Below are 115343 nucleotides of genomic sequence, written 5' to 3' on the forward strand. Positions count from 1 at the left end.
AATCCGAACAGATCCCCGAAGGTGATGGATGCGCTTGTCAGCCGGTAGCAGCCTCTCTGCACGCACTGCACAGGATGGCGGCGGGTCAGCTGCTTGTTCCCCATCAAGCTGAACAAGCTCTTGTGGTTCTGATAGAATTGTCCATTGCTTACATCAAAGTTAAAAATATTTTCAAACTTCAACCCCGTATGTAGAATCGATTCCACCCGCATCCACGGGACCGGGAGCCATTTGCGGTTCTCCAGACGCTCAATCATCTCAATTTTGTCACCTTCAAAGCAGCTTTTTACACTAAATTCCCTCGCATAGCTCAGCCGTTTCATCCCAAACCGGCGGAAGATCCAGCCCTGTATCAGAATAACTGCAGCAGCGCTTAAAATAAACCAATGTATACCCATCGCTTGCACCTCCCACTGTGGACCGACCTATGCCCGTGTCATAAGCGGCGTATCCGACGGGACCGCAACCGTCTGCAGGAGCGATTCGACCAGCTTCTCCGCTGCTTCGGGACGAAGCCGCTGCGCGCTCCGAAGTGCGATCCGGTGAGCAAGCACCGGAATAGCCATTGCCTTCACATCATCGGGCATCACATAATCTCTGCCTTTCAATGCCGCATAAACCTGGCTGGCCTTCAGCAGCGCCTGACTGCCCCGCGGGCTGACGCCAAGCGCCGAATCCGCATGTGTTCTGGTTGCTTCGACAATGGCCATCATATAGCGAAGCATGTCCTCGCTGACCCGAACAGACGTATAGGCATTTTGTGCTTCCTGAATATCGGCCGTGCTTGCAATCGGTTTCAAAAGCTCAAGCGGATTGCCCGATATGAACCGTTTCATGATATCGATCCCTTCCTCCGAGGACGGATATCCCATTTTGACCTTGAACAGAAAACGGTCCAGCTGAGCCTCGGGCAGCGGAAATGTCCCCTGCTGCTCGATAGGATTTTGTGTGGCGATGACGAGAAAAGGGCGCTCCAGCACATGGGTCGTCCCGTCAATGCTCACCTGGCGCTCTTCCATACATTCCAGCAGGCTCGACTGCGTCCGCGGCGTTGCCCGGTTGATTTCATCAGCCAGCACGATATTGGTAAACAAGGGGCCCGGCCTGAATTCAAACTCGGAAAGCTTCTGATTATAGAAATGGATCCCGCTTAAATCGGAGGGCAGTAAATCCGGCGTGAACTGGATCCGTTTGAACGAGCAGTCAATGGATTTGGCAAGCGCTTTCGCGAGCAGCGTTTTACCAGTGCCGGGCACATCCTCGAGAAGGACATGTCCGGATGCAATGATGGCGATCAGCATTTTGTCAATAATCTCTTCTTTGCCGATAATAACCTGGCTGACGTTGTTGCGGATACGATCCGCTAATTGATGAATGGCTTCAATACTCATAGTCGAAGGTGCTCCTCTCTTCTCTCCAAAAGGTGGTATGCTCTATTATGCCACATTACAGATCCTTACAGAGGCAAATTTTTCTCTCCCTGGATGGGGCTGACGCCGGAATTGACCAATGTATGGCTCTCTTTCCGTTTGGTTCTGTATTGAACGAGCGCAAACAGGATCAACAGGACCAGGCAGAAAATGATATACGTAATGGTCAGCCATTTGATATCCGTGCCGGGCATCAATATCGTAGAGCTGATTATACCAAACAGCCAGATATGGGATAAATTTCCTAATAATGAAGACCAAATATAAGAAACAGAGCCTATTCTTGAAACAGAGGACATAAAAGATATCAGGTTATTAGGCATGATCGGCAGCGTCCGCAAAAAAATAATCGCCCAGATTCCATAACGCTGGAAGGAATTCTGCCACTTCTCATAACGTTGTATCCGCTTCGACAGCTTGCGGTCCACCCATCCGGAAATGAAATAACGGAACAAATAAAAAATCACAACGGATGCAAATGTTCCAGTCAGCCAGCTCATGACCAGCCCCGCTTCCAATCCAAGTGCGGAAATATAAAGCAAAATAAGCGTTGTAAAAGGAAAAAAACCAAGCAGCCCCTGAATGACAGCCAGCGGTAACGTAACGAGCAGGATACCATAGCCATCCAGTGACGTGACCTCAAGCAACCAGTCAATTCCATCCGAAATAAACTCTCCCATAAACCGATCGCCCCCTTTAAAGAAAACATGCTCAGAACCATAAAATCCATGTTCATAAATCTGACTATTTCCGCAGCTTCGTATACGCAAGTACTTTCTTCACTATAACACATTCCCGCTCCTTCGTTCATGCCGATCGGACTAAAGTCCTTCCGGGAATAAGATGCAAAGAGTATCGTGAATGACAGCGGAGCCTAATTATTCCCATAATCTAAGTGAAAGAGGCATGCCAGAAATACTTGCACTCGCCATCAAATTCAAGAAGAGGGGCTTCTCCCAGATGGGTGTCAGCGCCCTCTTCATCCATAGCTTTAACCGGTGATCAACAGCTTGTCAATTCCCTTCATATAGGGTCGAAGCGCTTCAGGGATAATTATGGTACCGTCCTCCTGTTGATGATTTTCGATGAGTGGAATCAAAATTCTCGGGCTGGCCACCATCGTATTGTTGAGCGTGTAGGCAAACTGCAGATTGCCCTGCTCATCCCGGTAGCGGATGCGCGAGCGTCTGGCCTGAAAATCAAGCAGCAGCGATGCAGAATGCGTCTCGCCATAGCCGTTCCGGCTGGGCATCCAGGTCTCGATGTCAAATTGCTTGTAGTTTTTCTGCGACAAGTCCCCGGTGCAGACGGCAACCACGCGGTAGGGAAGGGCAAGCAGCCGGAGCAGCTTCTCCGCATGCGACGTGATGAGACGCAGCATCTGCTCGGCGAGTTCAAGCTCAGCGCGGCAGATGACCACCTGCTCCACCTTGGCAAATTGATGCACGCGATATAGACCATGCACGTCGCGTCCGGCCGATCCCACTTCCTTGCGGAAACAGGGGCTGCAGGCCGCAAGCAGCCTTGGTTCGGCAAGGTCAAGCACTTCCCCGCTGAACAGCGAAATAAGCGGCACCTCCGCCGTTCCCGCCAGCCATTTGTCCTCTCCATCGATGCTGTAGGTCTGATCCCGGTTTCCGGGGAAAAATCCCGACGAGACCAAGGTTTCCTCTTTCACCATCACAGGGACGTCGAACAGCTCAAACCCCTCTTCCTGCAAAAGATCAAGCGCCAGCTGCTGAACGGCCCGATGAAGCAGCAGCCCGGCGTTTTTGAGCACCACCTGACGCGCGCCGCCGACCTTCACCCCCCGCTCCGAATCGATCATTTGATGCAGATGGCCAAGCTTGACATGGCTCAATGGCGTAAAAGGAAACACCGGTATCTCGCCTGTCCGGCGCACCTCCACATTATCTTGATCGCTAAGGCCGACGGGCGTTTCCGGTGAAACAAAATTAGGCACATCCAGCATAAGCCGTTCGTATTCGGCATCGATGATCCGCAGCTGCGCCTCTCCTTCCTTCAACCGCTGAAGCAGCGCTGCGACGGCAATCTTCTGAGCTTCAGCGTCCGCTATCCGGTTATCCTTCAGCAGCCTCGGCACCTCCTTGGAGCGGGCGTTCCGCTCTGCGCGGAGCCCCTCCATTTCCGTCATCAGCCTTCTTCTTGCTTCATCTGCTTCCAGCAATTTCGCAACATCCAGCTTGATCCCTTTCAGCTTCGCCGTCTTCTGCACCTTCTGAGCCTGTTCCCGAATCGTGCGAATGTCCAACATGGGCAGCACATCCTCTCGCAAAATATAAATAAACGCGCCCCTCCATCCCACATATGGGACGAGGAGCGCGCTCGCGGTGCCACCCAAATTAGCCGGCGCCTGATGCACACGACTCTCTTGATCCGCAGGTAACGGTGCGGTCTCCGGACTACTTAAGGACGCTTGCAGCAACAATGCCGCACAGATTCCGTTCGCAGCGCCTCCGAGTTGGATTCTCTTCATCGGCCTGATCTACGTATACGGTTATTGTTTGCCATTATAACAAAGCAGTCAAAGCAATTGCAATAGCGTGCTTGTTTTTCCGCGTATTCTACAGCTGCGCACCTTGTGCCCGCGAAACTTACTCGTATTTTTTCAAAGCAATAACCGCATTATGTCCGCCGAATCCGAAGGAGTTGGACAATCCGATCGTCAGGTTTGCCTCGCGTGCCGTTTGCGGAACATAGTCAAGATCGCATTCCGGATCCTGCTGCTCGAGGTTAATCGTTGGCGGGATAATGTTCTCCTGCAGGCTCTTGATCAAGGCTATCGCTTCGACTCCGCCTGCTGCCCCCAGCATATGGCCTACCATGGATTTGTTCGCCGTAACCGGAATACGGTAAGCGTCCTCTCCGAATAACTTCTTAATGGCCCTCGTCTCCGAAAGGTCTCCAAGCTCTGTGCTCGTCGCATGAGCGCTGATTACATCCACCTCGCCGGGAGCGATGCCCGCATCCTGCAGCGCTATTCTCATAGCCCGGTAAGCACCCAGCCCTTCTGGATGCGTAGCTACCATGTGGTAAGCGTCCGAGCTTGCGCCATAACCGATGACCTCAGCATAGATGCGCGCCTCTCTGCGGAGGGCATGGGAGAGCGATTCCATGATCACGATCCCTGCACCCTCCGCCATAACGAAGCCGTCACGGCCCGAGTCGAAAGGTCTGCTTGCCCGCACCGGTTCATCATTGCGCGTCGATACGGCTGTAGCATTGCCGAAGCTCGCAAGCGAAATATCCGTTATTGCCGCTTCCGCTCCACCGGCAATGACGATATCGGCTCCTCCTGTACGGATGAGACGCGCTGCCTCGCCTATTGCCGTATTTCCCACCGAGCATGCCGTAACGGGGCAAAGCGTCGGACCGACTGCGCCAAACTTGATGCTGATCATCGCCGCTGCCATATTGGCAATCATCATCGGCACCAAGGTCGGACTGACCCGTTCGGGTCCGCGGCCCTGAAGGACATGATCCTGATCAAGCAGCGTCTGGATTCCGCCAATGCCTGAACCGACATAGACGCCCATCCGCTCCAGATCGACCGCATCCAGCTTGATGCCGGCATCCTCAACAGCCTGCTCCGCCGCCGCTAACGCAAATTGGCAAAAGCGGTCCATGCGGCGCGCCTCTTTGCGCCCGAACCGGCCGTCCGCATCAAAATCACGGACCAGTCCGGCGATTTTGGATTTATGTCTGCTCACATCAAATGTATCGATAAGCGTAATGCCCGATTGCCCCTGCTTCATCCGTCCCCAAAAGGTGTTGACATCGTTTCCCAGCGGCGATATTAATCCCATTCCGGTTATGACTACTTGTTCCATTTCCATTTCGGACACCTCTTTCTGGCATTGACTTCCTGCTAGCTTGTATATTGTCACAAACTTTATCCTATTACAAGTTGCTCTTTATTATAGTATAATTACTACCAGTATAAACTTATATTTAAAATGGAGGCTGCCATGAACCGGCAAGCAAGACTTGAAGCCTTATCGGCTTTCCTAAAAACGCAGCGAGCCAAAATTCTTCCCCAGTCTGTCGGGCTTCCCGTCGGAACACGCCGGAGAACGCCAGGCCTCAGGCGGGAGGAGGTCGCCCAGCTCGCAGGCGTCAGCCCTACCTGGTATACCTGGCTGGAGCAGGGGCGTGACATTACCGTATCTGCTTCCGTTCTGGATTGTGTGGCAGCCGCTCTGCAGCTCACCGTCGATGAGCAAAAATATTTGTACGCTCTGGCCCTGGACGCAAGTCCAAGCTTCAGCGTGATGAAAGAAGAACGGCCGGAGATCAGCCCTTCCTTGACCCGGATTTTGCAGGAGCTGCGCAGCTGCCCCTCCATTATTTCCGACAGGCGCTGCCAGATTGTAGGCTGGAATGAAGCGGCTTCGCATGTTTTTCTGGATTTTGAGAAAATTCCGTTCGACAAGCGGAATATGATTCAGCTTTTATTTGCGAGAAAGGAATTCCGGAGGCTTGCCGTCAACTGGGAGCATTTTGTCAGCGGCTTTCTGGCCATCTTTCGAGCCTATTACGGCCAGTATGTCGAGGATGAGTGGTATGAGCGGTTTCTTACCGAGATGAAAGTGCTGCATCCCGATTTCGAACGTTTATGGGCGCAAAGCCAGGTGAGCTCAGCGCCTGAGGTACTGATTGAATTCAGGCATGCCAAGGCGGGAAAAATGCTGTTTCATCTGACCTCCCTGCAGGTGCACGGAAGCTCCGATTTGCGCTGCAGCATTTATACTCCTGTTCCCGAGTCGAATACGGAGTTGAAGCTGCAGCGGCTGATGGAAGCCAAGCCGTCTATGACCTGACCCGGAATAGGATATCCCATTGAATCTCCTTGGGTACATGCCTGCATCGCAAATACTGACAATGATCCGCACCAGCAGCGGGAAGCATGATCTCCATTCAAACGAACGCTGCAGCTGTTGTATACAAAAAGCCCCCGCCGCTCTTCCGATGATATCTCCATCAGAATATGCGCCGGGGGCGTTTATATCGTTAACATGCCGGATGCTCCTACGCACCTGTCTGCATCGCCAGCGACTGCTGCATATCGAACTGGGTGGTATAGAGCTTGCGGTACAAACCGCCGGCCGCAATCAATTCCTCGTGCGTGCCCTGCTCCGATATGCTTCCATTCTGCACAACCAGAATGAGATCGGCATCCCGGATCGTCGACAGCCGGTGAGCGATAATGAAGGCGGTTCTCCCTTCCAGCACGGTCTGCAGGGCAGCCTGAATGTGCTGCTCGGTTTCTGTATCGACGCTGGAGGTCGCTTCATCCAGGATGAGAATTCGCGGGTCGGACAGCAGGACGCGGCCGAATGCCAGCAGCTGGCGCTGGCCGACCGACAGCTTGGAGCCCCGCTCCTCGACCTGCGTTTGATAGCCATCCGCGAACTGCGAGACGAACCGGTCAATGCGCACATTTTCCGCGGCTCTGCGCAGCGCTTCATCGGAAGCGTCCTCATTGCCGTAGCGCAAATTCTCCTCAATCGTACCGGAGAAAATAAATGAATCCTGCAGCACAATGCCCATCTGTCTGCGCAATGAATCCAGTGTAACGCCCTTCACATCCTCGCCATCGATGAGAATCCGGCCTTCTGTCGTATCATAAAACCGCATCAGCAGATTCACAATTGTGCTCTTCCCTGCTCCTGTCGGCCCAACAAGCGCAACCCGCTGGCCCGGTTTAATCCGCAAATTGACATCGCGAAGCACCTGAGGCTTGTCGTCCCCATAGCGGAAGCCCACATTCTCGAAAACGACCTCGCCGCGGATCGGTTTCATCGGCTTCGCGTTCGTCCGATCCGCTACCTCGGGGTCCGTATCCAATATCTCGAAGATCCGCTCAGCCGATGCCATCGCGGAGAGCACCTGGCTGTATACCTTGGACAATGCGCTGAGAGGCCCCCAGAAGCGCCACAAGTAATTGATGAAAGCCATCAGAAACCCGAGCGTCAGCACATCGTTCATCACCTCTCTGGCGCCAAACCAGATGACGATGCAGGTACCGATCATGCCGATCATCTCAACAGACGGCCATACGGTGGATTCCAGCGTTATCGCACGCATGAAGGCCTGCTTGTTGTTGCTGTTGAGCTTGTCGAAACGGCGGTTGTTCTCCTTCTGTCTGGAAAAAGCCTGAATGACGCGGATCCCTTGAATGGTCTCGTTGAGATTGCCGTTTATGGCCGACATCGTCTTGCGCGAGCGCGACCAGGAGCCTTCGATTTTCGGCTGCAGAACGACGATAATCAGATACAATAGCGGCATTGTGATAAAAGAAAGCAAAGCCAGCTTCCAGTCCATCCACAGCAGGATGGCGACGATGCCGATCAAATGCGTAAACTCCATTACCATCGTGATCAGACCGCCGTTAATCAGCTCGCCAATGGCATTCGTGTCATTGGTAATCCGGGACATGATCTTGCCTGCCGGCCGGCCGTCGAAGAAACGGAAGGAGAGCGTCTGCAGATGATTAAACAGCTGCTGGCGCAAATCGAACAGAATGCGCTGCCCCGTAAAGTTAATCATGCGCGTATCCAAATACCCGAACAGCCAGCCCAGCAGCCGGATTCCCAGCAGGACCCCTCCGATCCAATAAATAATCGTGAAGTCCTTCTTCAGAATTCCTTCATCGATCAAATATCCAAGCAGAAGCGGCTCTGCCAAGCTGAGTGCCATATTAACCAGCACGATCAGGACAACAACGCTCAAAATTCTTTTGTAGGGCAGCAAATATTTGATTAACCGCTTCATGTACTGACGATTAAAGGGCTTTTCCTCCAGCTCGTCGGAATCCCATTCCACCTGACTCATGCGCTCACCCCAAACAATAAATAATGGCATTAATTATTAATATCATAAAACACAAATAGCCGTGTAAATGCTGCAGCGTTAAGCCCGCCTTCAGAATTATGAGCTAACGGAAGCCACTTCCTGCATTTCGAACAACCCGCGGAAAAACCCGCCCCGTTCATACAATTCCTTATGGGTGCCCTGCTCCACAATCCGCCCCTTATCCAGCACGATGATGCGGTCGGCCCGCTTCACCGAAGACAGCCGCTGGGCAATAATAAAGGTGGTGCGTCCCTTCATCACTTCGAGCAGCGCCTCATGGATTGCTGACTCCGTTGCGGTATCGACACTGGCTGTCGCTTCATCCAGCACCAGGATCGGAGGGTCCATGAGGATTGCCCGGGCGAGTGCGACCCGCTGGCGCTGACCGCCGGAGAGCCCTACGCCGCGTTCCCCGATCAGAGTGTCATACCCGAACGGCATCGATTCGATAAATTCATGAATCTGCGCTTTGCGCGCCGCCCATTCAATCTGCTCTTCGGTAGCTTCAGGCATGCCGTAAGCGATATTGTCGCGGATCGAGGCCGAGAACAGGAAGGTCTCCTGCGGCACAATGCCGATTTTGCGGCGCAGCCCGTCAAGCTCGTAATCCCGGACATCGATGCCGTCGATCAGAAGTCTTCCTCCGCTCACATCGTAGAAGCGAGACATAAGCGCGATCAGGCTGCTTTTACCGGAGCCCGTGACTCCAAGCACCGCAACCACCTCTCCCTGATTGACACTGAGCGATATGTCGTTCAGCACGCCCGCTTCCTTCTGTGCGTCCTGATCGGCAAAATGGAAGGATACCGCTTCGAATGTCACATTGCCCGTTATCCCTTGCGTATCCGCTCCGCCGCCCTTGTTCGTGTCGATTTCGGCAGGGGTATCCAGCACTTCAAAAACACGCGGCGCCGCTTTTATCGCCTGCTGCATCACGTTGATCTGCCAGCCCAGCATATTAAGCGGCCAGATGATCCCCCAGGTGTACCATTGAAAAGCCATAAAGGTGCCAAGGGTCATTTTATCGTTGGCCATATAGAGCGCGCCGACGACAATCATAAGCAGGAATGTCACCCCGCCGTAAAAGCCCATGAGCGGAAACGCTTTGGCCTCCAGCTTTGCCCGTTCCATATTCGTCTCGAAATTCTGGTCGTTCCGCGATTCGAATTTGTTTTTCTCCGTATTCTCGCGGGCGAAGGCCTTCACTACCCGGATTCCGGAGATATTTTCCTGCAGAGTCGTGGTAAGCCGTCCCATCTGCTCGCGGATTTGTCCCCAGGCCGGACCGACTTTCTTGTTGAACCGCAGCAGGGAGAGCACCAGCAGCGGAATGGCCGCCATACTGATCAGCGTAACCTGCCACTGCATCGCCATCATGAAAATAATCGTTCCGATGAACGTGAGCAGTCCGCCGAACATCATCATGGAGCCGAAGCCAATGAAATTCTTGACCGCTTCGATGTCTCCGGTCATTCGCGACATAATCTGTCCCGTCTGGGCTTTGTCGTAATAGCTGAACGATAATTTTTGCAGATGCGTGTACAGCTCCTTCCTGAGCATAAACACCACGTTTTGCCCGACAAGCTCCTGAGAGCGGCCCTGTACAAAGCTGCCCACGCTCTTGACCACCTGGATTCCGGCAAGGGCCAGAGTCAGCATCAGGATCAGATTCACATTTCGTTTGTCGATGCCCTTATCGAAAATTTCCCTGAGCAGCCAAGGCGCCACAAGATCGATAAAGGTAGCTAAAATCATGAGCGAAATTGACAATACAATCCATTTGGTACTGGGCCGCAAATACTTCGTCAATCTAAGCCATATTTTCATTTGTCCCTCTCCCCGGGCGCTAGCAGTTACCCGCCCCAGACCATAATAAATTCATCCATCCAATGACGATCTCACATCCCCTGTCATGTTCCGGGCGATAAAAAAGAGACTTCAAGCCATAGTGGCTCAAAGTCTCTTTGTAAGCGCCAGTCAATTGTTACGCAGGAGCTGCAAGCTCAGGCTGCGTGTGACAGGGCATGCAAAAAGGAGGGCCGATGGATCGAGTTTCCTATCCAGTTAAGCTGCTGGTTAAACATTAGGAATTTCATAGCCATCACCCTCCTTTCGTCGTTTACCTATTAATGGAACAACCAAATCTTATCATCTCTTCCAGCTGCTGCGCAAGAGGCTATTGCAAAATAAATTTTTTATATATCCCGGTGCGTTTCCCAGTCTTCCGCTGAGATTCCCTCTTCCACCGCAAATTCGTAATCCTCGATATCATACATTTGAACAGGCACCTCGGCTTCGATCAGCCGGTCCTGGAATTCGAACTGATCAGATAACAGCGGCACATTGAGCTTGAGTGAAGTAAGCAGCAGCTCCGTCTCGATAGGGTCAAACATCTCTCCGTAGTGCGCATTATCCACTGCATATACGACCGTAAACTGAATCATATCATTTAGAAGAAGCGGAGAGCTCTCACGCCAGGGCATCTGCAGGGAACGCTCGATTTTTTTGCGGTTGAAGGGGTCCTCGAAAAACTGGATCAGCTCGCCTATTTTCTCTTTGACATGAGCGTCGTCCTGGGGATCGTCCATCACCGGGTCGGTCCCTTCTTTCATTTCGTAGAGCTCCATGATGGTCGAATAAGGCAGGACAAAATCGACCGGCTTGCTGGGTACAAGCAGCTGCCCGTATGTGGCAACCATTACGGCTTCTATTACAAAGCGCCGTCGCATTCTATCACCTCTTCTGCACTTGTCTTCGGTAACTAATTCAGCTTATTATACAACATTCGGCCGCCTGTACACAGAGCCAATTGCCTGTTCGTACCCCGGAATACGAAGTAATCGTGAACATCCCCCTCCCGGAGGCTGTATCCAGCCTCAACCTGTGCTAAAATGATGCTATCATTCGCAAAAAGGCACCGATTGTTCGTGTTTTGCGATTCACAGGGAGGCTCAACCGAATTTTATGAATGAAGAACAAGTGATTATTATCGGCGCAGGCCCATGCGGTCTCGCCGCTGCCATAGAGCTGCAGTCGATCGGGCTTGCGCCGCTTATTATCGAGAAAAGAAATGTCGTCCACTCCATTACGCAATATCCGATAAACATGCATTTCTTCAGCTCGCCGGAGCTGCTGGAAATCGCCGATATCCCCTTTACGACAGCCAATGAGAAGCCTTCACGTCTGGAGGCGCTCAATTATTACCGCAATGTCTCTTTGCGCCGGCAGGTGCGGATCCATGCTTATGAAACGGTGAAAGCCGTTGCTGCGCTGGAGAGTGGAGGCTTCGAGCTTCATACGATGGACCGCTATGGTGAAACGATTGTTTACCGGGCCGGCACCGTTATTGTAGCCACCGGCTACTTTGATCATCCCAATCGTCTGGGCATTCCCGGCGAGGAAATGGATAAGGTCAGTCATTTCTTCCACGAGTCCCATCCCTATACCGGCATGCGGGTCGCCATTATCGGGGGCAGCAACTCTGCCATTGACGCTGCGCTGGAGCTAGAAAGAGTCGGAGCACAGGTGACCGTCGTATACCGCGGAGCTTCATATTCGCCCAGCATCAAGCCATGGGTCAGACCTTCCTTTGAGAGCCTTGTCAACAAAGAACGGATTGGCATGCGCTTCTCCTCCCGCATCATTGAGGTCGGACAGCGTACGGTCACCATAGAAGGGCCTCCTGGAACTCATCTGGAGTATCTGCCCAATGAATTCGTGCTGGCGATGACCGGCTTTCATCCCGACAGGGCCTTTCTGAGCTCCATTGGCGTCACCATTGAGCCTGAAGGTTATCCCACCTTTAACGACAGCACCATGGAGACCAATATCCCCGGCGTTTACCTGGCCGGAGTTGTCGCATCGCGCCGGGAGGCCAATGAAATATTCATCGAAACCGGCCGCTTCCACGGCCGCAAAATCGCCGCTCATCTGATGGAGCTTGGACAAAGCTGAAGCTCCTCCGCACTGCCGCTTGATCGATAAAAAAGCTCACGTTGCAAGGAGAGTGTCTCCAAGTAACGGTGAGCTTTTTCAGCTTCATATAAACCCATGTACGATCCCGATGGTCCCGGCTCGACTTCACTTACATTTCCTCGCGATCCGATCCGGCAAAGGTAATGAGGGTATCGATTTTTTGCAGGCGCAAATATTCATTGTTCAACAGGTCGGTCCGGAAATAGGCAAACATATAGACGGCTTCCATAAAGGTCAAGGCGGGGTATACGGCTATATTCTGGTTGGAATACGGATTATCCAGCAGCACCTGCCATTCCCCTTCGCGTCTGGCTTTACCGATTGAAGCCAGCACCTGCCTTTTGGTCCGGATGATGCCCTCGAACTCTTTCCAGATGTACACCCAGGAAGGGCTCATGCGGCCCGGCTCCGGAAGGGCGGCCTTGGCATATTGAAGCAGCTCCGCGGCGCGTTCGCCATCTTCATCTCGAAATTCCCGCAAATAGGCACGGAAATCATCCAGAAAACGTCTGACCGCAGTGAATCCTCCGCCAGCCAAATGCTCGCCCAGCCGGGCCGCGTCCCTATAGCTGTTTAGCCCTATCAACTGCTGAAAATGAACATGGTCCGCCGCATTCAAGGCCATGCGCATCCTCCTTTCTAATCTTTATCCTTGAGAACAAATATCAACCCGTCACGATCCAATATCAGCCTGCGCTGACCGTCATTGTTCAGCTTGACGTTGAAAATCTTCAACCGCTCCTCCTTGACTTCAAGCCGGTCCCAGTCCCGCACATCCTCATACCCGGCATCCTGGAGGCCCTGCTGCATCTGCTCCTCCGCAGTCTCTTCATTCTCCCACCACAGCGCGCCGTAGTAATCAAAGTGGTACACGTTGCGCAGCTTGCCGCAGGCGATCTCCCCCGTATGCCGGTGCCGAAGCACGATTGGCATTGCTTGCTCCCCCTCTCCCCTGACCTGTCAGAACCTGTGCGGCATAGCCGGACACTGCTGTTTTCTTCTACGCTGGAAACACAACAAACAGGACGCAAGCAGCTTTTTCTGGCTGCGCCCTGCTTGCCGAACCGCAAATCCCCGCAAATTAATTCATGGGATTAATCCTTATAGATACGCATTTTCGTGTTTGGCTTTCAGCCGCATCCAGCGCCGCTCGACCTCGTCCTCGAACGATTTGAGAGCATCGGCATACTCCGGTCTCGTCAAATGCTTCGTCTTGCCCATATTTTTGAGCCAGTCGCCAAGCGGAATCCGTTTCCCCTTGTCCTCGGGATTATAGGTGATTGTCGTAATGCCTTCCTCGATATCGTACAGCGGGAAGAAGCAGGAATTCACCGCTTCATCGATCAGCGTCTGTCCGATTTTCTCCTCCGACAGCCAGTTGAGCGGACAAGTAATAAGAATCTTGCCGTAGACAAGGCCGACATTCTGGGCATAATACTGCGCTTTGGCCGCTTTTCTCAGCAGATCCTGAGGAACGGATTCCGAGCCGGTGAACACATAAGGGATGTTCGTTGCAGCCATAATTTGCGCCGTATCCTTATGGTGGAACAGCTTGCCGCCCTGATGCTTGCCTACGTTGGACGTGGACGTGCGGTGACCCAGCGGCGTTGAATACGACAGCTGGGCGCCCGTATTCATGTAGCCCTCATTGTCGTATTCCAGAATAATCATCTTGTGATTGCGCAGCGCGCTGCCGATTGCCGGCCCCATTCCAATGTCCATGCCACCATCGCCGGTAATCATAACGAAAGTAAAATCATCCTGCAGTCCGTAGCTGTCCAGCTCGCCTCTGCGTTTGCGCTCCCAGAACATCTCGACCACGCCGGAAAGCGTAGCCGCTCCGTTCTGGAACAGATTATGGATATACGTGGCTTTATGCGATGAATACGGGAAGCCTGTCGTTACTACCATCGCACAGCCGGTTTGGTAAAGCGCTACGATATCGCCCTCTATGCCTTTGAAGAATAGCTCAAGCCCGGAGAAGATTCCGCAGCCCGGACATGCGCCGTGGCCGGGAGCAAGCCGCTTCGGCTTCTTCGTCAGCTGGCGGACCGGCGGAACCTTGACCTTCAGCTTGCCTGTCGCTTCATCGCGGTCAACGGTTATCAGTCCGGTCTTGAGATCCTCATATTTCAGCGGCTCCAGCACCCGTTTCGGCGCATTGTTCGGATCCCCGGGCGTATGCCCGTAATAATCGAAAGAAACAGCCACTTCCTTGGCTGCCGCCGCATCGATAGCAAGCTTGAACATATGGTGGCCGTCTTCCGCATAAAAATCCTTCCCGCCAAGACCGTATATACGGCTGATGACGAGCGTATCGGTCACATGATGCGTGAATAACGCCGCTTTGATTTCGTTCGTCATATTACCGCCATGAGCACCGTAGGAATCGGCCCGGTCGCCGATGGTTACGGCTTTTACGCCGCGCAGCGCTTCGGCGATTTGCTTCGCCGGAAACGGGCGGATCATATTGGGGGCAACCGATCCCGCTTTGATCCCCTGGGCACGCAGCTGATCGACCACATCCTTGATAATTTCCGATGCGGAATTCATCAGGAATACCGCTACCTCCGCGTCCTCCATCCGGTACTGGTCGAGAATCGGGTAGTCGCGTCCGGTAAGTACCGCATATTCCTGCCTGATTCTGTCGAATACATCAGCCGCGTTGTACATCGCCACAGACTGCTGATAGCAGTTATTGATATAATCCGGTTCATTCATGTATGGACCGACTGTAATGGGATTGTTGCGGTCGAGCACCTGATTGTAGCCCTCAGGCGGCTTCTCACCGACGAAAGCATGAACATCGGCGCGGTGGGTGAAGGTTTGGACGCGGCGCTTCTGATGCGACGTGAAATAACCGTCGGACGCGACGAGCACGGGCAGGCGCACCTGCGAGTCCTCGGCGAGCTTCAGCGCCATGATATTCATATCGTAGACCGCCTGCGGGTCGCGGCACATCAGGATCGGCCAGCCCGTATTGAGGGCAAAATACAAATCCGAATGGTCGCCATGGATATCAAGCGGACCGGAAACCGACCGGCAGACGAGATTCATGACCATCGGGAACCGGGTTCCGGATTGAACCGGCATCTGCTCGAGCATATACAGATAACCGTTGGAGCTTGTCGCGTTGAACACGCGGCCTCCGGCAGCCGACGCGCCGTAACAGATGCCGGCGGAGCCGTGCTCGCCGTCCGCGGGAATAAGCTTGATATCATGCTGTCCGTTCGCTTTCATCAAGTCGAGAAATTGCGCAACCTCCGTCGAAGGCGAAATCGGGAAATAGCCCATCACATGATAATTGATCTGATGTGCGGCATATGCCGCCATTTCGTTGCCGGACTCGTAAACCATACGCTGCTCGACAGTTCCCTGGCTGACCTCTTTATTGATTTCAATAGCCATTGTTTCTCTCCTTTCTTGCGCTTAAGCGTGAACCATTCAATTCGCCCAATTGAAGCGGTGCGGCACCCGGTTCTGCTCCCCGTAACCATCCGTCTCCCTTGCGGAAGCAAGCGCTTCCGTCGGACAAGCCACAACACATTTCAGACAGCCCTTGCAGTATTGATAGTCAATGCCCTGCAGGAACATTTGCGGACGCCCTTTCTTGTCCGGCAGCTCATCCCAGACGAAGCAAAAGTCCGGACAAGCCGTGTCGCAGGCAGCGCAATGAATGCATTTTTCTTCATCAAAATGCGGCATCATGCCCTCACGGGAGATGCTTAAGTCCTTCAGCACGCTGTTGCCGGGATTGGTGATCATTCCCCCGAGCGGCTGCGTCAAATAACCAAGCGCCGGAATATCCCAGCGGGTCGGCTCCGGCATGGCTGTTCCTTCCGGCAGCGCGAAGGTGTGGAATTGCACCTCGTCGTAGCCTCTCTGGAAGGTGCGGAGCGCAGGTTCCACTGCCTGCGGGTATTTCTTCTCCAGCGATTTGCGGATGATGCCCTTCATATGTTCGAAATCAAGAAAGTCGCAGAGACGGAACAATCCGCCAAGCATTCCCATATTTACCCGATTATTCTCTTCGAGCGAAATCCCCGTCGCATCGACAACTGCAATCGTTCCCCCGAGCAGCTTCAATTTTTCCTTGAGCTCCTCCGGTGTCTTGTTTGAGTTGACAAGTACTACACTGTCTTCATAGACGCCGCTGACAACATTGACAGTTTTGGACAAATTCTCATGAAAAATGCCCACAATATGAGGTCGTTCTACGGGTGTTGTGTCCCTGATGTTCGTGCTCAGATCGCAAAATCGAATATGCGCCTTGACCGGAGAACCTTTTTTCTCAGAGCCGTAAGAAGAAAAACTGACTCCATTGAAACCGCTTCCAACAACACCCGCTTCCGCCAGCATCTTTCCTGCCAGGTTTGCGCCCAATCCACCAATTGATTCAAGCCGAATTTCGAAGAAACCGAGATCGTTTTGCTTAGGCAGAATTGTCAATTCTCTCACTTCCCTCCTAATTATCTGAAAATATTATAAATTCCCAATAATCAGTATATCACTAGAGGTTATGGACGAATAGTGTCTTTTCACAAAATAGTCACATTAAACGGATTCGGTCTTCCAAGCTTTGAGTACGCATTCTCCAGGGTGCGTGGACTTACGGCGCAGCAGAACGGCAGGGCAGAATATGGGCCATATCTATCTATATGGCAGCAGCCAGGTTGTTCATTCGCAAAAGATGCCCTTCGCGAATAAGAAACCAGGCTGCTTGGTGAAAATTTTATCGAACCTGCTGCTGAAGACACTCCGCGAACAAGCGGTCAAGCTTGTCTTGGCGGCGGTCGATCCACTCGCAAACAAAAGCGGCACGGGCAATTTGCCGCTCCCAAATCTCGGGAGAATCAAGACCTTCGGCATAGCGCCCGGCAAAATGAAGATACACATCCATCATTCTCAGCTTGATCAGCTCTGGCAGAGCTTCAAGCTCCAGCTCGGATAACCGCACGGCCGAGCCGAAGCCGCGGCAAAACAGCCGCATTCTCTCCATTGCCAGGTCTTCCGCGTCATCCGGAAAATCAGCCAGCACAACGGCCAGCTCCATTGCGGCAGCATCTTTTGTGCAAAATTCAAAGTCAAGCAGTCCCGTAATCGATTCATTACGGGCCAATGCATTTGTAAAGCCGATATCGCCGTGAATCCACTGCTGCGGCAGCCCGGAGAACAAAGGCCTCATCTCCCTCAAGCGCCGTCTGAGCCCGGCCAGCGTTTCCAGTTCTCCGGCAAAGCCTCTCAGAACAGGCGAGCGCTCCGCCAGGACAATTATATTTTCATCCGTCAGCGCACCGTGGGTTTCTTCAAATTCGTAATACGGTTTATACAGCGGCCTCTCCGCGATTGCCGATTGCCTGAGAGCCAGAATGAGCAATCCGGCTGCACGCCCAAGCTCTTCCACATGGTGGTTGTTATGAACAGTGGGACGCTCGCCCTCAATATAATGATAAAGGGCTCCCAGCTTGCCTTCCTCTGTCATGGTCACGGTCTCAAGACGCTCATTCGGCACCGGCCGCGGCACAAGATACGGCAGCTCTGCCGATTGCAGCTCATGAAGCACATGATGCTCAAGACGAACAATATCGGGATCGCGGTGATTATCATAGATCCGCATAACATATTTGTCCGCTCCCGCATATACCATGCGGGTTGTGTTATTCATTCCGCTTTCTTCCAGAACGGCACGCCAGTGCGCCGGAAATTTATATTGATCAAGAAGTTCCGCAATTGCAGCTTCGTGCTCCTTACCCATTACCGTGAATCCTCCGTTCAATCCTGGGCAGCTTCGAGCGCCGCCAGCCTGCTGCCAATCGTTTCCCGCCAGCTGCCTGACAATTCCTCCAGCGCCAGCAGCCTTCGCATTCCGGCTGCATCCTTCTTGTCGAGATACATGATCCGGTTCGCTTCCGCAATGGTGACCCCGGCGGGATGGCGGCTTGTCAGGACCAGCTCGTCGCCTGCGGCGACAATACCCTCCTGCAGCACGCGAAAGTAAAAGCCGGAATAGCCTGTCTGCTGCACCTGAAGCGGCAGCTTCGGCAGCCCATGCTTGATCCCAAGCTTGAAGCAGGGCTGGCGCGGCTGGTTGACCTGAACGACCGCCTCCCCTACGCGGACAATATCGCCAATGCCTATCGACTGCTCCGTTATCCGGGACACCGTGAAGTTTTCGCCAAATGCCCCTGCCTCGGCATCTTTGCCCCATTCCAAAGCCCAATAGGGATAATGCACGCTGGAATAGACGCAGACCGCCTTATCCTCGCCCCCGTGATTGATGAGGTCCGCCTGGCCGTCTCCGTCCAGTCCGGTTTTGGCGAGATAAAGAGGTCTGCTTGAAGGCTTCTTGAAAATCCCGGTCTCGACTTCCCTCGATCCGTGCAGCACAGCAACCGGCAGTGCAATGTTAAGCGACAAAAGCTGGCCTATCACAGACATGGTATCCCTCCATCTATCTAACTTTGTATACAAAATTATAAGATGAAGAAGAACCGGAAGGCAATCCCGTTTGATTCATGGCATTAATAATAAACTATGCTAATAACAACAATTTCCTTTGAATTATCAGCAATCTAGGACAATATGACCAGGTGTCGAATGCGATCTCATTGTGTTGTTTTGTGCGCTTCCCCGGGAAATGAAGATTCATTTCCGGGAAATTATTGCTGCGGGAATTTTCTTTCTATTCGGATTATTTCCTCTATTGTTCTCCGGTTAAACCGGAAATGTCCTTTTGCCTGGACAGCCTCCAAGGTATGGGATCTTCGGTGGGCAGCCTCCACGCCTGCGATCAGAAGCGCCGCACCGGCGAGCAGCAGGATCAGAACAAAACCATTCATATAATATAAGGCAATGCCTGCTGACGAGATCAGCCATATTACGGAGACCCTGTCGAGGAAGAGGCCGAGACGGCCGGGCTGCCATGATTGATGAAGGGCTTGCGATTTGCTCCAGCGCTTGGCGTGTAATTTGAGCGCGATTGGGATGGCATAAGACAGGTGCAGGGCAATGAGGCTTGAGCCGACAAGCTGAATAAGCGTTTCATTTCCCAATGAAGCACCCTCTGTCAGGCCAATCCCAAGAGAGAGTCCGAGTACCGCTGCTGCGACGGCAATAACAGCTGCCACAGGCGAGCGGAAACGTTCGGAGACTTCAGCCAGTTTCCTGCCCCATGGAAGCGGAGCACCGTCACGGGACATTGCGAACAAGCTGCGCACGGAAGCCGTCATCGAGCCCAGCCCGCTCCCCCATCCGGCAAGTGCGATGGCAAGGACCACGATCGTATTTATAGCCCATCCCCAGTTTCCGGCCAGCATAGTCACCACCCAGTGCCCCAACCCGTTATAGCCCGGGAAATCGGAGGTCCCGCCCGGGAACTGAAGCAGCATCATCGAAAATAACACAAAACCGAATATAAACGTATAGACGACTGACAAAAATATCGCCCAAGGCACGCTGGCCCGTGGATCATGGGTCTCTTCGGCAGTCTGGGCCGCAGAGTCGGCACCCAGAAACAACCGCTGCAGCAGCAGCATGCCCAGAACAAGAACAGGCTCATGTCCGGATACAGCCGCTGCCTCAGAAGGCGCGACCGGCAGGAATCCATAGAGCATCTCAAGCGGATAAGCACTCGGCCAGGCAAGGGCAACCAGTCCCGCCAGAACAGCCAGCACACAAAGCACCTGCAGCCAGGCAGCCGCTCTGAATATACCGCTGAGCACTCCGATTCTCCCCAGCCCCGCAATGGCCTGCGAGAGGATCAGGAGAATCAATATCCCGCAAATCAACGCTGTGGAAGCCTCATAACCGAATCTCGCCTCAACCATCCGGCTTATCCATTGGGCGCATATCACATTCATGGTGACCGTCATAAGCAAATTGCCCGCCAAATGCAGCCAGCCCGCAGCAAGGCCAAGCCGTTTGCCGCCCGCCGCTTTGGCCCAGTGATAACAGCCTCCGGCTGTCGGGACTTTCGATGCAAAGAAAGCCATCGAGCATGCCGTTGCGATACCGAACAAAGCGAGGATCGGATAGCCGAAACCGACCACTGCCGGTCCGCCGGCCGCAACAGCAGGGCCAAGCAGAAAAATAGCCCCCCCGATAACGGAAAGCGTGGAGAAGGAAATCCCAAATACCGCAAATCCGCTCAAGCGCCGCGTTAATTGCTGGGCATAGCCGATTTGGTTAAGCTCATGCTTATCCTGCATAAAACGGACATAACCGGTTTGGCGATTAAAGGCCTGATGCAGCGGATCGGACAAGCCTCGCTGCGCCAATATGCCGATAACTAAGGCTGCTCCGCACACAGCGACGAACAACAAAAGCCCGAGAATCATAGGTAACAAAGCTTCACCCCCATACTTGACTGTATGAGGACAGCAATCAAATCAGCACCGCAAAGACCGTTCGTCTCCGCTTGGCCCAGCCACCGGGATCGATTAAACGCTCAATTCACACATGAATAAACGGCTCATGCCGCCTTCAAGCCCTGAGTCAGCCCTTCCCTTTAGAACCAACATAAAAACGCCGGTATCACTATTTTATTAAACGACTTCCGCAGGACAATGATTCCGTTTATCACTCGATATTTTTATGATGTGACATGATTTTTTTCGGGAATGCTTTTTTTCGAGATCAACTTCGCCAAAGAACGGCTGAAAATCAGCCGTTCTTTTTGTTTCGCTTCCAGGTTGGATTTTTCGCGAATAATTGCTTTATTACGATAACGGACAGTTTTGTTTTAAGCATGCTGCGCTTCACGGCGTCCTGACCCCGGCCATGATGAGGGGGAGTGCCTGTTCTACCAATATCTCCGCCGGCTCACTTCGGGCTTGTTCACTCCATTGCAAGACGATGCCAAAGACAGACCAACTGATCATCGCAGCCTTGATCTCCGGCTTCCGTGAATGCTGGCTGCCCGGCGATTCAAGGTGCTGCATACATTCCCGAACAATCTCATAAAGCTTCTTCTTGGCGTTTGTTTCGATAGAAGCGGACAACGTCAGCTTGCGATTCAGCTGCCGAGTTGTCTCCAAATGCCAGTCACATACAGCCAGCATAAGGCTTCGCACGAGAGCGGAGCCGTCCTCGCCCGGATCGTCGGGAATGCTCCGACGAATCGCTTCCTCCAGCAGCCCACCCAGCGTCTCGTCGAGCAGCTCGAATTTATCCTGAAAATGGCCGTAAAACGTTGCCCGATTCAGTTCGGCCCGATCGGTAATATGTTGAATCGTAATCGAAGAAAACTCTTTCTCGGACAGTAGCTCGATCAGTGCGTTCCGCAGCGACCTTCGCGTTTTTTTGGCGCGTGGGTCGTCTTTGTTTACGTAAGACATCATCTTGCATCGCTCCCTCCCTGTCTGCTCCGGTGCAATACGTAATCGCCAATTTGGTGAAAATGTCGCTTAGCCTACAAATCGGCGTTTTTGCGCATGGCATTGAGCAAGGGTTGTTGTTTATGATGCTAATTGACAGATGTCGTTTAGTCAACAGGAATGGAGGGCAACGGATGAAAATTGCGATATTCGGTGCGTCTGGCCGGACGGGACACTTAGTCATGAAAATGTCTTTGCAAGGAGGGCACGACGTCGTCGTCTTCGCGAGGCGGCCGGACAACATCGGTCTAAGCCACGAGCGACTCACCGTCATCGAAGGGACGGTCGCGGATCGCGAACGGATCGAACGCGCTGTCGAAGGAGCGGATGTGGTCATCGAATTAATGGGAGCCGTCAGTGAAGGGACGGTGAACATCATTGCCGCGATGAAAAAACACCGCGTGCAAAGGCTGATCGCCGCTTCTGCTCTGAGCGTGCGGGACCCGATGGATCGCTTCCAATTGGGGCGCTTGCTGCTTCTTGCGATGGTCAGCACGATTATTCCTCGCAACTTGAGGGAAGTCCGGAGGGCGGCGGAGCTTATTCGCTCCTCCGACCTGGATTGGACATTGGCGAGAGTTCCGATTTTGACTGACAAAACCGGCACCTTTTCGAAGGCCGGCTATTACGGTCATGGAACGGTCGGCATGATGCTGACGAGAGCGGACCTGGCTGCTTTCATGTACAAACAGCTTTTCGACACGAGATTTATATGTAAAGCTCCCGCTGTCAGCAGCGGACCATAAAATAACTGTCTATAGGAGGAATTCAGTTGAAATTAACGATTTTTGGAGCATCGGGAAAAACAGGTCAGCTGCTAACACTTTATGCGTTGGAACGAAGCCACAATGTCACGGCTTACGTCCGAACGCCCGAGCGGTTCGAGATTCGGCATGAGCGTCTATCCGTGGTGGTCGGCACATTGGAACAAGACGAGGCGATCGGGCGCGCGATCAATGGTGCCGACGCTGTGGCGGAGTTGGTCGGTGCCGTCAGCGAAGGAACCAAACGGATCATTACGGCGATGAAACAGCACGGCATTCGTCGCTTAGTCGCAGCGTCCGCGTGCAGCGTTTCCGATCCGAACGATCTCCCTGATGTGGAACTGTCCATGTTGGTTTCGTTCGTGGAAAGTCATCGTTTTGAAAATATTTTGGCCGTGCGGAGAGCGGCCGAAATCATTCGCGCCTCGGACCTGGATTGGACGCTGGTTCGTATCCCGGTGTTGAACGACCGCCCAGGCGGTGGTGCTGTCAAGGTCGGCTATCCAGGACGCGACGAGGTGACGATCTACTTATCGCGGGCTGATCTCGCTTCCACGATCCTGAGAATACTTGAGACTGACGGGCAGATCCGGCAGGCGCCGGTCGTCAGCAATTCCTTGCAGCCGGTGGGCGGTTGTTAACGTTCCTCTCAAACTGTGTTAAATTTGCAATAGGGTTAATTATAAATCCACAGATACTTGTTCCATTGAAGTAAATATTCCCAAATCCAAAACAACCCCTACGCCGTCTTCAGGTCTACCTCCTTCACAAAGAAGGCATCTCAACAGTAGTTGAGATGCCTTCTTTCATAAAATGTGACACTTTATATTAAAAAGCTTTATAGATATGATAATGTGCTCCTTTACTACAACTTTAGTTCACGTATTCAACGGCGTTTTTAGGTTTCTTAGCTTCCGATCCCTTCGAATCCGGAATCGGAAGATACCTGCATCTCTGACATGACAAAGCGCTTCACAAGTTCAATATCAAAGGGCTTTGTGAAGAAAGCAAGGACGCCGAGCTGCTTGGCCATATCAATTTTATCAGGATCGCCGTAAGCCGTTATCATGGCCACTTTGATTGTCGGCCTGAATTTGCGGATTTCCAGCAAAGCCTCGATTCCGTCCATGTCTGGCATTTTCAAATCGAGCAATATAAAATCAATGGGATTCTGCTCCACCTGCTCAATGGCAGTCCTGCCATGAGGCGCTTCGTATACCGTCAATCCTTCAAGCTCAAACAACTCCCTCAGCAGCCGTCTGATTGCCGATTGATCATCAACAATGAGAATGCTGTAGGGGAGTGTGCCCGGCTTTGGCGGCGGCATATCAAGCTCGGCCGCGGTGTCCCCGGAATCGAACAGCGATCCGAACGCGGGCGGATTATCCGTTCCGATCCGGACCGGCTCAAAGATGGGGCGAATCTTTTTCTTATTCCATCTCCGAATGCAAAAAGCAATAATGGCTGCAGCTACGGGCAGCAATAAAATCAAATAAATCATCGTAGAACTCCTCGTGTAAGCGTTTCTCCTGATTTATTTTCGACATTTATTGCACCAAATCCTGCAAACCCGAGAAAATGATTGGAATCAATCATTTACGTCCATAGAAGCAAGCGGCCCGGTGGGACTAATAATGTCCGTCAAATCGAAAACGGATATCGGAAAGTAAGGAAATCCAAAGGCATAAGGCGTCAGTTCAAAAAGTGAAAAATAAATCACAAGCGCACGGTCGGCAATATAAAATGGCTGATCGAAGCGAATGGATTGGAACGGCTCCAGGGTTTCGATCTGCCGTTCGGCGATTTGTACTTTGATCAGGTCTGATAAGCGCTTGATATAAGAACTCCCCGGCTTGAACAAATCGGCGAGCGAATAGGATCTTCCGGACACCGTGTCAAAGGTAAGCGATTGCTGCAGCGTCAAGCCGTGCGCGCCGCCTGTAAACGCATAATTGAACAGAGACAGGCTGAGCACGTTTTTTTCATTCGTTTTGATTTCAAAATAACCCATCATCTCCGCACGGGGATCCTCTAGTGACCCCTGCTCCGCCACCAGCGCCCTTACAGCGTGCCGTATGGATTCGTTCATGGTGTTGCGCGCGGCCGCATGCTGAACGCCGCTGACGACGGGGACCCACAATTCCGCTTTGGGAAAAGTAACGCGGGACGCATGGATGACTGCCGGAAACTGAAATGCCATATGGACACCTGCCTATTCGGGTTGATGTTCCATTATATGCGCTTTATCCGGTTCCCTTGCTAGTTCCACTTTCCTTCAGCAGAAATGAGCTTTAGTTCCGCAAATTCCGCTTCATCTCATGCCACTCGATGCCGCCGTGCCGCGAGGAAGAAATCCCCGCATATTCAAACCCCAAACGCTCATAAAATCCAATCAAACCGGCCTCGCACATCAAAATGATGCTTTCCAGCCTGTCCGCTTCCGCCTGCCGGATAAGCGCATTCATCAAAGCGCTGCCAATTCCTCCGCGCCGGCTTCCGGGATCGACGGCAACGGACAAGATGCACAGGTGCATCCCACTCTCCTCCGCGCCTTGCTCCCCTTTCACATGGTCTCCTCCGCAATCGTCAGCAGAGGTGCGTACGCCGCAGGCCAAGCCGATCAGCACAGCTCCATCCCATGCCGACAGGAAATAATGGGGAAAATGAAGCTGCCGGTAAGCAAACGCTTCGCTGGTGGCAGCAGCCTCCGCCGGATAACAGGAAAGCTCCAGCCGATGGGCGGCCTCAAGCTCGGGTACCCGGATCGGCCGGATTGGAAGATCATTCACCGCTTTGCTCATATGAGCATTTTTTCCCGTTCGGTCAATCTTCTCCCTTTAACGTCCAGTACCAGCTCTCCGCCACTTAGACCCAGAATCCGGTCTGCGAACCGTTCAGCCCAGTCACCCTGATGCATGACCGCAATAACAGAAATCCCCTGAATTTTGCACATCCTCTTCAAGTCCGACAGAACCTGTTCCGCCGCGTGGGGATCAAGGCCGGATACCGGCTCGTCGGCAAGCAGCGTTTGGGCACCGTGAACCAATGCCCTTGCGATGGCAATACGCTGCTTCTCTCCTCCGCTCAGCTTCTCCCCCTTCTGCTGCGCTTTCTCAAGCAGTCCCACCTTCTCGATCATATCCATGGCTCCCATATAATCGTCATTGCGGACCATTCCGGTAACTCTGCGCCAGACAGGCGTTTGATAAGCGGATCCGATCAGCACATTCTTCAGCGCCGAACGATTCGGATGCAGCGTGGGCTTCTCCTCCATATATGCCATTTCCCGGCGCACCTTCATCGTTCCCGTAAAACCCTTTTCAAAAATATTGACGCCGTCAACGAAATACGATCCGCTTGTCCATTTCTCGCGCAGAGCCAAACACTTCAGCAGCATGGATTTTCCGCTGCCGCTCGCCCCCTTGACCGCTACGAATTCGCCGGGCTGAATTTCAAAGCTGATACCCGTCAGAACCTGCGGGCCGCCTGGTATTTGCTTCGTCAATTGAGATACTCTTATCATGAATGGCGCTCCTTTTCCAAGTTAGCGATTACAAGTCTATCAATCTAGTTTACGGGAAACAAAAAATAGTTTCCATCCGAACAAATGTTTGGTATAATCAAAACAAGAACACATGTTCTAATATCCTATTTTCCCAAGGAGGCTGATCATCATGAACAACTGTGAAAATTATCGATTTATTGAGAGGTACCGTCCTTATCGCGATTTGACCTTCAAATTTTACTCTAATGGCTCTCTCACCATTATTGATAATACCGCAGAGGAGGTGATCACGCCCCGGGAACTCAAGGGTGAGAGCTATGACTTTTATGTCCGCAAGCGGCTTGCTTACATCAGACAGGATCTGAGCGCCAAACTGCAGAAATTCGCCTGATGCCATTTAACCCCGCTAATTCATGTCATTTACAGCCCGCGCTAGGATAAGTATCTGTAACGGTTTACAATAATATTCAATTTGACGGCGAATCCATATATGCGGTAGATTGGTTTTACAGCCGAATCATATGGAGAAGGAGCCGTGCCTTTGATGAAGCAACAACTCTTATTTGATCTTGATGACACGCTGATCCATTGCAACCGGTATTTTTATCTTGTCATTGACCAGTTTGCCGATTTTATGTCAACCTGGTTTCGCGGCTATGGTATCCCGAGTGAAACCATTCGGAGCAAGCAAACGGAAATCGATATTGCCGGCGTCCATGCCGTTGGCTTCATGAGCGAGCATTTTCCCCAATCCTTTATTGATACCTACCGTTATTTCATGGAACAGACGGGAAGGGCTCGTTCCGTTATAGAAGAAGATCAGCTGTGGAAGCTGGGCCGAAGCGTCTACGAGCTCGAAGTGGAGCCTTATCCATTTATGGAAGAAACACTGGATACTCTCGCTTCCAATGGTCATGAGCTGCATCTGTACACTGGCGGCGAGATGCTGATTCAGCAGCGCAAAATTCAACAAATGCAGCTGCAGCGTTATTTTGACACCCGCATCTATGTCCGTTCGCATAAGAACATTGACGCGATGGAAGGCATCTTAAGCGAAGGCGGCTTTGAACGCAGCTCCACATGGATGATCGGAAATTCGCTGCGGACCGATGTTATTCCAGCCCTTACGTCCGGTATTCATGCCATTCATATGAAAAGTGAATCGGAGTGGATCTATAATGTCGTCGGGATTGATGTTGAACCGAAGGGCGCATTCTTCACCCTTCATCAGCTATGTGATGTGCCGGATAAGATCCATGGCTATATACGGCAGCAGGAAAGCGCCGTTAATCTCTGAAGGGAGCGGGACACGGCTGATCCGCTACCTTGACCTGAATAGGCTTGCCTCCACATGAGCGGAATTGTTCATGCCAGGAGACAAGCCTATTTTTAATGAAGCTCTACCGCATGATCAGGAAAGCACAAACTCAATCGTGCCTTTACTTTGATCTGTTAATATCCATTTTCCTGAATTCGTCGTGCCATCCTTGGCTTTGCTTGTTATCTTGCGCGTTTCACCTTTGGCTGCCAGCGCCTTGGCCATCGCTGCCGTGACCGCTCTGCCCTGCTGCTGCTTCCAGATAACGAAGGTGCAGCCTTCCCGGAACCGCAGACAGCCATAGCCTCGTTTACCCTCCACAAGCTGTCCGCCGCAGCCAGGGCGCGGACAATCGGCTATCACCGCAGGAGTTGCCGACGAGCCAGCAGCCGGCTTCTCTTTGGCCTTGGATACAGCCTTGGATGCGGTCTTGGCTACGGATTGCCTGGTACGTGAGGCAGCAGCTCTTGCGCTTCCTTCTGCGGCAGCGGATGCTGGCTTTCCGCTGGAAGCATAACGTTTGGTTGTCCGCCCTTTCCCCTTGGCGCCGCCCGAGCTGCCTTCAGCATCTCCAAACAGACTGGACGCTGCTTGCGGCTGATGCCTCACCTTGCCGACGATCATCTCGGCAAACTCCTTCACCTTCTGCATGAACTGTTCATCTGAGGCTTCACCCTTGGAAATCTGGTGCAGACGCTGCTCCCAGCGTCCCGTCATTTCCGGCGAAGCCAGCAGCTCCACGCCGGCTCCGCGTATGAGCTCAATCGCTGCACAGCCCTTAGTGGTAATATCCAGCCTTTTGCCCGCCGTTACGATGTAGCCAACATATTTCAGCCGTTCAATCGTTGCTGCGCGGGTAGCTGGCGTGCCCAGACCGATTTGCTTCATCGCATCGCGAAGCTCTTCATCCTCAATCGATTTGCCTGCGCTTTCCATGGCTTTGAGCAGCGTACCTTCCGTATATGGCTTTGGAGGCTTTGTCGCCTTCTCCAGCGCAGCAGCCTCGTCACAATAGACCGGAGCATCCGCTTTCACCCCGAAAGGACGATCCGTGAGAACGAGCTCGTCCTCCTGCTCCTCTGTCGGCTCATCCGACTTTTTCTTGCGGCTTTTTTCTTTGGGAGCGCCGCTGTCATCCTGGCCCAGTACGACTCGCCATCCCGGGTCCAGCTGTTCCTTCGCGCGGGTGCGAAACAGCTCCTCTTCGACTTCCGTCATCACCTCATGATTGTTGTAGACGGCCGGCGGATAATAGTGCGACAGGAAACGGCGTACGATGAGATCGTAAATATTCTGCTCTTCCGTACTGAGCGTCCCCGGGCGTTTGGGTGTTGGCAGTATGGCATGGTGATCCTCTACCTTAGCAGGGTTACACACGGCTTTGTTTCCTTTGTGGACACGGCTGCGGTCCGCTCCCTGCGCAAGCTGCCCGTAAGCAGTTTGTTTGAGCATCTGAAGGACATTGCCCATGACCGGGATATTCTCTTCCGTAACATAATTGGAGCTGGTCCGGGGATATGTAATCACCTTATGTTTCTCGTACAGCGCCTGGGCGATATCCAGCGTTTTCTTCGCCGGGTATCCGTATCTCCCGTTCGCTTCGCGCTGCAGCAGCGTCAAATCATACAAGCGGTAAGGATACTCCTTGGTTTCATTCGTCTCATAGCTGACAATCCGCGCCGGTTTACCGCTCACCTTGGCTGCCAGCAGCTCGGCTTTTTCCTTGTTTGTAATCCGGTCGCCCTGCCAGAGTCCTTTGTAGCTGAAGTCCGTCTGGCTGAAGCTCGCCTGAACCACAAAATAGGTTTCACTATTAAACGCGGTTATTTCCTTGTGGCGATCGTAGAGAAGCGCCAACACAGGCGTTTGGACGCGTCCCACCGACAGAAGGGTTTTGTGGCGGATTGTAAAAGCCCGCGAGGCATTCATGCCCACCAGCCAGTCAGCCTCGCTGCGCGCCCGTGCTGCCCGCGTGAGCGGATCGTAATCCTGATCATTCCGAAGCGAATCAAAGCCGCGCCGGATCGTCTCCGGCGTCAAATCCGAAATCCACAACCGCTCCGTGGGCTGCGACATTTTCAAATACTGCCGGATTAAATGGAAAATGAGCTGCCCTTCACGCCCGGCGTCGCAGGCATTAACCAGCCGGTCGCTGCGCTTGGCGAGCTCGCCGATCGTTTTCAGCTGATCCCTGGTTTTGGGATTGGGCCAAAGCTTGAAGCGGTCGGGAATAATCGGCAGATCCGCCTCGTTCCATTTTTTATATTTGGGATCGTATTGATCCGGCTCCGCAAGACTGACCAGATGTCCGATCGCCCACGTTATGATATAACGCTCGCCTTCCAGATAGGATCGTTTATTTTGCGCTTTTGGCTCGATAACAGCCGCAATCGTGCGTCCCATATCAGGCTTCTCCGCAATGATTAATGTCTTCAACTAATCCCCTCTTTGCTGCTTAATGGTCGATCTCTACATAACGTATCATGGCCTGCATGATACTGCGGACCCCTTTGGACCAATTGGGATCTTCGGCATATTCACGGTTAATCCAGGTTATCGCATCCTCTTTCTCCGGCCTGTCCTTGCTGATGCGCAGTATGGTCCGCACAGCAATCGCGGTGGATTGCTCGATGGTCGTATTATAATCCTGCCAGCTGTAAAAAACATTAAACGGATTGTTCGCTATTTTTTTCGCCTGTTTATGGGTAGTCGGCACAAAAGCCTGCTCCTGTCCGGTAATCGCAAAAAGCAGCAGCGGATGAATGTTATTCTCCCTGGCTGCCGACATAATGGCATCATAATAGGGCTGCTCCGCAAGCAGAGAAGATTTGTTGTGCAGATATTGTTTCAATCGGCTCTCATTCACTTCCGTATAGAGCAGTTCAGCGGGCAAACTATTGCTTGCCGGAACTTCCACGGATCTTGCCGGCTGTATGTCTGCTTTCTGCTGCTGCTTGTCCGGCGCTGCAGCCGGCTGCAGCAGGATTCCCCCATAAATCAGGCTGGACATGACCAGAAGCGCCGACAGAAGAGCGTAGAGCATCGATTTGACCCTGGGCGGCTTCACAGCCGCAGGCAGATGGACAATATCTCCTGCAAGCTCTTGCTCCAGTCTGGTCGAGGGACTCCGCTCCTGAAGGAGCAGAGCTTGATTGGCAAAAAGCGACCAAGCCGAAGCTTCCTCTCCTGCAGCGGCTTCTGTCGCCTGCGCAGCCGTGATCAACAGCTTGTAGAACGGCTCAAGCGGCAGTGAGCATGCCAACCTTTGCTGGGTCCATATATGCAGCGGTTCATACACCGCCCTGTCCTCAAGATTCAAGGCCAGACAGCTTTGAAAGACATGCTCCGGCCCTACAGGCCTCTGCTGCCTGGCTACTACTTGAAGAAGCAGCTCCGCTGTCAGCTTCAGCTTGATTTCTTCGGCAAAATCCGGAAGCTGGCGCATGACAATACGCTGCATTGCATCTGCTACGATTTCCGCCCGGCGCTCAGTCGGCAAATCCGCGTATTTATGCTGTACATAATGGCGAATACTCGATATCTCTGACTTCGTAAGCACACTTGCCGCATTGGATGACATCATCATTCCCCCATGCTTGGCTTATTGGTCTCTCGATTTTACCACAACTTTCCTTTACTTGGGGGCGGCGGATTCCAATATCGCTTTCTGCACGTCCTCTTGTTCGATATAGGCTTGTATTTGCTCCTTCTCATCGATTGTAAACTGGAATTCACAATCACAGCCCTCATCCAGAGGCACGATTTGTACAATTGTGCCATTCGTTGTGCAGATGACCAGCGCAGTCAGCTGCATGATTTCCTCCGGACACGGTGTTGCCGGGGATAACACAAGACCGAGCTCGATATCGACCCACTGCTCGTCACGCCGTTCAATACGCGGCTCAAACGCCAGAATTTGCAGCTGCGTCACCCGTTCCGACCCATATTGAATCATCGTTTCCCACTCTCCATTCCAAGAAAATCGAATTCTTTCCGATATCGTAAGAAGAAACGGCTTCGTCGTCCTTTGGCGGCAAAGTTAGTTTCTTCCCTCAAACCTTATAGAAATTTATAGGCATGAAACTTATAAATTCTATTAGGTCAAGAAGAAACGGGTTCGCCTTCCTTTGACGGCACAACAAGTTTCTTCCCTCAGAAATATAAGCAAAAGTAGAGGTCAAATTGTATACTTTCTTATATTTAAATAAAAGCGCCCGAAGGCGCTCTTATCGGTAAAACATTATTAATAGCCGCAGCTGCTTATGGCAGCATTGTTGTCCCCATCAGGTAACGGTCAACCTCACGGGCAGCCTCGCGGCCTTCATTGATCGCCCAGACGACCAGACTTTGTCCGCGACGCATATCGCCGGCAGCGAATACTTTGTCAACACTAGTGCTGTAATCGCCGTAAGCTGCTTTGACATTGGAGCGGCGGTCCTGTGCAAGACCCAATTGTTCAATAATCGTTGTTTCCGGTCCTTCGAAACCGACTGCGATCATTACCAGATCAGCCGGCCATACTTGCTCGGTGCCGGGAATTTCCTTGTAAATCCGGCGTCCGGACTCATCGACAGTACGTTCGATCTGGACGGTGTGCAGCTCCTTCACATTCCCGTACTCGTCGCCTACGAATTTCGTGGTCAGGACGGAGAATGCACGCGGATCCTTGCCAAACAATGCACGCGCTTCTTCCTGTGCATAATCGAGCGTATACACATTCGGAAATTGCGGCCAAGGATTTTTCACAGGATCACGCTCAAGCGGCGCTTTGGATACGGTACCGAATTGAGTGATGGACTTGCAGCCATGGCGAAGCGCCGTTGCCACGCAGTCTGTTCCTGTATCGCCGCCGCCGATCACAATAACATTCTTGCCTTTGGCGGAAACGTAGTTGCCATCCTCCAAATTGGAGTCCAGATAGCTTTTGATCGTACCGTTCAAATAATCCATGGCTTTATGAATGCCTTTCAAGTGACGGCCTTCAATGTCAACCTCACGGGCTTTTGTAGCGCCGCCGCACAATACAACGGCATCAAATTCGTCCATGAGCTGCTGGGAGGAAATATCGGTACCGATTTCAGTATTCGTAACGAACTGGACACCTTCCGCTTCGAGCAGATCCACCCGGCGTTGAACGACACCTTTGTCCAGCTTCATCGTCGGAATGCCATATACAAGCAATCCGCCAATCCGATCGGCACGCTCATACACGGTTACCGTGTGACCCGCTTTATTCAATTGGGCTGCGCATGCCATTCCGGCCGGACCCGAACCAACCACAGCAATTTTCTTCGAGGTGCGCACTTTGGGAGGTTGAGGAACAACCCAGCCTTCCTCGAAGCCTTTATCGATGATGGCTTGCTCAATGGACTTGATGGTTACTGCATCGCCAATCAGCCCTACTGTACAGGAACCTTCGCAAGGGGCAGGACATACACGCCCCGTGAACTCCGGAAAATTATTTGTTTTATGCAAACGGTCGAGCGCTTCACGCCACAAACCGCGGTAGATCAGATTGTTCCACTCGGGGATGAGATTATTTACAGGACAGCCTGAAGCGCCGCCCGGGAGCTCAATGCCCGTATGACAGTACGGAGTGCCGCAATCCATGCAGCGCGCACCCTGCGTACGAAGCTGATCTTCATTGAAGTGCTTATGAAATTCTTCCCAATCCTTGATGCGCTCCAGCGGATCGCGATCTGCAGGCAGCTCGCGCTTGTAATCCATAAATCCAGTAGGTGTAGACATATCGCTTATCCTCCATCTCTTTATCCCCTTGCAGTAAGAAGAACCGGCAGGCTTCTTCAAGGCATGCCCGGATCTCTTCCCCCTGAAAATATAAGCCAGGCATACAGGAACGTATCCGGATATCCTCTCTTATACCGTATTGAATATCAGAATGAAAGCAGATGCCTTAAGTAACGCAGCTGCGAATATTTATTCACTCTTATCCTAAAAATATATCGGGATTTCAGTCAACATTCAATATCAAACTTCCCCATTCAGATGGGACTTATTTATCATATCGTAGCAATTGGCACCCATACGTTAAATGGATTTTCCGTACAATCATTTGCACTAAATGACAGAATGTTCGTCATATAACGAAAGCAGGATATCAGGAACGCGGCGTTTTTCGGATATAGGTGCGGATGCAGAAATCATAGGCATTCTTATCATCCCTCTGAAACGGCTCACTGCCCGTCAATTCCCATTCACCCTCATTAATGGCCGGAAAATAAGCATCTCCCTCAACCTCAGCGTCCACTTCAGTGAGAAGCAGCTTGTCCGCATATGGCAGAAACAAGTTGTACACTTCTGCGCCGCCCATGATCACAAGCTCCTCAACGGAATTTGCATTGTAGCGTGTCATAGCTTCCTGAGCGGTATGAACAACCTCACAGCCGTCATGCGAAAAACCGCTGCTTCGTGTGAGTATAACATTAAGCCGGTCCTTGAGGGGCCTGCTGCCCAGCGATTCAAAGGTCTTGCGCCCCATCAATACGGTTCTTCCTGTCGTGGAACGCCTAAAATGAGCGCTCTCGGCAGGCAGGCGCCAAGGCATCGCATTGCCGATGCCAATTACCCGGTTATGCGCCATGGCGGCGATCATCGTAATAGACATACTGATTCAAGCCGCTCCTTCCTATATGGCAACTTCCGCTTTGATTGTCGGATGGTGCTGATAATTCGCAATTTCAAAATCCTCATACGTGTAATCGAATATCGAATCCGGCTTGCGTTTGATAATCAACTGCGGCAGGGGCAGCGGCTCACGGGTCAACTGCAGCTTAACCTGCTCGATGTGATTGCTGTATATGTGAACATCGCCGCCGGAATATATAAAATCCCCTACGCCCAAATCACATTGCTGTGCGATCATGTGCGTTAACAGCGCGTATTGTGCAATATTAAAAGGCAGCCCGAGGAATGTATCCGAGGAGCGCATGGTCAGCATGCAGGAGAGCTTGCCGTCAGCCACATAAAACTGAAAGACAAAATGGCAGGGCGGCAGCTTCATATGCTCGATCTCCGCTACATTCCATGCACTGACAATATGCCGGCGTGAATCGGGATTACGCTTGATGGATTCCACCACCTGGGCAATTTGATCAATTTTCCGGCCGTCCGGCGTTTCCCAGGCACGCCACTGCGAGCCATACACGGGACCAAGATCACCATTCTCATCCGCCCATTCATTCCAGATACGGACGCCATTCTCCTGCAAATAGCGGACATTCGTCTCGCCCTTCAGAAACCACAGCAGCTCATGAATAATGGATTTCACATGCATGCGCTTCGTTGTCACGAGCGGAAACCCTTTATTTAAATCGAATCGGATCTGCCGGCCGAACACCGATGTCGTTCCCGTTCCGGTCCGGTCTTCCTTCACCGTTCCGTGATCCAGTACATCCTGCAATAAATCCAAATAAGCTCTCAAAGCAGATTTATCCCCCTTCTGCATTTGTGTCATCCTTCTATTTTAGCATTTATTGAGGGTTCTGTCTTTCCCGTTTTCTCTGCATCCTAAGTTCGTAACGCCCGGGAGCAGAAGCATGCAGCGCCTTTTCTTCATCCGTCTCCGGTATGACAACCGGCACTCCGGTTGGTTTTCCGGTCTCATCCAGAGCAACAAAAGAGAAAAATGCGGTGACTGCCGTTTTCCGCTCGCCCGTGTACACATTCTCCGTCTGGACCTTCACGAAAACCTCCATCGAGCTTTTATGCGTCCAGGTTATGAATGCCTCGACTTCGATCACTTCCCCGACCCGGATCGGCGCTACAAAATCAAGGCTGTCCGTTGAAGCGGTGACGACCGGCTTGCGGGCATGGCGCATACTTGTAATAGCTGCGATTTTGTCCATATACTCCATGACCTTGCCGCCGAACATGGTGCCGTGATAATTCGTATCCGATGGAAAAATCAACTGCATCATTGTCGACCTTGATTCACTTGACAGCTTGCTTGCTTCACTCATAAGGCCGCCTCCTGAATAGGATTGTTCCAATAGTTTCGATCAGAAAATGGCTCAAGCCGTACGAGACGGCCGAGTGCGATACTTCCAATTGAAATATATGCAGCGTATCATGAAGAAACGACAGCATCCATATTTTGTAATACAACTAAATTTATCCTCAATAAATCATAGAAATTTAACGATATAAAACATTAAACATTTCTATAAGTTGAACAAAAGAGGCCACGCGCTCGTGCAGCGGCTCGTGACCTCTTCTTTATTTGCTATAAACCTGCTCAAGAATATTATTTCTTGCTCGCGATGGCATGAATCGGATGTCCCAGTGCCACTTCGACAGCGTCGAGAACAATTTCACCCAGCGTCGGATGCGCATGAATCGTGAGTGCGATATCTTCAAGCGTTGCACCCATTTCAATGGCAAGACCAAGCTCAGCAATCATATTGGAAGCTTCCACACCGGCGATTTGCGCGCCGAGCACAAGCTCGTTGTCCGCATCGGCAATGATTTTGACAAAGCCTTCTTTCACGCCGAGCGACAATGCGCGTCCATTGATGTTGAACGGGAATTTGCCGACTTTCACGTTGTGGCCTTTTTCTTTGGCTTCCTTCTCGGTGTATCCTACGCTGGAAAGCTCAGGATCGGAGAAGACAACAAGCGGAATGCATTTGTAATCAACGGCGCTTGCTTGTCCTGCGATCGCTTCAGCCGCAACACGGCCTTCATACATGGCTTTGTGGGCAAGTGCCGGTCCTGCAGTGATATCGCCGATCGCATAGATGTGCGGAATGCTGGTGCGGCACTGCTCGTCAATCTCAATCAGACCGCGGTCGGTCATTTTAAGGTTGATCAAATCAAGGCCAAGCTCTCCATCCGTGTTTGGACGGCGTCCAACCGTAACGAGCAGATAATCAGCCGTTACTTGCTTTTCTTCTCCGCCGACGGTGTACGTAACCGTTATGTCCTTGTCGGTTTGTTCCGCGCCTTTGGCCTGAGCGCCCGTTACGATTTCCGCATTGGCACCCTTCAATTTCTTCGCAACAAGCGAAGACATGTCAGTATCAAAGCCAGGCAGAATGGTTTCGGTACCCTCGATAATCGTTACCTTCGTTCCGAAACGCGCATACATTTGGCTGAGCTCGATTCCGATGTAGCCGCCGCCGATTACAACGAGGCTTTTCGGAATTTCCGGTAAAGACAAGGCGCCGGTCGAAGATACGATACGTCCGCCGTATGGGAATGCTTTGAGCTCGATAGGACGGGAGCCAGTCGCGATAATGCAGTTCTTGAAACGGTAGCGCGGAGCTTCGTTATCATTAAACACGCGGGCTTCTGTTTCATTGATGAACATAACCTCGCCGTTGAAATATTCGATTTTGTTGGCTTTAAGCAAGGAAGCAACGCCGCCGGTTAATTTCTTGACGACACTGTTTTTGAATTCCTGTACTTTGCTCCATTCCACTTTGACGTCCGAAGCGGTAATCCCGAATTCCGAAGCATGACCGATGGAATCGTATTGATGGGATGCGGAGATCAGTGCCTTGGAAGGAATACATCCGACGTTCAGACATACGCCGCCCACATATTCTTTATCCACAACAAGCACGTTTTGTCCAAGCTGGGCGGCACGTATAGCCGCGACGTAACCGCCAGGACCTGCACCGACGACTAACAAATCAATATCTAGTGAAGCGTCACCTACTACCATGGGTTATACCTCCATTACAAGCAATTGGGGATCGGCGAGCAGCTGCTTGATGTAATTCAAGAAATTCTGAGCTGTCGCGCCGTCAATGAGCCGATGATCAAAACTGAGTGATAGAGCCATAACCGATGCCGCGACGATTTCGCCGTTTTTGACAACCGGTTTTTCAGAAATGCGGCCTGTGCCAAGAATGGCCACTTCCGGGAAGTTAATCACCGGCGTGAAGAACATGCCGCCTGCAGAGCCAATGTTGGTAATGGAGATTGTGCCGCCTTTCATCTCTTGAGCGGCAAGCTTGCCGTCGCGGGCGCGACCGGCGAGTTCCTTGATCTCATCGGCGATCATCCACACGTTCTTGCGGTCAGCATCATGGATGACAGGTACGACAAGGCCGTTGTCCGTATCCGTCGCGATGCCGATATTATAATATTTCTTAAAGACAATTTCCTGCGCTTCTTCGTCCAGCATGGAATTCAGCTGCGGGAACTGACGGCAAGCAGCGACAAGCGCCTTGACGATGAAAGGAAGATAGGTCAGCTTGACGCCCTTCTTCTCTGCAACCGGCTTAGCTTTCGTACGCAGTGCGACAAGCTCTGTAACATCAACCTCATCCATCAACGTTACATGCGGAGCTGTATAGACGGATTTGGCCATGGCTCCTGCAATGATTTTGCGGATGCCTCTAAACGGAATGCGCTCTTCGATGCGATCCCCGGCCGGAACGGCTGCTGCCGCTTGCGGCTTGGATGCCGCTGCCCCTTGAGCTGCTGTTGTTTCCTGCGCGCCAGCTTGCTGGCCTGCAGCCGGCTTCCCGCCGCCTGCCGCGAAAGCTTCAACATCTTCACGGGTGATACGGCCATTCTTGCCGGAGCCGGAAATATCACCGATGGCAGCGCCCTTCTCACGTGCGAATTTACGTACGCTTGGCGTAGCCAGAACGAGACTGTTTGCAGCTTTTGCCGGCTTGGCAGGCTCGCTTGATTTGGCAGCTTCTGCTGCTTCCGGAGCCGCGTCCTTGGAAGTCTCGGAAGCGCTCGTGTCCGGAAGCTCGGTTTTCGCAGGGTCTTTGGCAGCTGCGGTATCCTGACTTTCCGTTTCCCGCTCTTCCTGATGAGGCAGCTCGCCTTCCGCATCAATGATTGCAACGACATCGCCGACATGGCATACTTGCCCGTCCTTCACGAGAACTTCAAGCACTTTGCCGTTAACCGGGCAAGGAACCTCCACGATTGCTTTATCGTTCTGCACTTCCATTATGATATCTTCGTCTGTTACCGTGTCGCCGGCTTTAATATGCATCTTGACGATTTCGCCTTCATGCAGCCCTTCGCCCAGCTCCGGGAACCGATACTCAAATTTCGCCACGTCCCGTGACCTCCTTCCAGGTCTTCACGACCTGCTTGTCTGTTTAATCTGGATTATGGGATAAAGACAATTAAAAGTTTCTCACGTCGTTAACCGCCTTGATAATGCGTTCAGGCGTAGGAAGCCACGTCTTCTCAATTTGTGCGAAAGGATAAACCGTATCCGGCCCGGCGACACGCAAGACCGGGGCTTCCAAATGAAGAATCGCTTTTTCATTGATTTGGGCAATGATTTCCGCAGCGGCTCCGGACGTTTTTTGCGCTTCCTGAACAACGATAGCCCGGTTGGTTTTTTGAATCGAAGCCACGATGGTATCAATATCAAGCGGCATTAAGGTTCTCAGATCGATAACCTCCGCCTGAACGCCATCCTTCTCCAGCTGCTCGGCTGCTTTAACCGCTGTATGAACCATTGCTCCATAAGCGATAATGGTCACGTCGCTGCCTTCGCGCACGATGTTGGCTTTGCCAATCGGAACGGTATATGCATCTTCAGGCACATCTTGACGGAAAGCATGGTACAGATTCAAATGCTCCATGAAGAATACAGGATCATTGTCGCGAATGGCCGAGACCAGCAGGCCTTTAGCGTCATAAGGGTTGGAAGGTACAATAACCTTAATGCCAGGCGTTTGAATCGCAATGCCTTCCAGAGAGTCGGTGTGCAGCTCAGCAGCGCTGACGCCGCCGCCAAAAGGGGTACGGAATACGATTGGCGCGTTGTAGCGGCCGCCAGAGCGGTAACGCATACGTGCCGCCTGGACTAGCATTTGGTCAAGCGCTTCATAGATAAAACCGACAAACTGGATTTCCGCTACCGGACGAAAGCCTTGAATGCCCATCCCGACCGCCATGCCGGCAATTGCGGATTCAGCAAGAGGGGTATCGAATACACGGTCTTCGCCGAATTCGCCCTGCAGGCCTTCCGTCGCACGGAAAACGCCGCCGACCTTCCCGACATCCTCTCCGAATACAAGCACATTCGGATCATTTTTCAATTCGACGCGCATCGCGTCGCGAATCGCTTCTTTCATATTCATTTGCGCCATCGCTGAAGTTTCCTCCTAAGAGTTTTTCTGTGATACATCTCGCATATTCATCCTTGTGGAGCAGAAAGACTCACTTCGGAAGCATACGCTGAGTTTTTCTGTGATACATCTCGCATATTCATCCTTGTGGAGCAGAAAGACTCACTTCGGAAGCATACGCTGAGTTTTTCTCTGATACTCTTGCAATTCTATATTTACAATTCCTTATTAAAAATCCACTTTTTGCTCTTCCAGATGCTGCGGAGTGTTTTCAAACATCGAATCGATCAAGCCGTTGACAGTCATTTTCTCCGTAGCTTCGGCTTTTTTGATATTCTCGTTGACTGCAGCTTTGGCTTCTTCCTTGACGCGGGCTGTTTCTTCCTCCGACCACAGACCTTTTTGCTCCAGGTATTTACCGAAGCGTACGAGCGGATCCTTCAGACTCCATTCGCCCTCTTCTTCCTTGGTGCGGTATTTGGACGTATCATCAGCCATGGAATGCGGGCGGTAACGGTAAGTCAGCAGCTCGATCAATGTCGCGCCTTCGCCATTGCGGCCGCGTTCAGCTGCTTCTGATACGGCTTTGTAAACAGCCAGAACATCCATCCCGTCTACTTGAACGCCTTTGATGCCGGCAGCCAATGCTTTGTGGGCAATGGAGTGCGCTGCAGTTTGTTTTTCAAATGGTGTCGTGATCGCATAGCCGTTGTTCTGAACGACATAAATGACCGGAAGCTTGAATACGCCGGCAAAGTTCATGCCTTCATAGAAATCGCCTTCCGAAGAACCGCCATCGCCTGTATACGTAATGGCAACACGCTTCTCATTGCGTTTCTTGAATGCCATTGCAACTCCGGTGGCATGCAGAATTTGAGCGCCGATAATGATTTGGGGCATCAGCACATTGACGCCTTCCGGAATCTGACCTCCGTGCTGATGACCGCGGGAATACAGGAAAGCTTGATAAAGCGGCAAACCATGCCATACGATCTGCGGCATGTCACGATAGCCGGGGCAAACAAAATCCTCTTTGTTCAAGGCGTATTCGCTGCCGATCATGGATGCCTCTTGTCCGGATACCGGTGCATAGAAGCCCAGACGGCCTTGTCTGCCGAGATTAACCGCACGCTCATCCCAAGTGCGAGTGAATACCATACGGTACATAATTTCTTTCAGCTGATCGTCGGACAGCTCAGGCAGGTAATCTTTATTAACGATTTCACCATCTGGCGATAATACGGATAGCGGTTGAACCGGTTCTGTCTGAACTTCATAAGGAACCTTACTCATATCGTTCACCTCAGTTAAATATTTGATAAACCGTGAGTCTCTGTTATAGAATGATTATAACCCTGTTTAAGCTGGATGGTCAAAGTATAAAATAGATAAAACCTTCTATTTTTCTAAGTTTCGGACTATTTACTCATGTCATTGTATATGTAACAGATTGAATTTTCTACTGGTACAGAATAGTACACTATCATCAAAAACAGAGCCCGAATGATCATTCCGGCACTAAGGGAGCTTGAACGTTATTCCGTGGATCTCACTTCCTTTTGTTTACCCACAACGATGACAATCCATGCAATTCGAGAGGAGTTATTTATTTATGACGGATCAACGCTATTTAAAAAGAACGATTGTAAAAGAGGTTGTCAGCAGCCAACACCTGCCGGAGGGGTCACGGGAACTGCGCGTTTATCTGCCGCCGGGTTATAACGAGCTGTTGTCCTATCCGGTCGTCTATTGCCAGGACGGCGAAGACTTTTTCAATTTCGGCAGAATCGCCACACTTGCCAACCAACTCATTCTCGATGAGGGAGTAGAGCCATTCCTCATTGTCGGCGTGGATGTGGACAAGCAGAAGCGCACGGCGGAATATTCACCCGATGGTGAGCTTTATGACGGATATGTCGCTTTCTTCGCTGAGGAGCTGATTCCTTTTATCGAGGACAAGTACCCTGCCCGCCAGGAGCCCTCGCACCGGATTCTGGCGGGAGACTCGCTCGGAGGTACGGTGTCCCTTCATATTGCGCTCGCTTATCCGGAGCTGTTCCATCAGGTTATTTCGTTCTCGGGGGCTTATTACCCTGAGTCCCGGTCCATAGCTGCCCAAGAAATCGATCTGAAGCGGCTGACTCTCTATATGATTGTAGGTTTGCAGGAGACCGATTACCAAACCGACAGAGGCATCTATAACTTCGTGGAAATCAACCGGGAGATGAAGCAGATCCTGGAGGAAAGAGGGGCCCGTATTCACTATGGCGAACATGAAGGGCGGCATGTGTGGGGTTTCTGGCAGAAATATATTCCGGAAGCGCTGCACACCTTCCTGCGCAGCGAATGATTTTTTATAAAATAAAGACCGCAGCTGTGTGGCCGATTTGTACATCGGACAACAGCTGCGGTCTTTTTTACACCTGCGTTAACTTTTCTTCCTTTATCCGCTCCAGCAGGCGGGCGCAGCCCAGCGCAACCAGCTCATAAACCTCATCAAAATTACCTGTATAGTACGGATCCGGAACATCGCATGTTTTGCGGTCCGGCAGCAGATCCATAAATTTGAACACCTTGGAGTGGCCATCCGATCTGCTTCCGAATAATTGTCTCACATCGCGCTCATTATTATTGTCCATGCATACGATATAATCATTATTGCTGTAATCATCCAGTCTTACCTGCCTTGCGCGAATGCCTTCGTATGAGATCCCATACCGGTCCAATAGCCCCCTTGTTCCCTCGTGAGGGGGTTTTCCCAAATGCCAGTCTCCGGTACCTGCGGAATCAACGGCGATAACACCTTCCAGCCCAGCCTGAACCAATTGATGGCGAAAAACGGCTTCTGCCATGGGCGACCGGCATATATTGCCTAAACATACGAATAATACGGAAATCATAGATGACCTTCTTTCTCCTTGTTGTCCTTTGCTTCTGCGGCCCGTTCTTCCTGAAGCTCCTCAGCGTAAACAGATTGAGCCAGTACAAATTTCAGTGACCGGCGCGGAAGTCTCCATCTGTAGTGTACCGATAACATTCTGAAAACAATCACGATCACGAAAAGAAACAGCAGATCCAGAGTGGTAGTAAACCAGCCCAGTCCAATTGCCGCTCCTGCCGCCATAGCCCATACCGCATAAATTTCATCTCTGAGCACAAGCGGCTTCCGGCCGGCAAGCACATCGCGGATCATCCCGCCGCCAATTCCCGTAAGCATGGCGGCTACGATTACCGCACTGAGTGGATGCTTCCCGGTAGCGTACAGCGCCCCTTGAATGGCGAAGGCCGACAGCCCGATCGCATCGAAAAACGCTTCGCTGCGTTTCCAGTGCTTGATCCATTTGACGGGCAGAATAAAAGCGATGGTCATGGCTATGACAGCCGTTTTCAGCAGCATTCCCTGTGTCCACAGCATCGTTACCGGCACATCAATGAGCAAATTCCGGATGACGCCTCCGCCAAATGCGGTGACCAAGCCAAGCACATAGACGCCCAGGATGTCGTATTCCTCTTCCATGGCCACAATGGCTCCGCTGACTGCAAACGCGATCGTACCGATAATGCTGAACACTGTGAAAATGTCCATGTTGAGTTGATAATTCACGTCATACTGCCTCCGATTGCCAACACGGCAGCCAAAGCATTCACCAAAGCGAATGCCTCTTCGCCAGGAGTGACTCGTTTTAATCCTCTCTCATTTTATCCGCGGTCAGCTCAATCGGCAATAGCCATTTGATATTTTTAATACTGGTCAATCTTGGTGCAGCCCGGGTATACTGACAAAAGAATTATTTTGGAGAGGAACGATCCATTGCCGTGCAAATTAATCGCATTCTTATCTTCACCGGAGGCACCCTTGACTTGTGGGCGCTTGACCATATCCAGCATAATGATTATATCATTGGCGCCGATGCCGGTGCGCTTTTTCTCATTACATATGGGATAAAACCCAATATTTCACTGGGCGATTTTGACTCCGTCACCGCAGAGCAGCTGGAGAGGATTCAGGCTGAGAGCGGCGAAACCCTGCCATACGACCCCATCGACAAAAATTATACGGATACCGAGCTCGCCTGGAATCTTGCGGTAAGCAAGCGTCCCCGACAGATTATTTTGCTTGGCGCGCTCGGGACCCGTTTTGACCATACCCTTGCCAATGTCCATCTTCTGCGCTTGGCCCACAGTGCGAATATAGACGCTGTCATTATTGATAAACACAATCGTATTTCTTTAACCTCAGATGAGAAGATAATACTGGCCAAGGAATATCCGTATGTGTCCCTGCTCCCGCTCACCGCTGAGGTAACAGGCATCACGCTGACCGGCTTCCAATATCCGCTTCATGAAGCAACCCTGGAAATTGGACAGTCGCTTGGAATCAGCAATGCCATGACCGGCGAGCAGGCCGTCATACGGATCAGAGAAGGGCTGCTGCTCGTTATCGAAAGCAGTGACTGAGAACGGCGCGCAAATGCTTACGACATTGGTTCATCTGGAGGAGTCACGATCTTCAGTCCGGGGACATATTTGCGGCTCATGGTTTTTCTCGTTTTACGGTTTTCCTTGGAATCAAACACAATATCCATATCATATTCACTGCCCGGATAGAGCTGATTCCCGGATATATATAAAGATAATCGTTTGTGATTAAAGGTCAATTTATTCTTCTGCACCTGAACCACTACGTCTCCGCGCTCATCAGCCGGCTTGTAGACAATCCCTGTTCGCTTCAAAGGGCTGATCCAAACGCAGTCTCCTACTGCAAATGGCTGCTTGGCGTCCTCGCCGGCATTTATTTCGTTTGAGGCGCTCTTCTTGGGCTCAATGACAGGGAAAAAGTCTGGCACCTCCGTTTTTGCTTCTTCTTTGATTTCCATATCTGCTGATTCCGAATGCTGAACCATTCCCGTCCGATAGGCGGCGGCTCTCTCTTCAGCCCTGCTCACCACCCGCTCCGGCAGGCCATATCGTCTGGCTATGGCAAACGCATAGCTGTCGCCCGCCTCCCCAATCTCGAGATTATACAGCGGCTTTAGTGTATTCGCATCGAATGCCATCCGTGCATTGGTACAGCCTTGGGTGCGGGAGGCAAAACGCTTGATTTCATTGAAATGCGTCGTTGCGGCAACCAGTGAATGCTTGGCCAGAAATTCCTCCAATACGGCAATGGATAACGCGATCCCTTCATCCGGGTTAGTGCCGGCAGCCAGCTCATCGAGGAGGATCAGTGTACGCCCGTTTGCGGTCATGAGCATTTCGCGCAGGCTTTCCATATGGGCGGAGAAGGTGCTGAGCGACTGCTCTATACTTTGTCCATCGCCCACATCGGCCATGATATGAGCAAAGACGCCAAATTCGCAGCCCTTACCGGCCGGAATCATTAAGCCTGCCTGGACCATCAATGTGAGCAGCCCGATCGTCTTAAGCGTAACCGTCTTGCCTCCTGTATTCGGCCCAGTGATGATGAGCTGTCTGAAATCCCTGCCAATCTCCACGTTCAGCGGAATACAATCCGTTCCGAGCAGAGGATGTTTGGCATCTGTCAGCTTGACGGAAGGCCGATCCGTGAGCGCTGGCGCAACGCCTTCATATGACCGCGACAGCTTTGCCCTGGCGAAAATAAAATCAAGCGACGCCATGGCCTCGACATTCCACCGCAAGCGGTCCGTCTCCTGTTCGGCCAGCTCCGATAGTCCGGATAATATCACCGTCCGCTCGCGCTCCTCCGCACTCTTCCACATTTGCCACTCCGCCTGCAGATCCGCCACGTCAACCGGTTCGACAAAAAGTGTCTGACCGCTTGCGGATTCATCCCACACCGTTCCAGGCACCTGCTTGCGCAAATCCCGCTTGACCGCAATGACATAATGGCCGTTGCGCTTGCTCACGATCTGCTCCTGCAGAGCGTTCTTATATTTGCCCAGGGAATGGTCCAGCTTGCGGCGGGTCCGCTCTTCCGCAGCCTCCAGATGCCGGCGGATATCGGCAAGTCCCGGACTTGCCTGATCTGTCAGCAATCCATGCCTGATGCATCGCTCCAGCTCCTTGCGAAGCTCAGGACAGTCATGCATGGAGTCGGCATAACCGCTAATTGTCGGTGCGGCATCACGCTTGGCATCCATGTACCTTTTCATCTGGGAGACTGCCGTAAGCCACAGCGCCAGCTGCCCCAGCTCAAGCTCGGAGTAGATCTTGCCTTTCCCCAGCAAAGCCATGAACATCACCATTCCCTCCATGGCCGAGAGTGGAACGCTCGCTCCTGCAGCAAGCAGTCCTGCTGCTTCCTCCGTCTCGCGAAGCCACGACCGGACCTGAGCAGGATTTGTGCTAGGAATATGACGCTGTGCAAGCTCCCTCCCCGAATCGGATACTGTGTAGTTGATCAATTTGTCTTTCATTTTGTTGAATTCCAGTTTGTTCATACTCGTCTCGTTCATCATTTCAGGATACCTCCTATTGGCTAGTGTGAAAATGTGGACAAAAAAACAGGAACAGAACGCATCCGCGTTCCATTCCTGTTTGTGTTGAACGGCTGTACGAATAAAGCAAGCCCTCCTGGCTTCCTGCTGCATCACTGGAAACAGGAGCATCAGCTTAAGCTTATCGTGACAATGAAAAAGCGTGCTCATAAAGAGCACGCTGATTCGCCGTTTAAGCAGGCGGAAATCGTCATGTTCTTAACTCATGGCGATACCCCACTAAACAAGCATTCAAGAACGAACAAACCTGCCTTTTGATCCGGCACGCCCATTCATGCTCAAAGCTTACTAACTGATAACTGAGCAATTTCATCTGTCATTGCTAACAGTTACAGCTACTGCTAACCAAGCAATCGAATATACGATTGCTAACGGTTGCAGTTACTGCAACCGAGTAATCGAATACACGATTGCTAACGGTTGCAGTGTGAGGTATCAATATCCAATTACGAGTTAAGAATCCCGACCGTCATTAAAATTTCCCCCTGCTATTTGAGATTAGCTTTATCATAACTTCCAGAAATGTGTCCGTCAAGCGCATAAGCCTATCCCTGCAGCGTCAATTTGAGCCCGGTAGTGGCATAGGAAACGTGATCAGGCAGGCCATAGTCACGCCTTAAATCAATATCATGTGACATATGGGTGAAAATCGCCTGCTTCGCTTTCCAATCCCTTACAAGCTCAAGTGCTTCCGTCACATCATAGACCGACCTCGAATCAAACGGAAAGGGCTCGTGATAAAAGCTTGTTCCCAGGACCAGCAGATCCAGATTTTGCAGCGGTATGACCTGTTCATCTGTAAGAGCGATGGCATCCGAGCAATAGGCCCAGGACGTTCCGCTTCTTCCATGCGTGAACCGGAAGGCATAGGCGTAGCCATTTTTGCCATGATTGATTTTCCAGCAGTCCACATCCCAGGAGCCGAATTGGAGCCGTGCCGTAATCGGCCGGAAATCTATATTACGATGAATCCAGGGGAAACGCTGATTGATCTCGGCAATCACTTCCGGCATTGCATAAGCTTCTCCGCGATAGTTTAACCATCGGCACATGTCCGCCCATTCCGCTAAACCGCCGATATGGTCGAAATGAGCATGCGTAATCAGAATGCGGTCTATGCGCTTCAAGCCGGCCGATTCCATCTGGGCCCGCCAATCCGGTCCGCAGTCAATCAGCATCGTGCCGTATTCAGAGTCATCCAGATGGACAAGAGAACGATATCTGCGATTGAGTCCACCCTCCCGGCGGGCTTCCTCACACACCTCACAGCTGCAATATACGCGAGGGACACCCATGGAATCCCCCGTCCCCCAGAAAGTAATGGTTGTAGACAACGATCGTTTCCTCCTTAGTCACTGCTGGAGCGTTAGCTTACTTAAGACCGATGGTTCGTTTGGGATCAGAATACTTTCAGGGCAATGGTTTCATGCTTCTTAAGGCCTTCAATCATTTCATGCCAAGAGTCCGGTTTATCCGGAAGCGCGGAATAATAAGTGGTGAGAAAATCAGCGACCAACGAAGAAGCTAGAACGCTCAAATCCTCGTCTTTTGGCAAAAAACAAAGATCCAATCCGCCAACCGCTTCCCCGTTCTCCTGCCAGGAAGGATGGAGATAAGAGAAATCAAGCCTCTTGTAACCGATATGTGAGAGTACTTCGCGGCGAATATGCGGATTCATCGGCGCTACGCCGCCAAAATGATAGTCTACAGTCTGCGGATTGTAAATTTCGGCGAACATCCCGATCGGCTCTGTGCCGCTCTCCCTGGCAAGCTGGGCAATATGCTTCTCCCGGCTGCGCAGCAGAAAACGGCCAATCCCCAGATTCGCCCGACCAATGATCGTAAAGTCCGTCATCGCAACGCGCATATCGGGATAATAACGGTACTCGGTAGCTCCTACCACATCTTCACTGTCTACGGCGACATACACGTGAATGCCGCCATCCTGAAGCGGTCCCTCCCATTTTTCAAAAGCGTAGACCTCTTCCGGCGGGAACACCACCTGCATGAGCTGATGCATCTTAACAAATAACGGATCTTTGATTGATTGCACGCGAACATAGTCCATTTACGATCACTCCATTCTTCAAGATTTATGGGACATGAACGGATTACGCCACTCCATAAGCGCTGCATAATGGCAGGATTCCTCATCCTCGAGGTAATTCTCCATGATGCCCACAGGAAGACGTCCGCAGCGCAGCAGGAAGGAAATCACAGGATCACTGCGAACGCCCGCTGCCACATCTGTCAAATATTGTTCAGCGGACTTCTCAGCGGACACCACATGATAGCCAGGCATGCGGCCGCCGCCCAGCAGCCTTTTCAACTTCAAATGAACGACAACCTCATAAAGAGACTGCATCAGCCATTTGCCTATCCCTGTTTTTCTATAGTTAGGAATAACTCCTAGATCAACCACATACAGGGTATCGCCAGAAGAGTCATGGTTGCGAATGTAGCCGCTGTCCGTGATGGACTCCCAGCTGTGCCTGTCTGACAAGGATGCGTCCTGAAGCAGCAGCGAGGTCATTGAACCGATTAACTGGCCGTCCGCCTCCGCACATATCGCTCCTTCGGGAAAACGAGTTACATGCTCTCTAAGCTGCTCTTCATTCCACCACAGGTCCGAAGGAAACGGAGGAGGAAAACAAGCCTTCTGGATAGCGATCATGCCGTCTGTGTCATCCAGCGTATAATTGCGGATCACGACTTTTACCGGACGCCCCGAAGCAAATACGATCAATTCTTTATACATGGCCTCTCCCCCATATATATTAAGGAATTCTAATGATTTTTTAATAAATTCACTGCAACCTTTGGTAACTCTATCCTTTTTCTCTCAATGGTAAAAATTGAGATGTTTTTCATCTGCTATAGTAAGCAAGTGACTTTCAACCAGAGAGATTCGAGAGGTGCAACCAACAAAATGATAAAAGCTATTCTTTTTCGCAAATTGGCTGTAGTAGGTATCAGTGCAGTTATAGGTATTTCTTCTCTGGCAGCGGGCCATGTCCCCAAAGCAGAGGCGGCAACGGCTTCCACCGGAAGCAAAGTAATCAAATTGGGCGACAATTACTTGGGCGTCAAATATAAACTTGGCGCTGCCAGCGGAATCAGCACTGCATTCGATTGTTCATCCTTCACCCAATATGTATTCAAGAAAGTCGGCATTACACTGCCCCGCACTTCATCGGCCCAATCCAAAAAAGGAACGTATGTTGCGCGCAAGAACTTGAAAGTTGGCGATCTTGTTTTCTTCTCCACTCCAAGCTCCGGTAAAAAAGTGGGACATGCGGCTATATACGCCGGCAACAACAAAGTACTTCATACATACGGCACCGGAGGCGTGAAATTTACAAGTCTCAGCAATTCCTACTGGAACTCCCATTATGTAACCGCTAGACGCGTTCTTTAGCTCTGCTGCAGTACGTACATGTGAAAAATAATGCCGGTCAAAACGGGAACGGCTTCGCATTCAAGACATTGAACCTGCGAAGCGGTTGTCGCTTAAAGACCGGCTTATTTTTTTTGCGGTAATATAATGGTAATCGTGGTCCCCTGCTCATGCTTGCTGGAGACGTCGATTTGACCGTCGTGCAGCTCTACAATCCGCTTGGCAATGGATAGCCCGAGTCCGACTCCGCCGGTGGAACGGCTTCTTGCTCCATCAACCCGGAAGAAGCGTTCAAATAAATATGGCATTTCTTCCTCGGGTATACCGATCCCTTTGTCGGAAACCGCGATGCGGACGGAGGATTTGGTTAACGTGAAGGTTATGTCTATCGGCTCTTTGCTGTACTTGATGGCATTGTCCAGCAGGATGACCATCAGCTGACGGACTTTCTCCTTATCCGCAGTAATCCTAAGCTCCGGCTTGGGCGAATGCACGCGTATCAGGCGCTGGAAGGTCATATACAGCATATCGGCCGTTTCATCGGCCAACTGGACCACATTGAAGGTCTCCATGTTCAGCCAAGCCTCCTGCTCCGCCTGTGCCAGCATCAGCATGGATTTTGTCAGGTTTTGCAGCCGCTGGGATTCTTTGCTGATCGCTTCAATCGCTTCGTCGCGGATTTTCTCGTCGTCCCTTCCCCACCGCTTCAGCATGTTTGCATAGCTGCTGATCACCGTAATCGGGGTTTTCAATTCATGGGAGGCATCCGCTACAAACTGCTTCTGATGCTCGAAGGTCCGGTCCAGCCGGTTAATCATCTGGTTAAAGGCTCTGGCAAGCTGCAGCAGCTCCGCCGATTGATCCTTCTGATTCAGTTCAATCAGACGAAGCTTGCCGCTGCGGTCGATCTCACGCATCGTTTGGACCATATGCTGGATCGGCGAAGTCAGCCTGGAGGTAAACCAGTAGGTCCCCAATATAGCAAACAAAACCGCACCGATGCTGGTAATCGAAAGTGCGATAACCAGAACCTGCAGGTAGCTGTCCAACAAAGTAAGCTTGCGGTAAAGCTCGAGTGTCCCGATCACCTGAGACTCCTGGTAAAGCGGAACCTTCATATACAGCGCTCTGCGCCCATCGATAAAAATCATGCCGGTGTCATGCTGTGTGGTAAACACCGGCTTCAAATCTAAAAGCTGCGGGTCGGAGCCCTGTACATTAATGACCTTGCCCTGCGGGTCGACAATGCGGATCAATTCGCTCACATTGTAATAGTCCCGCAGCAGATCATATTCCTTCAGTCTCAGCGGGTCGTTGATCCGCTTGTCCTCCAGCAGAATATTCACTTTGTTCGTCAGCAGCTGATCTTCACTGCGCATCGATATCTTGATCACAAACAGATAGACGAAAATGTTAAACAAAATCAGAATGAAGATTAACCAGAAAATCGTAAAAAATGTGAACCTTCTCCGTAAGGTCATGCGTCCGGCTCCTTAAGCATATAACCTACCCCGCGGACTGTATGAATCAGCTTATGCCGGTAGCCTTTATCGATTTTCTGGCGCAGATATCGGATATACACGTCGACAAGGTTGGTCTCTCCGATGAAATCATATCCCCAAACCTCGGACAGGATGTCCTCCCGCGATTTCTCTTCATTCTTATGCTCGGCCAAATAAACGAGCAGCTCGAACTCCCGCGGCGTCAGTTCAATCGGGATATCTTTGCGGAAGACCTTCCTGGAGCGCAGCTCAATGGAAAGATCCGCAGTCTTGAGAATATCCGGACTTTCCGTCTCCTTCGGCTGCTGTTGAAATATGCGAAGCAAATTACGAACCCGCGCAAGCAATTCCTCCATTGCAAACGGCTTCGTAATATAGTCATTGGCGCCATGCTCGAAGCCGCTGACCTTATCCGGTATCGTGTCACGTGCGGTCAGCAGGATGATCGGTATCGGATTGCCCGCGTTCCGCAGACGGCGCAATACCTCAATGCCGTTGAGCTCCGGCAGCATGACATCCAGCAGGACCAGGTCCCACTCATTCGATTCCGCTTGTGTTATTCCGCTCCTGCCGTCTGCGGCACGCCCTACGGAATAGCCTTCGTGCTCAAGCTCAAGCTGCAGAATGCGGGCGATGCCATCTTCATCTTCTATAACAAGGATGCGTTCGTTCATCTGGTTGTCCTCCTACTTCTTTGCGATCAATTAGAGGCCATTATTTCCCCTATCATAATGAAGCAAAGCGTTGAATGCAAGTGGGAGTCCATGGTGACCGCAAGCAGCAGTTAACTTGTATATGCAGCGAACAGCATCGCCGGCCGGAGAGCTTCCTGGAATGGAAGGTCCCCAGAATTGATTTATCATCATCAAATTGTGGATATTAGAAAATTATCGTTGACTGCTGCTCTGCATGGACCATGCCTCGACATCCCACACCTTTGTGACCCAATCCTCATAGAATTCCGGCTCATGAGAGACCAGGATGATCGTGCCTTTGAATGCTTTAAGGGCCCGTTTGAGCTCTTCTTTGGCTACTACGTCCAAATGGTTGGTCGGCTCATCAAATGCAATCCAGTTGCTCTCACGCATCATCAGCTTGCACAGGCGGACTTTCGCCTGCTCGCCGCCGCTAAGATGACTCAGCGCCCGTGTAATATGCTCATTCTTCAGTCCGCAGCGGGCCAGCGCGCCCCGCACTTCGCTCTGGGTCATATGGGAGAACTCGTTCCAGACATCATCCAGCGGAGTCAGGCTAGGCGCTTTGGCCTCCTGTTCAAAATAAGCGGGAAACAGGAAATCCCCGCGGTAGGTCTTCCCGTCAAGCGGTGGAATGACCCCAAGTATCGTCTTGAGGAGCGTGGATTTGCCGACACCGTTGCAGCCGACAATCGCAATCTTGTCTCCTCGCTCAATCAGCATGTTCATCTCCGGCAGCAGCGGCTTGGAGTATCCGATGGCAAGTCCTGTCGCCTCAAATACGGTTTTGCCGCTTGAACGGGATTCCTTGAAGCTGAAGGTCGGTTTCATGGCTTCATCCGGACGGTCGATCCGGTCTATGCGGTCAAGCTGCTTCTCGCGGCTTTTGGCCCGTCCGCTTGTCGAAGCGCGCGCTTTATTGCGTTGAATGAAATCTTCCTGCTTCTTGATGTATTCCTGCTGCTTCTCATAAGCATCTATATGCTGCGCTTTATTCAGGTCCGCCATCTGCAGAAACTTCTCGTAGTTCGCCGTGTAGCGGGTGAGCTTGGCAAACTCAAGATGGTAAATGATATTGACGACTTCATTCATAAAGCCCGTTTCGTGGGATATGAGCACAAAGGCGTACGGGTAGTTCTTCAAATAATTCGTCAACCAGGTAATATGCTCTTCGTCCAAATAGTTCGTAGGCTCATCCAATAATAAGACCGTCGGTTTCTCCAGCAGCAGCTTGGCAAGAAGCACCTTCGTACGCTGGCCCCCGCTTAATGAGGAGACGTCGCGATCCAGACCTATGGCATTCAGCCCCAGACCATTTGCCATCTCCTCCACCTTGACATCCAGCAGGTAGAAATCGCCGATTTCCAGCTCCTCCTGAATCTCGCCCATCCGGACAAGCAGCTCTTCCAATTTGTCCGCATCCGCGTCCGCCATTTGAGCGGCGATTTCATTGAGCTCCTTCTCGAGCTCCAGCAGCGGGAGATATGCATCCTTCAGCACATCGCGAATGGTTTTGCCCGGCGTCAGCTGGGTGTGCTGATCCAGGTAGCCGTAACGCACACGCGGTGTCCATTCCACTTTGCCGCTATCCTTCAGCAGCTTGCCTGTCAAAATATTCATCATGGTTGATTTGCCGGTACCATTGGCGCCGACAAGTCCGACATGCTCTCCTGCGAGCAGACGGAAGGAAACGTTTCTGAATAAGGTGCGGTCACCAAAATTATGGGATAAATCTTCAACTGTCAGTAAACTCATGTTCATGTGCTCCGTTTCTGTATGGTCGTTTAACGATCGGCATGCTTCCCGCATCCGTAGAAATAAGCACTGAGCCAAATTGCGGCATTAGTGCGTTAACCGGCAGAATATCCATACCGCTCGCGTACCATTGTATCACAGGAGCTTGTCAATTGTGTCAACTTCAAGCAAAAAGGTTGCTTATAAAGGGCTGAAAGGCCTTCTCAAGCGCTTTCATCCAGGACAAGCGGGCGGTTGCCCACCCACCGCTCCACATCAGCTCTGCCCATGCTTCAGCAGGCAGCAGCGGGATGGATATTGCAGGCTTGCCTGGAATCATCGACAGCCACTCTGTGCGGTAATTGAATTTCATATCCTTGTTGGCGATCCACTTCGTCGCAAGACCCAGCTTATCGCGCTCGAAGCAAAGGACTTGAGCCGCCTTAATCCGCGAAGGCGTCCATTTGAAGGGAAGAGGGTCTACCACGAACAATAATATATCGGCGCTCAGAAGCTGCTCCTCCGCTTCCCGCTCAGTCCATTTGCTGGATACATCGGTTATGACCACTGACTGGTTGAGAGATTCCATCATCAATCTGTATTTCAGCGCATGATCCGCACTCTCCCGGGGAAGCTCAGGAAGAAGCGTGTGCCAGACGATATGATTCTCGCTGCTTGTGCACGTCCGCGTAAAGCGTGAATCCAGCGGCCTGTCCGAATCGGGGATGGATGAGGCTGCCTCCAAATTCAACAAGGCATGCCATTCAGGCTCAAGCAGCGGATGCTCCACCGCCGCACAGTCTATACCATGCTGCTGCAACAAACGGGCAAGCGTGATGGAGGTGAAGGTGGATCCGGCACCGGGTGACAACGAGGCAACGGTAATATGCAGGACAGCTTTGTCTACTTTAAGACTATACCGCTGTCCAGCGCGAGCAGACGGTCCATGATTACTTATGGCCTGCGCGCCGGCCCTGCCGTTCTTCAGGCAGTCTTCCATTGCGCTCCTAGCTTCGAGCATGGAGGGATAACGGCATTTGGGCCGCGGATCGACCATCTGACCGATCACACCCCGGACCGAAGCTGAGATATGCGCAAGCATACCGCTTCCCGTCATTCCGCTGCTTTTCAGTTTTGTCCCTCCGCTGAGAAGATAGAACAGCAGCGCTCCAAGCCCGAACACATCCGTTCGCGCATCGCTTTGTCTCTCCCCTTCCTGCTCCGGAGCTGCGAAGCCAGGCGTTCCCAGCTTGACTGTGTCGTGCTCCTGTCCGGATTTATACCTTCTGGCGATTCCGAAATCAATCAGACGCACGTATCCGCTATGGTCAAGCATCACATTGGTCGGCTTGAGGTCGCGGTGAATAATAGGCGGATTTTGCATATGCAGATAATGAAGGGCGTCACTAAGCTGAATGCCTGTCTCGAGCGCATCTTCTTCAGACATAATCCCCGTTCTGCTGCTTCTTAAACGCGATTGCAGCGTATCGCCGTCAATATAATCCATGACCAGTATTTCCCTCCCCTCACCATCAGGAGGGTAATAATCGACGATCAGCGGAAGTCTCGGATGATTGAGCCTCATCAATAAGGCAGCCTCTTCAGCGCTGTACAAACCATCCGCAGTAGGAGGCTTATTCACTTTCAGGGCGCGTAGCTTTCCCTGCAGCCGGAGATCCTCTGCCGCATATACCTCCCCCATCCCGCCCTGGCCGATCAATCCTGCAATCCGATACCGCTCCCCGATTACAGCTCCAATTTCATACCCGTAATTCCCTTCCATGTCCATCTTCCGGTCCTCCCGTTCCTGTCATTTATACAACCCCACCTTACTAAAAACAAGAAAACAGGAAGAAACAGCTGCCTCCATCCCCTGGCGGCAAAAGCAAAGCTTCTCCCATTGGACCTTATAGACATCTACAGGAGCAAACTTTATTGATATAAGATCAAAAAAAGCACCCCGAACATACAGACTCTTGGTCTGTACGATCGGGATGCTTTCCCAAACATTAGCCTATAGGTTTGTTTACCGTTTAATCAAGTATAACGTAATTTCATCACGGTTGTGAAACAATTGTTTTGCTTTGATCAGCACGAATGCGGACACCAGCTTGGCAATAACGTCACGGATCGTTTGAAGCGGTTTTTTGTGCATCAGCTTGAGGGTAATGATCGCTGTTGCACCAGGTGAAAGGGCATCGATCTGCTCCAGCACCAGCTTCGCCATTTGCATGGGGCTCCAGCTCATGTCGCAGACCAGCAAATCAAATGTTTCCGGGTTGAACTTCACATCCGAAGCATTTTTCTTCAAATAGGTCAGCCGGTGATAGCTGGCCAGTGAAGGATGCAGATCGGCGGGATCGACAGAAGTGACACGAAGACCGCGGTCAAGCAGCAAATGGGTCCACCCTCCGGGGGCCGCACCGATGTCGAGCGCTTCGCCATATTCGGCAAAATCAAGCTTGAAGGTCCGCTCCGCTTCCAGCAGCTTGAACTTTGCCCTGGAGATCTGGCCATCTTCACGCTGAAATCGGACCGCTCCGCCCGGCCAGTCCGACAGCTGCTCCTCGGGTGTGCCCCAGCCGACATAGAACTCCTCTGGACCCGCATAAATGGAAAGAATCAAATCCGGCGACTGCATTGCCGGCTCGCTGCCAAGCTCAGTCAGCACCGCATCCAGCACAGCCTTCGTATCGGCTGCCGAATAAATAAAAGGCGTACGCTCGGCACGCCTCAGATGCACGGCAGCCGAGCGGCCTTCACAACGAATGCGCGCACTGCGCACCAGATCGGACAGAGCCTCCAGATCATCGGCATTCCCATAAATGGGAAGCGCACGATCGATCGGCTGGATATGGCGCAGGAAAATCGGCTCCTTTGCTTGCAATACGGCCAATACCTCTTCACGGCTTTGCGGGAGCTCCATGCGAAAAATCTCCCCGGCAGCCAGCTGGGTAAATTTAATCCCATCAAATAAACGCCGCAGCTCTTCCATTGCATAACTGGCAAAGCCATGATTAGCCGTTCCGATCCACTGCGTCAACGCTCCATTCCTCCCTGCCTTGCGACAGCCCGAATCCACGGCCTGCCATCTACCCACTCCACTTCAACCGGCCAGTCATAAGCTTGACTAAGCGCCTCCGCACTCAACACCTGTTCTTTGGGACCCGCTGCCGTCAGCCGTCCTTCATGCAGAAGGGCAACATGGGTGAACAACGGGATAATCTCCTCCAGATGATGGGTCACATAAACCACCATCAACCCCCGGTCGCTCAATCTGCCCAGATCAACCAGAAGCTTCTCCCGTTCATGCAGATCAAGACCCGCACATGGCTCGTCCATAATGAGAAGCTTGGGATTCGACATCAGAGACCGCGCAAGGAGTATTTTTTTGCGTTCCCCTTGTGATAGCGTTCCAAGCGGCTGATAGGCCATATGGCCGAGCCCTACTTCTTCAACGAGGCGTATCGCCTTCAGGCGGACTTCCTCATCAATAGCCTGATAGAAACGCAAAAATGCGTATTCTCCTGTTGCAACAATTTCCCAAACCGGATCGGTTAGTGAAAGCTTCTCGATAACGGATTGGCTGATATATCCGATTTCCTTGCGCACCTCACGCACGTCGCAAGCGCCGTAACGGTTGCCCAGCACATCGACCGTACCGGAGGATGGAAACATATAACCAGTCATCATTTCCATCAGTGTCGTTTTGCCCGAGCCATTGCGCCCCAGAATAACCCAGTGCTGGCCTTTCTCCATATGTAAATTAACACCGGTCAAGATATCACGCTCTTCACGGCGCAGTGTTATTTCATTCAAATGAATCATTTCGTATTCCCCCTGTTATTACACCAGCATTGGTCCATTATGAATTACAATATGGGATGGCGCATGCTGAAGCAGTAATTCCATCATCTGCGCTCGGCCTGCGGGACTGGATGTATGAAAATAAATCGTAAGCGGGTATCGGCCGCTCTCCACGATGTACCTGGCTACTTCAAGGCCTGTGGGCTGACCCCATCCCAGATCGTAGTCAAGCGATAGAATATTCACTTCTTCATGCCCCAGAAGCTGCTTGCAATCCTCGGCATTTTTGACAAGTGTGAAGCCCGCCGGACAAGCCCGGTAATCATCGAGATACACATTAATCATCGGCTTCCTCCCATACTCCGAACAAGCTTGAGCTGTTCCTTGTGTGTACCGTCCGCGCCAGACGGCGTCTCCAAAATAAAGGGGATCTGTGCAAGTGCAGGGTGGTTGAGCAGCCATCTGAAGCCTGCTTCGGCGATGTACCCTTCGCCGATAACGGCATGGCGATCACGCTTCTCGCCGGAAGGGTATACCGAATCATTCAAATGGATGGCAATCAGATCCGGGAGAACACCAAGCTCCTCCGCCTTCTCCATCCATGGCGCATCTGGGCTTCCATTCCACACTCCGCTCGCAAACAAATGACAGGTATCGAGGCAAAAGCCGATTTTCTCCTTGTCGGCACATAAGCTTCGCACCTGGGCAAGCTCCTCAATCGTTGTTCCCATAAACGTATGGTCGCCCGCCTGATTCTCGATGAGCAGCTTGGCACGGCCGCTCCATTGCGTCGTTACGCTGCTTAATGTATGAACGGCATTGCGGTACCCTTCCAGAGGGTCTTTGCCCTTATATACGCCAAAATGAACCACCACGCCAAGCGATCCGCACGCCTCCGCAATGTCCAGGTCATTCAGCAGCGACAGGACCGTACGCTTACGCTGGTCCTCGCTCTCCGCTGCCACATTCGTGGGATAAGGAGTATGGCCAATGGAGACGATCCCCTGCTTCAGGCAAAATTCCGAACAGCGTGCGCCATCGCTGGCATCAAATGCCTTGATGCTCAAGCTTCTCGGGTTTTTTGGAAAATATTGAAAGGCATTGGCCCCCAGCGCTGCCGCGCGCTTGGCCGCTTCAAGGTAACCGCCTCTTGTCGACACATGAGAACCGGCGAGCATAGGCTTACCGGTCCTTTTGGCAGGATGGGCAATAAAACATTTTGCGGGAGTTGATCTCTCCCTGCTCAATCGTCCCATCGCACCGAACGCACGGCTCCCCGCCACGATCATACACAAGGCAGTGGTCGTTGTAGCCGCCGGTCAATGTATCGTCAGCCGTCAATGGCATTTCCATATATCCGCCGAGGGAGGCTGCATTCAGCAGCACTTTATGCATGGAATGGTACAGATTCTCCCAGGTTGCCGGCTCCAGATCGGATATGTGGGCATCTGGACGGACAGCGGCATCGAATACGATTTCGTCGGCATAGCAATTGCCAATACCGGAGACGACCTGCTGATTCACAAGTGCGGTCTTCAGCGATCCTCTTTTTCCGGCAAAACGTTTCTTGAACTGCTCGAGCGTCAATCGTTTATCCAGCGGGTCGGGTCCTAATTTGGCCAGATGAGCTTCCACTTCCTTGACCTTGTAGAGGTGGATATAACCGAGCCGGAGACCGATAAAACATAATTCTCCATTCGGAAATTCAAGCGCCACCTGGACACTGCGGTCCGGACGCTCTGCCGGCGGTCCAAAATGAATCAGGCCCCCCAGCATCAAATGAAGCAGCAGCCGCTTGCCGTTGTCCAGATGAAACAGGAGCATTTTGCCCCTGCGCTCGACAAACAGCACCGTTGCGCCAACCAGCTCCTGAGTAAAAACCTCAACGGGCACATTGATTGATTTCTCGCGGGTAACTTCAACTTTTATAATCGGCTGCCCCGAAATGCGCTCAGCCAGCATCTTGCGATAGGTTTCCATTTCCGGCCATTCAGGCATCGGGTTCTCTTCCTTTCTCATATGCGGTGCTTTAGGATTGTAATTTGTCTGCGATGTAAGCTATTAGGGTATGTAAGTCTTCAATTACAGCACCAGCCTCGCAGCCGGCTGCTTGCAGAAGCGCAGCGTAATTCTCCTGAGTGGCAAGTCCGGTCAGCACCAGTATGGTCGGACAGCCGGCCGCATGGCCAGCCGCGATATCCGTCGCCGGGTTATCTCCAATCACCCAGGTCTCTCCGGCTGAAAGCGCCAAGCGCTCCAACGCCACATTCATTAATACACCGGACGGCTTGCCAATAAGCACCGGCTCGATTCCTGTCGCAGTTCTCAGCATCGCTGCGATCGTGCCGGCCCCCGGCAGCAGCTCGCCGTCAGAAGGAAGCAGCACATCCGGATTAGTCAGCACATAGCCGGCTCCGCCGCGGATATGACGGACAGCCGCAGACAAGCGGGCATAAGTAAGCTGGCGGTCGATTCCCTGAACCACAAAATCCGGATTCTCCTCCACCACCTGCAGACCTGCCTCGGCAGCAGCCGACTGCAGACCTTCTTCTCCAAGCACAAATACGCGCGCGCCCTGCTGCCGCTCCGCAATATAAGATGCAGCCGCCTGAGCGGAGGTGCATACATCGGAGGGTTCTGCAGGAATTCCCATGCCGGTCAGACGGCTGGCAATTACATCTGGTGCCGCTGTTGAATTGTTGGTCACAAACAGATAGGGAACCTGATTGTCGCGCAGCATGCGAATGAGCGCATCAGCGCCTTCAATCATTTTCTGACCGTTATAAAGGGTCCCGTCCAAATCAATCAGAAAACCCCGCATGGAGCTTACCGCGCCGGGCATTCAGGTCAACCCCTTATTCTCGGCAAGTACCCGATCTATCCAGTATTCCGCACGTACGCCATCCTCAATCGTCGGAGCCAGACCATTCCAGTTATCCTCTCCGGCATAACGCCGGATAAAGTGATGAAGCGCGGCAAAATGGGTATCAACCGAGAAGCCCATGGTCGCTTTTTCATCCGGAAGCAAGCTTAAGGAATCAGGCGCAGGCAAAGCGGAACGGCTGCCGCTGAGCAAATGGACGACGGGGACGGAATCGCGTTCCAGATCGCAGGTGATGGAACCTCTCGTGCCGACGATCTGAATATCATAGGCATCGGATCCAAGAGCAATGCGCGATACCTCCGCCGTTCCGATCACGCCCGAGGCAGTCGAATACGTCATCATGGCCCAGTCATCCACATCCACGTTCACAATTTCGCCGGTATCGGCGCTTGGACGCTTCTGAACATAGGTATTCGTTCGGCCGCTTACATCCGTAAGCTTGCCAAACCAGTGATGCAGCAAATCAATCACATGAACGCCAAGATCGCTGATGGCGCCGCCGCCGGACATACCGCTCTGCAGACGCCAGCTTACAGGGCGCTCCGGATTCAGATAGCCCGAGCGGCGGTAGGATATTTTGCATTGCAGCACATTGCCGATAATCTCCTCCGACAGCCAGCGCTTGATCCGCATGACGGCAGGATGGTAGCGGAAGGTAAAGGCGAGCTGCTGGCTGAGATCCGGCTTCCCTTGCACTTCAGCGAGGAGAGCCTGGGACCGGCTGTAGGATTCTGTTACCGGTTTCTCGCAGTAGATGGATTTGCCGCCTTTGAGCGCAGTCAAAACATCGTCGTAATGGTTCGCATTGGGCGTACAAATATCGAAGATGTCCACTCCATCGTCAGCCGCCGCCTCGACAGAGGATGCAGTCACATGGCGGAAGCCAATGGCTTGCGCCTGGGCACGGTGGAGATCAGGACGTCTGGTTACCAGTGTATCGAGCACCGGTATCAGCGGCGGGTTCTTGATTATAGGCATCGCACGAAGTGCGGTCATATGCGTTTTTGCGATATTTCCAAAGCCAAGTATGGCGAATCGCAGTTCTTTCATCCGTAAAGCCTCCCTGTCTTATGCCTGAGCCGTTCAATACGTTTGCGGATATTGTCGATCTCGGCGCGGCGTTTCGCGTCCAACCGCAGCCCCGAATACCGGTGCTGAACCAGCGATAAAGCCTCTTCGGCCAAAATCAGCGCTTCTTCAAGCTGCCTGGTCTTATGTTCAAAGTACATGGCAAGCTCGATATGGGCATTCCAATCCGGCCAATCGGAGCGCCGGGCCCCTTGTACAGCCTTCTGCCACAATAACACAGCACGCGGCCAATTTCCACATTTCTTGTCACGCTCTGCCAGCATGCACAGACAGGATGCCGGAGTATGCGATTCCTCAGAAAGCCGGACATACAGCGCTTCGGCATGCTGCAAAGCTCCCATTTTCTCCAGCCACAAGCCCGTTCGGAGAATCTCCTCCGGCTCTGTTGGATGTACGACGTATGTTCCGATCCGGCCTTCCAGGAGATGGCCGAAACGAATGGCGAGACAGGTCAGGGAAAGCATATCCGATTCATTATGAAGGAATACGCCAAGCAGAGGCTGCGGATCGGCATCGGCGAGGAATTGAAAATAAATCGTCGGGGCCAGAGAGCCTGGAACATCGTCTGTCCGTTGTATGCCGAGCCGCTCTTCTTCGACATGGCTCAGCCTGCAAGATACCAGGGTGTTGCGCCAGATGCTCCGCGACGGGTGGAGCAAATCGATATGCACAGGCTCCCACTTGAATTGCCGGTAACCGTTCAGAATAAATCTGTTCTGCAGCACAGGCCAGTCGAACGTCCGCCCGTTGTAGGTGACCAGATGGGTAAAGCGCGGCAGCAGCTCCTGCAAATAGGCCAGCATCGCCCGCTCTTCGGCAGGATGGCGAATCAGCATTTGCTCAACGACATAACCTTCCGCTTCCATATACCCGAGCCCAACCATAAAAGGCACATTCCCCGTTCCGACTCCAAGCCCGGTTGTCTCCAGATCAAGAAACAGGAGTCTCTCCGGATCTACCAAAGACGGCTCTGCGCTGCCAAGCAGTGTCGTCCCTGGCTTGCCGGCCTTCGCTGCAGCCCTTGATTCCCGCTTGACTTTCACACTATCAGCCAGCCGCTCAAAAGCACTCAGACCTGCAGCCGTGTCCTGAAGCTCCGATAAATGGTGCAAACCATGACGATGGGATAGGGGGTAACGGACCTTGCGGATCAGGAAGAAACCCTCTGATGACTCCTGAAGCACGACACTCATGCCATCCCAATTGCCCGAAAGCGAATCGGTATCGAGGGAATCGTCATCAGACGCAGAAGACTGCTCGTCTAATTTCCCTTGATGGATGGTAGTCGAATCCGGCTGCGCCGTGTGTGCTTGTTCCCATAATTCAGCCGCTATTTCCCGATTATTTTCTTCAGATGAGACGGCGCCCGCTTCATCGCCGCCGGCAATCGAAGCTCCGGCTGCAGCGGTGCCTCTAAGCCGCATGATCCGATCCCGAAGTCCGCTCATGAGCGGACTCCCGTTTCTTCAATCAAATCCAGCGCCAGCGATTTGCCGAGCAAGCCGACCTCCTCGATCGGTCCAACGCAGGCTGGACAGCCGCTAATACAGGTACAGGAGCGGATAAGCGACTTGGCATGCTGGAGCAGTTCGTCATGAACCTCATACAATCGCTCGCTCAGCCCGATACCGCCGGGATAGCGGTCATAGAAATAGATAGTGGGTCTTTTGGTATGTACGGCCTTGACCTGCGGCACAACGCGAATATCGAGCGGGTCGCACATCAGATATAGCGGAGCCAAATGGACCAGCACATTGGCAAGGCCCAGCAGTGCCTGCTGCATGTCATTGCTGCTCTTGCGAGCAGCCGCTTCTTCACTGAAGGAGAACCAGTATCCGCTCGTATGAAGCTCCTCCTCTGGCAGATGGATCGGTCCTGAGCCGATGTTCTCATGGGTGCGCAGACGGATTTTTTTGAATATGGTCGCTTTGGCGTTGATCGTAACCTCCCCGTACTGGCGCAGCAGCTCTCCGCTTTGGCGCTCTTTGTCAACATGGAGCACCTTCAGCTCCACCGCCATATTGGCATCGGTATAATAGTCGACATCAATTTCGCGTACAAAAGCCTTCTTCTCCGGATAATCGAGCTTCTCTACCTGGTACTGGACACCCTCATGAATGTATATGGCTTCCTCATGAATAAGCGTAGGCGCACTGAAACGATCCACCTCGCCAAGCACGCGGCTGCCATTGGTCATATCGATAATGATAAAATTCTCCTGCGCCGCTGACCGGAGCGATATGCCATGTGCCGGGAATGACTGCTCCATCCAGTACCACCGGTCCCTCACCCGGTGCAGCACCTTCTCCTCCGTCAGAAATTCAAGCATATGCTCGAGCGGCTCTTCCCCGAATTTCTCGCCGGCTTCGAATGGAAGCTCATAGGCGGCGCATTTGACATGATCAATCAATATCAATAAGTTATCGGGATGAATGAGTGCCCGCTCCGGCGGCCGGTTGAAGAAAAAATCCGGATTCTGAATCATATATTGATCCAGCGGATTGCTGCTTGCCACGAGGAAGGTTACCGATGTGCCCTGCCGTCTGCCTGCGCGGCCGGATTGCTGCCATGTACTGGCGATTGTCCCGGGATAGCCGTTCATGACACAGGCCTGCAGCTGCCCGATGTCGATGCCAAGCTCCAGTGCGTTGGTGCTGACAACGCCGCGGATCTCGCCGCTGCGCAGCCCGTGCTCGATCTCTCTCCTGAGCTTGGGCAAATAGCCTCCGCGATATCCTCTGATGGTCTTGGGGCCGAGCTCATCCTTTACGAGTTCCTGCAAATATGTCAGCAGAAGCTCGACTCTTACCCGGCTGCGCGCAAACACGATGGTCTGCACACCCTGACGCAGCAATGATGCGGCCAGCTTGCGCGATTCCAGTACGCTGCTGCGGCGGATGCCAAGCTGTTTATTCACGATAGGCGGATTGTAGCAGATGAAATGCTTTTCCCCCATCGGCGCACCGTTATTGTTAACCAGCCGCACACGCTCCCCGATCAGCCGCTCGGCATGCTCACCAGGGTTATCGATCGTCGCCGAAGCGCAGATAAACTGCGGATTTGAGCCATAAAACCGGCATATCCGCTTCAATCGGCGGATAACATTCGATACATGGCTTCCGAATACACCGCGGTAGGAATGCAGCTCATCTATTACAATGTATTTGACATTTTCAAACAATTTCACCCATTTGGTATGATGAGGCAGTATGGCCGAATGAAGCATATCCGGATTCGTGACCACGATATGTCCGGCGTTGCGAATGACCTGTCTGACAGTCGGCGGCGTATCGCCATCATAGGTATGTGTCTTCAAATCCACATCCATCGCCGCTGCCAGCTCCTGAAGCTCCGCTACCTGATCCTGCGCCAGGGCCTTTGTCGGGAACAGGTACAGCGCTCTGCCGCTGTCATTCTCAAGCAGCGACTGCAGCACCGGCAGGTTATAGCATAAGGTCTTGCCGGATGCCGTCGGCGTGACCGTAACGACATTCTGACCATCGCGCACCGCATGGTACGCCTCGGCCTGATGAACAAACAGCTGGCTGATCCCCCGCCCGCCCAGCGCTTCCGCAAGCTTGGGATGAATATCCGCCGGCATGGCAGTCGACCGCGCTTCCTTGGGCGGTATGGTATGCCAATGCGTCACATTATCCATGATTTCCGGTTGCTGCGTGAGCAGCTGCAGCCATTCGTCCAAGCTTGAAGCCTTCCCCGTCCACCGGTTCATGTGAAGTTCCCCCTTTGTATTTCTTAAATATGAATCTATGAAATGTAATATTAAACGGACATTCCTTATTAGTATGATAAAGATTTACTCGGTCTTCGCAGAACGTAATTCATGCCATCTCTTATATTGTACAGAATGCATGTTCGGTCCGCAATCGCAAATGACAAAGAACCGCCCTATCCCTGAGCGGGGTTGAAGGGCGGCTCTATGGAATGCCGGAACCAGGAAATTTTTATGCTTGCCGGCCATTCGTATCAGGTCTTGGCACAAGAATTTCCAGATAGTCGTAAGCGGCAGCGGAGGCTGGAAATATCGACTGGGCGTCGGCAATCAGCCCTTCGACAGCCTCGTCGTCGAAGCGGGAGCTGAAATGAGTCAGCACCAGCTTCCTGGCCCCTGCCCGGGAAGCGATCTGTGCGGCCTGAACCACTGTAGAATGTCCATAAGCCGCAGCCTTCTCTTCCATTCCAGCTGCGAATGTGGCTTCATGCACGAGCAGGTCAGCCCCTTCTGCCAGATGTACCGCATTTTCACAAGGCCGCGTGTCCCCAAGTATCGTGATGATTCTTCCAGGGAGACTCGCGCCGACCACATCCGAGGAGCGGATCACTTCTCCGTTCTCAAGCGTAATATCCTCACCATTCTTGAGTCTTCCGTACAGGGGACCGGGAGGAACGCCCAATTGAGTCAATTTCGCGATATCCAGATGCCCCTGCTGTGCCAGCTCCGTTATACGGTAACCGTAAGAAGGGAGACGATGCTCCAGCTCTTCCGTTTCGACCGAGAACCTTTCATCCTCCGCTACCAGCCCTGCCTCAGCTATCTCAATGATGTCCAGCTCATATTCAAGATGAACGCCGCTATGCTCGAAGACACTCTCCAGATATGCGCGCAGCCCGCTCGGCCCATAGATTTGCAACGGCCCCGCCCCATCAAAATAGGAACGGCTGGTAAGAAGTCCGGGCAGCCCGTAGATATGATCCCCATGCAGATGGGTAATCAGAATACGCTCCAGTCGGTTGAGCTTGAGCTTGCTCCCAAGCAAACGGTGCTGGGTGCCTTCTCCGCAATCAATGAGCCAAAACCCGTTTGAAGGTTCAGGCAGCTTGAGCGCTATCGATGTGACATTGCGTGCCTTGGTCGGTCTTCCTGCGCTTGTTCCCAGAAATACGATCTGCATAGCTGCTTACCTCCTAGTCCTCTGGCAAGAAGAAACTGCCCCCGTCCATTTCACGGCTGAAGCAAGTTCCTTCCCAATTGAACTTACAGAAAATTTATTTGGTTCGTGAAGATATAAATCCTATAAGTTTAACAATACCCTTAGCAGGACCGGTATAATACCGTTCTGCCAAGGGTATTTCTTGGGAAGCCGGGGATACTGCTATGACCAGATGCGACTCATTCGCATTTCGCTTCGTAATGAGACTTTCGGCAGAGCAGTATCCAATCATATCCAGCTTTCATACATTACGATTTACAGCTTTTCGACGTTAAAATACTGCGCTTCCGGATGAGCGAATACCATGGCGGAAACGGACGCCTCCGGCTCCATCATAAAGCCTTCCGTCAACTCGACCCCTATATCCTGCGGTTTCATCAGGTCGAACAGCGGCTCCTGGTCCTCCAGGTTCGGGCATGCCGGGTAGCCGAACGAAACACGAATCCCTTGGTAACGCGCCCCATGGCGCTGCTTCATCGTGAAATCATGCGGATCCGGGAAGCCCCATGTATCGCGCATCATATGATGTACGCGCTCGGCAAGCCCCTCCGCCACTTCAAGCGCAACGGATTGGTAAGCATGGGAACGCAGATAATCGCCGTTGTCCTTGAGCTGACCGGCCAATTCGCGCACCCCTTCACCGGCGGTCACGACGAGGAAGCCGACATAATCCATAATACCGCTGTCCACCGATTTCAGGAAATCCGCCAGACAGAGAAACGGCGCCACCTGCTGGCGCGGGAAAGAGAAGCGTTTGATTTCACGGCCAGGCTCCGCAGGGTCATAGATAATAATATCGTTGCCGGACGACTGTGCCGGGAAGAACCGGTACATGCCATGGGCATGAAGAGTCCCTTTTGCGGCGGCTTCCATCAGAATGGAATCGACCGTTTCCTTCAGCTGGACCGCTTTGCTGTTCTTCTCCGCCAGCAGTTGCTCTACACTTCCCTTGAGGCCCAGATGATGGCCCAGCAGCATCTGCATGTTGACATAAGGAACAATCTGCGGAATCGGGACATTACGCAGCACATGACGATCCAGATCCGGCGGAATGAAGACCGGTTTGTCTGTCGACACGTTGGAGCGGGTTGCCCGCGTAAGCTCCGGCAGCGGCTTCTTGACTTCTTCCTCAACGCTTCCGGCTGCCTTGAACGCGGCGAGATCGTCCTCATAAGCCTGCCTGAATTCCGGATTCATCAATTTATTGGCGATGTCCAGACCATCCATGGCATCCTTCGCATACAGCACGAGTCCGTCATATTCCGGGCTGATCCGCGTTCTTGTGAACTTGCGGGTCAATGCCGCGCCTCCGACAAGGATCGGGGCATCAATACCGGCATTACGCATATCCTGCGCGGTAATCACCATCTGCTGGGCGGACTTGACGAGCAGGCCGGATAATCCGATGGCATCCGCTTTTTCATTGCGGTAAGCTTCGATCAGCTTCTCCGGCGGCACCTTGATGCCCAGGTTTATGATTTTGTACCCGTTATTGGACAAAATGATCTCAACCAGATTCTTCCCGATATCGTGGACGTCGCCTTTAACAGTAGCCAAAATGATCTTGCCCTTGACTGCCGTTTCATTCTTCTCCATATGCGGCTCCAGATGGGCAACCGAGGCTTTCATCACTTCGGCGCTTTGCAGCACTTCGGCCACAATGAGCTCATTGTTGTTGAACAGCCGCCCAACCTCTTCCATCCCTTTCATCAGAGGACCGTTGATCACTTCAAGCGGCGAATATTTGCTCAGCGCCTCATCCAGATCAGGAATCAGCCCTTCCTTCGTTCCCTCCACCACATACGAGCCCAATCGCTCCTCAAGAGGCAAGCTCGACAATTTTTCTTTCTTTTCCACCTTCTTGTTGCGGAAAGCAGCCACAAATTGGGCTAATGTATCATCGTTCGTATTATAAATCAATTCCTCCGCCAATCGGCGCTCTTCTTCCGGAATGGACGCGTAGCGCTCCAGCTTCTCTGTGTTCACAATGGCGTAGTCCAGGCCCGCTTTGGTGGAATGATACAGATAAACAGAGTTGAGCACCTCGCGGCCCGCATCGGGAAGACCAAAGGAAATATTGCTCAAGCCCAGAATAGTCTTGGCTTTGGGGAATTTCTCCTTGATCATTTTGATCCCTTCAAGGGTCTCCACTGCGGAACCGATATACTGCGGATCACCGGAACCAACAGGGAACATATTCGGATCAAAAATAATATCCTCAGGGTTCATCCCGTATTTGTTGACCAGCAGGTCGTAGGAGCGTGCCGCCACCTCCATCTTGGCTTCGCGGGATACGGCTTGTCCGCGCTCATCTATTAATATACAGACGACCGATGCGCCGTAACGGTGAATCAGCGGCAGGATTTTTTCAAACTTGGTCTCGCCGTCCTCCAGGTTAATGGAGTTAATGATCGCTTTACCCTGGGAATACTTGAGCCCAAGCTCGATAATATGATCATAGGTGGAGTCAAGCATAAGCGGAACCTTGACTTTCTTGACCACCTCCGGCAGGAACATGTTGACCGCGTAGGCCTCATCGATATCCGTGTCCTGGAGATTGATGTCAATGACATGCGCTCCTCCTTTCACCTGAGCCCGTGCAACCTCCGACGCTTCTTCAAACTTGGCTTCCTTGATCAGCCGTTTGAATTTGCGCGAGCCGGAAATGTTCGTCCGCTCCCCAATCATAATCGGGCGGTTGTCTTCTTCAACAAAGACCGTCTCAATGCCGGACAAGGCAGCAGGATGATTGCCCATCTGCTGGCGCGGCGTATAATTGGCAAGCGTCTCCGCCAGCGCCTTGATATGCGCAGGCGTGGTTCCGCAGCAGCCGCCAGCGATATTAAGCCAGCCCTGCTCGGCAAAAGCAGCGATCTTCCCTGCCAGCGAGGTTGGCGATTCGTGATACAGGCCGTTCTCATCAGGGAGTCCCGCATTAGGGTAACAGCTTACCGCAGAGCGTGAGATCTCCGACAGCGAACGGATATGATCGCGCATAAATTCCGGACCTGTCGCGCAGTTCAGCCCGATCGAAATCGGATTCAAATGCTCCAGAGATATATAGAAGGATTCAATATTTTGTCCAGCAAGCGTCGTCCCCATGGGCTCAATCGTCCCGGAAATCATAATCGGCAGCGTGATGCCTGTGGTTTCAAACGCCTTGCTGATGCCGATTGTTCCTGCCTTTACGTTCAATGTATCCTGTGAGGTTTCAAGCAGAAGAGCGTCTACTTTACCCTCGATAAGGGCTACTGCCTGTTCGTAATAAGTGTCCACCAGGCCATCGAAGGTCACCCCGCCTGTGACAGAAAGCGTCTTCGTCGTAGGCCCCATGGCTCCGGCAACAAAACGCGGCCTTTCCGGCGTGGAAAACTTGTCTGCCGCTTGACGCGCTATGGCTGCAGCAGCCAGATTGATTTCCCGCGATTTCTCCGGAATATCATATTCGGCCAGAACCACTCCCGTTGCGCCGAAAGTATTCGTCTCCAGAATGTCGGCTCCTGCTTCCAGATATGCCTCGTGTATGGAAAGGATTACATCCGGACGAGTCAGAACGAGCATTTCATTACAGCCGTCCAGCTCTTCGCCCCCGAAATCCTCTGGACCCAGATCTTCCTGCTGAATCATCGTTCCCATTGCACCGTCGAGAATGAGAATGCGTTTTTGCAGCATTTGTTGTATAGTTGGTTTTGTCATCGATGCACTTCCCTTCCGCAACTGCAGACCTTCCCAAGCAATAGCAAAGCGAAGGCGCAGCGAAAAATCATTAACCTTTAGTTTATCAGATTCACAACCTGCTGAAAAGGTGTTGTCGACAGTCTTGGCGTTTTGTTTTATAATTAATCTGATCGGAATTAGCATCTATAGGAAAGAGGGATTACAACATGGCTGAAATTCGTATCCGCAACACAGAAGAGCGTATATCGGGCGAAGCAAACGTCCGTGAATTTTTGGAAAAACAAGAAGTCTTGTATGAACACTGGAATCCGGGGAAACTGCCTGCCGAGTTACATCAGAAATTCATTCTGACAGATCAGGAGAAACAGCAGATTCTATCCACTTTCGATGAAGAAATCAACGATCTGGCTGCCCGCCGCGGCTACCGGACCTGGGACATTATCGCACTCTCGGATGCGACACCCAACCTCGACGAACTGCTGAAGAAATTCGAGCAGGTTCACACCCATACGGAAGATGAAGTACGGGCTATCACGGCCGGGCGCGGCATCTTCATCATCAAGGGCAGCGACGATGTCGGCTATTTCGATGTTGAACTCGAAGCGGGAGACGTTATTTCCGTTCCCGAACATAAACCGCATTTTTTCACCTTGATGGATAACCGCCAGATTGTTGCCGTGCGCCTCTTTATTGAGACCGAGGGCTGGATTGCCCATCCGTTCGCCGATGAATCCTTCCAGAAGGCTTAATGCCCTGACCACTCATAGTCATATAAATAGACCCGCTTCCAGGGATACACGCTTGAATGTGTATCACAGGAAAGCGGGTCTTTATGATTCCAAAATCTTTATACAAGCAGAGGCAGCAGTTCCTCCAGATGTTTGATCTCATGTGAAGGAATAATGTCGTCGCTGCGTTTCACGCCATGGCGGTTGATCCATACCGAGGTCATGCCAACCGTATTCGCACCGAGTATGTCCGTGGTCAGCTTGTCGCCCACCATGATTCCATCCGCCGGTTCAATCCCCAACAATTCAAGTGAATGCTGAAAAATCGGCGCAGCCGGCTTCCCCTGACCAAATTCTCCGGAAATGATGATATGATCAAAATAAGGCGCAAGCTCCGGTACGCCTGCCAGCTTCTCCCGCTGCAAATCAGGAGAGCCATTGGTGAGCAGCAGCAGCTTGTATTGGCCTTTGAGCTTATCCAGCACGCGGAAGGTTTCTTCATAGATCAGCGGGCGTTTGCGGCGCTCTGCGGGAAACATCTCCGCAAGCTCAGCTCCCAGCTGCTCATCAAGGATTCCCAGAGCCTTCAACCCTCGAGTCCACGCTTCACGCCGGTAAGCGGGAGCCAGCTGCTGCAGCTTTCTGAACTCCTCCTGCTCGCCTTCAAGAAAATTCGCCCACAATCCCTCAAAGGGATTGATCCCGATCATTTTTGTAAAGGCATAGGTGTCATAGGATTCGTACAAAGCCCGGGCTTCGCGCCGGACAGCTTCCTCCAAATCCTGTAGGTTGACGCCAGTCTTATCCGCCGCCGCCTGACAAGTAGCTGTGAAAGCTTCGCTTACACTCCGGTCATCCCATAACAGCGTATCATCCAAATCAAATAGTACCGCTTTTTTGCCCATGACGAATTTCCCCACTCCAGTTCTTTATTTCTCCGCAAACGGAATATTGTTGGCTGCTGCAAAGGTCCGGAGCCGTTCGGTCATTTCATCCGTCGGATAACGGTTGAATAATCGCGAGAATACCCAGCTTCCGCCTTTGGGCTGCTCGATAATAACAGAGCCCTTCTGTACGCTGATTCCTTTGATTGAGCTTAAGTAAAGCGTGCGGTCACCGGCAAAGCGCCGCGATCGAACATAGTCTTTTCCGATTGCCAAATAAGGACGCCTCAATATAAACAGCAGCGCCAGAAAGATATAACAGCCGATCGTGATCCAGAACATGTTTCCGGAATCCTTGTAAGTGCCCTGTGCAATGCTGATCGAGGCGTAGACTGCCGTGAAGACCAGAAGAAAGGCGGGCATTAGAAGACTGCGCCCTTTATATGTATCAATCGGGCTGCTTGCTGTCTTGCTTGCCATCAGAGGCGCCATGCCCTGCTTCTTGCGCTGTTTGTTAAGTTGACTCTGGTTCTTCTGAACCTTTCGTTCCCAGGATCTTGACAATTACGTTCCTCCTAAAAGTTTTGCGAAGCAAAACTTGCATCGTAAGCAATTTCTTGAATTTTACACCTGTCTGCTGCGTGTATTTGTGCCATTCCTGTTCCATCCATTTGCCTGAATGAATGACATGCATCAAATTAAATATGAGCAAGAATGTTAACAAGTTGGCCGAACGGATCGCGGACATAGAAACGACGTACGCCCCAAGGCTCATCAGTCGGACCATACTCGATCGTAAATCCGGCTGTGTTCATGCGTTCGAATGCAGCATCGACATCATCGACCTCAATGGACAAATTAGGCGTAGGCGTGTTGGAACCCCCGTGCTGGGCGAAACTAATTTGAATGCCCATTAGCTCATCAGAACCATAGGTTCCAATCCATCCATGATCCATCAACAAATCGAGGCCGAGAACATCCTGGTAAAAGCTTTGGGCAGCTGCAATATTCCTGGTATCTATGTTGGCGACAATTCGTTTAACCTTCATTGCGCCCCCCAATCACAAGACTTTGTATAATCCACTCTCATTCTTTTGAAAAAGAGTTAAAAAGGCCGGGCGAATTTGGCGATGAAACGATTCGGATACTCGGAAGGAAGCGAGCTAACTTCATCCAGCCGATTCCATATTTCACTTGGCATTGTCCAGCCCACAGCTCCCATATTTTCGGAGAACTGTTCCAATGTGCTGGCTCCGAATATCGGCGATGTGATTCCTTTTCTTTGCAGCAGCCAGGCGAGTGCGATTTGTGCAGGTGTCTTGTCCAGTTCATGAGCGGCTGCCTGGACGGCATCCAGAATGGCAAAGTTACGTTCCGTTGCGCGCAGACCCCATGAACTTTCTCCAACCTTTGACGTCAATTTTCCCGATGTAGGCTCTTCCCTGGAATAACGTCCCGTCAGAAATCCTCCACCAAGCGGAGCCCAGGGAATAACGCCGACATTCTCCTCCAGACAAAGCGACATCATTTCCCGATCCATCTCACGGCTGACCAGACTATACTGCGGTTGAATGGAAATAAACCGGACATAGCGGTTGGCATCGCTGACGGCAAGGGATTTCATCAGCTGCCAGGCAAAAAAATTGGAGCATCCGATATAACGGACCTTGCCTGAAGTGACCAGATCGTCGAGAGCGCGAAGCGTCTCATCTATAGGTGTCAGATGATCCCATACATGAACCTGATACAAATCGATATAGTCAGTCTGCAGACGCTGCAGGCTTTCTTCGACGCTTTGCATAATATGCTTGCGCGAGACGCCCGCCCCGTTGGGATGGTCAGCGGTATTCATCCGCACTTTTGTTGCCAGCACAACCTCTGAGCGAAAATCCTTGATCGCTTCGCCTACGATCTCCTCCGATCGGCCGGAAACATAGACATTCGCCGTATCCAGAAAATTGCCGCCCTGCTCCATAAACTGATGGATCATGCGAATGGAATCGCCTTGACTTGTTGTATTTCCAAAACTCATCGTCCCTAAACAAAGCTCCGAAACGGCAAGTCCACTGCGTCCAAGCAGCTTGATTTGCATCGTTATAACCCCACCCTGCTTATTATTTGGTGAAACCCGGCTTGCCGCAAGCAGTTTTAATGCTTGCCGCCGCTTTCTTCCTCATCTTCCACAAATTTAATCGTTTCGATTTGATTCTTGAAATTTTGCTTGAAGTTCTCCAGATATTTCTGACGCAGAGCATCGCGCTCGATTGTTTCCTCCGGAGTTAATCCGACTGCTTTATTTTTTCGTGACAACTCATTAATCCGTGCAATAAGCTCTTCCAAACCGATACGCTCCTCTCATGATGCTGTAAACATTCACCCTTTACTTTGACATTTTTAATCCTCTATTGTCAAGAAAATACGCCCTTTGTCCTGTAGATGGAAATAAAAAAAGCGGACTGCATCAGTCCGCTGGTATAATCAATGTTTGTCCGGCCATAAGTGTGCTGGAAGTCAGGTTGTTCCGTTCCTTCAAGTCATAGATGATTCGCCGAATATCTTCGCCTTCCTTACGCAGATCCCCTGCTATTTCCCAAAGTGTCTGGCCCTCACTGATCGAGATAACTTTCTCGCCCGCAGCGGGCTCCGCAGGATGCTCGCTCGTTGCACTTCCCTGCATTATAGAAAAACCAACGAATAAGAGGGAGAAAAACAATATTGCCGCTATCAACCGCATCACCAGCTTCTTTGGCCTACTTTTAGCTGATGCAGATTTCATGTAACCTTTATCAGCTTTATTCTCTGAATTCATAGAAGAGTAAGAAGATATTGTTATCATCATTTCCCAGCACCCCAAACGTTTGTTCTGTTTTCGATAAACCGATATTAACACGACCACCCGTTTGCAGTCAACTGCTTTCGGAACATTTGTTCCCCATAAAATACGAACTCTTGTTTCTCGAACTTATGTTTGTACGAACTCCGGTTCTGTGTTATAATTTGACACAAATGAACCTTTGGAGTGATTCTGGTGTCGAAACTATCGAACCGCCAACAGGCGATTCTGGAATTCATCAAGACGGAGGTGCGGGAGAAGGGATATCCCCCATCCGTCCGGGAAATCGGTGAAGCTGTAGGTCTTGCTTCCAGTTCAACCGTTCACGGACATTTGGACCGTCTGGAGAAGAAAGGCTTAATCCGCCGTGACCCGACGAAACCGAGAGCGATTGAGATATTGGATCAAGCGGACAATGAGATTCCTTTTCCAATCGCAATCACCAAAGTTCCCATTGTGGGAAAGGTTACTGCAGGGGTGCCAATTACAGCTACCGAGAACATTGAGGATTACTATCCTCTCCCTTCAAGCAAGGTCGGCGATCATAATGTCTTCATACTTAACGTAATGGGAGAGAGCATGATTGACGCAGGCATTCAGGACGGCGATTATGTCATTGTGCGGCAGCAGCAATCCGCTATCAACGGTGACATCGTGGTTGCGATGACGGAGGATGACGAAGCGACGGTGAAAACCTTTTATCGTGAACGCGATCATATCCGGCTGCAGCCGGAGAATCCGACAATGGAGCCGATACGGCTTCGCAATGTAACGATTTTAGGTAAAGTTATCGGACTTTTCCGCGATATTCACTAAGCGAGTTCTTATGAAGCAGAGACTGGCGTTGCCTTTAGGGCTTCGCCAGTCTCTTTTTGTTTTACATATTGGCTAGCTTCAGGTTTACCTCAAAGTACTCAAAAATACATTTAGACCGTCGTTGGCATGAAAATTGTCTTTATTGGATGGAGTTTTCCCTTGTAGACAAAGGACGCATCCCCGCTTTCTTCCGATACAACCAGTACAAGCGCATCTGTTATTTCGGTCAGTCCGATCGCGGCGCGATGCCGCATTCCAAATTTCTTGTCCACATTCGATGCGTTGGATACAGGCAGGACATTAGCGGCGGAAATAATTTGATCGGATTTGATGAGAACGGCCCCGTCATGCAGCGGATTTCCCGGATAAAAGATCGCCTCCAGCAGGGAATAGCTCAATTTGGCCACAAGCGCAACCCCGGAATGGATGATGGCATCCAGGTTATCATTTCTCTCGATGACAATCAAAGCACCATGCCGGCGCTCCATAAGGTTCTGAATGCATATGGAAAGATCCAAATAGTTGGTTGTAAATGAGGATAAATAACATTGCAGATAGAATGAAGCGGCCAGGGATTCAACTTCTTTAAAAGTTCTGCCAATATTATCAAAGTCACTCAGAAGACAGTGATTTTCAGCATCAATATTATCCAAAATACGCTGTGATTCATTGACAATAAGGTGGATATGCTGTTTCAGCCGTTCCTTTAAAGGAGTCTCATCGCAATTGCCCTGCCCCATTTCATACACCCCGCACACTTTAATTTTTTACCGCCCAGACCCGTCCATGGTACTTTAGTATTGACGAGAAGCTTCAATTTAATTATGACATCAACGAACAAATACCCGCCAGCCGAAGCTCGCGGGGAATGCAGATCAGGGGCAAGCTATAATGCACCTGAGCTTTGGACTATTTTCAACGCTTTGTCATAATCTTTCTCCTCAATGACAACAGTCAATAAAATATCATACCCCGTCACTCTGTTCTCCGGTCCTCCAGAACTGTAACCGCTCGCGCTGACACTCGCTGCAGACAGAATGCCTGCATCCGGCTCTCCAACATCCTCTCCGAGAGTCAAATAGCCAAGTCCCGGAATACTGCTGGTAACCGGGTTTCCAGAGCGGTTAATCCCATCTCCGGGATACCCGTCGATCCGTTCTATCGAACCATCTGCAATCGAAAGAGCCTGGAGCTGCTTCAAAGCTTTTTCCGCTTGCTCCGGACTCTTGAAATAGGCAAGGATGCTTTTTTCTGCCACATTGATAACTCCTTCTCGTCCTGCTGAAATTGTTCATATTCTCATGCTGAAGGCACTTCTTTGAGTTATTAGTCTTAACCAGACAAGCGGCATATTATTACACCTCGTTCCAACGGAAGGTGAACAGGATTTGTTCGAGAATTAAACTATCAAGAGGTATTTTGGGGGCGCTATGGGGGGCGCTATGGGGGGCGCTATGGGGGGCGCTATGGGGGGCGCTATGGGGGGCGCTATCCGAGTGAGCTGTCATTTATCCATATACCCCCAAAGAAAAAAATCCCTCAACGCTAATAGCGCCAAGGGATGTCCGGTTTTAGTACAGAGTCAAATATTGATCGCGTTCCCACTGGTGAACCTGTGTGCGGTACATGTCCCACTCAATTTCTTTCAGTTCAAAGAAATGAGCAAGTGCATGATCGCCAAGAGCGTCACAGACAATGTCATCGCGCAGCATTTCATCAAGCGCTTCCTTGAGGCTCTCAGGCAAGCTTTGAATACCTTCATCGATACGCTCTTCCTCCGTCATAATATAGACATTACGATCGGTTGGAGCAGGCAGCGGAAGTTTGCTTTTGATACCATCCAGACCGGCTCTGAGCATAACCGCCAGTGCCAGATAAGGGTTGGCAGCGGGATCCGGATTTCTCACTTCAATACGGGTGCTGAGACCTCGCGACGCCGGAATACGAATCATTGGACTGCGGTTGCTTGCGGACCATGCTACATAATTTGGCGCCTCATAGCCTGGAACCAGCCGTTTGTAGGAATTGACTGTCGGGTTCGTGATAGCTGCGAATGCGCGGGCATGACGGAGAACACCAGCCATGTAATAACGGGCATCCTGACTTAACCCGACTCTGTCGTTCTCGTCGTAGAACGCATTTTCCTTGCCTTTGAACAGGGATTGGTGGCAGTGCATTCCCGAGCCATTTACGCCAAACAGCGGTTTAGGCATGAAGGAAGCATGCAATCCATGCTGACGGGCGATGGTCTTAACAACGAGTTTAAACGTTTGGATCTGGTCAGCCGCTTTAATGGCATTGGCATATTTGAAATCAATCTCATGCTGGCCCGGCGCGACTTCGTGATGGGAAGCTTCAATTTCAAAGCCCATTTCTTCCAAAGTAAGTACGATCTCGCGACGGCAGTTCTCGCCCAGATCCATCGGTGCAAGGTCGAAATATCCGCCCTGGTCGTTTAATTCGGTGGTAGGTTCACCTTTGTCGTCGGTTTTGAACAGGAAGAACTCCGGCTCTGGTCCAACGTTCATTGCGGAATAACCCAAGTCTGAAGCCTCTTTCAGCGCCCGTTTCAGGATACCGCGGGGATCTCCGGCGAAAGGTGTTCCGTCAGGCATATAGATGTCGCAGATTAATCGGGCAATCCGATCTTCAGCAACCCATGGGAAAATTACCCAAGTATCCAGATCGGGGTATAAGTACATATCGGATTCCTCAATACGGACATAACCTTCAATGGAGGAACCGTCAAACATCATTTTATTATCAAGGGCTTTTTCCAGTTGGCTTACAGGAATTTCCACGTTCTTGATCGTTCCCAGAAGATCGGTAAATTGCAGTCGGATAAATCGAACATTCTCTTCTTTGGTCGCACGCAGGATGTCCTCTCTGGTGTAGCTCACTCAATCATCTCCTCTTCGAATAGTAGTGCGTATTTTACTTTTTGTTATAGAATCGAGACAGTTGGCCTTGAATCATGGAGGCTTTGCCCGGTCTCTTCTCCAGCAGCTGCTGCTTCAGCAGACGATGCAGCTGTGCGTCTGACAATTCACGACGCTTCACCTCAGATTGCTCACTCAGGACAGTCGCTTCCTCCGATTCCTTGGAAACGGGATTCATGACCTGCTTGATACCGGCAATATTGACGCCCTTCTCAATGAGTGATTTGATTTCCAGCAGCCTTTCCACATCATTGAACGAAAATAACCGCTGGTTGCCTCCCGTACGTGCGGGAATAATCAGCTCATGCTGCTCGTAATAACGAATTTGCCGAGCAGTCAGATCGGTTAGTTTCATGACGATTCCGATTGGAAAAAGCGCCATATTTCTACGTATATCGTCAGCCATGTCACATCAACCTTCCAGTATCCGAGATATGCCCCTATTGTAACCCTCTCCCAAAAATCTGTCAAGATGTGTGAGGTTTAATTACAATTAACTCTCGTTCTGCAAGAGTCGACAAGGCCTTCAGAACACCGTATTTGACATGGGCATACGTAAGCCCGCCCTGCATGTAAGCAATGAATGGCTCACGAATCGGAGCATCTGCCGACAGCTCTAAGCTTCCCCCCTGCATGAACGTTCCCGCTGCCATAATGACGGGATATTCGTAGCCCGGCATGTCCCATGGCTCGGGAACTACATGGGAATCAACCGCAGCAGCGCGCTGAATACCCTGGACGAATGCGATGAGCTGTTCCGTGTTTGTAAAACGCACCGCCTGAATGAGATCAGTGCGTCTGGCGTCCCATGATGGATTGGTCTCAAAGCCGATACGCTCGAACATGGCAGCCGCAAACGCACTGCCTCTCAACGCTTGTCCTACCAGATGCGGCGCCAGAAACAATCCCTGGAACATCGCTCGCAGCGTACCGAGTGTAGCGCCGACTTCCCCGCCGATTCCCGGTGCTGTCAACCGGTAAGCCGTTTTCTCGACCGCATCCTTCGTTCCGGCCACATAACCGCCTGTAGGAGCCAATCCGCCTCCCGGATTCTTGATCAGCGAGCCTGCAAGCAAATCCACTCCAACTTCCGTAGGCTCCAGTTCTTCCGTAAATTCTCCATAGCAGTTATCGACAAACACGAGAAGCTCCGGCTTAATAGCTTTTACCCGTTTCACCATCTCGGCTATTTCAGCCACCGTGAAGGAGGAACGCCATTCGTATCCGCGGGAGCGTTGAATCCCGATTACTTTGGTTTTCCCGGAAATGCTTGCGGTGACCCGTTCCCAGTCAATGGAGCCATCTGCGGTCAAATCAGCCTCCGCATACCGGATTCCAAAATCCTGAAGAGAGCCCGTCCCGTCTCCCGGTTTGCCGATCACCTTATGCAGCGTGTCATACGGTCTTCCCGTTATGTACAGCAGCTCGTCACCCGGCCGCAGAAGCCCGAACAAGGCGCAGCTGATCGTATGCGTGCCTGAGACAAAATGCGGACGCACCAGCGCCGCCTCTGCCCCGAAAACATCGGCATACACCAGATCAAGCACTTCACGTCCGCGGTCATTATAGCCATAACCTGTAGATCCATTGAAATGAAAGTCGCTTACGCGGTGTTTTTGAAAGGCCTTAATGACCTTCCATTGATTCCGCTCGGCAATTTTGTCCATCCTGCGAAACACAGGAGCAGCTTGGTCCTCGGCGGCATCCGCCCACTGCTCAAGTGTTCTCCAGTCCTTATTCTCCTGCTCAACCAATTGTTTTGTCGCTCCCCTGATCATATCCGTGCTGTTAGGCTCTTGAAGAACCTCTACTGTTCGGAATAGGCTTCCAGCTTGTACCCGTGCACTTCATAATCCTGTTTATTTAATTCAACAGTCAGTCTGAGCAAATCGCCGTCCACTTCCTGCTTCGTAACTTCTCCGGTCCGGTAAGCTAAAGCGATCAGATCGCCGCGTTCCGCCGGAAGCACAAATGTCCGCGTGTCTCCCGTCATATTCTCCTGGATGGCTTCGAGCAGACGAAGCAGATCATCGGCAGAGAATGCGCTGATTTCCAGAGCATCCAGCCCCTTGGTGGGCAGCATCCCCAATTCATCGCGGTTGTATTTGTCAATTTTGTTGAAAATCGTCAGCTGCGGCTTTCCAGCTGCACCCAGGTCCGTAAGAATCTTGTCCACCACAGCCATCTGTTCGTCCCGCATGGGGGATGAGCTGTCGACGACATGCAGCACAAGATCCGCCTCGAGCACCTCCTCAAGCGTTGCCCGGAAGGCCGCGATCAGGTCATGGGGCAGATTCTGAATAAAGCCGACAGTGTCGGTCAGCACTACTTCTTTGCCGCTTGGCAGCTCCAAGCTGCGCGAGGTCGGATCAAGCGTGGCAAACAACTGATCCTCCACATACACATCCGCCTTGGTCAATTCGCGAAGCAGCGTGGACTTTCCCGCATTGGTGTAGCCCACCAAGGCAACCTGCTGAACACCTGACTTGCGGCGGCGTTCCCGGTGCAGGTTCCGATGGCGGACAAGCTCATCCAGCACAGACTTCAAATCATTGATGCGATCGCGTATATGCCGGCGGTCTGTCTCCAGCTTCGTTTCACCGGGACCTCTCGTGCCAATCCCCCCGCCCAGACGCGACAGATTCTTGCCTTGCCCGGATAAACGCGGCAGCAGATAGCTTAGCTGAGCAAGCTCTACCTGGATAATTCCCTCGCGGGTTTTGGCGCGCTGGGCGAAGATATCCAGAATCAGCTGGGTACGGTCAATGATTTTCAGATCAAGCGCCGCTTCCAGGTTTCTCACCTGCGCCCCGGACAGCTCCTGGTCAAAAATCACTGTAGTCGCCCCAAGCTCCTCTGCTACAGCCCTGAGCTCCTCCACTTTCCCTTTGCCGATAAACCACTTCGGGTCTCTTGTTTCCTTGTTCTGCGTCATGGTGGAAAGCACGTCACTTCCAGCCGTCTCCGCCAGGCTCACAAGCTCCTGAAGGGACAGCTCGGGATCGGCGTCCCCTCTCTTTACCTCGGAAGTAACCAGACTCACAAGTATGACGCGGTCGCGCAGCTCATTGTCTGTATCATATGTTGTTTGTCTCATATCAAGCGCCTACCCTTTCCGGCCTTTATTTCTGTTCCCATTTCAAGTCCTCGGGCCTGATAGCCATTAATTCCATTTTACTTGGCGAACCGCTCGGGTATTGATTCAACAATCTCACCGCTTGATAACGAAAAGCCTTCTCGATCGAATTGCGGACATAACGGGCATTGCTGAACGAATACAGGGAAGCCGTCTTTTCCTGCATAAGGTGCTGACGCAGCTTGAAGAGCGATTGCGGCATCAAGGTATAGTCCCGCTGGGCAGCCATCAGCTCGGCGATTTGGATCAGCTGATCAATGGAATAATCAGGAAAATCAATTTGTATTGGAAAACGTGATGGCAGGCCTGGATTGGTCATCAGAAAATCCTCAATTTCCAGAGGGTAACCGGCCAGGATCAGCACAAACTGATTGCGGTGATCCTCCATGGCTTTGACAAGTGTATCGATAGCTTCCTTGCCAAAATCCTTTTCTCCGCCCCGGGCCAGACTGTAAGCCTCGTCTACAAAAAGCACGCCGCCCAGAGCTTTCCGCACGAGATCACGCGTTTTCTGTGCCGTGTGGCCAATATATTCGCCAACCAGATCAGCCCGCTCCACTTCAATCAAATGTCCTTTTGTAAGCACGCCCATTTTGTTCATTAGTTTGGCTATGATACGGGCAATGGTCGTTTTTCCCGTTCCGGGATTGCCTTTGAATATCATATGATAAACATGCGATCCCCCGGACAAGCCTACATCCGAGCGCATTCTGCTGATTTGAAGCAGCGCAAAAATTTCATAAACCAGCAGCTTGACATTCTCAAGTCCCACCATAGGATCGAGCTCGCGTTGAATCTCGGCGTACGGGTCGTTGGCAGGAATAGCTTTAAGAGCAGATGCGGCAGGTTCCGTCTCCAGCGTCTGGGCGGAGCTTGCAGACGCGTTAGGCTCCTGGCCGCGCAGCACGACATTGATTTGTCTTGAGGGCCTGGAAGCACCGGACTGCCCTGAAGATACGACACGTTCGTTCATCTATACGATCACCCATCCTTCGCATCCACATAATCGGTCATCATGCGTGCGAGAGGATACAAGGACCGCTTAAAGCTCGCATGCGCCGCTTGATCCATTGTATTCTAGCGAAACCAGCCATATTAACAGTTTCCAAAGACAAGGTCGGGAATGATGTTTAAATGGTGTTTAGAAGAGTGTATCCGGAGACTGAAGACCGAAGCGCAGCAGCAGAGAATCCAGCTTCCACTTGGTGAATGCCAGCAATTCACGCGACTGGTTCTTCGCGACGGAAAGCACCTGCGATTTGAAGCCCACTACAACTGCATCAGGATAACCGACATATTTGGCAATGTCAGCTGCCCTCGCAGAATGATAATCATGCGTAACGATGAGCAGGCTGTCCCAGCCCTTCCCTTCGGCAAGCGGTTTGCTGAACAGTAAATTCTCATAGGTGCTTCTTGCATCCTTTTCAAGGATCAACTGGCCAGCCGGGACTCCTTTTGCGACCAGGTAGTTTTTCATACCTTCCGCTTCTGTAATTGTCGATCCGTTATGGTCATGTCCGCCGGTTAATATAAATTGCTTCGTTATGCCCTGCTTGTACAAGGTTAGCGCATAATCAAGCCGCTCCTTTAGTCCAGGGCTCGGAACATTATCCCACAACGCCGCTCCAAGCACGATCGCAGCATCGGCTTTGGGAATCGGCTTTGGCATTTCATAGCTGTTGATGAGCCAGAACAAGTAACCGAACCAGAACGCAGCAAATGCCGCCACCCAAACAGCGATTCGCAAAATAATTCTGATCATGCGGAATTTTTTGCGGGATCGCTTTTTGGCGCGCGGCTTTGACTTCACAACTTGGGTTCTCAAGACTCGCTCACTTCGCCGCTCTGCATGACGAGGGCTTTGCGGTGCTTCAGGCTGAGTGTGAAATATCGGAATCGTCCGCTCCGGATGGTGGACAGGACCTTCCCGGCCGTTTTGCGGGCGAGAGCGGCATCCTTATTCGTAACCACTCCCTGCTGCAAAGCCTCTTCAAGTTCGTCCTCGTCGAGCAGAAAAACTTCTCCGCTGGGCAGAACGACAACATCCAGATACAAATCATCAAACCAGGGAACCTGCTGGTCCGTCAGTCCCTGAGTTTTGCAGATATCGATATACCATTGAACGACACGGTTCTTGTCATCAAACATCGTGGTGACGACGAAATGCTCGCCGCGGGGAAAATGCTGCATCCATAGATATCCGCGGTCTGCCAAACAAAGCTTTCGTCCGTTATATTCTTTCCACAGCGGCTCACGCAATTCGTGAATGCGGTATAACGTCACCATTCCTTTAAACTCATCGCCGTCCATATTCATGCTGGTATAGCTTCTGCGGAGAATGCGGCGCCAGTTGGCTCGGTCAGAAAATTTTCGTTTCATACGGAACGACCTTTCCGTTAGGATCACTTAAAGAATTAGGCATCTGCAAAAGAATAGACAGCTCTGAGAAGAAACAAACACCCGCTCCTTGCAGCGGTATGCCGGTCAATTCCCAACTGAAGTATCATAAAAGGTCAAGTGTAAAAACCAACCATTTATAATATTTCAAAAAAAGCTTACCATAACTTCTCAACCATCTCCAGCAGACTTGATAAATAACTCATTTTTGGTTTAAGCAAGGCAGCCGCATATGCAAGGGACTTTCCTGCCCTTATTATATGGCGGGAGGTAACATCTGTTGCTCAACAATAGGTTCTATATAGAACTATTGTGCCTCAATGCGGTGTTACTAAACCAGAAATGTAAAGGTTGCTATTTATCCTGCAGCGTTTGGATCGGTGACGTCCTCTCCTCCATCAGGAGGAATAATACCGTCCGTCCCTTCAACTGCGCCCTGATTCCCGTTTCCCCCGAGATTTAAGCCGTCAAATGTTTGCTGCCCCTCCGTTCCGCTGCCGTCGTCCGGCACATTGCTGTCAGGCGGGTTCCCGATACCTGGATTCATCGTTCCATTATCCGGATTCTGTCCGCCATTGCCAGGGATTTCCGGATTACCGCTGCCTGGATTGCCGTTGCCGGGTCCGTTATTCCCTGGACCGCCATCGCTGCCCGGATTGCCGGTGCCCGAATCGCCATTGCCCGGATCGCCGGTGCCGCCATTGCCGTTGCTGCCGGTGCCATCTTCCGGGATGCCGATACCGCCATTGCCATTACCTCCATTACCCGGATTGCCATTGCCCGGATTGGATGGATCTATGGGATCGGTTGGCGCATTGGGATCAAGGGGAGGAACCGGTTCATCCGTGACCGGGGGATTCAGCTCCTCCGGCGGTATCTCCACCTTCACCGTTGCCGATGGGGCGCTCTCCAGTTCTTCCTTGGCATTATAAGCCGTCACATAATACTCATAGGAGAGTCCCGGAGCAACATTCATATCATCAATTCCGGTCGCTACCAGCGAATCCATTAAGCGTGTAAACTGCGGCTCATTGGCTTCTTTGCGATAGACACGGTACGTATTATCCGCGCCATCCAGCGCATCCCAGGATAAGGTGACCGTTACGCTTGCCGGATCGTATACCGCATTCAGGTTCTGAACGGTTGTCGGCGGTTTCGGCTCATCTACCTGAATATCCGGCGGTTTCTTAAAGTCGTTTACCGGCATCCCTTTCATTGCCGGCTCCATGACTTTTGCGAACAAAGCGGCTGATTGACCGCTGCTTTGCTTCAGCAAATGCTCTTTGTCCGTTTTGTCATAGCCCATCCATACAATGGCCGTCCATTCCGCAGTAAAGCCGGAGAACCAGGCATCGCGGTTATAGCCGGAGCTGTAATTGGGAATGCCATGCTGTGTTGTTCCGGTTTTGCCCGCAACAGGACGGTCAATTCTGGCTCCTGTTCCCGTTCCGCCTTTCTCCAGGACGCCCTGCATAATATCCGTCATGTAATAAGCGGTTTCCTTCTTCATTACCTGCTTCGCTGCAGGCGGATCGTACTCATAAACGGTCTCGTCATTTGTATCTACAATCTTCTGCACCGTATGAGGATCAACGGATTTGCCGTCATTGGCAAAGGCGCTGTATGCCGCCGCCATCTGAAGCGGCGTCACGCCATTCGTGAGCCCGCCAAGTCCAATCGCCAGATTGCGGTCTTTCTCCTCGTCGAGATGAAAGCCCAGCTTGTCGGCAAAATCAAGTCCTGTCTTCACGCCAATCTCATTGAGCAGCCATACCGCAGACGCGTTGCGGGATTCCTTGATGGACTGCCGGATGGTGATCGGTCCGATATATTTGTTCCCATTGGAGTCGCTCGGGCAGTAATCGCCGTAGCATTTCTTCTCATCCAGCACAGTCGACCACGGGAACCAGTCCCCAGAATCGATTGCCGGCCCATAGACGGTAATCGGCTTGAAGCCCGACCCCGGCTGACGCGGCACATTAACACGGTTCAAGCCTTTCTTCTCGTAATCGCGGCCTCCGACGAGACCCTGAATGTTCCCGTTGCGGTGATCGACAATAACCATCGCACCCTGCACCTGCTGATCATCCACGCTTTTCTCGAAATTATCCGGATCTGCGAATTCTTTTTCCATAATGGATTGCGCAGTCGTGTTGAGCGTCGTGTAGATTTTATAACCGCCCTGGCGCAGCTCCTCTTCGGTCAAACCTGATTTATCCTCTGCCTCACTGACCACAAAATCAATAAAAGCGGGATATTTCTGGCTGTTGGCCGTCGCGGTGTTCGGATTATATACTTTCGCATTTGCCTCATCCATCTGTTCCTTGGTGATATAGTGTTGATCATACATCAACTGGAGCACGACGGACCGGCGCTCCTTGGAACGCTCGGGATCGCTGATTGGATTATAATTGCTCGGCGCTTTCGGAATGCCGGCCAAGGTCGCAATCTCCCACAGCTCCAGCTTGTCTAGCGGCTTGTTGAAATAAACCTTCGCAGCCGCCTTGACGCCGTAAGCGGTTTTGCCAAAAAAGATACGGTTCAAATACATCGTTAATATTTCATCTTTTGTTTTCTTATGCTCAAGTGCAACGGCAATCGAAGCCTCCGTCGCTTTCCGGAAGAACGTTTTATCCTGCGTTAAAAACAGGTTTTTGGCCAATTGCTGCGTAATCGTACTTCCGCCCTCGGCCGCGCTGCGTGATACAACGTCCTTTACCAGCGCCCGGCCGATTGACCATAAATCGATACCGGAATGTTCTTCGAAACGCCGGTCCTCAGTTGCAATGAACGCATCTCTCATCATTTCGGGAATTTCGGCAAATTCCACATTTTCGCGATTTTCCCTGTACAGCTTGGTCACTCCCTGGCCGTTCGCATCATAAATGATCGAAGCCTCGGGCATCTCGAATTTATCCTGGTTGTCCGCGAGAATCCGTTCTCCGTTCAAAATAACTAACAAGTATGCAATAATCCCGCAAATAATGGCGACAGCGCCGGTAAAAAACAACCAGACTGCAGCCTTCTTGCCCGAAAATTTTTTCTTTGCTTTTTTCTTTACCGGTTTCTTCTTGGTGCGCGGTGCATCAGCCATAGCCCGGTTCCCCTCCTGCTCGCAGCGAGTGATCTCTCGCTTTATGTGTATACGTCTATAGTGCTTAACTACTGCAAAAGCAATCCATCCTGGAGCAGATTTACCCAAGCTGCAGCAAGCGTACTCATCGGCGGCCGCAAATAAACGAATATTGGGCCATAAACGAAAAGAACAACCCTGCACGTGGGCGGGTTGCTCTGTCGTGCCGCTATCCAATTAAACGAAACCCGTTTAGAAAAAGTTTCAAAACGGATTGGTTGAAGGCTTATGCCTCGTTGTTCGTGTCCTGCTGGACCAATGATACATTGCGCTGTGGGGTAAACGTGGAAATCGCATGCTTGTACACCATCTGCTGGCGTCCTTCACTATCGATGACGATGGTGAAATTGTCGAATGCTTTGATGACTCCGCGAATCTGGAACCCATTGGTCAAATATACCGTAACCGGGACGCTGTCTTTACGCAATTGGTTCAGAAACGTATCCTGAATGTTGATTGATTTGTTCATTATCCGTTACCCCCATCATTAAAAAGATTGGTTAGAAGTATATTCAAGCTCGCCCCTAAACTTTCCTGCTATTATATCATGAATTGCAAGCAAATTCTTGTGAAAATTTTCAGATGAATCGATCCAGTGGATATCCTTCATTCTTCGAAACCAGGAGAGCTGGCGTTTGGCATACCGGCGCGTATCCCTTTTGAGCAGAACGATTGCTTCTTCCAGCGACAAATGGCCTTCAAGGTAGAGGGCGATTTCCTTGTAGCCCAATCCCTGCATGGAGACTGCGCCGGGCTTGACGCCCTGCTGCAGAAGGCCTCTCATTTCGTCGACCAGCCCATCGGCAATCATCGCGTCCACTCTTTCGTTGATGCGGGCGTAGAGCATTGCACGGTCCATGGTAAGCCCGAGGAAGCACAATTCATAAGGCGAGATCCTCTTCTGACCCTCCAGCTGTGCGGAATGAGTGATTCCCGTCAGATGAAGGACCTCCAGGGCGCGTATGATGCGGCGCTGATCATGGGGATGCAGCCGCCCGGCAGACTCGGGATCGACAGCCCGGAGCCGCGCATGAAGCGCCTCGGCGCCATGGCTCAAGGCATAATTCGCCTGCTCCTCCCGGAAAGCTTCATCCGACCCGCTGTCGGCAAATTCATAGCCGTATGCGACGGATTCCACATATAGGCCAGTTCCCCCGACGATAAACGGAAGCTTCCCGCGGCTCGTAATATCCCGGATCAAATCCGCGCAGCGATCCTGAAACTCAGCCACGGAGAACGGATAATCGGGATCACAAATATCAATCAAGTGATGAGGTATGCCTTCACGTTCTTCTTCCTTGATTTTGGCCGTTCCAATATCCATCCCTCGGTATACCTGCATGGAGTCTCCGGATATAATCTCGGCATTCCACGACTTGGCAATTTCCAGGCTCATACGTGTTTTGCCTGCAGCTGTGGGACCGATAAGCACAAGCAGCCGCGGCTTCGTATTGAGGTTGTTGTCGGCGCTCATCGCGTATTGATCACTCCATAAGCAATTTTGTTTGCATGTTCTCTGGTAAAGCCCAGGCGCTCGAATTCACGGCTGTCCTTATGTTCTTTCATCACGACTGATTTGCGGGCAATCCGGACAGCGTGTGCGACTGATTCAGGATCGAGCGGTAGCGGATTGGCAAGTCCGCGCAGCGGTACAATTGAAGATGAATCGTGAAGCGGCCTTCGGAACATGGGATCAAAATAGACAATATCGACACTCTTGTCAGGCTGTTCAGCCAACCAAGTCTTGTGATCGATGCAGCGCATTTCGATCCGGCGAAGCGCCTCATTCACATCAGAGTGGCTGGTTTGATAGCTCTGCAGGCCCTCTCTGACAACAGCGAACAGCACCTGCTCGCTTTCCAGCGCGGTAACCCTGCCTTCCTGGCCCACGGCGTACGAGAATACGATGGCATCCGAGGCGAGGCCAGCCGTGCAATCCACCACATGATCGCCCGGCCGGCAGCCGGTCAACTGAATCAATGGATCTATCTCGCCCTTGCGCATCCGCTTGACTCTGACATAAGCCATGCTGGGATGGAAATACAGCGGATTGTCCGATTCCTCATAATAACGCAGTCCGCGGTCATCTGCAACAAGGAGGCAGTTATCCCTATAGCGCAGCCGCAGCCGCGTCAGGGATTCCTGCTTGCGCGCAACAAAACGGGCGCCCAGCTCGCTTGCCAGTGAAGCGGCATAATCCTCGAGCGCGGAAGATGGCTTATGCGGGGTGGTGATGATCATGACATCACCCGCTTGAACATTTTCTCCAGCTGATAGGTCGATATATGCACAACGATCGGTCTCCCGTGAGGACAGGTATAAGGCTGCCGGCAGCTGGCAAGCCGCCGGATCAGACCTTCCCCCTGCTCGCGGGTCAGGCGGTCATTCGCTTTGATCGAAGCTTTGCAGGAGCACATGATGGCCGATTTCTCGCGCAGCTTCCCGATGTCTACGCCCGCTTTTTCACTCAGCAGCCACTCTATCATTTCCTCAATGACCGACTGCTCGTCTCCTACCGGCAGCCACTGCGGGTATGCGCGAACAAGAAAAGCATGATTGCCAAAAGGCTCCAGCTCAACTCCAGCCTTCTCCATAACCGGCAAACGGTCTCGCAGCGCCGCCGCTTCGGTGGGCGTGAATTCCAGCGTAATCGGCACCAGCAGCTGGGTGCTGGCCTGCTCGGGATGGCTGAACTTCTCGAAATAATATTCATAATGAATGCGCTCATGGGCCGCATGCTGATCAATCAGGAACAGCCCGTCCTCATTTTGCGCAACAAGATATGTGCCATGGAGCTGCCCGACCCAGTAAAGCTCGGGAAACAGCCCGTTGCCTGATGGCGACTCGGACATGCTGCCAGCTGAGCCGGCGACGCCGGAGGCATCACCTGATTCAGGAGGAAGAAAGGAATGTTCCGGCCTGTCCGTCTCCGAAAATGACGTTTCTTCGCCGCTCCCGGAATCTCCGAATATATGGAGAGCAGGCTCGCTGCCTGTCATACCGGTCAATCCTCCGGCAACCGTTGCGCCTGGTTTCCGCTCTACCAGCGCACCTGCGGCCGTTTCCCGGATTACATTATCGCTGCGCGCCGCAGGCGGCGCATAAAGCCTCTCCGTCGCGTCTCTGGGAATAACCGTGCGTCCGCTCTGCCAATCAAGCGAGCCGCGTCCGGCAGCGGCTCGCGACGGCTGCGTACTGCCGCCCGGTATACCGGGCGCATTCCCCCTTTGCGGTTCATCGCGGATATCCCCGGCCGAGCTTATTCTGACATCCGGCGAGGCCGACGGCTCCGGCTGGTGGAACGATATCCGGTCCTGAACAAATGCGGGCTTCGAACGCTCGTTCGCGGACGGGCCTGGAATATGGCGCTCCTTGCCGAGCGCCTCGACGATGATTTGTTCAATAAATTGGCGGAGCTCAGGCTCCTTGCTGAAGCGCACTTCCATTTTGGAGGGATGCACATTGACATCCAGCAGGCTTGGATGCATCCCCAGCTCCAGCACGGCAAACGGATAACGGTTAATGGGCAAAAGCGTATGGTAAGCCTGCATAATTGCCTGATTGATGATATAGCTTCTGATATAACGGCCATTGACGACAATGGTAATCCCGTTACGGTTGGCCCTGGTTTGCTCCGGCTTGGATATGATACCGCGCAGGTCATAATCCGGATGCTCTCCTTCAATGGCCAGCATGGCTTTGGCTGTTGTCGTCCCGTATATCGCGGCAAACGTCTGCAGGCGGTCACCGCTGCCCAGTGTGCGCAGCAGGAGTCCGCCATTATGCTTGAGCGTAATCGCGATACCGGGATGCGCGAGCGCCAGCCGGTTCACATAATCGGCAATGTGGCCGATCTCGGTCTGGATGGTCTTCATATACTTCAGACGGGCCGGTGTATTGTAGAATAAGTCCCGAACGGAAATATCCGTCCCTTGCGGAGCATTATGCTCCTCATTCTGGACAATGCCGCCTCCCTCAATAACGAGTCTCCTGCCAAGTCCGGTTGCATCCGGTGATGAAATGCACTCGACCTTGGCAACCGCAGCGATACTTGGCAGCGCTTCGCCGCGAAAGCCCAGGCTTGAAATACGGAACAGATCCTTGCCGGAGGAGATTTTGCTGGTTGCATGGCGGTAGAACGCCATGGAAATATCCTCCGAATCAATCCCGGAGCCGTTATCCGTGACGCGGACCAGCGTCAAGCCCCCCTCCTCAATCACGATGTCTATCGTCGTGCTGCCTGCGTCAATCGCATTCTCGACCAGTTCCTTCACTACCGAAGAAGGCCGCTCCACGACCTCTCCCGCCGCAATCTGATTCGCCAACTGCTCATCCAGCACATGGATTTTAGCCACAAGGGCCACCTCCCTTTAACTCTCGATCTTCCATACATGTGTTCACTTCTCTGCAACAAGCTTCATCTTCATTTCATTAAGCAGCTGCATGGCCTGCATGGGAGTAATATTGAACAAATCAAGCTTTCGCAGCTGCTCGGCAACCTGCTCGGCCTTGGGACTCGTCTTCCGGGTCCGTGTCTGCAGGGCAGCAGAATTCTCAAAGATCGACAGCTGAACCACCTCTGAAGACTTATCCGGCGTCAAGGCGCTTCCGCTCTGCGAATCAGCTTGATGATCGTCGGTTGATTGCTGGGCTTTCTCCGATTCCTCCACGCTCTGGTCAGCTCCTGCGCTGACGGTAGACATATCAGATCCGGCTGCCCCGGCAGATGCGTCGACCGCCGGTGCATAAGAGGAGGCAGTCTCCCGCACAGCATCAATCACCGCTGCCCTGCCGGGCGGATCCACAAGGGCTTCCAAGGCCGGCAGCCTGATCGCCTCGTCAGCGTGAGAGGCAAGCAGCGTATACGCACGGGAGATGATCCGCTCCGGCAGTCCGGCCAGCTGCGCGCAGTAGATCCCGTAGCTGCTGCTGGCAGCGCCGGGGACCAGCTTGCGCAGGAACGTGACATTATCGCCGGTTTCCTGGACAGCCATGCATACGTTCCGCAGCAGCGGAAGCGTATCTTCCAAATGGGCCAGCTCGTGAAAATGGGTGGATACCAGTGCCTTGCAGCCAATCTCGTGATGCACATATTCGATAACAGCCTGCGCGATTGACATTCCTTCTCCGGTTGAGGTGCCGCGGCCCAGCTCATCGATGATAACAAGGCTTTGCCTGGTCGCCTTATCCGTCATGGTCTGAATATCCTTCATCTCAACCATGAAGGTGCTCTGCCCGCCAATCAGATCATCGGCCGCGCCGATACGGGTGAAGATCCGGTCGATCAGCGGGATTACTCCGCGCTTGGCCGGAATAAAACAGCCAATCTGCGCCATGATGCAGATCAATGCGACCTGGCGCATATAGGTGCTTTTACCCGCCATATTCGGTCCGGTAATCAGCAGCATCGAAGCCCCGCCGCCTTCCAGCGAAGTGCCATTCGCAATGAACGGGGAACCGTCGATAACCGCCTCTACGACAGGGTGACGGCCATCTTCCACGACAAGATCGAAGGCATCGGTGACCGCTGGTCTGACATAGCGCTGCTCCGCGCTTACCGTCGCGTGCGACTGGAATACATCCAGCATGGCCACTGTTTCAGCCAGCTTCTGAAGCCGGTTCAAATGGACGGTAAGATGGTCGCGGAGCTCGACGAATTTGCTATACTCCAGATCGACCATCTTTTCTTCCGCTTCGAGGATGAGCCGCTCTTTCTCTTTCAGCTCGGGGGTCACGTACCGCTCCGCATTGGTTAAGGTTTGTTTGCGCTCATAACGCCCCTCGGGCAGCATGGAGATATTGGCCTTGGACACTTCAAGATAATAGCCGAAAACGCGGTTGTAGCCGATCTTCAGCGATTTGATTCCGGTTGCCTCCCGCTCCTTGCGTTCCAGCTCAGCCAGCCATTTCTTCCCGTTCACGCTCGCCTCCCGGAGCTCGTCCAGATAAGGATCGTAGCCCGAGCGAATAAGACCGCCCTCCCGGACCGAAATCGGCGGATCATCCACGATAACGGTCTCAATCATATCGGCAAGATCGGTGCAGAGGTCAATCTCCTCCACCAGTCTGCGCAGCGTGGACGATTCGGAATCCGCACATAAGGCGGTAAGTGCTGGTACGTGCCGCAGCGATGACTTGAGCGCATTCATATCCCGGCCATTCGCGCTCCCGAACGCCACGCGGCCAACCAGCCGCTCCAGATCGTAGATCTCGCTCAGCTCACGGCGCATTTCATCCCTCAGCATAAAATCGCGATGGAGCAGATCCACCGCTTCCAGGCGTTCATCGATCATTTTGACCGAGAGCAGCGGCTTGTCAATCCATCTTCGAAGCATCCGCGAGCCCATCGATGTCCGCGTGCGGTCCAGCAGCCAGAGCAGCGAGCCCTTCTTGCTGCGGCTCTGCACGGTCTCTACCAGCTCCAGATTGCGGCGTGTAAAGGGGTCCAGAATCATAAACTGATTGGGCTCATATGCTCTGATCTGTCTGACATGGCCGAGCGAGCGCTTTTGCGTCTCTTCGAGATAACCCGTAAGAAGGCTGATCGCCCGATACCGCGCCGGTACGAGTTGGTGCAGTTCATCTCCATCGAATTGTCCGCTCAGCTTCTGCTCGTCCATTACCTCGCGGGCCGTAAACAAAACAGGCCTGTTCCAAGCGGCAGCCTGCGGCTTCAACAGTTCAATCAATACCGCATCGCCGACAATTTCAACAGGGTGATAAACATTGATTTCGTCGGTCAAAAGCTCAAGTCTTGCAGCGAAGGACGTAACGTACAGCTCGCCTGTCGTCAGATCGCAGGCTGCAATTCCGTATGAATCGCCCTGGACTGAAACGCCAACGATAAAATTATTAGCCTTGTCGGTGATGGATTTGGTCTCCATAACGGTCCCCGGAGTAATAACGCGGACGATTTCGCGCCGAACCACTCCCTTGGCTGCAGCCGGGTCCTCCACCTGCTCGCAAATCGCCACCTTGAAGCCTTTTTCTATCAATCTTGCTATGTATCCTTCAGCGGAATGATAAGGCACGCCGCACATCGGTATCCGTGTCTCGCCTCCTCCGCCGCGCGCTGTCAATGTAATTTCAAGCTCACGGGACGCCGCGATGGCATCGTCAAAGAACATCTCATAGAAATCGCCAAGCCGAAAGAACAGAAACGCGTCCTTCGCCTGCTCTTTTACCGCCAGATATTGCTGGATCATCGGGGTATGTACTGTCACTTCTCGCCCCTCCTAGGTAGGGAATATTCAATTGGGAACATCAGACCTTCAGTATAACAGAAAAGCCCGCACGGGTGGAATGCGCGGCCGACGCAGATACAGACATCGGGCTTCCATTATTGAAAAGGGGCAATCCGCCATTTTTGCCGGATGTCCGTCGATACATCCCAAATGCTCCCCCGCCGCGCCGCTTCAAGCAGCGGCTCAATATAAACCTTGAGTTCCCTGTATGCGGGCGTGCCCGCCATCGCCTTCGCCAGAGGCTCCAGACAACGGGTGCGCAGCAGCTCCCTGTCGCCCTTATAATAGGCAGCGGCAATTTCCGCCTCCTCCGAGGGGCGGTAGCTGAGCCTGGCGCTCTCCCGGGCGCACAGCAGCGACAAGGCAAACACGGCCTTGGCGGCGGCGGGAGAATGCAGCCAGCTCGGCAGCGTACGGTATTCAAAGCCTCCGTGCGGCTGCATGCGAAAATCGCCCAGAAAGCCGTAACGCGGGCGCCTGGCATGCTCGGCGGGCGATTCCACCATCGCAAGCGGCAGCGCCACATAGCTGTCCAGCTGACGCAGCAGCCTGCCGGTCATCCGCACGCCGCTCAAATGAATATGGCCGCCCAGCGCAAAGCCCCGCACGGGCATGCCTCCCGCGCTCCACCGCAGCGTCGGGTCCGTGATGCGCACTGCAGCCTGCCCCAGCAGCCGGCGGATGTTCCCCGCCAGCCCCATTACCGTCGAGGCGGGCTCCGGGCGCAGCTCCGCCACGGGATACCTTACGCGGCCGCCGATGAGCACGGCGTCGCAGCCGGCTCCCTGGCCGCCTTCCAAATAACGGGCGGCCGATATAACCCTGCCGCCAGAGCCAAGCAGCAGGAATTCAGGATCCGCCCCCAGCATAATCCCGGCACCCTGAGCCTCGCTGCCTGCTGCAGCATCCCCGGCTATATCTGCGGCGAAGTCAGCTGCGGCAGTCTTCCATACGGTCTGCTCCCTATCCTCAGCGCTTGGCAAGCGCGCCTCGACGACCGCATATCGTCCTTGTTCATTGGCCTGGAGGGTAATGAGTCCCATATCCAATCCAAGAGCGTACAGCGCTTTGACGGCTATCCGCGTGAGTGGGCGATAAAGGCTGCTTGACGGCTCAAGCAAGCGTGAAGCCTGCTCCCCCCTCCAGCCTTTCAATCCGCCGTCAGACAAATGTCTGATAACCGAGATCGGCTGCAAATCGAATAGCGCTACCGTGAACAAGCGCAGATACTGACCGTCGGAACGGCGCGTCAGATCCTCTTGCTCAAGAGGAGCGGTGGCCACACCCGCCTGCTCTAGTCTGCGTTGCGTCTCCTCTGCACCCCGCAGCGCGAAGGCGGCTGCGCCCCCGTTCAGCATCAGAGGCTCCCCTTCCCGCCGCCAATCCGCTGGTAACGCGGATTCGCCGCATACAATAACGGCATCGCCGGCAAGCGGGATTCCGTCGCTCCACGCCTGCGGCATGCTCCATACTGATCCGCCGCCACCCCAATACCACACCCTGCCGCCCATGATTCTCGCTCCGATCCAGCAATTTGCATATACAGCCGCTCCTTTACGGAGCACCGGAAAATTAAACCTTAGAAAGGTAAAAAAAAGAGGGCTCTCGCCCTCGAATCTGTTGCCTCTGCCGCATAGGATACTTTATCCCGCTGTAACCCACTAAAATTACAGTTCGTCGTCCAGCAGCTCCGGATCCAGATCTTCATATTCGCCGTCCTCGTCACCGTACTCAAGACCCTTGCCGTCATGATCGCAGCCGCCCTGGCAAACCGCGACGCACACTTTCGTTTCCGCGATCATCTCTACCACAAATTCCCGTTCGACACGAATAACGACGCTCGAGCCGCTCGCCGATATATTCGCCTCCACACAATTAGGTTCTTGTGTCGATTCAGCCGTTACTTCTTCTGTAGAAGCGCGGTGCTTCGGATCGAGGTAGGAGAGCGGCACATGCTCAACATAAGACAGGGTCTCTTTGGCTACGTCCGTTTCCGAATTTTTGTTGTAAGAATACCAGATGTTGATATCGTAAGTACCGATGACCTCAATACCATCGCCCGAACGTACCGCTTCATACTGGTGATTGATGACCCAGGCTCCCAATATGCTTGTGGGATGATGAGGCGGCGTAACGGTATGGGTCACTGTTGAAAACTTACGACCTTTGCCGCAGACAGCTTTCGTTATAATTTCTCTGCACTGAAGCTGTTTATCTGCTATTGCCATGTATTTAACCTCCTCCATACAATCATTCAATAAAGTGTATGCAGGACATAGGCATTTGTTGATTAAACTTAAGAGGAACAAAAATATATTGTTCTAAACTCTGTATAAAACCAAAGGTTTTCCCTCCCGGGAGATTAATGCGGATAGACGATTGCTGCTCCAAATACGCCGCTGAATCCGACCTATTAATGAAGTATCCCGCACAGCATTAGTCAGCTGGAAGCGGGTTATTTGCAAGGACAAACCTATTATAATTCTTTGAACTGAAAATACTTTGCCGTGCTATTGATATGAGGGAAATTGGGAAATAGGATCAAGAAGAAGCAGCCTTCTGGCCTCTTTTCTGTTTCTTCCAGCGCTTGGCGATGCTCAAATACCGCTCCAGCTCATGCATCAGCTGCAAAATCGCTGCACGGATCTCGAATTCCTCCCGGCTCATAGGCAGCGCCATGGCGCGGAACCGTCCCTCAAGCACGGACAGCTTGCGCTCGATCGATCCCTCGTAGACATCGGACTTCACATCATCCGGCAGACTTTCGAACAGCTCGGCCACCAGCTCCCCCTGCGGAAGCTTCTCATAGACAAAAGCCAGCAGGACAAGCATCTGCTGAATGGACTCCAGCTGCTGCCGGCGCATTTCAAAGTAGGTCGGCCAGTATTTCCACGAATCGTCAGACTGGCCCCACAGTCGGTTTTCCTTTCTCATATCCGCTCGCCTGATCCCGTCTTCAATAACTTGTCCGGCTTTAAGAAGCTCTTCCCCGTTCCAGACCAGGGAAGGACTCCGCAGCGTCTGGCCCATATAATGAAAAATATCGCTGAACAGCCGCTCCGTCTCATGCCGCAATGACGTCAGCCGCTTCTCGTCCTTGGGCATGTAGATCATATTGATGATCGTCGCCCATCCCAGGCCTGTCAGCAGCAGCAATACTTCATTACCAATCAGCGCACCCGTCACTTCTTCTCGTGCATATATATGAAAAACGATAACGGCGCTTGTTGCGATGCCGTCCTTCAAATGCAATCTCGAAAGGATCGGGAAAGCCAGCAGCACAAAAATCGAAATCGTCCATAAATGAAAGCCAAGCACGATAAACAGGAAAGATGCAAAAATAAGGCCAAGCACAGAGGCCATGAAGCGCACAAAAGCGCTTTTCAGCCCTTTCATGCGCGTTACTTCGACTCCGAGTATGGCAAGCAAGCCCGCCGAAAGCGCCGGATCCAGACCAAAATAATGAGCGGTATACAACGCTGCCAACGCGGCTATAGCGGTTTTGATGACGCGGATTCCCATAATAACCCTCTTCAGGCAGATGCCAACGATGTTAGAAACGCAAGAATATCAGCTTACCCCAATATCTGCTTGCATTTCTTCAGTTTCATCCTAACGCCCCGTCCGGCCCCGCGTCAACCACTGCTCCAGCGCGACGACCAGACGGTACATCACAGTCGCGACAACGGCTATTACCACCAAGCTGGAGAGCACCAGAGTGAAATTAAATACCTGGAAGCCGTATACGATCAAATAGCCAAGGCCTGAACGCGACGTGAGAAACTCGCCTACGATAACGCCTACCCAGGCAAGCCCCACATTCACCTTCAACGTGGATATAATGGTCGCAAACGAGTCCGGCATAATAATTTGCGTGAATATCTGGCGCCTCGTACCGCCGAACAAACGAACTACCTTGATTAGTCCGGCATCCACCTCACAGAAGCGGCTGTAAATGCTCAGCGTCGTGATAATCACCGTTACCGAGAGAGTAGTGGCCACGATAGCAGTGAAGCCCGCCCCGAACGCAATGATGAATAAGGGCCCAAGCGCGACCTTCGGCATGCTGTTCAGCACGACCAGGTAAGGGTCCAGCACACGCGAGACAAAAGGAAACCACCAGAGCATGGCGGCAAGCGCCGTCCCGAGGATGGTGCCCAGTACAAAACCGACAATCGTTTCCGCCGAGGTTATCCCGATATGCGGGATCAGACTCCCATCAAGAATTGTCGTCCATAACTGGTTGAACAGCTTGCTGGGATAGCTGAACAGCAGCACATCGATCCAGTCCCGGCGGCCGGCTGTTTCCCACAGTCCGATAAACAGCACAAGGAGCAGCAGCTGTACCGAGAGGATCTTCCACCTGATACGCCTCATCCCGCTCAGATAGGTGCGGTGCAGATTGCTCAGACGGGCAGCCGAATAGGTCCCATCAGGCTCGGCAGAGTTGTCTCTGCCTTCAGCATGATCGTCAAAGGCTTCATTGGCGTAAGACTTGCCGTCCTCTTCTTCACCGTGGTTCATCAAGTTTCCCCTCCCTTCCCGCTTGCCCGCTCCAGAGCCTGCCAAATCTCCTCGAACCGCTCCTGAAACTCCGGCAGCTTCCGCGCCTCAGTCGGCAGCAAGCCGCTGATGCTTTCCGGCATATCGAATACGGCGCTGACATGTCCCGGATTTGCGCCAAGCACAAATACCCTGTCGCTCATGGCTGCTGCCTCGCCAAGATCGTGGGTGACCAGCACAGCGGTTTTGGAGAGTCTCCGCAGGGTCGTCTGCACCAGGTCTTCAAGCTGCAGCTTGATCTGCAGGTCAAGCGCCGAGAAGGGCTCATCCAGCAGCAGAACATCGGGCCTTGTGGCAAGCGTCCGGACAAGCGCGGCGCGCTGCCTCATCCCCCCTGACAGCTCATACGGCATCCGTCTTTCCATCCCGCCGAGGCCAAGCTGTTCCAGTAGCGAGCGGGCATAATCAACAGCTTCAGGCGTCTGGCTGCCGCTGATCTCCAGGCCCAGCAGCACATTGCTCAGAATGGTGCGCCACGGCAGCAGATAATCCTGCTGCAGCATATATCCGATCTTCGGAGAAGGCTTCAAAATTTTCTCACCGCCCACCGAAACAATTCCTTCTGTTGGGAGGATCAGCCCGGCGAGCAGACTGAGCACGGTGGTTTTCCCGCAGCCGCTTGGCCCGACGAGACTGACGAATTCTCCTTTGGCAACGGATAGATTGAGCCTTTCGACAGCAAGAGTCGTTCCGCCTGCATTCACGTAAACATGCGTGACATCTTGAAGCTTCAGAACGTTCTCCATGGATTCATCTCCTTCTCCCGCGGGCTGCTTAAGCGGCATTACTTCATGGCTTGCTCGGCGAACGTATTGTTAACCAGTGCCGCATGATCCGTCTTAGCCGCAAGCTCGCCTGCTTCTGTCATGACATTCTGAAGGTTATCCCATTCCTGTTCGTCCACAACAGGATCGGTTGCAAAAGAACCCTGCTGCTTGTAGCGGTCAATAACACGGATGACAATGTCGCGCTCCGTATCCGGGAAATACGGCAGAACAACGTCGGCAATCTCCTCAGCGCTGTGCGAATCCACCCACTGCTGCCCCTTATAGACGGCATCGGTGAACTTTTGTACCGTGTCCTCGTTTTTGTCGATATAGCTCTTCTTCGTCATAAACACGGTATATGGCAGATGGCCGCTCTCAACGCCAAAGGAAGCGATGACATGTCCTTTGCCCTCTTTCTCCATAATCGATGCCTGAGGCTCGAAGAGCTGCACATAATCCCCTGTACCGGATATAAAAGCCGCCGGGATGTTGGCAAAATCGACATTTTGAATCAGCGTCAAATCCTTCTGCGGGTCAATTCCCTTCTTCTTGAGCGTAAATTCTCCGGCCATTTGCGGCATACCGCCCTTGCGCTGCCCTATGTAATTATTAGTGATATCTAAATACCCAGTCTGGATCCTAGCACATCAAAAAGGCACACTCGCAAAGGAGTGTGCCTTTAGAATTTAATTGATATCTTTTTCTTTCTGCCCGATGTGTCTCTTGCCAGTAAAGAGTTCTTCTGTAATTGACTTAAAATGGGCTTGTCGTTCAAGAGAGATTGATGAAAAGACTATTTCAGGATCAGTGCCTATTTCTTCGCCTGTATATTTATCAATAAATGTGTGTGAGACAGTAAGGATCTTTCTCTTCAATGGCCTCACCTCCACTAAGAGGTTATGCGACTCCGATTGTCCAGTTTTACTTGATTCTTCTGAAGGAATTATAATATCTCATCCTCCTTCTCCTTCTGCACCGCAATATCCAAATCCAAAGCGATCTTATAAAAGGCTTTCCAACGAATGCGGTCGTAAGTCATGCTGCTGATCGGCGGGTTAAATACAAAGCTATAAACTTTCATGTCTGTGACATATTCGCCGTTGTGATCCTCCCGCATGTAACGCGACTCTATTAAAAGCCGTTCCTTTGGATGTAGGCGTTTGACAGCTCGTTCGATCCGATCACAAAAGGCTCGCCTCCGGGCAGGCTCATCGACGTTATGGATCGCGATGCTGGCAGTCTGGTCGCTTGTGACATTCGTCGGACCATGCTCTCTCGCGGTATATCCTGCTGTCGTCCCGGCTTCTCGCTCTTCGAAAGTCAAGTATTTGAATAACCGATATTTTTCAAAGGCATCGACGACAGCCTCTTTCGTCATGTCTTTATCAAGCTCCGGCAGGTCAAACCCAAACCGAACCTGCGTCATGCCCCCACCACCTTTCTAAGACCTAATCAACCAGAAACCCAGCGTCCAGAAAGCGATGCCGAACAGCACCGCGCCGATCATTCCCCAGTTCCACTGTTTCATCAGAAATCGTCCTTCAAGTCGGAATCCGGTTCGGCCTTGTCCTCGTCTTCATCTGGATCCGGCTCGGTTTCTGTATCCTCGTCCTTTTCGCCATCGTCTTCGTTCTCAAGCTCTTCATCCCCGACTCCGGCCATTGGGTCATTTTCACCTTCGCCTTCGAGATCGTCGCCTTCTTCCTGAGACTCAGCGTCACCTTCCAGTTTCACGTCATCCAATGACATTTGCCGATCCTTGTCTTCAACTTCGACCTCACCATTATTAAGGGTGTAGCTCAGACCTTCACGATCAGCCGGCCTCATATCGTCGATGTCCAGCTGTGAGCTGCTAAAGCTGACAAAGGCAACGCCCGTTTTCTTGATTGCCCGCAGGATGTTTGCTTGCTGATCCGAAATGTTGCCGTCAATTGTCAATGTGATAGTGTCCTCTTTTGCACCGAATTTGATATCTTTGATTTTGGTAGTTACGCTTGTTTTCATATATAATTGCTCCTCTCGAATTTGGGTTTATTCTTATATTTCAAAACATGCACTGCTGCTCGTCTGCATAATCATGCCAGTTTGTCCAAGCAATGATTATCAACTCACATATAATGGATTATCTCTTACTAGGAGGTGCAACTCATGTTTGAAAAAAAGCGTAAGAAAGTTATTGTAGTCGTGCTCAAACCTGGACAAAAAGCAATTGTTATTTGCAAAAAGCACAAGAAACATTATTGCTAACACTTCACTCATTCAGGAGCATCCCTATTTATGCGGGATGCTCCGCTTTTTCATATACTTGCTCCGATGAAGCTTTACTTGCTCCGCTCAGACGTTCATCGGTGTGCTCCTTTCTGTTCGTACCGCGTTCCCGGCACGTATGTTCGGTTTGAGGGCAGCAGTTGGCCGCCAGATCGCCGGGAACGTCTGTAATTTGTATTTATAGCCACTTGCCACAGATCCGGCATTCGGTGTGATCCGGTTGCATGACTGCCTCTCCTGGGATGTAACTCCAGATATCATCTGTAAGTGGATGATGGCAATTGAATGAAATAAATCGTATCGCCTGCTGCTCCTGCTGATATTTGCACCTAGCGCATCGGATGTGATCCGTTGCAAAAATCTCATCATCCTCTTTGAATACTGCCCGATTTAGATAATAAACATCGCCTTTTTTAAAAGCGTGGCAACATGAGTTGCAGCAGCGTTTCAGCTTGCGAGAAGCAATAAGTCGCTTCTCACTCATCTTTTTTATCCTCTTCACCCCAGTCCGCATCAGGACCTTCATTGAACAATTCCGCGCATGCCTTCGAATCCGGCCTCATAAACATGCAGTCATCGCCCGTTACTTGGCATCCAAATCTATTAGTCTCCGGATCGTATTTCCCGGCTGATTTACAGGCCATCGATTTTTATCCTCCCCTCGGCAGAATGCTGTGGCTTATGTTCTTCGATATTCATATTTACACTTCGTACACCGATAAAGTTAATTAGGAGATGATGACCATGATTGAAGTTAATGAAATTCACACGGATAAATCCAAGATGAACATAGAGCTTGAAGACGGGCAGCAACTTATTGGATACGTTCTGAAAATGGATATTAAAAATAACCTTATGGTTTTTCTTCAAGACGGATCAATAGAATCGTTACAATTTCCATTGAACCATGTTGTCCGAGTCGAGGAGATTCAGGAAAAACTTCAGTAATGGACGCTCTATGTTTCTCAAAATTCAAGATGCGTTTCATTCAGTCCAGCCGAATGGCGTAATCATAGTCGTCATCTTCGTGTAACGACGGACCTGCAAACGATGGCTTATAGCCGAACCGTGCCTCGAACGCGGCAATCACCGGCTGCGCCCGCCGCTCGGAATCGGGTCCGTTAAATTCAACCCATTGTTTGGAGCCTACAGTTACCAGCTGCCCGCCGGCTGTTCTGATCGCCTGCAGCAATTCCGGTGTTGTTCCCTCAAGCATAGTGAACCTCCTAATTCAGATTGACCCATATTACACAACCATGCTTATTATGCTCGTAAGGGATTGGCTCCGGGTAGATTATTGGGTTTCGCAGCACCCATGCCCAAGGCTTCTTATAAGTTACACCCCCGAGTGGAACATGATGCTTATCCCGGCTTTCCGCAATCAGGCGATAGTCATCAGCTCCGTGGAGGGGAATGCAATCAACCAGCTCCACCGATCCGAATACCTTGCCGCTGCCGCTCTTGATAATGCCGATCCGTCCGCGAGTGTGCGTCTGGCTGCCGCGGATCTCCCAGGTCTTCTCGCCGGATAAGGTCAGGTCAGCCCACTTGGGCATAACGATTAGTCCTTTCAAGGGTATCCCTCCAAATGATTTTTACTAGGAGGTGCTTTGAATGTCCGGTGTAGTTGGTTATGGTGGATTGGGATCAGGTATCGGATTTATTCTTGTACTCTTTATCTTGCTAGTCATTATCGCTTGCGGTTGTGGATTTGGCGGATTCGGTTATTAAGAAAAGTTCGGCGCGTATCCACTGTATTTTTCCGGATTTGCACCGCCCCTAAATGACCCGCTCTGCGGGTCTTTTTCCATATCCTAACCTATAAAAAATGTAACGAATAAACGGCTCAGAAATGTAAACAATACATTCAGGGGGTGATTGCAATGACCGCAAGTAAGAACAACTTAATGACTGCTGTCGTTATTGGCGGAATCATTTCAGCTGTTGGTTCAAGCGTCATTATCCTACAATTAGCAAAAAAATAAGTTTCGAACAAAGTGCGCTCGTTGGCACTTTGTTACATAATCATATGGGCTCCTATACCGTGCCGAGATGCTTGGAATATATCCCTTACTAGTCATTGATTTCTGGCGGCATATAACATGGATACCATCACCTCACATCGATAATTGCAGTTGTCCGGCTGCCTCTTTATATTTTTCAAAAGATAGAGCATTTCCGGATCCGACGCACAGCTCCGGCAGATTTTGTCTGGCCATCGCTTCGGCCATCAGTGGAGAGACAGAGTTGCCGCAACGGTTTACTTGTTCGGACAATGGAATCTGCTTCCCGCCCAGGTATCGATCTATGATGTATGATCGCGGGAATCCTTGGGCTGCAAATAGTTCATGAGGCCGAAGCATCCGCATGCCGATATCGACTATTTGATAATCAACACCGTGAACAGTGACCAACCCGAACCGATCATGTGTCGGTATCGTATTCACAGGCTGCCGGAGGTCCTGACCGACTGAGCTGCCGTTATACTGAGTGAGAAACGCCCTGACCTCTCCGACATGTAAGCCGCCCGCGGTTATTGTTGGCATGGGATCCGTAACCGGCTGCCCGTCCTGGCATGTGCCCCGCAGCTTGAGTAGGTGACTTGTGACAAGTGCGTTGTGGTCCACCGCTGTTACGGTTGGGAGAGGGTCGTCAAGGCTTGCGCCTGGCCCCGTATAGTTCCCGCCATAATGCTTCGCCAAGAAAGCTGCAGCCAGTGCAAATTTGTTTCCGCCTGCTGTGATTGTCCCGACAGGCTTATCAATATCCAGCACACGCGGCTCCTGTCCGGGGCGCTCGCCATACCCCATCTGTATAAGCGATGGGCTAACAAGCAGATGCTCTGCCTTGGTTGTGATAGTCGTCAGCGGTTTGTTGAGTGGATAGTGAAGCCGGTCGCCGCCAAACCCAGTCTGACCAATGCGAGCTATAAACGGAGCAATGAATGGGATATCTGTGTTATTCACATATCGCTGGATACCGCGGGCAATCCGCCGCAGCGTGTTATCGGCAAGCGGCTTGCTCCTCTCAAAGATGCTCGGGCACGGGATCGACCAATCTATGATCTCCGCCGCTGTCCGCCATGGCTTCAGCTCCCCAGACTTAACCGCGTCGCTCGCCGGGTCTCCGTGGGTCGGGTCCGGCCAGACAATCGGGCGGCTATCACACCGCGCCACCAGAAACAGCCGCTTGCGGATCGTCGGCGCGCCGTAATCGCAGGCCCGCAGCTCCCGCCACTCGACCCGATATCCTTGCCGGCGGAGCGCGTTGACAAAGCTATTGAATGTCCGCCCTTTGCGATCCGGGTCGGGGTATCCATCTTTAAGCAGCGGTCCCCAGGTCTTGAACTCCTCGACATTCTCCAGCATAATCACCCGCGGCCGGACCGTCGCCGCCCAGCGGACTGCCACCCAGGCGAGCCCGCGGATTCCCTTTTCAACCGGTTTGCCGCCTTTCGCTTTGGAAAAATGCTTGCAGTCTGGAGAGAGCCAGACCAGACCAACGGGGCGGCCTGCCGCTACTTTCTTAGGATCGACATCCCAAACCGATTCACAATAATGCTTCGTCTCCGGATGATTAGCCTCATGCATCGCGATAGCTGCCGGGTCATGATTAATGGCGATGTCGACCGGGAATCCGGTTGCCAGCTCGATTCCGGTCGAAGCGCCCCCGCCGCCTGCAAAGTTGTCAATTATGATTTCTCTCATGCCTTCAGCCCTTTCTTATACTTCCGAGGAACGCCCTTCAGGCTGCCAAGCCCATGCTTTTTCATCAGATTCGAAACAGCCGATGACGAAATTCCGTACTTCGCTCCAATTTCCTTGTTTGTCATCCCTTCAGCAATGGCAGAAGCAAGCATTTTTGACGTTATCGCTTTGGTGACCTCCGGGGAGGCTGGTCCTCTCCTTGTCTCCTGCTTTGGCTCCTTGAACTCGCGCGGCTGGACAGGCGGAGCGGTTAACCCCCGCTGTTCGGCAGTCGCAATCAGGTCCGGGCGATTGGCACGGGCAAATTCGAGCTCTGCCGGATTAAGACTGTACTCTATCACGCCGTTGCTGTAAGGCTTGGGATCCGGCTTGTGCTGCGGCATAGGGCGGTGGGGTCCACGATGTATATGGTCATTCATTGAGCTCGCTCCTTTCTCTTAAGCTGATATCGCTTGGACCAAATAGCTCGCTTGCTGCGGTCCAACGCCTCAGTTATTGCCACGGTATCCGAAGATGACAAGATGATCCGTTCCGCATCCCGGCTATATGGTTGGCATTGACGCCTCTGAGGTTCCGGTACCCGGGCAGTTTGCATTTGCCTTGCTGCTGCATACCGGATGGATAGGTTTAAATCCCGATTACTGGCAATCCAGTAGAGATCCGTCATGGAAATCATAGGTATCAACCCCCAAAATAAGAACACTCGTTCTATAAAATGGCCGCACGAGTCCCTTCACCGAGCGGCTGCGCGGTTAATTTGCTTTATTCAATATGCTCTGGACGACTTCGATCTGGTACGGCTTCGTGTCTATAACCGGTAGGTACTCCCGCAGGAGGTACAGGTTCCAGGCGATCCGAGCCATGATGTACGCGTCGACGATGTTGTCGTTCTTATGCTCGTAACCGAAATGGTCGAGAACTGCAGCCAATACCGCCTCTTTGCCCTCTTTACCGCTCAGCCGCCGCTTGTTTCCAATCTCTCCGGTCCATCCGGTGACGCCGACATATTTCTTGACTGAAGCCGGCATGAGCTTGTTGAAAGCCAGCTTCTTACGATAGACCATGCTCCGGAGCCCTCCGTGAATCATGCCGGTAGTAATACCGCGCTGCGTCCCTGGTGCCGCATCCTCAATAACAACCTCATCACCTGGCCGAAGCAGGACGAATAATTGATCCTGTAAATCGACAAGCTGCTCAATGGATATCCCACCCGGCTCTGCCTTCCCTTTCCCCTTCAGCTCTTTCTCAAGGGTGACATTGCCCTCAAGGTCCATAGCAACCACGCCCGTTCTTGTTGCCGGGTCAATGCCTACGAATCGAATTTCGACCAGCTCCTTTAGATTTTTTCCTTCTCCTCTTCCTTTTCCGCTCTGGCCGGGCCGCCCAGTGCCTCAACAGAAACACCTCGCCAATCAATCGGCCGCGCTCGTCGAAAATCTGTTCCCAAGGTGTATCCTGCATGATGGGGTCAATCCTTGACATTGCCCTCACGCTCCCGGCGTTTATAATCAAGCACCTGCGATGTTACATAGTCATAAGTGCGCTGCAGCTTGTTGCGTTCCTCGCCTCGGAAGAGTGGATCAGCCAGCTTAACCGACTTCTCAACCAGCCACTTGAGCGACGACTGATATTTCTCCTCGGACTGGATCTCGCTCATGACGCTTTCTTTGAGCGATCGATATTGAGGAATTTGCCCCAAGTTTTGTGGAAAATCATCTCAATCACTCCGGTGCCTACATTCCGGCCCTTGGCAACAATCAACTCGACGATGTTCTTTTTCTCAGAATCCCGGTTGTAATAGTCATCCCGGTAGAGGAAGATCACAATATCCGCGTCGCTCTCGATGCTGCCGGACTCCCGAAGGTCTGACATCATTGGGCGTTTGTCTTGACGCTGCTCACATTGTCTGCCGACAGCTGAGATTGCAATGACTGGGCAATCGAATCGGCGAGCAATCTGCTTTAAAGCTTTGGAAACGTAGGCGATTCTTTCATGATCCTTCGTAAACCGGCGCTCGGACTGCAAGAGCTGCAGGAAGTCGATATAAATCACGATGCCAGGATAGAGCTTTTTCAGCCGTTTGACCTCGCGGGCAATGTATTCCACGGTCATCCCCGGCGTGTCGTCGATGAATATGGGCAGACTGTCCAATTCGTCCATTGCCATACTCCAGCGCTCCCAATTCTGATCATCCATATTGCCGGTCCGCATCTTCGTGGCATCAATATGCCCAATGGCGCAAAGGGCACGTTCGGAAACCTTTCTATCAGGCATTTCGAGTGAGAATAAGGCAGACGGCCTGCCCGCTCGGCTCGTTTCGATCATGTCGCAAATGATAAATGCTGTTTTCCCCATCGACGGGCGAGCGGCAACAACTTCGAAATCACCATTTTGATGACCTCCGGTAAAGCGATCCAGTTCAACGCTTGCCGTCTTTGCCCCGGTCATCCCTCGCTGCTGGCTACGCTTGATCAGCTCCTCGTTATGCCCCTTAAGCACATCGGACATTTTGCGGACGCCACTGGTTGCTGCTCCAACCTTCAATTCCGCGACCTCTTCCAGTGCCGCCTGCGCCTTGCTGATCACCTCAGAGGTCGTGCCGTCCTCACTGGCCGCTGCCAATGCGCTGGCCCGCAATATCTCCTCTGCCCGCCGGCGCTTATATTGCTCACGGATCGATTGCTGGTAATTATCGAATAAGGCCGTGCCGGGTACCGCATCCCGCAATTTCATCAAGAAACCAAAGCCGCCGAGCTGCATGAGGTCCTTGCCCGAACGCCCTGCCATCTTCTCAAAATCAATGGTACCGTCCTGGTCGAAGGAATATAGAAGGTATTCCATGACAAGCTGATGCTGTTCATTTTCAAATTCTTCCGGACGGATATAGCATTCGTCGATCAGTTCAGGTTTCAGAAGAATAGAGCCAAGAACGCCTATTTCCGATTCGTAATGCATTAGTCACCCACCACCCTGCCCAGTAATTTAGGACGTAGATGCTCGGGACACTCCGGCAGCGCCTGTTGCTCCCATTCATCCATTTCCCGAAAACGCGCCTCTGTCTCCAGCCGCAGCCGTTCGTGGTCAGTGAATTGACTCGGATCATTGCGGATGATATGTGCTGCCTTTGGAGGGTAATCATTTGACCGAAGATAATCTTTCAGATTCTTTAATGCTGTCTCAAAGGGTAAATCCTGCATCAGTGCAGTCCACAATTCTCTTTTTTCATCCGTTATTTCAAAATTCGAGTGCTCAATTCGGATGATTGAGAAAAGTTTGATTACCTCCGTTTCTTTCACGAGCCTCAGCCTCCTCCATCATCTGCCGTAATTTGTCCTTATCTGTATCGAATTTGGATTGCTCGGTCGCCAGCCCTTCCGGATCGACTATTGGGTAATCCTCGTACCTTTTTTGGTTTAAAAAAGTGGCTGGGTATGGAATGAACTTTGGGTCCGTCCTGATAAGCTTGCTCGTCTCTATGAAATTCTTCGTATACTCGATTGCTCTGTATGGGTCAAAGCCTTGTTCTTTACAAAGGCTTCTCCAAGATGATTCAACCTTTTTACGAGCAATCTTTCGAGGATAGATTTCATAGAATTGACCAAACATCTCCTCTTTATCTTTAATAGTTATCTTTAAAGATTTAATATCTTTATATGGGGGTGGAATCGTACCCCCCTTATCACTACTTAGATGGGTGGAATCGTACCCCCCAGGGGGGTGGAATCCTGACCCCCCTGCTTCTCCTTTTTGGGGGGTGGAATCGTACCCCCCTGTACCAGAAAATAAGTCCAATTGCTCCGCCATCGACTCACCACTTTTCGGAATTTTCCATTCTTCGTAATTTTTGTTGAAAGCAAGCTTTCTCCCTTCGCTGCCGCTTTCTTTTTGAGTGACTATCAAAACCTTGTGCTTGATCAGCGATTTCAACTCCGCCTTGATCGTGCTCTCCGAAAGTCCTGTTTCTTCTTGAAGGAAGTTTCGCGCAAACTCGTGATCCTTCCGATTGTATCCGTATGTCAGTCTCCATATTTTCAAAATAATGCGGAGCTGAGAACCATTGAATTTGTAGCGACATATTTCGTCCAAAATCTCATGGGCAATCGCTGTAAAGCCTTTTTCCTTTTGCGGGCTTGCCATTCCACCTCACCCGTTCAATTGGTTGTGTCAGCATAGAAGCTTGTGACAAAGTTAGTGATTCGACTAGCCAATTCATCATTATCGACCTCATCGCTCCCAGTGGTTGGGGTTGACGACCATTCTTTGTGAATTCCTCTGATGCCTTCCCGCAACCGCTCTTCGGTTGTCTGATCGGTCGTGTAGCCGTTCAAGTAGGCTCGTGCAAGCAAATGTCGATTATGGTCCCCGATCATTTCGCACCATTCGAACAATGTTCCTCCATGGGTAAAAGGTGAATTGTGATGGGAAACGTGCAATACCGCCTCCAGTTTTTCGTTTACGAAGAAATCCAATGCCTTCGCCACTTCCCGCGGCACCGGCACCTTCTTGCCTTCGCGAGCTTCGTCGACCTCATCCATTAGCCGTTGAATTTCTTTCCGATTCTCATCAGCAGCAGAGACCGCTCGAACATTGTCCGCCTGCTCTTCTTTCAATTCTCGCTGTAACTGCACCACATGGTTCATCAGTTGATCGATATCCACATCCAGCGCCTTAATGTGCTGCATCATTCGGTAAGTGACGCCACGAGTAAAATGAGTGCATGCTTTATTGGACAGCACTTCTTGCAGCGATTTCAGTTCGTCATAAGACATTTTCATTCCTTTCAATCAAACCACTTCCAAATGATAATGTTCTCCAGCCTTAAAACCCTTGGCCGCCAGCGCTTTCCGCACCGTTCCAAGCGCGATCTTCGGCATATTATTATGGCTGCTCATATGGCTCAAATAAATCCGTTCGCCCCGGCCTTTAATGAGCTTGGCAAGGGCAGCCGCGGAATCCGTATTCGACAAATGACCAACATCCGACAAAATTCTTGATTTAATCATTTCAGGATAAGTTCCTTTTACCAACATATCTTCGTCATAATTGCACTCGAACACGTAGATGTCGCTGTGCGCCATGGCCTGCAGCATGTCATCCGTCACCTTCCCCGTATCCATCATCACGGTCACTTTGCTCTCCCGGTCGCTGACCGTATAACCGTAAGGTTCCAGCGCGTCATGGTGAATGGCAAATGGGCGAACAGTCAGGCAATTGCCATTCAATGCATTAAGGACAACGCCTGTTGGTTTCAAGATAATCCCGCTCTCCACTCGACCAGCATCCTTCAACGTGCCTTCGCTGGCGAATACCGGAATCTTATATTTGTCTGCCAACGGCAAACCCTTTATATGATCTTTATGAGGATGAGAAAGGAATACGGCCGCGATCTCCATCGGAGTAATGCCCTGATCTATCATGGCTTTCTCAATTCTGGTCTTTGGCAAACCAACGTCGATTACAACGCTGGTACAGCCATTTCCGACCCAGACACAGTTGCCGGAGGATCCGGAAGCCAGGATTTTAACGTCCATGATTAATCCAAAGCATCAGCATCATCTGAGGCCGCCTTCTCTTCAATCTCCATTTCCATGATTTTGAGCAGCCCGATCAGCTCCTGCAGTGTAGGCTTCTCCGCCCTGAATTTACAGTTTTCCTGCATATAGGCAGCTTGAGCCTCTTTCTCGGTGATGCCCAATTTTTTAAAAGCGGTGCTGATCTTGCCTCTGACTTGAGCCATTTCGTTAACCTCAGCTGCCGGCTCTTTTAACTCTTTTGCAGGCTCTGCCTCAGCCTGGGCTTCTGCGGTGATATCTCTCCGCTCATAAGTTGACGTATTTTCGATTGAATTGCCGGATCCGACCGACTCGTCTTCTGCCACCTCAATGCCGTACTGGCGCTTGAACGCCCGCTTGATCGCATGTTTCACTATCATGTCGTCAAAATAATTCTTCCACATGTCTCCATTTCGGCCCTTGAGTAGATGTTCAACCTGGTCATTGGTTATAATCACCGGAATATTGGGGGCATCGGTTCGGTAGGCCACACAATAGGCGCCAACCGTCTTACCGCGCTGCATGCCTGCAATCCTGTGCACGGGCTGACCAGATACCATATCGATTTCGAATTCGTCATGCTCTTTAACCTCGGAAGCAATGAAACCGCCGTACTGCGGATGCTTCTTCGCCAGAGAGACAATGCCCTCTACGGCAATCTGAATGCTCATTACCGGTCCGTCCTTGCCGTTGTAGACGATACAGAAAATTTGATTAAGGAACGGGTTAAGACCGCTGCGGGCGCAGGTTTGGACAAATAGCGCGAACTGCTCATTGGTTGTGCCTTTGGCAATGGTAGCTTTCAGCGTCTCCAACTCAGTCACATTGAAATTACCGACAAGTGCTTGTGTATCAAGAGCCGGAACGGCTGGTTTATTGTTTGTCATGGGTTAATTGCCTCCTTTGAAATGGTCGGCGAAGAATTCGCCGCTTGTATCCAGATGATGGAATTGCCCTTTGCTGTCGATGACAACGATCATCTTCCCATAGGTCGTATCGACCGGATATGACTGACCTTCGATAAAATACGGCTTAAAGGTGATCTCGCAGGTTACTGATTTCATGCAGACAAAGCCTCCGTTTCAATAGTCAAATCCTTGTCAGGCACCGTGCGCCCTGTAATCACTTGATCATAGGCGCTGATAGGTCCGGTATATTCGCCGATGCCGTCGATAAATATCGGCGTGATCAGATCAGAATTCTTAAACAAAACCTCCGTCAGTTCCAATCCGGCTTCGATCTTCTCGCCGGTTGACAGAATAATGAAATCCTTGTTGTCCATTTGGATACTGAAATCAGGCTCATATTCGTCGTTTGTCTTCACGTATTTGAAGAGGCGGACAGAAAGCCTTGTGAAGAGCTTCTCAATCTGAGCGGCCTGAATCTCGGTTTCCTTAGCCTTGAAAGCTTTGATTGCGTCCAGGATGAATGTCGACTCCCGGAGGTTTTCGAGCGTTGCAGACTCGGTCGCTTTGGCCATCTCAATGTCAGTTAAAAGCAGAGCTCGGGCTTCGAAATTTCTGATTTCTTGCATTGCCGAATCGTAACGGTCTCCGATTTCCCGGACCTTGGCTCTTTGCTCCGTTATATTAATCCACTGAGCCGCATCAAGAGCAGCATTCGCTTCATTTCGCTGGTCTACCAATCCCTTGTGCTTAGCCTGATATGCCTTTTTGCGGCCTTCTTTATCGTCGGTGACCGCCTTCACCGCATCCTCCTGTAAAGGTTGTTTGCAGGTGCGACAAGTATCCTCAATGGGCTCATTCTTCAATTGGGGCCATGCTGCTTTTGATGCATCCACTTGATCTTGCAAACCTTTAAGGCGGGCTTCTAGCGCTGTGTAGTTCGCATTTACGGTTGATGCGTCGTAAACGACCTGATCCTCACGCTCGAGTTCGACTTTAATAAATGCGGCGTCGGCACGCTTGGCTTCGATATCAAATTCGGCAACTGGCAAACGTTCCAATTGCTCTTTCAACGTTTTAGTCCGACTCTGATCGCCGATGTATTGATCCTTGAGTTTCGACAACAAGCCGCCTTTATTTTTAACCCCTCCATGGACGGTCTTCAATTCGTCAATGGATTTCTTCTTAAGCAGTTCAGCGAGTTTTTCCGCCTGGGGATTCAATTTAATTTCCGCCGGCTTCTGATCAGCCGATGTTCGCGACATCTCAATTAAGACTGTTTTAATAATTGGAGCCGGGATAGCCTTCACAAGCAGCTCCCGCTGCCGATCCTTATGGAGACTAAAGAAGAATGCTGGGAAATACAGCGACATGAACTCCTCTTGGTCGAAGAGGCCGGCAACCACCGCCTTGAAATCAGTAGCCGATTTATCGACATCGTTGATGTAAAAGTTATTGTCCTTCCCGTCGATCTCCCGAGCAAATTTGTATTCCGACCCGTCGACAGAAAGCAAGATCGATGCATAAACACGGTCATACTCATAATTGGTGGGGCGCGGACTGTACTTGTCTTTGGTATAATCAGAGCCGAACAAATCTTTGCCCCAGAGGATCCATACCGGCGCGCTGCCGATGGATGTTTTACCTTGACCGTTACGTCCGGATAATTTGGTAATGTCACCATAGCGGACGACCTGACTACGCATCTCCGTGAAGTTGATGAGCTCGAGCTCGATAAAGCGAATTTGTTTAGGCATTCACACGCCCTCCCCTTCTTCTAATTCATCTCTGATCTCTTCCAGTTCAGATACAATATCCGGCAGGTCCGTTTCCACAAACCGGGCCAATGCATCCAGAATATCCCACGTGCTGTTAAATCGGTCACTCGTGTCATTGACCAGTTTGGACAGCCTTTCAATAACCCCGTCGAGTTTGTTTGGATCAACCACGGCCAGCCCTCCTCGTCCCGGCATATCTGGAGGTCTTGATGTTATGCCGGACGCGGATCGACTCAGGGTAAGCTTTATGAGCAGGGTTGGAACCGAGAACCGATACGCCGGGCTTGTAAGCCTCCCCTGATGATTTATCCCGTTTGAAACGACGATTAGCTTTCATTTGTGCGAACTGGCGAGCTGCTGCCGCCTGCTTGGCGCAGCGGAACGCTTGCTGTTTATCCTTGAACATTGATAATCCCCTCCGATTTGTACTTGTCGAGCAATTTGCCTGAGAAGCATGCGCCCTTCTCGGGACCGCCACGCTTGATCTTCCAGCCGCTGCTGCAGCTTTCATCCCCGTTGCCGCCCCGGTTACACTCCGAGCAAGTGACGAATATCATGCCTCGGGAATCGGGCTTACTGTGTTTGGGCTTCATTGGAGCACCCTACAAAGCCGCAAGCTCAGATTCGAGCAAAGCGATTTCTTCCGTGATCAATAGCACGAGAGCAGGTTTTATCATGTCGATCAAACGTTTGTGATTACGGGATGAGTCAGAATACCGAGAAGAAATCTCGAACAAATTATTGGTGTTTTGATCGGAAAATTGAATTGTGGCCGTGTTATCGACTCTTTCTAAATATTTGAGTAGTGAATCGATTTTTTCGACGATCTGCCGAGCTTTCTTCGCCCGCTCTTCGTAATGCTCAAGCGTGATTCTATCCAATCGCCCCACCCCCGATCAGGCCGGCACACTCGCCGCATATGAGCTTGCCCCTAAAGGATTGGAGCTGATCAACCGCCCCGCAGAACGTGCAGCCTGGCGCATACTTACTCAGAATAATGCGCTCACCGTCTACGAAGATTTCAAGCGGGTCTCCTTCTTTGATAGACAAGGTATTACGGAGCTCCTTTGGAACAACCACCCGGCCGAGATCATCTATCCTTCTTACAACCCCTGTAGATTTCAACATGTTCTTTCCCCTCCAAATTTGATTTGTTATTCCGCTGTGATCTTCACAGCGCCCATACTTACTGCCAGGCAGCTCCAGGAGCAGTAACGATCAAAACCCTTTCTCCATACCATATCGCCTGCATAAATGGGTTTCTCACAAGCGCTGTTCGCGCACTCGTCAACCGCCTCTTTCGGCTCGTTTTTCGGCATTTCGGACCTCCTTTCGCTGTTTTTGGCAAAAAAATAATAGGGTATTGCATTTTGGAGCTATTCCAAATCCCCTTCGCAGTCTTCACATAACCGCGGGTGCCCCGGCTCTTCGCCGTCGATATACTCGCCGCAGCACTCGCACAGGAGGCCCTCAAGAATCATTTCAGCGTTATCCCCGGCCATTTACTACGACCTCCGAACGGCGCTTCAACTGCCTGGCATAACGGTGGTATTGGCCGTTAGCGAATTGTGCGATGTTATACCGGCAATCAGCAATCATCCGCTCTTCCAGCTGGGAAAAATACATACAGACATTACGAAGCTTTTGGATATCCATATGGGGCTTCTCCTTTCAATTTTTAATATTCAGTGAAGGTAAACGTAGCCTCCAGCTTTTCAATTTGGTCGCATATCGAATGTTGCCATTCGGCGTCTAACGGGTTATAGGCAATGATAGATAGCTGCTTTAAGTGCTCCAGTTTGAGGACGATTGTTGCGCTCACATGCAGGCAATGCTCCAGATCCATTTGTTCCATGACCGTCAGTTTGTCGTAACCCACTTTGTTGGCCTTCAACGTAATTTCAGACATGCGACGATGGACTGGGTGAATGCCGATTGTGCGCATCATCCGAATCACTTCCTTCCCTGAATTTTGTAATTATCTATCGTTAAGGTGCAATATCGCTCATATTGGCCGCGCAGCTATCACAAATCCAGCGCCCGTTATCAAGTTCAAACGTGCCGACTTCTTCGCAGTACTTCATCAAGCATGTTCTCTTTTCAGCCGTCTCCCCTACTGCGGCAGCTTCTTTGAATTTGTTGGTGAAATAAATCTGCCCCTTG

Annotated in this window: 120 protein-coding genes and 1 pseudogene (2 of these 121 only partly in view); 14 read left to right on the forward strand and 107 right to left on the reverse strand. The window is 51.8% G+C overall.

Annotated elements, in window-relative coordinates; genetic code table 11:
- The 5 genes from AC0YOA_RS14175 to fabF all read right to left on the reverse strand — a co-directional run.
- A protein-coding gene (locus tag AC0YOA_RS14175; RefSeq protein WP_475787130.1) for a DUF58 domain-containing protein crosses the window boundary here: on the reverse strand, positions 1-398 show its 5' portion. 697 nt of this gene lie to the left of the window's left edge; 398 of the gene's 1095 nt are visible here — the first part of the coding sequence; it begins with the start codon at positions 396-398; its stop codon lies beyond the left edge, outside the window.
- Between the two features lie 27 nt (positions 399-425).
- On the reverse strand, positions 426-1391 hold the full coding sequence (locus tag AC0YOA_RS14180) for an AAA family ATPase (protein WP_475787131.1): 966 nt from the start codon (positions 1389-1391) through the stop codon (positions 426-428).
- A 65-nt stretch (positions 1392-1456) separates the two neighbouring features.
- Complete coding sequence (locus tag AC0YOA_RS14185) at positions 1457-2110, reverse strand: TVP38/TMEM64 family protein (protein WP_475787132.1); 654 nt, start codon at positions 2108-2110, stop codon at positions 1457-1459.
- Positions 2111-2421: 311 nt separating this feature from the next.
- Positions 2422-3705: a serine--tRNA ligase gene (gene serS / locus AC0YOA_RS14190; RefSeq protein ID WP_475787133.1), complete on the reverse strand. Its 1284-nt coding sequence runs from the start codon at positions 3703-3705 to the stop codon at positions 2422-2424.
- A 340-nt stretch (positions 3706-4045) separates the two neighbouring features.
- Positions 4046-5281 (reverse strand): beta-ketoacyl-ACP synthase II, encoded by a 1236-nt coding sequence (gene fabF, locus AC0YOA_RS14195; protein WP_475787391.1) that lies wholly within the window; start codon positions 5279-5281, stop codon positions 4046-4048.
- A 138-nt stretch (positions 5282-5419) separates the two neighbouring features.
- Between fabF and AC0YOA_RS14200 the strand changes: the two genes are divergently transcribed.
- On the forward strand, positions 5420-6271 hold the full coding sequence (locus tag AC0YOA_RS14200; RefSeq protein ID WP_475787134.1) for a helix-turn-helix transcriptional regulator: 852 nt from the start codon (positions 5420-5422) through the stop codon (positions 6269-6271).
- Positions 6272-6479: 208 nt separating this feature from the next.
- On the opposite strand, the gene AC0YOA_RS14205 is transcribed toward AC0YOA_RS14200, so the two are convergent.
- The 3 genes from AC0YOA_RS14205 to AC0YOA_RS14215 all read right to left on the reverse strand — a co-directional run bounded on the left by AC0YOA_RS14205 (position 6480) and on the right by AC0YOA_RS14215 (position 11035).
- Positions 6480-8285: an ABC transporter ATP-binding protein gene (locus AC0YOA_RS14205; RefSeq protein ID WP_475787135.1), complete on the reverse strand. Its 1806-nt coding sequence runs from the start codon at positions 8283-8285 to the stop codon at positions 6480-6482.
- Between the two features lie 96 nt (positions 8286-8381).
- Complete coding sequence (locus AC0YOA_RS14210) at positions 8382-10133, reverse strand: ABC transporter ATP-binding protein (protein ID WP_475787136.1); 1752 nt, start codon at positions 10131-10133, stop codon at positions 8382-8384.
- A gap of 368 nt (positions 10134-10501) precedes the next feature.
- Positions 10502-11035 (reverse strand): ADP-heptose synthase, encoded by a 534-nt coding sequence (locus AC0YOA_RS14215; protein WP_475770545.1) that lies wholly within the window; start codon positions 11033-11035, stop codon positions 10502-10504.
- A 235-nt stretch (positions 11036-11270) separates the two neighbouring features.
- Between AC0YOA_RS14215 and AC0YOA_RS14220 the strand changes: the two genes are divergently transcribed.
- Positions 11271-12260, forward strand: coding sequence for a YpdA family putative bacillithiol disulfide reductase (locus AC0YOA_RS14220; protein WP_475787137.1), 990 nt, complete (start codon positions 11271-11273; stop codon positions 12258-12260).
- Positions 12261-12390: 130 nt separating this feature from the next.
- Here the strand turns inward: AC0YOA_RS14220 and AC0YOA_RS14225 are convergent, their stop codons facing one another.
- From AC0YOA_RS14225 to AC0YOA_RS14260, 8 genes are all read right to left on the reverse strand, one after another.
- Entirely contained in the window at positions 12391-12906 is a 516-nt protein-coding gene (locus AC0YOA_RS14225) for a hypothetical protein (RefSeq protein ID WP_475787138.1), read from the reverse strand.
- A gap of 14 nt (positions 12907-12920) precedes the next feature.
- The gene (locus tag AC0YOA_RS14230; protein WP_475770548.1) at positions 12921-13214 is read right to left on the reverse strand and encodes a hypothetical protein; all 294 of its coding nucleotides are present in this window, start codon (positions 13212-13214) and stop codon (positions 12921-12923) included.
- A 168-nt stretch (positions 13215-13382) separates the two neighbouring features.
- A complete protein-coding gene (locus AC0YOA_RS14235) occupies positions 13383-15689 on the reverse strand; it encodes a thiamine pyrophosphate-dependent enzyme (protein ID WP_475787139.1) in 2307 nt (768 codons plus the stop codon).
- 36 nt (positions 15690-15725) lie between these two features.
- On the reverse strand, positions 15726-16730 hold the full coding sequence (locus AC0YOA_RS14240) for a 2-oxoacid:acceptor oxidoreductase family protein (RefSeq protein ID WP_475770657.1): 1005 nt from the start codon (positions 16728-16730) through the stop codon (positions 15726-15728).
- Positions 16731-17013: 283 nt separating this feature from the next.
- Positions 17014-18036, reverse strand: coding sequence for a phosphotransferase (locus AC0YOA_RS14245; RefSeq protein WP_475787140.1), 1023 nt, complete (start codon positions 18034-18036; stop codon positions 17014-17016).
- A 17-nt stretch (positions 18037-18053) separates the two neighbouring features.
- Positions 18054-18719, reverse strand: a complete 666-nt coding sequence (locus AC0YOA_RS14250; RefSeq protein WP_475787141.1) for an MOSC domain-containing protein — start codon at positions 18717-18719, stop codon at positions 18054-18056.
- A 221-nt stretch (positions 18720-18940) separates the two neighbouring features.
- The gene (locus tag AC0YOA_RS14255; RefSeq protein ID WP_475787392.1) at positions 18941-20617 is read right to left on the reverse strand and encodes an amino acid permease; all 1677 of its coding nucleotides are present in this window, start codon (positions 20615-20617) and stop codon (positions 18941-18943) included.
- A gap of 420 nt (positions 20618-21037) precedes the next feature.
- Positions 21038-21619, reverse strand: coding sequence for a TetR/AcrR family transcriptional regulator (locus AC0YOA_RS14260; RefSeq protein ID WP_475787142.1), 582 nt, complete (start codon positions 21617-21619; stop codon positions 21038-21040).
- Positions 21620-21789: 170 nt separating this feature from the next.
- Between AC0YOA_RS14260 and AC0YOA_RS14265 the strand changes: the two genes are divergently transcribed.
- Both AC0YOA_RS14265 and AC0YOA_RS14270 read left to right on the forward strand, forming a co-directional pair.
- Positions 21790-22401: an NAD(P)-dependent oxidoreductase gene (locus AC0YOA_RS14265; RefSeq protein WP_475787143.1), complete on the forward strand. Its 612-nt coding sequence runs from the start codon at positions 21790-21792 to the stop codon at positions 22399-22401.
- A 26-nt stretch (positions 22402-22427) separates the two neighbouring features.
- Positions 22428-23060 (forward strand): NAD(P)-dependent oxidoreductase, encoded by a 633-nt coding sequence (locus AC0YOA_RS14270; protein ID WP_475787144.1) that lies wholly within the window; start codon positions 22428-22430, stop codon positions 23058-23060.
- Positions 23061-23326: 266 nt separating this feature from the next.
- Here the strand turns inward: AC0YOA_RS14270 and AC0YOA_RS14275 are convergent, their stop codons facing one another.
- From AC0YOA_RS14275 to AC0YOA_RS14290, 4 genes are all read right to left on the reverse strand, one after another.
- The gene (locus AC0YOA_RS14275; protein ID WP_475787145.1) at positions 23327-23920 is read right to left on the reverse strand and encodes a response regulator; all 594 of its coding nucleotides are present in this window, start codon (positions 23918-23920) and stop codon (positions 23327-23329) included.
- A gap of 87 nt (positions 23921-24007) precedes the next feature.
- The gene (locus tag AC0YOA_RS14280; RefSeq protein WP_475787146.1) at positions 24008-24619 is read right to left on the reverse strand and encodes a DUF3298 and DUF4163 domain-containing protein; all 612 of its coding nucleotides are present in this window, start codon (positions 24617-24619) and stop codon (positions 24008-24010) included.
- Between the two features lie 91 nt (positions 24620-24710).
- Complete coding sequence (locus AC0YOA_RS14285) at positions 24711-25220, reverse strand: GNAT family N-acetyltransferase (RefSeq protein ID WP_475787147.1); 510 nt, start codon at positions 25218-25220, stop codon at positions 24711-24713.
- Positions 25217-25942: a phosphonate ABC transporter ATP-binding protein gene (locus AC0YOA_RS14290; protein WP_475787148.1), complete on the reverse strand. Its 726-nt coding sequence runs from the start codon at positions 25940-25942 to the stop codon at positions 25217-25219. The genes AC0YOA_RS14285 and AC0YOA_RS14290 overlap by 4 nt, the downstream gene beginning before the upstream one ends.
- Before the next feature lie 151 nt (positions 25943-26093).
- Here AC0YOA_RS14290 and AC0YOA_RS14295 point away from each other — a divergent pair, with 151 nt between their 5' ends.
- A complete protein-coding gene (locus AC0YOA_RS14295) occupies positions 26094-26315 on the forward strand; it encodes a hypothetical protein (RefSeq protein WP_210040619.1) in 222 nt (73 codons plus the stop codon).
- A 153-nt stretch (positions 26316-26468) separates the two neighbouring features.
- Positions 26469-27221 carry an HAD family hydrolase gene (locus tag AC0YOA_RS14300; RefSeq protein ID WP_475787149.1) on the forward strand — a complete coding sequence of 251 codons (753 nt, stop codon included), beginning with the start codon at positions 26469-26471 and terminating at the stop codon, positions 27219-27221.
- A gap of 114 nt (positions 27222-27335) precedes the next feature.
- Here the strand turns inward: AC0YOA_RS14300 and AC0YOA_RS14305 are convergent, their stop codons facing one another.
- From AC0YOA_RS14305 to pdhA, 11 genes are all read right to left on the reverse strand, one after another.
- On the reverse strand, positions 27336-29678 hold the full coding sequence (locus AC0YOA_RS14305) for a DNA topoisomerase 3 (protein WP_475787150.1): 2343 nt from the start codon (positions 29676-29678) through the stop codon (positions 27336-27338).
- Between the two features lie 19 nt (positions 29679-29697).
- Complete coding sequence (locus AC0YOA_RS14310) at positions 29698-30828, reverse strand: hypothetical protein (protein WP_475787151.1); 1131 nt, start codon at positions 30826-30828, stop codon at positions 29698-29700.
- A 48-nt stretch (positions 30829-30876) separates the two neighbouring features.
- Entirely contained in the window at positions 30877-31197 is a 321-nt protein-coding gene (locus tag AC0YOA_RS14315) for a hypothetical protein (RefSeq protein ID WP_475787152.1), read from the reverse strand.
- Between the two features lie 305 nt (positions 31198-31502).
- On the reverse strand, positions 31503-32990 hold the full coding sequence (locus AC0YOA_RS14320) for a glutamate synthase subunit beta (protein ID WP_475787153.1): 1488 nt from the start codon (positions 32988-32990) through the stop codon (positions 31503-31505).
- 370 nt (positions 32991-33360) lie between these two features.
- Positions 33361-33867 carry a dihydrofolate reductase gene (locus AC0YOA_RS14325; RefSeq protein WP_475787154.1) on the reverse strand — a complete coding sequence of 169 codons (507 nt, stop codon included), beginning with the start codon at positions 33865-33867 and terminating at the stop codon, positions 33361-33363.
- A gap of 21 nt (positions 33868-33888) precedes the next feature.
- Positions 33889-34683 carry a thymidylate synthase gene (gene thyA, locus AC0YOA_RS14330; protein ID WP_475770562.1) on the reverse strand — a complete coding sequence of 265 codons (795 nt, stop codon included), beginning with the start codon at positions 34681-34683 and terminating at the stop codon, positions 33889-33891.
- 49 nt (positions 34684-34732) lie between these two features.
- Positions 34733-35221, reverse strand: a complete 489-nt coding sequence (locus AC0YOA_RS14335) for an acyl-CoA thioesterase (protein WP_475787155.1) — start codon at positions 35219-35221, stop codon at positions 34733-34735.
- 284 nt (positions 35222-35505) lie between these two features.
- Positions 35506-36927 (reverse strand): dihydrolipoyl dehydrogenase, encoded by a 1422-nt coding sequence (lpdA, locus tag AC0YOA_RS14340; protein WP_475787156.1) that lies wholly within the window; start codon positions 36925-36927, stop codon positions 35506-35508.
- A 3-nt stretch (positions 36928-36930) separates the two neighbouring features.
- A complete protein-coding gene (locus tag AC0YOA_RS14345) occupies positions 36931-38289 on the reverse strand; it encodes a dihydrolipoamide acetyltransferase family protein (RefSeq protein ID WP_475787157.1) in 1359 nt (452 codons plus the stop codon).
- A 70-nt stretch (positions 38290-38359) separates the two neighbouring features.
- Complete coding sequence (locus tag AC0YOA_RS14350) at positions 38360-39337, reverse strand: alpha-ketoacid dehydrogenase subunit beta (protein WP_475770566.1); 978 nt, start codon at positions 39335-39337, stop codon at positions 38360-38362.
- A 207-nt stretch (positions 39338-39544) separates the two neighbouring features.
- Positions 39545-40609 carry a pyruvate dehydrogenase (acetyl-transferring) E1 component subunit alpha gene (gene pdhA / locus AC0YOA_RS14355; RefSeq protein WP_210040595.1) on the reverse strand — a complete coding sequence of 355 codons (1065 nt, stop codon included), beginning with the start codon at positions 40607-40609 and terminating at the stop codon, positions 39545-39547.
- Positions 40610-40928: 319 nt separating this feature from the next.
- On the opposite strand from pdhA, the gene AC0YOA_RS14360 reads away from it, so the two are divergent.
- Complete coding sequence (locus tag AC0YOA_RS14360) at positions 40929-41666, forward strand: alpha/beta hydrolase (RefSeq protein WP_475787158.1); 738 nt, start codon at positions 40929-40931, stop codon at positions 41664-41666.
- A 67-nt stretch (positions 41667-41733) separates the two neighbouring features.
- On the opposite strand, the gene AC0YOA_RS14365 is transcribed toward AC0YOA_RS14360, so the two are convergent.
- Entirely contained in the window at positions 41734-42216 is a 483-nt protein-coding gene (locus AC0YOA_RS14365) for a low molecular weight protein-tyrosine-phosphatase (protein ID WP_210040591.1), read from the reverse strand.
- Positions 42213-42902 (reverse strand): trimeric intracellular cation channel family protein, encoded by a 690-nt coding sequence (locus AC0YOA_RS14370; RefSeq protein ID WP_210041007.1) that lies wholly within the window; start codon positions 42900-42902, stop codon positions 42213-42215. The genes AC0YOA_RS14365 and AC0YOA_RS14370 overlap by 4 nt, the downstream gene beginning before the upstream one ends.
- Positions 42903-43132: 230 nt before the next feature.
- Between AC0YOA_RS14370 and AC0YOA_RS14375 the strand changes: the two genes are divergently transcribed.
- A complete protein-coding gene (locus AC0YOA_RS14375; RefSeq protein WP_475787159.1) occupies positions 43133-43774 on the forward strand; it encodes a thiamine diphosphokinase in 642 nt (213 codons plus the stop codon).
- Between the two features lie 17 nt (positions 43775-43791).
- Here AC0YOA_RS14375 and AC0YOA_RS14380 read toward each other — a convergent pair whose 3' ends face one another.
- Positions 43792-45756: an endonuclease MutS2 gene (locus tag AC0YOA_RS14380; protein WP_475787160.1), complete on the reverse strand. Its 1965-nt coding sequence runs from the start codon at positions 45754-45756 to the stop codon at positions 43792-43794.
- Between the two features lie 33 nt (positions 45757-45789).
- Between AC0YOA_RS14380 and AC0YOA_RS14385 the strand changes: the two genes are divergently transcribed.
- Entirely contained in the window at positions 45790-46053 is a 264-nt protein-coding gene (locus tag AC0YOA_RS14385; RefSeq protein WP_475787161.1) for a hypothetical protein, read from the forward strand.
- A gap of 287 nt (positions 46054-46340) precedes the next feature.
- Here AC0YOA_RS14385 and AC0YOA_RS14390 read toward each other — a convergent pair whose 3' ends face one another.
- The 3 genes from AC0YOA_RS14390 to AC0YOA_RS14400 all read right to left on the reverse strand — a co-directional run bounded on the left by AC0YOA_RS14390 (position 46341) and on the right by AC0YOA_RS14400 (position 48553).
- Complete coding sequence (locus tag AC0YOA_RS14390) at positions 46341-47129, reverse strand: MBL fold metallo-hydrolase (protein ID WP_475787162.1); 789 nt, start codon at positions 47127-47129, stop codon at positions 46341-46343.
- Positions 47130-47194: 65 nt separating this feature from the next.
- The gene (locus AC0YOA_RS14395; protein WP_475787163.1) at positions 47195-47863 is read right to left on the reverse strand and encodes a GNAT family N-acetyltransferase; all 669 of its coding nucleotides are present in this window, start codon (positions 47861-47863) and stop codon (positions 47195-47197) included.
- Between the two features lie 18 nt (positions 47864-47881).
- The gene (locus AC0YOA_RS14400; protein WP_475787164.1) at positions 47882-48553 is read right to left on the reverse strand and encodes a GNAT family N-acetyltransferase; all 672 of its coding nucleotides are present in this window, start codon (positions 48551-48553) and stop codon (positions 47882-47884) included.
- A 171-nt stretch (positions 48554-48724) separates the two neighbouring features.
- On the opposite strand from AC0YOA_RS14400, the gene AC0YOA_RS14405 reads away from it, so the two are divergent.
- Positions 48725-49213 (forward strand): C40 family peptidase, encoded by a 489-nt coding sequence (locus tag AC0YOA_RS14405; RefSeq protein WP_210040581.1) that lies wholly within the window; start codon positions 48725-48727, stop codon positions 49211-49213.
- 104 nt (positions 49214-49317) lie between these two features.
- On the opposite strand, the gene AC0YOA_RS14410 is transcribed toward AC0YOA_RS14405, so the two are convergent.
- From AC0YOA_RS14410 to metH, 15 genes are all read right to left on the reverse strand, one after another.
- A complete protein-coding gene (locus tag AC0YOA_RS14410) occupies positions 49318-50673 on the reverse strand; it encodes a HAMP domain-containing sensor histidine kinase (RefSeq protein WP_475770573.1) in 1356 nt (451 codons plus the stop codon).
- A complete protein-coding gene (locus AC0YOA_RS14415) occupies positions 50670-51368 on the reverse strand; it encodes a response regulator transcription factor (protein WP_210040577.1) in 699 nt (232 codons plus the stop codon). Before AC0YOA_RS14415 ends, AC0YOA_RS14410 begins: the two co-directional genes overlap by 4 nt.
- A gap of 213 nt (positions 51369-51581) precedes the next feature.
- A complete protein-coding gene (locus AC0YOA_RS14420; RefSeq protein WP_210040575.1) occupies positions 51582-53144 on the reverse strand; it encodes an ABC-F family ATP-binding cassette domain-containing protein in 1563 nt (520 codons plus the stop codon).
- Between the two features lie 163 nt (positions 53145-53307).
- The gene (locus tag AC0YOA_RS14425; RefSeq protein ID WP_475787165.1) at positions 53308-54912 is read right to left on the reverse strand and encodes a serine/threonine protein kinase; all 1605 of its coding nucleotides are present in this window, start codon (positions 54910-54912) and stop codon (positions 53308-53310) included.
- Between the two features lie 237 nt (positions 54913-55149).
- Positions 55150-56166, reverse strand: a complete 1017-nt coding sequence (locus AC0YOA_RS14430) for an SAM-dependent methyltransferase (RefSeq protein WP_475787166.1) — start codon at positions 56164-56166, stop codon at positions 55150-55152.
- Positions 56163-56951 carry an ABC transporter ATP-binding protein gene (locus AC0YOA_RS14435; RefSeq protein ID WP_475787167.1) on the reverse strand — a complete coding sequence of 263 codons (789 nt, stop codon included), beginning with the start codon at positions 56949-56951 and terminating at the stop codon, positions 56163-56165. The genes AC0YOA_RS14430 and AC0YOA_RS14435 overlap by 4 nt, the downstream gene beginning before the upstream one ends.
- 18 nt (positions 56952-56969) lie before the next feature.
- Positions 56970-57275, reverse strand: a complete 306-nt coding sequence (locus AC0YOA_RS14440) for a cyclic-phosphate processing receiver domain-containing protein (protein WP_475787168.1) — start codon at positions 57273-57275, stop codon at positions 56970-56972.
- Positions 57272-58108, reverse strand: a complete 837-nt coding sequence (locus AC0YOA_RS14445) for a deoxyribonuclease IV (protein WP_475787169.1) — start codon at positions 58106-58108, stop codon at positions 57272-57274. Before AC0YOA_RS14445 ends, AC0YOA_RS14440 begins: the two co-directional genes overlap by 4 nt.
- A gap of 4 nt (positions 58109-58112) precedes the next feature.
- On the reverse strand, positions 58113-58928 hold the full coding sequence (locus tag AC0YOA_RS14450; RefSeq protein WP_475787170.1) for an Fpg/Nei family DNA glycosylase: 816 nt from the start codon (positions 58926-58928) through the stop codon (positions 58113-58115).
- A 31-nt stretch (positions 58929-58959) separates the two neighbouring features.
- Positions 58960-59772 (reverse strand): TIGR01457 family HAD-type hydrolase, encoded by an 813-nt coding sequence (locus AC0YOA_RS14455; protein ID WP_475787171.1) that lies wholly within the window; start codon positions 59770-59772, stop codon positions 58960-58962.
- A complete protein-coding gene (locus AC0YOA_RS14460) occupies positions 59773-60864 on the reverse strand; it encodes a Gfo/Idh/MocA family protein (RefSeq protein ID WP_475787172.1) in 1092 nt (363 codons plus the stop codon). It abuts the gene before it with no gap.
- A complete protein-coding gene (locus AC0YOA_RS14465; protein WP_475787173.1) occupies positions 60861-62351 on the reverse strand; it encodes a ribonuclease H-like domain-containing protein in 1491 nt (496 codons plus the stop codon). The genes AC0YOA_RS14460 and AC0YOA_RS14465 overlap by 4 nt, the downstream gene beginning before the upstream one ends.
- Positions 62348-64633 (reverse strand): DEAD/DEAH box helicase, encoded by a 2286-nt coding sequence (locus AC0YOA_RS14470; RefSeq protein WP_475787174.1) that lies wholly within the window; start codon positions 64631-64633, stop codon positions 62348-62350. The genes AC0YOA_RS14465 and AC0YOA_RS14470 overlap by 4 nt, the downstream gene beginning before the upstream one ends.
- Positions 64634-64865: 232 nt before the next feature.
- Positions 64866-65813, reverse strand: a complete 948-nt coding sequence (gene rnz / locus AC0YOA_RS14475; RefSeq protein ID WP_475787175.1) for a ribonuclease Z — start codon at positions 65811-65813, stop codon at positions 64866-64868.
- A gap of 294 nt (positions 65814-66107) precedes the next feature.
- Positions 66108-69548 (reverse strand): methionine synthase, encoded by a 3441-nt coding sequence (gene metH / locus AC0YOA_RS14480; RefSeq protein WP_475787176.1) that lies wholly within the window; start codon positions 69546-69548, stop codon positions 66108-66110.
- Positions 69549-69736: 188 nt separating this feature from the next.
- Between metH and AC0YOA_RS14485 the strand changes: the two genes are divergently transcribed.
- Entirely contained in the window at positions 69737-70279 is a 543-nt protein-coding gene (locus tag AC0YOA_RS14485; RefSeq protein WP_475787177.1) for a 1,2-dihydroxy-3-keto-5-methylthiopentene dioxygenase, read from the forward strand.
- A gap of 98 nt (positions 70280-70377) precedes the next feature.
- On the opposite strand, the gene AC0YOA_RS14490 is transcribed toward AC0YOA_RS14485, so the two are convergent.
- The 6 genes from AC0YOA_RS14490 to AC0YOA_RS14515 all read right to left on the reverse strand — a co-directional run bounded on the left by AC0YOA_RS14490 (position 70378) and on the right by AC0YOA_RS14515 (position 73981).
- Positions 70378-71163 (reverse strand): HAD family hydrolase, encoded by a 786-nt coding sequence (locus AC0YOA_RS14490; protein ID WP_475787178.1) that lies wholly within the window; start codon positions 71161-71163, stop codon positions 70378-70380.
- A 24-nt stretch (positions 71164-71187) separates the two neighbouring features.
- Complete coding sequence (locus AC0YOA_RS14495; RefSeq protein WP_475787179.1) at positions 71188-71706, reverse strand: hypothetical protein; 519 nt, start codon at positions 71704-71706, stop codon at positions 71188-71190.
- A 134-nt stretch (positions 71707-71840) separates the two neighbouring features.
- A complete protein-coding gene (locus AC0YOA_RS14500) occupies positions 71841-72191 on the reverse strand; it encodes a VOC family protein (protein WP_475787180.1) in 351 nt (116 codons plus the stop codon).
- Between the two features lie 56 nt (positions 72192-72247).
- On the reverse strand, positions 72248-73234 hold the full coding sequence (locus AC0YOA_RS14505; RefSeq protein ID WP_475787181.1) for an aldo/keto reductase: 987 nt from the start codon (positions 73232-73234) through the stop codon (positions 72248-72250).
- Positions 73235-73290: 56 nt separating this feature from the next.
- Positions 73291-73482 (reverse strand): DUF896 domain-containing protein, encoded by a 192-nt coding sequence (locus AC0YOA_RS14510; protein ID WP_475770590.1) that lies wholly within the window; start codon positions 73480-73482, stop codon positions 73291-73293.
- Positions 73483-73603: 121 nt separating this feature from the next.
- Positions 73604-73981: a LysM peptidoglycan-binding domain-containing protein gene (locus tag AC0YOA_RS14515; RefSeq protein WP_475787182.1), complete on the reverse strand. Its 378-nt coding sequence runs from the start codon at positions 73979-73981 to the stop codon at positions 73604-73606.
- Positions 73982-74170: 189 nt separating this feature from the next.
- Here AC0YOA_RS14515 and lexA point away from each other — a divergent pair, with 189 nt between their 5' ends.
- Positions 74171-74791: a transcriptional repressor LexA gene (gene lexA / locus AC0YOA_RS14520; RefSeq protein ID WP_210040539.1), complete on the forward strand. Its 621-nt coding sequence runs from the start codon at positions 74171-74173 to the stop codon at positions 74789-74791.
- A gap of 110 nt (positions 74792-74901) precedes the next feature.
- On the opposite strand, the gene cdaS is transcribed toward lexA, so the two are convergent.
- From cdaS to AC0YOA_RS14645, 25 genes and pseudogenes are all read right to left on the reverse strand, one after another.
- Positions 74902-75531: a sporulation-specific diadenylate cyclase CdaS gene (gene cdaS / locus AC0YOA_RS14525; RefSeq protein ID WP_475787183.1), complete on the reverse strand. Its 630-nt coding sequence runs from the start codon at positions 75529-75531 to the stop codon at positions 74902-74904.
- 146 nt (positions 75532-75677) lie between these two features.
- Positions 75678-76049: a hypothetical protein gene (locus AC0YOA_RS14530; RefSeq protein WP_475787184.1), complete on the reverse strand. Its 372-nt coding sequence runs from the start codon at positions 76047-76049 to the stop codon at positions 75678-75680.
- A 313-nt stretch (positions 76050-76362) separates the two neighbouring features.
- Complete coding sequence (gene glnA / locus AC0YOA_RS14535; RefSeq protein ID WP_475787185.1) at positions 76363-77691, reverse strand: type I glutamate--ammonia ligase; 1329 nt, start codon at positions 77689-77691, stop codon at positions 76363-76365.
- 34 nt (positions 77692-77725) lie between these two features.
- Positions 77726-78136 (reverse strand): MerR family transcriptional regulator, encoded by a 411-nt coding sequence (locus AC0YOA_RS14540; protein WP_210040531.1) that lies wholly within the window; start codon positions 78134-78136, stop codon positions 77726-77728.
- A 61-nt stretch (positions 78137-78197) separates the two neighbouring features.
- A complete protein-coding gene (locus AC0YOA_RS14545) occupies positions 78198-79508 on the reverse strand; it encodes a methionine gamma-lyase family protein (RefSeq protein WP_475787186.1) in 1311 nt (436 codons plus the stop codon).
- 29 nt (positions 79509-79537) lie between these two features.
- Positions 79538-80827 carry a GTPase HflX gene (gene hflX / locus AC0YOA_RS14550; RefSeq protein WP_475787187.1) on the reverse strand — a complete coding sequence of 430 codons (1290 nt, stop codon included), beginning with the start codon at positions 80825-80827 and terminating at the stop codon, positions 79538-79540.
- 25 nt (positions 80828-80852) lie between these two features.
- On the reverse strand, positions 80853-81839 hold the full coding sequence (locus AC0YOA_RS14555; RefSeq protein WP_210040524.1) for an AAA family ATPase: 987 nt from the start codon (positions 81837-81839) through the stop codon (positions 80853-80855).
- Positions 81840-82007: 168 nt separating this feature from the next.
- On the reverse strand, positions 82008-82691 hold the full coding sequence (locus tag AC0YOA_RS14560) for a YdcF family protein (protein WP_475787188.1): 684 nt from the start codon (positions 82689-82691) through the stop codon (positions 82008-82010).
- On the reverse strand, positions 82688-83245 hold the full coding sequence (locus AC0YOA_RS14565; protein ID WP_210040522.1) for a ribonuclease FAU-1 family protein: 558 nt from the start codon (positions 83243-83245) through the stop codon (positions 82688-82690). Before AC0YOA_RS14565 ends, AC0YOA_RS14560 begins: the two co-directional genes overlap by 4 nt.
- 376 nt (positions 83246-83621) lie before the next feature.
- Entirely contained in the window at positions 83622-86357 is a 2736-nt protein-coding gene (locus AC0YOA_RS14570; RefSeq protein ID WP_475787189.1) for a PBP1A family penicillin-binding protein, read from the reverse strand.
- 265 nt (positions 86358-86622) lie between these two features.
- Positions 86623-86865: an RNA chaperone Hfq gene (hfq, locus tag AC0YOA_RS14575; RefSeq protein WP_210040518.1), complete on the reverse strand. Its 243-nt coding sequence runs from the start codon at positions 86863-86865 to the stop codon at positions 86623-86625.
- A gap of 18 nt (positions 86866-86883) precedes the next feature.
- Entirely contained in the window at positions 86884-87870 is a 987-nt protein-coding gene (gene miaA / locus AC0YOA_RS14580) for a tRNA (adenosine(37)-N6)-dimethylallyltransferase MiaA (RefSeq protein ID WP_210040516.1), read from the reverse strand.
- Positions 87867-88637 (reverse strand): class I SAM-dependent methyltransferase, encoded by a 771-nt coding sequence (locus AC0YOA_RS14585; protein WP_475787190.1) that lies wholly within the window; start codon positions 88635-88637, stop codon positions 87867-87869. The genes miaA and AC0YOA_RS14585 overlap by 4 nt, the downstream gene beginning before the upstream one ends.
- Positions 88634-90751, reverse strand: a complete 2118-nt coding sequence (gene mutL / locus AC0YOA_RS14590; RefSeq protein ID WP_475787191.1) for a DNA mismatch repair endonuclease MutL — start codon at positions 90749-90751, stop codon at positions 88634-88636. The genes AC0YOA_RS14585 and mutL overlap by 4 nt, the downstream gene beginning before the upstream one ends.
- Positions 90752-90793: 42 nt before the next feature.
- Positions 90794-93619, reverse strand: coding sequence for a DNA mismatch repair protein MutS (gene mutS, locus AC0YOA_RS14595; protein ID WP_475787192.1), 2826 nt, complete (start codon positions 93617-93619; stop codon positions 90794-90796).
- Positions 93620-93735: 116 nt separating this feature from the next.
- Positions 93736-95151: a putative amidoligase domain-containing protein gene (locus tag AC0YOA_RS14600; protein WP_475787193.1), complete on the reverse strand. Its 1416-nt coding sequence runs from the start codon at positions 95149-95151 to the stop codon at positions 93736-93738.
- A gap of 156 nt (positions 95152-95307) precedes the next feature.
- Positions 95308-95868: an outer spore coat protein CotE gene (locus tag AC0YOA_RS14605; RefSeq protein ID WP_210040506.1), complete on the reverse strand. Its 561-nt coding sequence runs from the start codon at positions 95866-95868 to the stop codon at positions 95308-95310.
- A gap of 313 nt (positions 95869-96181) precedes the next feature.
- Complete coding sequence (locus AC0YOA_RS14610; RefSeq protein ID WP_475787194.1) at positions 96182-97162, reverse strand: aromatic acid exporter family protein; 981 nt, start codon at positions 97160-97162, stop codon at positions 96182-96184.
- A gap of 90 nt (positions 97163-97252) precedes the next feature.
- Complete coding sequence (locus AC0YOA_RS14615; protein ID WP_475787195.1) at positions 97253-98164, reverse strand: ABC transporter permease; 912 nt, start codon at positions 98162-98164, stop codon at positions 97253-97255.
- Positions 98164-98949: an ABC transporter ATP-binding protein gene (locus AC0YOA_RS14620; protein ID WP_475787196.1), complete on the reverse strand. Its 786-nt coding sequence runs from the start codon at positions 98947-98949 to the stop codon at positions 98164-98166. Before AC0YOA_RS14620 ends, AC0YOA_RS14615 begins: the two co-directional genes overlap by 1 nt.
- A 38-nt stretch (positions 98950-98987) precedes the next feature.
- A pseudogene (locus AC0YOA_RS14625) lies at positions 98988-99581 on the reverse strand (ABC transporter substrate-binding protein); the annotation flags it as partial.
- Positions 99582-99656: 75 nt separating this feature from the next.
- Positions 99657-99845 (reverse strand): hypothetical protein, encoded by a 189-nt coding sequence (locus AC0YOA_RS14630; RefSeq protein WP_475787197.1) that lies wholly within the window; start codon positions 99843-99845, stop codon positions 99657-99659.
- Between the two features lie 68 nt (positions 99846-99913).
- Positions 99914-100396 carry an ArpU family phage packaging/lysis transcriptional regulator gene (locus tag AC0YOA_RS14635; RefSeq protein WP_475787198.1) on the reverse strand — a complete coding sequence of 161 codons (483 nt, stop codon included), beginning with the start codon at positions 100394-100396 and terminating at the stop codon, positions 99914-99916.
- Between the two features lie 101 nt (positions 100397-100497).
- Positions 100498-100974 carry a hypothetical protein gene (locus tag AC0YOA_RS14640; RefSeq protein WP_475787199.1) on the reverse strand — a complete coding sequence of 159 codons (477 nt, stop codon included), beginning with the start codon at positions 100972-100974 and terminating at the stop codon, positions 100498-100500.
- 740 nt (positions 100975-101714) lie between these two features.
- Positions 101715-101882 carry a hypothetical protein gene (locus AC0YOA_RS14645; RefSeq protein WP_475787200.1) on the reverse strand — a complete coding sequence of 56 codons (168 nt, stop codon included), beginning with the start codon at positions 101880-101882 and terminating at the stop codon, positions 101715-101717.
- Between the two features lie 100 nt (positions 101883-101982).
- Here AC0YOA_RS14645 and AC0YOA_RS14650 point away from each other — a divergent pair, with 100 nt between their 5' ends.
- Positions 101983-102186, forward strand: coding sequence for a hypothetical protein (locus AC0YOA_RS14650; protein WP_475787201.1), 204 nt, complete (start codon positions 101983-101985; stop codon positions 102184-102186).
- Between the two features lie 40 nt (positions 102187-102226).
- On the opposite strand, the gene AC0YOA_RS14655 is transcribed toward AC0YOA_RS14650, so the two are convergent.
- Positions 102227-102454, reverse strand: coding sequence for a hypothetical protein (locus AC0YOA_RS14655; protein ID WP_475787202.1), 228 nt, complete (start codon positions 102452-102454; stop codon positions 102227-102229).
- Between the two features lie 10 nt (positions 102455-102464).
- Positions 102465-102812, reverse strand: coding sequence for an ASCH domain-containing protein (locus AC0YOA_RS14660; RefSeq protein WP_475787203.1), 348 nt, complete (start codon positions 102810-102812; stop codon positions 102465-102467).
- Between the two features lie 40 nt (positions 102813-102852).
- On the opposite strand from AC0YOA_RS14660, the gene AC0YOA_RS14665 reads away from it, so the two are divergent.
- Complete coding sequence (locus tag AC0YOA_RS14665; RefSeq protein WP_475787204.1) at positions 102853-102969, forward strand: YjcZ family sporulation protein; 117 nt, start codon at positions 102853-102855, stop codon at positions 102967-102969.
- A 386-nt stretch (positions 102970-103355) separates the two neighbouring features.
- Here the strand turns inward: AC0YOA_RS14665 and AC0YOA_RS14670 are convergent, their stop codons facing one another.
- The 22 genes from AC0YOA_RS14670 to AC0YOA_RS14775 form a co-directional block, all read right to left on the reverse strand.
- Complete coding sequence (locus tag AC0YOA_RS14670; RefSeq protein WP_475787205.1) at positions 103356-104945, reverse strand: DNA cytosine methyltransferase; 1590 nt, start codon at positions 104943-104945, stop codon at positions 103356-103358.
- On the reverse strand, positions 104942-105364 hold the full coding sequence (locus tag AC0YOA_RS14675; RefSeq protein WP_475787206.1) for a hypothetical protein: 423 nt from the start codon (positions 105362-105364) through the stop codon (positions 104942-104944). Before AC0YOA_RS14675 ends, AC0YOA_RS14670 begins: the two co-directional genes overlap by 4 nt.
- Before the next feature lie 333 nt (positions 105365-105697).
- Complete coding sequence (locus AC0YOA_RS14680; RefSeq protein WP_475787207.1) at positions 105698-106219, reverse strand: hypothetical protein; 522 nt, start codon at positions 106217-106219, stop codon at positions 105698-105700.
- A gap of 194 nt (positions 106220-106413) precedes the next feature.
- Positions 106414-106602 carry a hypothetical protein gene (locus AC0YOA_RS14685; protein ID WP_475787208.1) on the reverse strand — a complete coding sequence of 63 codons (189 nt, stop codon included), beginning with the start codon at positions 106600-106602 and terminating at the stop codon, positions 106414-106416.
- Complete coding sequence (locus AC0YOA_RS14690; protein WP_475787209.1) at positions 106599-107900, reverse strand: replicative DNA helicase; 1302 nt, start codon at positions 107898-107900, stop codon at positions 106599-106601. The genes AC0YOA_RS14685 and AC0YOA_RS14690 overlap by 4 nt, the downstream gene beginning before the upstream one ends.
- Positions 107900-108241, reverse strand: a complete 342-nt coding sequence (locus AC0YOA_RS14695; protein WP_475787210.1) for a hypothetical protein — start codon at positions 108239-108241, stop codon at positions 107900-107902. Before AC0YOA_RS14695 ends, AC0YOA_RS14690 begins: the two co-directional genes overlap by 1 nt.
- Positions 108195-109082, reverse strand: a complete 888-nt coding sequence (locus tag AC0YOA_RS14700; RefSeq protein ID WP_475787211.1) for a replication protein — start codon at positions 109080-109082, stop codon at positions 108195-108197. Before AC0YOA_RS14700 ends, AC0YOA_RS14695 begins: the two co-directional genes overlap by 47 nt.
- Before the next feature lie 14 nt (positions 109083-109096).
- On the reverse strand, positions 109097-109729 hold the full coding sequence (locus AC0YOA_RS14705; RefSeq protein WP_475787212.1) for a hypothetical protein: 633 nt from the start codon (positions 109727-109729) through the stop codon (positions 109097-109099).
- Entirely contained in the window at positions 109730-110476 is a 747-nt protein-coding gene (locus AC0YOA_RS14710; RefSeq protein ID WP_475787213.1) for an MBL fold metallo-hydrolase, read from the reverse strand.
- 2 nt (positions 110477-110478) lie between these two features.
- Positions 110479-111384: a RecT family recombinase gene (locus AC0YOA_RS14715; RefSeq protein ID WP_475787214.1), complete on the reverse strand. Its 906-nt coding sequence runs from the start codon at positions 111382-111384 to the stop codon at positions 110479-110481.
- 3 nt (positions 111385-111387) lie between these two features.
- Positions 111388-111561 (reverse strand): hypothetical protein, encoded by a 174-nt coding sequence (locus AC0YOA_RS14720; protein ID WP_475787215.1) that lies wholly within the window; start codon positions 111559-111561, stop codon positions 111388-111390.
- Positions 111558-113159, reverse strand: coding sequence for an ATPase (locus AC0YOA_RS14725; RefSeq protein ID WP_475787216.1), 1602 nt, complete (start codon positions 113157-113159; stop codon positions 111558-111560). Before AC0YOA_RS14725 ends, AC0YOA_RS14720 begins: the two co-directional genes overlap by 4 nt.
- Entirely contained in the window at positions 113160-113351 is a 192-nt protein-coding gene (locus tag AC0YOA_RS14730; RefSeq protein ID WP_475787217.1) for a hypothetical protein, read from the reverse strand.
- Positions 113344-113586, reverse strand: coding sequence for a hypothetical protein (locus AC0YOA_RS14735; protein ID WP_475787218.1), 243 nt, complete (start codon positions 113584-113586; stop codon positions 113344-113346). Before AC0YOA_RS14735 ends, AC0YOA_RS14730 begins: the two co-directional genes overlap by 8 nt.
- Positions 113573-113773, reverse strand: a complete 201-nt coding sequence (locus tag AC0YOA_RS14740; protein ID WP_475787219.1) for a hypothetical protein — start codon at positions 113771-113773, stop codon at positions 113573-113575. Before AC0YOA_RS14740 ends, AC0YOA_RS14735 begins: the two co-directional genes overlap by 14 nt.
- 9 nt (positions 113774-113782) lie before the next feature.
- A complete protein-coding gene (locus AC0YOA_RS14745) occupies positions 113783-114061 on the reverse strand; it encodes a hypothetical protein (RefSeq protein ID WP_475787220.1) in 279 nt (92 codons plus the stop codon).
- On the reverse strand, positions 114054-114308 hold the full coding sequence (locus AC0YOA_RS14750) for an AbrB/MazE/SpoVT family DNA-binding domain-containing protein (protein WP_475787221.1): 255 nt from the start codon (positions 114306-114308) through the stop codon (positions 114054-114056). The genes AC0YOA_RS14745 and AC0YOA_RS14750 overlap by 8 nt, the downstream gene beginning before the upstream one ends.
- A gap of 26 nt (positions 114309-114334) precedes the next feature.
- Positions 114335-114499 (reverse strand): hypothetical protein, encoded by a 165-nt coding sequence (locus AC0YOA_RS14755; RefSeq protein WP_475787222.1) that lies wholly within the window; start codon positions 114497-114499, stop codon positions 114335-114337.
- A 57-nt stretch (positions 114500-114556) separates the two neighbouring features.
- Positions 114557-114682, reverse strand: coding sequence for a hypothetical protein (locus AC0YOA_RS14760; RefSeq protein ID WP_475787223.1), 126 nt, complete (start codon positions 114680-114682; stop codon positions 114557-114559).
- Positions 114669-114836, reverse strand: a complete 168-nt coding sequence (locus tag AC0YOA_RS14765) for a hypothetical protein (RefSeq protein WP_475787224.1) — start codon at positions 114834-114836, stop codon at positions 114669-114671. Before AC0YOA_RS14765 ends, AC0YOA_RS14760 begins: the two co-directional genes overlap by 14 nt.
- Positions 114837-114858: 22 nt before the next feature.
- Positions 114859-115128 carry a DUF7667 family protein gene (locus AC0YOA_RS14770; protein WP_475787225.1) on the reverse strand — a complete coding sequence of 90 codons (270 nt, stop codon included), beginning with the start codon at positions 115126-115128 and terminating at the stop codon, positions 114859-114861.
- 40 nt (positions 115129-115168) lie between these two features.
- Positions 115169-115343, reverse strand: partial view of a Rha family transcriptional regulator gene (locus tag AC0YOA_RS14775; RefSeq protein ID WP_475787226.1) — the 3' end only. Its footprint extends 677 nt past the window's final position; 175 of the gene's 852 nt are visible here — the last part of the coding sequence; its start codon lies beyond the right edge, outside the window — the gene reads right to left on this strand; the stop codon is at positions 115169-115171.

The organism is Paenibacillus sp. JT22N12, from assembly GCF_056269365.1.

Excerpts from the sequence above, each read along its gene's own strand:
- AC0YOA_RS14605 (WP_210040506.1), bottom strand. The coding sequence starts at position 95,868 with ATGGCAATAGCAGATAAACAGCTTCAGTGCAGAGAAATTATAACGAAA.
- AC0YOA_RS14735 (WP_475787218.1), bottom strand. The coding sequence starts at position 113,586 with ATGTTCAAGGATAAACAGCAAGCGTTCCGCTGCGCCAAGCAGGCGGCA.
- hflX (WP_475787187.1), bottom strand. The coding sequence starts at position 80,827 with ATGAGACAAACAACATATGATACAGACAATGAGCTGCGCGACCGCGTC.
- AC0YOA_RS14265 (WP_475787143.1), top strand. The coding sequence starts at position 21,790 with ATGAAAATTGCGATATTCGGTGCGTCTGGCCGGACGGGACACTTAGTC.
- AC0YOA_RS14420 (WP_210040575.1), bottom strand. The coding sequence starts at position 53,144 with ATGAGTTTACTGACAGTTGAAGATTTATCCCATAATTTTGGTGACCGC.
- AC0YOA_RS14440 (WP_475787168.1), bottom strand. The coding sequence starts at position 57,275 with ATGATTAATGTGTATCTCGATGATTACCGGGCTTGTCCGGCGGGCTTC.
- AC0YOA_RS14645 (WP_475787200.1), bottom strand. The coding sequence starts at position 101,882 with ATGGCCTGTAAATCAGCCGGGAAATACGATCCGGAGACTAATAGATTT.
- pdhA (WP_210040595.1), bottom strand. The coding sequence starts at position 40,609 with ATGAGTAAGGTTCCTTATGAAGTTCAGACAGAACCGGTTCAACCGCTA.
- AC0YOA_RS14210 (WP_475787136.1), bottom strand. The coding sequence starts at position 10,133 with ATGAAAATATGGCTTAGATTGACGAAGTATTTGCGGCCCAGTACCAAA.
- AC0YOA_RS14490 (WP_475787178.1), bottom strand. The coding sequence starts at position 71,163 with ATGGGCAAAAAAGCGGTACTATTTGATTTGGATGATACGCTGTTATGG.
- AC0YOA_RS14640 (WP_475787199.1), bottom strand. The coding sequence starts at position 100,974 with ATGAAAACAAGCGTAACTACCAAAATCAAAGATATCAAATTCGGTGCA.
- AC0YOA_RS14620 (WP_475787196.1), bottom strand. The coding sequence starts at position 98,949 with ATGGAGAACGTTCTGAAGCTTCAAGATGTCACGCATGTTTACGTGAAT.
- AC0YOA_RS14765 (WP_475787224.1), bottom strand. The coding sequence starts at position 114,836 with ATGGATATCCAAAAGCTTCGTAATGTCTGTATGTATTTTTCCCAGCTG.
- AC0YOA_RS14670 (WP_475787205.1), bottom strand. The coding sequence starts at position 104,945 with ATGAGAGAAATCATAATTGACAACTTTGCAGGCGGCGGGGGCGCTTCG.
- AC0YOA_RS14300 (WP_475787149.1), top strand. The coding sequence starts at position 26,469 with ATGAAGCAACAACTCTTATTTGATCTTGATGACACGCTGATCCATTGC.
- metH (WP_475787176.1), bottom strand. The coding sequence starts at position 69,548 with ATGACAAAACCAACTATACAACAAATGCTGCAAAAACGCATTCTCATT.
- AC0YOA_RS14285 (WP_475787147.1), bottom strand. The coding sequence starts at position 25,220 with ATGAGCAAAGCGGTGAATGATCTTCCAATCCGGCCGATCCGGGTACCC.
- AC0YOA_RS14515 (WP_475787182.1), bottom strand. The coding sequence starts at position 73,981 with ATGATGATAACAATATCTTCTTACTCTTCTATGAATTCAGAGAATAAA.
- AC0YOA_RS14410 (WP_475770573.1), bottom strand. The coding sequence starts at position 50,673 with ATGACCTTACGGAGAAGGTTCACATTTTTTACGATTTTCTGGTTAATC.
- AC0YOA_RS14685 (WP_475787208.1), bottom strand. The coding sequence starts at position 106,602 with ATGAGCGAGATCCAGTCCGAGGAGAAATATCAGTCGTCGCTCAAGTGG.
- AC0YOA_RS14360 (WP_475787158.1), top strand. The coding sequence starts at position 40,929 with ATGACGGATCAACGCTATTTAAAAAGAACGATTGTAAAAGAGGTTGTC.
- AC0YOA_RS14755 (WP_475787222.1), bottom strand. The coding sequence starts at position 114,499 with ATGCCGAAAAACGAGCCGAAAGAGGCGGTTGACGAGTGCGCGAACAGC.
- serS (WP_475787133.1), bottom strand. The coding sequence starts at position 3,705 with ATGTTGGACATTCGCACGATTCGGGAACAGGCTCAGAAGGTGCAGAAG.
- AC0YOA_RS14690 (WP_475787209.1), bottom strand. The coding sequence starts at position 107,900 with ATGCATTACGAATCGGAAATAGGCGTTCTTGGCTCTATTCTTCTGAAA.
- AC0YOA_RS14600 (WP_475787193.1), bottom strand. The coding sequence starts at position 95,151 with ATGGGCGGCAGGGTGTGGTATTGGGGTGGCGGCGGATCAGTATGGAGC.
- AC0YOA_RS14725 (WP_475787216.1), bottom strand. The coding sequence starts at position 113,159 with ATGCCTAAACAAATTCGCTTTATCGAGCTCGAGCTCATCAACTTCACG.
- AC0YOA_RS14665 (WP_475787204.1), top strand. The coding sequence starts at position 102,853 with ATGTCCGGTGTAGTTGGTTATGGTGGATTGGGATCAGGTATCGGATTT.
- AC0YOA_RS14455 (WP_475787171.1), bottom strand. The coding sequence starts at position 59,772 with ATGCCCGGCGCGGTAAGCTCCATGCGGGGTTTTCTGATTGATTTGGAC.
- AC0YOA_RS14400 (WP_475787164.1), bottom strand. The coding sequence starts at position 48,553 with ATGTATAAAGAATTGATCGTATTTGCTTCGGGGCGTCCGGTAAAAGTC.
- AC0YOA_RS14770 (WP_475787225.1), bottom strand. The coding sequence starts at position 115,128 with ATGATGCGCACAATCGGCATTCACCCAGTCCATCGTCGCATGTCTGAA.
- AC0YOA_RS14655 (WP_475787202.1), bottom strand. The coding sequence starts at position 102,454 with ATGCTTGAGGGAACAACACCGGAATTGCTGCAGGCGATCAGAACAGCC.
- AC0YOA_RS14505 (WP_475787181.1), bottom strand. The coding sequence starts at position 73,234 with ATGCAAATCAAGCTGCTTGGACGCAGTGGACTTGCCGTTTCGGAGCTT.
- AC0YOA_RS14200 (WP_475787134.1), top strand. The coding sequence starts at position 5,420 with ATGAACCGGCAAGCAAGACTTGAAGCCTTATCGGCTTTCCTAAAAACG.
- AC0YOA_RS14500 (WP_475787180.1), bottom strand. The coding sequence starts at position 72,191 with ATGAAGGTTAAACGAATTGTCGCCAACATAGATACCAGGAATATTGCA.
- AC0YOA_RS14405 (WP_210040581.1), top strand. The coding sequence starts at position 48,725 with ATGATAAAAGCTATTCTTTTTCGCAAATTGGCTGTAGTAGGTATCAGT.
- AC0YOA_RS14650 (WP_475787201.1), top strand. The coding sequence starts at position 101,983 with ATGATTGAAGTTAATGAAATTCACACGGATAAATCCAAGATGAACATA.
- AC0YOA_RS14615 (WP_475787195.1), bottom strand. The coding sequence starts at position 98,164 with ATGAACCACGGTGAAGAAGAGGACGGCAAGTCTTACGCCAATGAAGCC.
- AC0YOA_RS14310 (WP_475787151.1), bottom strand. The coding sequence starts at position 30,828 with ATGATGATGTCATCCAATGCGGCAAGTGTGCTTACGAAGTCAGAGATA.
- AC0YOA_RS14710 (WP_475787213.1), bottom strand. The coding sequence starts at position 110,476 with ATGGACGTTAAAATCCTGGCTTCCGGATCCTCCGGCAACTGTGTCTGG.
- AC0YOA_RS14370 (WP_210041007.1), bottom strand. The coding sequence starts at position 42,902 with ATGGACATTTTCACAGTGTTCAGCATTATCGGTACGATCGCGTTTGCA.
- AC0YOA_RS14315 (WP_475787152.1), bottom strand. The coding sequence starts at position 31,197 with ATGATTCAATATGGGTCGGAACGGGTGACGCAGCTGCAAATTCTGGCG.
- AC0YOA_RS14245 (WP_475787140.1), bottom strand. The coding sequence starts at position 18,036 with ATGGGTAAGGAGCACGAAGCTGCAATTGCGGAACTTCTTGATCAATAT.
- fabF (WP_475787391.1), bottom strand. The coding sequence starts at position 5,281 with ATGGAACAAGTAGTCATAACCGGAATGGGATTAATATCGCCGCTGGGA.
- AC0YOA_RS14750 (WP_475787221.1), bottom strand. The coding sequence starts at position 114,308 with ATGTTGAAATCTACAGGGGTTGTAAGAAGGATAGATGATCTCGGCCGG.
- AC0YOA_RS14235 (WP_475787139.1), bottom strand. The coding sequence starts at position 15,689 with ATGGCTATTGAAATCAATAAAGAGGTCAGCCAGGGAACTGTCGAGCAG.
- AC0YOA_RS14570 (WP_475787189.1), bottom strand. The coding sequence starts at position 86,357 with ATGGCTGATGCACCGCGCACCAAGAAGAAACCGGTAAAGAAAAAAGCA.
- AC0YOA_RS14250 (WP_475787141.1), bottom strand. The coding sequence starts at position 18,719 with ATGTCTGTGATAGGCCAGCTTTTGTCGCTTAACATTGCACTGCCGGTT.
- miaA (WP_210040516.1), bottom strand. The coding sequence starts at position 87,870 with ATGAGCGCCGACAACAACCTCAATACGAAGCCGCGGCTGCTTGTGCTT.
- AC0YOA_RS14280 (WP_475787146.1), bottom strand. The coding sequence starts at position 24,619 with ATGGCATTTCAGTTTCCGGCAGTCATCCATGCGTCCCGCGTTACTTTT.
- AC0YOA_RS14225 (WP_475787138.1), bottom strand. The coding sequence starts at position 12,906 with ATGGCCTTGAATGCGGCGGACCATGTTCATTTTCAGCAGTTGATAGGG.
- AC0YOA_RS14540 (WP_210040531.1), bottom strand. The coding sequence starts at position 78,136 with ATGGCTGACGATATACGTAGAAATATGGCGCTTTTTCCAATCGGAATC.
- AC0YOA_RS14740 (WP_475787219.1), bottom strand. The coding sequence starts at position 113,773 with ATGAAGCCCAAACACAGTAAGCCCGATTCCCGAGGCATGATATTCGTC.
- AC0YOA_RS14555 (WP_210040524.1), bottom strand. The coding sequence starts at position 81,839 with ATGAACGAACGTGTCGTATCTTCAGGGCAGTCCGGTGCTTCCAGGCCC.
- AC0YOA_RS14720 (WP_475787215.1), bottom strand. The coding sequence starts at position 111,561 with ATGAAATCAGTAACCTGCGAGATCACCTTTAAGCCGTATTTTATCGAA.
- AC0YOA_RS14365 (WP_210040591.1), bottom strand. The coding sequence starts at position 42,216 with ATGATTTCCGTATTATTCGTATGTTTAGGCAATATATGCCGGTCGCCC.
- AC0YOA_RS14485 (WP_475787177.1), top strand. The coding sequence starts at position 69,737 with ATGGCTGAAATTCGTATCCGCAACACAGAAGAGCGTATATCGGGCGAA.
- AC0YOA_RS14320 (WP_475787153.1), bottom strand. The coding sequence starts at position 32,990 with ATGTCTACACCTACTGGATTTATGGATTACAAGCGCGAGCTGCCTGCA.
- AC0YOA_RS14325 (WP_475787154.1), bottom strand. The coding sequence starts at position 33,867 with ATGTCTATTACGATGATCGCCGCCATGGCGCATAACCGGGTAATTGGC.
- AC0YOA_RS14760 (WP_475787223.1), bottom strand. The coding sequence starts at position 114,682 with ATGGCCGGGGATAACGCTGAAATGATTCTTGAGGGCCTCCTGTGCGAG.
- rnz (WP_475787175.1), bottom strand. The coding sequence starts at position 65,813 with ATGCAGATCGTATTTCTGGGAACAAGCGCAGGAAGACCGACCAAGGCA.
- AC0YOA_RS14295 (WP_210040619.1), top strand. The coding sequence starts at position 26,094 with ATGAACAACTGTGAAAATTATCGATTTATTGAGAGGTACCGTCCTTAT.
- AC0YOA_RS14335 (WP_475787155.1), bottom strand. The coding sequence starts at position 35,221 with ATGAGTGAAGCAAGCAAGCTGTCAAGTGAATCAAGGTCGACAATGATG.
- AC0YOA_RS14260 (WP_475787142.1), bottom strand. The coding sequence starts at position 21,619 with ATGATGTCTTACGTAAACAAAGACGACCCACGCGCCAAAAAAACGCGA.
- AC0YOA_RS14435 (WP_475787167.1), bottom strand. The coding sequence starts at position 56,951 with ATGATTCATTTGAATGAAATAACACTGCGCCGTGAAGAGCGTGATATC.
- AC0YOA_RS14470 (WP_475787174.1), bottom strand. The coding sequence starts at position 64,633 with ATGAACCGGTGGACGGGGAAGGCTTCAAGCTTGGACGAATGGCTGCAG.
- AC0YOA_RS14465 (WP_475787173.1), bottom strand. The coding sequence starts at position 62,351 with ATGAGCGGACTTCGGGATCGGATCATGCGGCTTAGAGGCACCGCTGCA.
- AC0YOA_RS14700 (WP_475787211.1), bottom strand. The coding sequence starts at position 109,082 with ATGGCAAGCCCGCAAAAGGAAAAAGGCTTTACAGCGATTGCCCATGAG.
- AC0YOA_RS14290 (WP_475787148.1), bottom strand. The coding sequence starts at position 25,942 with ATGATAAGAGTATCTCAATTGACGAAGCAAATACCAGGCGGCCCGCAG.
- AC0YOA_RS14610 (WP_475787194.1), bottom strand. The coding sequence starts at position 97,162 with ATGGGAATCCGCGTCATCAAAACCGCTATAGCCGCGTTGGCAGCGTTG.
- AC0YOA_RS14380 (WP_475787160.1), bottom strand. The coding sequence starts at position 45,756 with ATGATGAACGAGACGAGTATGAACAAACTGGAATTCAACAAAATGAAA.
- lpdA (WP_475787156.1), bottom strand. The coding sequence starts at position 36,927 with ATGGTAGTAGGTGACGCTTCACTAGATATTGATTTGTTAGTCGTCGGT.
- AC0YOA_RS14680 (WP_475787207.1), bottom strand. The coding sequence starts at position 106,219 with ATGGACCTTGAGGGCAATGTCACCCTTGAGAAAGAGCTGAAGGGGAAA.
- AC0YOA_RS14395 (WP_475787163.1), bottom strand. The coding sequence starts at position 47,863 with ATGGACTATGTTCGCGTGCAATCAATCAAAGATCCGTTATTTGTTAAG.
- AC0YOA_RS14545 (WP_475787186.1), bottom strand. The coding sequence starts at position 79,508 with ATGATCAGGGGAGCGACAAAACAATTGGTTGAGCAGGAGAATAAGGAC.
- AC0YOA_RS14450 (WP_475787170.1), bottom strand. The coding sequence starts at position 58,928 with ATGCCTGAATGGCCGGAAATGGAAACCTATCGCAAGATGCTGGCTGAG.
- AC0YOA_RS14460 (WP_475787172.1), bottom strand. The coding sequence starts at position 60,864 with ATGAAAGAACTGCGATTCGCCATACTTGGCTTTGGAAATATCGCAAAA.
- AC0YOA_RS14425 (WP_475787165.1), bottom strand. The coding sequence starts at position 54,912 with ATGGACATGGAAGGGAATTACGGGTATGAAATTGGAGCTGTAATCGGG.
- cdaS (WP_475787183.1), bottom strand. The coding sequence starts at position 75,531 with ATGGGGCAGGGCAATTGCGATGAGACTCCTTTAAAGGAACGGCTGAAA.
- AC0YOA_RS14230 (WP_475770548.1), bottom strand. The coding sequence starts at position 13,214 with ATGCCAATCGTGCTTCGGCACCGGCATACGGGGGAGATCGCCTGCGGC.
- AC0YOA_RS14255 (WP_475787392.1), bottom strand. The coding sequence starts at position 20,617 with ATGATTCTCGGGCTTTTGTTGTTCGTCGCTGTGTGCGGAGCAGCCTTA.
- AC0YOA_RS14275 (WP_475787145.1), bottom strand. The coding sequence starts at position 23,920 with ATGATTTATTTGATTTTATTGCTGCCCGTAGCTGCAGCCATTATTGCT.
- AC0YOA_RS14715 (WP_475787214.1), bottom strand. The coding sequence starts at position 111,384 with ATGACAAACAATAAACCAGCCGTTCCGGCTCTTGATACACAAGCACTT.
- AC0YOA_RS14635 (WP_475787198.1), bottom strand. The coding sequence starts at position 100,396 with ATGACGCAGGTTCGGTTTGGGTTTGACCTGCCGGAGCTTGATAAAGAC.
- AC0YOA_RS14565 (WP_210040522.1), bottom strand. The coding sequence starts at position 83,245 with ATGAAACGAAAATTTTCTGACCGAGCCAACTGGCGCCGCATTCTCCGC.
- AC0YOA_RS14415 (WP_210040577.1), bottom strand. The coding sequence starts at position 51,368 with ATGAACGAACGCATCCTTGTTATAGAAGATGAAGATGGCATCGCCCGC.
- AC0YOA_RS14185 (WP_475787132.1), bottom strand. The coding sequence starts at position 2,110 with ATGGGAGAGTTTATTTCGGATGGAATTGACTGGTTGCTTGAGGTCACG.
- AC0YOA_RS14585 (WP_475787190.1), bottom strand. The coding sequence starts at position 88,637 with ATGATCATCACCACCCCGCATAAGCCATCTTCCGCGCTCGAGGATTAT.
- AC0YOA_RS14215 (WP_475770545.1), bottom strand. The coding sequence starts at position 11,035 with ATGCGACGGCGCTTTGTAATAGAAGCCGTAATGGTTGCCACATACGGG.
- AC0YOA_RS14350 (WP_475770566.1), bottom strand. The coding sequence starts at position 39,337 with ATGGCGCAAATGAATATGAAAGAAGCGATTCGCGACGCGATGCGCGTC.
- AC0YOA_RS14445 (WP_475787169.1), bottom strand. The coding sequence starts at position 58,108 with ATGCTCGCCGGTTCTCATGTGTCGACAAGAGGCGGTTACCTTGAAGCG.
- AC0YOA_RS14675 (WP_475787206.1), bottom strand. The coding sequence starts at position 105,364 with ATGAATGACCATATACATCGTGGACCCCACCGCCCTATGCCGCAGCAC.
- AC0YOA_RS14205 (WP_475787135.1), bottom strand. The coding sequence starts at position 8,285 with ATGAGTCAGGTGGAATGGGATTCCGACGAGCTGGAGGAAAAGCCCTTT.
- AC0YOA_RS14180 (WP_475787131.1), bottom strand. The coding sequence starts at position 1,391 with ATGAGTATTGAAGCCATTCATCAATTAGCGGATCGTATCCGCAACAAC.
- hfq (WP_210040518.1), bottom strand. The coding sequence starts at position 86,865 with ATGAACAAATCAATCAACATTCAGGATACGTTTCTGAACCAATTGCGT.
- AC0YOA_RS14220 (WP_475787137.1), top strand. The coding sequence starts at position 11,271 with ATGAATGAAGAACAAGTGATTATTATCGGCGCAGGCCCATGCGGTCTC.